The 111,217-nt window shown below is 65.5% G+C and carries 108 protein-coding genes and 1 tRNA gene (2 of these 109 cut by a window edge); 41 read left to right on the top strand and 68 right to left on the bottom strand.

Annotation, left to right across the window (positions count from 1 at the left end; translation table 11 throughout):
• Positions 1–276 carry the start of an AzlC family ABC transporter permease gene (locus ACFSQR_RS10740; protein WP_377729760.1) on the bottom strand. It extends 459 nt beyond the left edge of the window, so only the first 276 of its 735 coding nucleotides appear in the window; the start codon lies at positions 274–276; its stop codon lies beyond the left edge, outside the window.
• Between the two features lie 131 nt (positions 277–407).
• Between ACFSQR_RS10740 and ACFSQR_RS10745 the strand changes: the two genes are divergently transcribed.
• From ACFSQR_RS10745 to ACFSQR_RS10755, 3 genes are all read left to right on the top strand, one after another.
• Entirely contained in the window at positions 408–602 is a 195-nt protein-coding gene (locus ACFSQR_RS10745; protein ID WP_377729761.1) for a zinc-finger domain-containing protein, read from the top strand.
• A gap of 116 nt (positions 603–718) precedes the next feature.
• Complete coding sequence (locus ACFSQR_RS10750) at positions 719–1,699, top strand: YheT family hydrolase (protein ID WP_377729762.1); 981 nt, start codon at positions 719–721, stop codon at positions 1,697–1,699.
• Positions 1,700–1,703: 4 nt separating this feature from the next.
• A complete protein-coding gene (locus tag ACFSQR_RS10755) occupies positions 1,704–2,291 on the top strand; it encodes a DUF2946 family protein (RefSeq protein ID WP_377729763.1) in 588 nt (195 codons plus the stop codon).
• Between the two features lie 42 nt (positions 2,292–2,333).
• Here the strand turns inward: ACFSQR_RS10755 and ACFSQR_RS10760 are convergent, their stop codons facing one another.
• Positions 2,334–3,875 (bottom strand): M48 family metalloprotease, encoded by a 1,542-nt coding sequence (locus tag ACFSQR_RS10760; protein WP_377729764.1) that lies wholly within the window; start codon positions 3,873–3,875, stop codon positions 2,334–2,336.
• Positions 3,876–3,992: 117 nt separating this feature from the next.
• Between ACFSQR_RS10760 and moaC the strand changes: the two genes are divergently transcribed.
• Both moaC and ACFSQR_RS10770 read left to right on the top strand, forming a co-directional pair.
• Positions 3,993–4,484, top strand: a complete 492-nt coding sequence (moaC, locus tag ACFSQR_RS10765; protein ID WP_377729765.1) for a cyclic pyranopterin monophosphate synthase MoaC — start codon at positions 3,993–3,995, stop codon at positions 4,482–4,484.
• Positions 4,485–4,668: 184 nt separating this feature from the next.
• Positions 4,669–4,893: a hypothetical protein gene (locus ACFSQR_RS10770; protein WP_377729767.1), complete on the top strand. Its 225-nt coding sequence runs from the start codon at positions 4,669–4,671 to the stop codon at positions 4,891–4,893.
• A 73-nt stretch (positions 4,894–4,966) separates the two neighbouring features.
• Here the strand turns inward: ACFSQR_RS10770 and ACFSQR_RS10775 are convergent, their stop codons facing one another.
• The 8 genes from ACFSQR_RS10775 to recA form a co-directional block, all read right to left on the bottom strand.
• On the bottom strand, positions 4,967–5,443 hold the full coding sequence (locus ACFSQR_RS10775; RefSeq protein ID WP_377729768.1) for a pilin: 477 nt from the start codon (positions 5,441–5,443) through the stop codon (positions 4,967–4,969).
• 205 nt (positions 5,444–5,648) lie between these two features.
• Positions 5,649–6,137, bottom strand: a complete 489-nt coding sequence (locus ACFSQR_RS10780; RefSeq protein ID WP_377729769.1) for a pilin — start codon at positions 6,135–6,137, stop codon at positions 5,649–5,651.
• 181 nt (positions 6,138–6,318) lie between these two features.
• A complete protein-coding gene (locus ACFSQR_RS10785) occupies positions 6,319–6,978 on the bottom strand; it encodes an FHA domain-containing protein (protein ID WP_377729770.1) in 660 nt (219 codons plus the stop codon).
• A gap of 215 nt (positions 6,979–7,193) precedes the next feature.
• Positions 7,194–8,075, bottom strand: a complete 882-nt coding sequence (sucD, locus tag ACFSQR_RS10790) for a succinate--CoA ligase subunit alpha (RefSeq protein ID WP_377729771.1) — start codon at positions 8,073–8,075, stop codon at positions 7,194–7,196.
• 15 nt (positions 8,076–8,090) lie between these two features.
• Positions 8,091–9,260 carry an ADP-forming succinate--CoA ligase subunit beta gene (sucC, locus tag ACFSQR_RS10795; protein WP_377729772.1) on the bottom strand — a complete coding sequence of 390 codons (1,170 nt, stop codon included), beginning with the start codon at positions 9,258–9,260 and terminating at the stop codon, positions 8,091–8,093.
• The gene (locus ACFSQR_RS10800; protein WP_377729773.1) at positions 9,257–9,892 is read right to left on the bottom strand and encodes a DUF2889 domain-containing protein; all 636 of its coding nucleotides are present in this window, start codon (positions 9,890–9,892) and stop codon (positions 9,257–9,259) included. Before ACFSQR_RS10800 ends, sucC begins: the two co-directional genes overlap by 4 nt.
• Positions 9,893–10,319: 427 nt before the next feature.
• A complete protein-coding gene (gene recX, locus ACFSQR_RS10805; protein WP_377729774.1) occupies positions 10,320–10,772 on the bottom strand; it encodes a recombination regulator RecX in 453 nt (150 codons plus the stop codon).
• Between the two features lie 6 nt (positions 10,773–10,778).
• A complete protein-coding gene (gene recA / locus ACFSQR_RS10810; RefSeq protein ID WP_377729775.1) occupies positions 10,779–11,852 on the bottom strand; it encodes a recombinase RecA in 1,074 nt (357 codons plus the stop codon).
• A gap of 121 nt (positions 11,853–11,973) precedes the next feature.
• Between recA and ACFSQR_RS10815 the strand changes: the two genes are divergently transcribed.
• From ACFSQR_RS10815 to ACFSQR_RS10840, 6 genes are all read left to right on the top strand, one after another.
• On the top strand, positions 11,974–12,657 hold the full coding sequence (locus tag ACFSQR_RS10815; protein WP_377729776.1) for a response regulator: 684 nt from the start codon (positions 11,974–11,976) through the stop codon (positions 12,655–12,657).
• A gap of 53 nt (positions 12,658–12,710) precedes the next feature.
• Entirely contained in the window at positions 12,711–14,207 is a 1,497-nt protein-coding gene (locus ACFSQR_RS10820; RefSeq protein WP_377729964.1) for a sensor histidine kinase N-terminal domain-containing protein, read from the top strand.
• 2 nt (positions 14,208–14,209) lie between these two features.
• Complete coding sequence (locus ACFSQR_RS10825; protein WP_377729777.1) at positions 14,210–14,506, top strand: DUF4212 domain-containing protein; 297 nt, start codon at positions 14,210–14,212, stop codon at positions 14,504–14,506.
• Positions 14,503–16,548 carry a sodium:solute symporter family protein gene (locus ACFSQR_RS10830; RefSeq protein WP_377729778.1) on the top strand — a complete coding sequence of 682 codons (2,046 nt, stop codon included), beginning with the start codon at positions 14,503–14,505 and terminating at the stop codon, positions 16,546–16,548. The genes ACFSQR_RS10825 and ACFSQR_RS10830 overlap by 4 nt, the downstream gene beginning before the upstream one ends.
• Before the next feature lie 280 nt (positions 16,549–16,828).
• A complete protein-coding gene (locus ACFSQR_RS10835) occupies positions 16,829–18,814 on the top strand; it encodes an alpha/beta fold hydrolase (RefSeq protein ID WP_377729779.1) in 1,986 nt (661 codons plus the stop codon).
• Positions 18,815–18,880: 66 nt separating this feature from the next.
• The gene (locus ACFSQR_RS10840; protein WP_377729780.1) at positions 18,881–20,095 is read left to right on the top strand and encodes a 6-phosphofructokinase; all 1,215 of its coding nucleotides are present in this window, start codon (positions 18,881–18,883) and stop codon (positions 20,093–20,095) included.
• Positions 20,096–20,192: 97 nt separating this feature from the next.
• Here ACFSQR_RS10840 and purM read toward each other — a convergent pair whose 3' ends face one another.
• Positions 20,193–21,236, bottom strand: coding sequence for a phosphoribosylformylglycinamidine cyclo-ligase (purM, locus tag ACFSQR_RS10845; protein WP_377729781.1), 1,044 nt, complete (start codon positions 21,234–21,236; stop codon positions 20,193–20,195).
• 135 nt (positions 21,237–21,371) lie between these two features.
• On the opposite strand from purM, the gene ACFSQR_RS10850 reads away from it, so the two are divergent.
• The 8 genes from ACFSQR_RS10850 to thpR all read left to right on the top strand — a co-directional run bounded on the left by ACFSQR_RS10850 (position 21,372) and on the right by thpR (position 27,463).
• Positions 21,372–22,454, top strand: a complete 1,083-nt coding sequence (locus tag ACFSQR_RS10850; RefSeq protein ID WP_377729782.1) for an AI-2E family transporter — start codon at positions 21,372–21,374, stop codon at positions 22,452–22,454.
• Between the two features lie 28 nt (positions 22,455–22,482).
• Positions 22,483–23,157 (top strand): DnaA regulatory inactivator Hda, encoded by a 675-nt coding sequence (gene hda / locus ACFSQR_RS10855; RefSeq protein WP_377729783.1) that lies wholly within the window; start codon positions 22,483–22,485, stop codon positions 23,155–23,157.
• Positions 23,150–23,824 carry an HAD family hydrolase gene (locus ACFSQR_RS10860; RefSeq protein ID WP_377729784.1) on the top strand — a complete coding sequence of 225 codons (675 nt, stop codon included), beginning with the start codon at positions 23,150–23,152 and terminating at the stop codon, positions 23,822–23,824. The genes hda and ACFSQR_RS10860 overlap by 8 nt, the downstream gene beginning before the upstream one ends.
• Entirely contained in the window at positions 23,817–25,196 is a 1,380-nt protein-coding gene (gene pcnB / locus ACFSQR_RS10865) for a polynucleotide adenylyltransferase PcnB (RefSeq protein WP_377729785.1), read from the top strand. Before ACFSQR_RS10860 ends, pcnB begins: the two co-directional genes overlap by 8 nt.
• A complete protein-coding gene (folK, locus tag ACFSQR_RS10870) occupies positions 25,193–25,666 on the top strand; it encodes a 2-amino-4-hydroxy-6-hydroxymethyldihydropteridine diphosphokinase (RefSeq protein ID WP_377729786.1) in 474 nt (157 codons plus the stop codon). Before pcnB ends, folK begins: the two co-directional genes overlap by 4 nt.
• Positions 25,666–26,022 (top strand): DMT family protein, encoded by a 357-nt coding sequence (locus tag ACFSQR_RS10875; protein WP_377729788.1) that lies wholly within the window; start codon positions 25,666–25,668, stop codon positions 26,020–26,022. Before folK ends, ACFSQR_RS10875 begins: the two co-directional genes overlap by 1 nt.
• 69 nt (positions 26,023–26,091) lie before the next feature.
• Positions 26,092–26,952 (top strand): 3-methyl-2-oxobutanoate hydroxymethyltransferase, encoded by an 861-nt coding sequence (gene panB, locus ACFSQR_RS10880; protein WP_377729790.1) that lies wholly within the window; start codon positions 26,092–26,094, stop codon positions 26,950–26,952.
• Between the two features lie 7 nt (positions 26,953–26,959).
• Complete coding sequence (gene thpR / locus ACFSQR_RS10885; RefSeq protein WP_377729791.1) at positions 26,960–27,463, top strand: RNA 2',3'-cyclic phosphodiesterase; 504 nt, start codon at positions 26,960–26,962, stop codon at positions 27,461–27,463.
• 33 nt (positions 27,464–27,496) lie between these two features.
• On the opposite strand, the gene ACFSQR_RS10890 is transcribed toward thpR, so the two are convergent.
• From ACFSQR_RS10890 to ACFSQR_RS10905, 4 genes are all read right to left on the bottom strand, one after another.
• Positions 27,497–28,981, bottom strand: coding sequence for an aldehyde dehydrogenase (locus ACFSQR_RS10890; RefSeq protein WP_377729792.1), 1,485 nt, complete (start codon positions 28,979–28,981; stop codon positions 27,497–27,499).
• Between the two features lie 114 nt (positions 28,982–29,095).
• Positions 29,096–29,902 (bottom strand): M48 family metallopeptidase, encoded by an 807-nt coding sequence (locus ACFSQR_RS10895; protein WP_377729794.1) that lies wholly within the window; start codon positions 29,900–29,902, stop codon positions 29,096–29,098.
• Between the two features lie 5 nt (positions 29,903–29,907).
• Positions 29,908–30,309, bottom strand: coding sequence for a YbjQ family protein (locus ACFSQR_RS10900; RefSeq protein ID WP_377729795.1), 402 nt, complete (start codon positions 30,307–30,309; stop codon positions 29,908–29,910).
• 60 nt (positions 30,310–30,369) lie between these two features.
• The gene (locus tag ACFSQR_RS10905) at positions 30,370–30,684 is read right to left on the bottom strand and encodes a YbjQ family protein (protein ID WP_377729797.1); all 315 of its coding nucleotides are present in this window, start codon (positions 30,682–30,684) and stop codon (positions 30,370–30,372) included.
• Positions 30,685–30,900: 216 nt separating this feature from the next.
• Here ACFSQR_RS10905 and ACFSQR_RS10910 point away from each other — a divergent pair, with 216 nt between their 5' ends.
• Positions 30,901–32,364 (top strand): sodium:solute symporter family protein, encoded by a 1,464-nt coding sequence (locus ACFSQR_RS10910; protein WP_377729799.1) that lies wholly within the window; start codon positions 30,901–30,903, stop codon positions 32,362–32,364.
• A gap of 7 nt (positions 32,365–32,371) precedes the next feature.
• Here ACFSQR_RS10910 and ACFSQR_RS10915 read toward each other — a convergent pair whose 3' ends face one another.
• From ACFSQR_RS10915 to ACFSQR_RS10930, 4 genes are all read right to left on the bottom strand, one after another.
• Positions 32,372–33,742, bottom strand: coding sequence for an aspartate aminotransferase family protein (locus tag ACFSQR_RS10915; RefSeq protein WP_377729800.1), 1,371 nt, complete (start codon positions 33,740–33,742; stop codon positions 32,372–32,374).
• Positions 33,743–33,752: 10 nt separating this feature from the next.
• Complete coding sequence (locus tag ACFSQR_RS10920) at positions 33,753–35,123, bottom strand: glutamine synthetase family protein (RefSeq protein ID WP_377729801.1); 1,371 nt, start codon at positions 35,121–35,123, stop codon at positions 33,753–33,755.
• Between the two features lie 76 nt (positions 35,124–35,199).
• A complete protein-coding gene (locus tag ACFSQR_RS10925) occupies positions 35,200–35,964 on the bottom strand; it encodes a gamma-glutamyl-gamma-aminobutyrate hydrolase family protein (RefSeq protein WP_377729802.1) in 765 nt (254 codons plus the stop codon).
• 27 nt (positions 35,965–35,991) lie between these two features.
• The gene (locus ACFSQR_RS10930) at positions 35,992–37,623 is read right to left on the bottom strand and encodes a S41 family peptidase (RefSeq protein WP_377729803.1); all 1,632 of its coding nucleotides are present in this window, start codon (positions 37,621–37,623) and stop codon (positions 35,992–35,994) included.
• A 111-nt stretch (positions 37,624–37,734) separates the two neighbouring features.
• Between ACFSQR_RS10930 and gabD the strand changes: the two genes are divergently transcribed.
• Entirely contained in the window at positions 37,735–39,189 is a 1,455-nt protein-coding gene (gabD, locus tag ACFSQR_RS10935; protein ID WP_377729804.1) for an NADP-dependent succinate-semialdehyde dehydrogenase, read from the top strand.
• Positions 39,190–39,202: 13 nt separating this feature from the next.
• Here the strand turns inward: gabD and ACFSQR_RS10940 are convergent, their stop codons facing one another.
• The 9 genes from ACFSQR_RS10940 to ACFSQR_RS10980 form a co-directional block, all read right to left on the bottom strand.
• A complete protein-coding gene (locus ACFSQR_RS10940) occupies positions 39,203–39,559 on the bottom strand; it encodes a nucleotide pyrophosphohydrolase (protein ID WP_377729805.1) in 357 nt (118 codons plus the stop codon).
• Positions 39,559–40,212, bottom strand: a complete 654-nt coding sequence (gene can / locus ACFSQR_RS10945) for a carbonate dehydratase (RefSeq protein ID WP_377729806.1) — start codon at positions 40,210–40,212, stop codon at positions 39,559–39,561. Before can ends, ACFSQR_RS10940 begins: the two co-directional genes overlap by 1 nt.
• A complete protein-coding gene (gene dnaJ, locus ACFSQR_RS10950) occupies positions 40,209–41,327 on the bottom strand; it encodes a molecular chaperone DnaJ (RefSeq protein ID WP_377729807.1) in 1,119 nt (372 codons plus the stop codon). Before dnaJ ends, can begins: the two co-directional genes overlap by 4 nt.
• A gap of 108 nt (positions 41,328–41,435) precedes the next feature.
• Entirely contained in the window at positions 41,436–43,385 is a 1,950-nt protein-coding gene (dnaK, locus tag ACFSQR_RS10955; RefSeq protein ID WP_377729808.1) for a molecular chaperone DnaK, read from the bottom strand.
• Positions 43,386–43,472: 87 nt separating this feature from the next.
• Entirely contained in the window at positions 43,473–44,009 is a 537-nt protein-coding gene (gene grpE, locus ACFSQR_RS10960; RefSeq protein WP_377729809.1) for a nucleotide exchange factor GrpE, read from the bottom strand.
• A 362-nt stretch (positions 44,010–44,371) separates the two neighbouring features.
• Positions 44,372–45,478 (bottom strand): ferrochelatase, encoded by a 1,107-nt coding sequence (gene hemH / locus ACFSQR_RS10965; RefSeq protein ID WP_377729810.1) that lies wholly within the window; start codon positions 45,476–45,478, stop codon positions 44,372–44,374.
• A gap of 84 nt (positions 45,479–45,562) precedes the next feature.
• Positions 45,563–47,206, bottom strand: a complete 1,644-nt coding sequence (gene recN / locus ACFSQR_RS10970; protein ID WP_377729811.1) for a DNA repair protein RecN — start codon at positions 47,204–47,206, stop codon at positions 45,563–45,565.
• Between the two features lie 7 nt (positions 47,207–47,213).
• On the bottom strand, positions 47,214–48,122 hold the full coding sequence (locus tag ACFSQR_RS10975) for an NAD kinase (RefSeq protein WP_377729812.1): 909 nt from the start codon (positions 48,120–48,122) through the stop codon (positions 47,214–47,216).
• A gap of 90 nt (positions 48,123–48,212) precedes the next feature.
• Positions 48,213–49,094 (bottom strand): DUF3667 domain-containing protein, encoded by an 882-nt coding sequence (locus ACFSQR_RS10980; protein WP_377729813.1) that lies wholly within the window; start codon positions 49,092–49,094, stop codon positions 48,213–48,215.
• 134 nt (positions 49,095–49,228) lie between these two features.
• Between ACFSQR_RS10980 and ACFSQR_RS10985 the strand changes: the two genes are divergently transcribed.
• The 4 genes from ACFSQR_RS10985 to gloA are packed head-to-tail and all read left to right on the top strand — an operon-like array spanning position 49,229 to position 51,729.
• A complete protein-coding gene (locus ACFSQR_RS10985; protein WP_377729814.1) occupies positions 49,229–49,534 on the top strand; it encodes a hypothetical protein in 306 nt (101 codons plus the stop codon).
• Positions 49,531–50,853, top strand: coding sequence for a PQQ-dependent sugar dehydrogenase (locus ACFSQR_RS10990; protein ID WP_377729815.1), 1,323 nt, complete (start codon positions 49,531–49,533; stop codon positions 50,851–50,853). Before ACFSQR_RS10985 ends, ACFSQR_RS10990 begins: the two co-directional genes overlap by 4 nt.
• The gene (locus tag ACFSQR_RS10995; RefSeq protein WP_377729965.1) at positions 50,853–51,278 is read left to right on the top strand and encodes an OsmC family protein; all 426 of its coding nucleotides are present in this window, start codon (positions 50,853–50,855) and stop codon (positions 51,276–51,278) included. The genes ACFSQR_RS10990 and ACFSQR_RS10995 overlap by 1 nt, the downstream gene beginning before the upstream one ends.
• Before the next feature lie 40 nt (positions 51,279–51,318).
• Positions 51,319–51,729 carry a lactoylglutathione lyase gene (gene gloA / locus ACFSQR_RS11000; RefSeq protein WP_377729816.1) on the top strand — a complete coding sequence of 137 codons (411 nt, stop codon included), beginning with the start codon at positions 51,319–51,321 and terminating at the stop codon, positions 51,727–51,729.
• Between the two features lie 263 nt (positions 51,730–51,992).
• Here gloA and ACFSQR_RS11005 read toward each other — a convergent pair whose 3' ends face one another.
• The 4 genes from ACFSQR_RS11005 to ACFSQR_RS11020 all read right to left on the bottom strand — a co-directional run bounded on the left by ACFSQR_RS11005 (position 51,993) and on the right by ACFSQR_RS11020 (position 55,164).
• Positions 51,993–53,351 (bottom strand): TolC family outer membrane protein, encoded by a 1,359-nt coding sequence (locus ACFSQR_RS11005; RefSeq protein ID WP_377729817.1) that lies wholly within the window; start codon positions 53,349–53,351, stop codon positions 51,993–51,995.
• Between the two features lie 30 nt (positions 53,352–53,381).
• The gene (locus ACFSQR_RS11010) at positions 53,382–53,705 is read right to left on the bottom strand and encodes a rhodanese-like domain-containing protein (protein WP_377729818.1); all 324 of its coding nucleotides are present in this window, start codon (positions 53,703–53,705) and stop codon (positions 53,382–53,384) included.
• A 3-nt stretch (positions 53,706–53,708) separates the two neighbouring features.
• Positions 53,709–54,362 (bottom strand): protein-L-isoaspartate O-methyltransferase, encoded by a 654-nt coding sequence (locus ACFSQR_RS11015; RefSeq protein WP_377729819.1) that lies wholly within the window; start codon positions 54,360–54,362, stop codon positions 53,709–53,711.
• Between the two features lie 163 nt (positions 54,363–54,525).
• Entirely contained in the window at positions 54,526–55,164 is a 639-nt protein-coding gene (locus tag ACFSQR_RS11020) for a TetR/AcrR family transcriptional regulator (protein WP_377729820.1), read from the bottom strand.
• 124 nt (positions 55,165–55,288) lie between these two features.
• Between ACFSQR_RS11020 and ACFSQR_RS11025 the strand changes: the two genes are divergently transcribed.
• The 3 genes from ACFSQR_RS11025 (at position 55,289) to recQ (ending at position 58,717) form a co-directional block, all read left to right on the top strand.
• Complete coding sequence (locus ACFSQR_RS11025) at positions 55,289–55,558, top strand: YkgJ family cysteine cluster protein (protein WP_377729821.1); 270 nt, start codon at positions 55,289–55,291, stop codon at positions 55,556–55,558.
• A 501-nt stretch (positions 55,559–56,059) separates the two neighbouring features.
• Complete coding sequence (locus ACFSQR_RS11030; RefSeq protein WP_377729823.1) at positions 56,060–56,893, top strand: undecaprenyl-diphosphate phosphatase; 834 nt, start codon at positions 56,060–56,062, stop codon at positions 56,891–56,893.
• 6 nt (positions 56,894–56,899) lie between these two features.
• Positions 56,900–58,717 (top strand): DNA helicase RecQ, encoded by a 1,818-nt coding sequence (gene recQ / locus ACFSQR_RS11035; RefSeq protein WP_377729824.1) that lies wholly within the window; start codon positions 56,900–56,902, stop codon positions 58,715–58,717.
• Positions 58,718–58,729: 12 nt separating this feature from the next.
• Here the strand turns inward: recQ and ACFSQR_RS11040 are convergent, their stop codons facing one another.
• Positions 58,730–59,455, bottom strand: a complete 726-nt coding sequence (locus tag ACFSQR_RS11040; protein ID WP_377729825.1) for a glutathione S-transferase family protein — start codon at positions 59,453–59,455, stop codon at positions 58,730–58,732.
• A gap of 78 nt (positions 59,456–59,533) precedes the next feature.
• On the opposite strand from ACFSQR_RS11040, the gene ACFSQR_RS11045 reads away from it, so the two are divergent.
• On the top strand, positions 59,534–60,415 hold the full coding sequence (locus tag ACFSQR_RS11045; RefSeq protein ID WP_377729826.1) for a LysR family transcriptional regulator: 882 nt from the start codon (positions 59,534–59,536) through the stop codon (positions 60,413–60,415).
• A gap of 54 nt (positions 60,416–60,469) precedes the next feature.
• On the opposite strand, the gene trmB is transcribed toward ACFSQR_RS11045, so the two are convergent.
• Positions 60,470–61,150 carry a tRNA (guanosine(46)-N7)-methyltransferase TrmB gene (trmB, locus tag ACFSQR_RS11050; protein ID WP_377729966.1) on the bottom strand — a complete coding sequence of 227 codons (681 nt, stop codon included), beginning with the start codon at positions 61,148–61,150 and terminating at the stop codon, positions 60,470–60,472.
• Between the two features lie 293 nt (positions 61,151–61,443).
• Between trmB and ACFSQR_RS11055 the strand changes: the two genes are divergently transcribed.
• Positions 61,444–61,788, top strand: coding sequence for a hypothetical protein (locus tag ACFSQR_RS11055; protein WP_377729827.1), 345 nt, complete (start codon positions 61,444–61,446; stop codon positions 61,786–61,788).
• A 4-nt stretch (positions 61,789–61,792) separates the two neighbouring features.
• Here the strand turns inward: ACFSQR_RS11055 and ACFSQR_RS11060 are convergent, their stop codons facing one another.
• Positions 61,793–62,302, bottom strand: coding sequence for a YybH family protein (locus tag ACFSQR_RS11060; RefSeq protein ID WP_377729828.1), 510 nt, complete (start codon positions 62,300–62,302; stop codon positions 61,793–61,795).
• A 152-nt stretch (positions 62,303–62,454) separates the two neighbouring features.
• Between ACFSQR_RS11060 and ACFSQR_RS11065 the strand changes: the two genes are divergently transcribed.
• Entirely contained in the window at positions 62,455–63,276 is an 822-nt protein-coding gene (locus tag ACFSQR_RS11065) for a LytTR family DNA-binding domain-containing protein (RefSeq protein WP_377729829.1), read from the top strand.
• A 15-nt stretch (positions 63,277–63,291) separates the two neighbouring features.
• Here the strand turns inward: ACFSQR_RS11065 and ACFSQR_RS11070 are convergent, their stop codons facing one another.
• Together ACFSQR_RS11070 and ACFSQR_RS11075 are read right to left on the bottom strand one after the other, a co-directional pair.
• Entirely contained in the window at positions 63,292–64,038 is a 747-nt protein-coding gene (locus ACFSQR_RS11070) for a LytR/AlgR family response regulator transcription factor (RefSeq protein ID WP_377729830.1), read from the bottom strand.
• Positions 64,035–65,264 (bottom strand): sensor histidine kinase, encoded by a 1,230-nt coding sequence (locus ACFSQR_RS11075; RefSeq protein ID WP_377729831.1) that lies wholly within the window; start codon positions 65,262–65,264, stop codon positions 64,035–64,037. Before ACFSQR_RS11075 ends, ACFSQR_RS11070 begins: the two co-directional genes overlap by 4 nt.
• Positions 65,265–65,445: 181 nt before the next feature.
• On the opposite strand from ACFSQR_RS11075, the gene ACFSQR_RS11080 reads away from it, so the two are divergent.
• Both ACFSQR_RS11080 and ACFSQR_RS11085 read left to right on the top strand, forming a co-directional pair.
• Positions 65,446–65,994 carry a hypothetical protein gene (locus ACFSQR_RS11080; RefSeq protein WP_377729832.1) on the top strand — a complete coding sequence of 183 codons (549 nt, stop codon included), beginning with the start codon at positions 65,446–65,448 and terminating at the stop codon, positions 65,992–65,994.
• Positions 65,981–67,189 carry a hypothetical protein gene (locus ACFSQR_RS11085; RefSeq protein ID WP_377729833.1) on the top strand — a complete coding sequence of 403 codons (1,209 nt, stop codon included), beginning with the start codon at positions 65,981–65,983 and terminating at the stop codon, positions 67,187–67,189. Before ACFSQR_RS11080 ends, ACFSQR_RS11085 begins: the two co-directional genes overlap by 14 nt.
• Before the next feature lie 23 nt (positions 67,190–67,212).
• On the opposite strand, the gene ACFSQR_RS11090 is transcribed toward ACFSQR_RS11085, so the two are convergent.
• The 18 genes from ACFSQR_RS11090 to leuS form a co-directional block, all read right to left on the bottom strand.
• A tRNA-Gly gene (locus ACFSQR_RS11090) sits at positions 67,213–67,286 on the bottom strand.
• Between the two features lie 91 nt (positions 67,287–67,377).
• The gene (locus ACFSQR_RS11095) at positions 67,378–68,373 is read right to left on the bottom strand and encodes a TraB/GumN family protein (protein ID WP_377729834.1); all 996 of its coding nucleotides are present in this window, start codon (positions 68,371–68,373) and stop codon (positions 67,378–67,380) included.
• Between the two features lie 72 nt (positions 68,374–68,445).
• Entirely contained in the window at positions 68,446–69,993 is a 1,548-nt protein-coding gene (locus ACFSQR_RS11100; protein WP_377729835.1) for a DUF4034 domain-containing protein, read from the bottom strand.
• An 83-nt stretch (positions 69,994–70,076) separates the two neighbouring features.
• Positions 70,077–70,892, bottom strand: coding sequence for an EAL domain-containing protein (locus ACFSQR_RS11105; protein WP_377729836.1), 816 nt, complete (start codon positions 70,890–70,892; stop codon positions 70,077–70,079).
• A 90-nt stretch (positions 70,893–70,982) separates the two neighbouring features.
• A complete protein-coding gene (locus ACFSQR_RS11110) occupies positions 70,983–72,440 on the bottom strand; it encodes a UdgX family uracil-DNA binding protein (protein ID WP_377729838.1) in 1,458 nt (485 codons plus the stop codon).
• Positions 72,437–73,672: a putative DNA modification/repair radical SAM protein gene (locus ACFSQR_RS11115; RefSeq protein ID WP_377729839.1), complete on the bottom strand. Its 1,236-nt coding sequence runs from the start codon at positions 73,670–73,672 to the stop codon at positions 72,437–72,439. Before ACFSQR_RS11115 ends, ACFSQR_RS11110 begins: the two co-directional genes overlap by 4 nt.
• 14 nt (positions 73,673–73,686) lie before the next feature.
• Complete coding sequence (locus tag ACFSQR_RS11120; RefSeq protein WP_377729840.1) at positions 73,687–74,394, bottom strand: DUF6058 family natural product biosynthesis protein; 708 nt, start codon at positions 74,392–74,394, stop codon at positions 73,687–73,689.
• 251 nt (positions 74,395–74,645) lie between these two features.
• Positions 74,646–77,420, bottom strand: coding sequence for a M16 family metallopeptidase (locus tag ACFSQR_RS11125; protein ID WP_377729841.1), 2,775 nt, complete (start codon positions 77,418–77,420; stop codon positions 74,646–74,648).
• Between the two features lie 37 nt (positions 77,421–77,457).
• Positions 77,458–79,059 (bottom strand): SEL1-like repeat protein, encoded by a 1,602-nt coding sequence (locus ACFSQR_RS11130; RefSeq protein ID WP_377729842.1) that lies wholly within the window; start codon positions 79,057–79,059, stop codon positions 77,458–77,460.
• A 15-nt stretch (positions 79,060–79,074) separates the two neighbouring features.
• On the bottom strand, positions 79,075–81,303 hold the full coding sequence (locus tag ACFSQR_RS11135) for a putative bifunctional diguanylate cyclase/phosphodiesterase (RefSeq protein WP_377729843.1): 2,229 nt from the start codon (positions 81,301–81,303) through the stop codon (positions 79,075–79,077).
• Positions 81,304–81,312: 9 nt separating this feature from the next.
• Positions 81,313–83,409, bottom strand: coding sequence for an HDOD domain-containing protein (locus ACFSQR_RS11140; RefSeq protein ID WP_377729844.1), 2,097 nt, complete (start codon positions 83,407–83,409; stop codon positions 81,313–81,315).
• Positions 83,410–83,673: 264 nt separating this feature from the next.
• Positions 83,674–84,960 (bottom strand): multidrug effflux MFS transporter, encoded by a 1,287-nt coding sequence (locus ACFSQR_RS11145; protein WP_377729845.1) that lies wholly within the window; start codon positions 84,958–84,960, stop codon positions 83,674–83,676.
• Positions 84,961–84,963: 3 nt separating this feature from the next.
• A complete protein-coding gene (locus ACFSQR_RS11150) occupies positions 84,964–86,172 on the bottom strand; it encodes a class I SAM-dependent RNA methyltransferase (protein ID WP_377729846.1) in 1,209 nt (402 codons plus the stop codon).
• A gap of 34 nt (positions 86,173–86,206) precedes the next feature.
• The gene (locus ACFSQR_RS11155) at positions 86,207–86,617 is read right to left on the bottom strand and encodes a CopD family protein (protein ID WP_377729847.1); all 411 of its coding nucleotides are present in this window, start codon (positions 86,615–86,617) and stop codon (positions 86,207–86,209) included.
• A gap of 19 nt (positions 86,618–86,636) precedes the next feature.
• Complete coding sequence (locus tag ACFSQR_RS11160) at positions 86,637–87,902, bottom strand: glutamate-5-semialdehyde dehydrogenase (protein ID WP_377729848.1); 1,266 nt, start codon at positions 87,900–87,902, stop codon at positions 86,637–86,639.
• A gap of 165 nt (positions 87,903–88,067) precedes the next feature.
• Complete coding sequence (gene holA / locus ACFSQR_RS11165; RefSeq protein ID WP_377729849.1) at positions 88,068–89,084, bottom strand: DNA polymerase III subunit delta; 1,017 nt, start codon at positions 89,082–89,084, stop codon at positions 88,068–88,070.
• A gap of 2 nt (positions 89,085–89,086) precedes the next feature.
• On the bottom strand, positions 89,087–89,623 hold the full coding sequence (gene lptE, locus ACFSQR_RS11170; RefSeq protein ID WP_377729850.1) for an LPS assembly lipoprotein LptE: 537 nt from the start codon (positions 89,621–89,623) through the stop codon (positions 89,087–89,089).
• Between the two features lie 8 nt (positions 89,624–89,631).
• On the bottom strand, positions 89,632–92,274 hold the full coding sequence (gene leuS, locus ACFSQR_RS11175; protein WP_377729851.1) for a leucine--tRNA ligase: 2,643 nt from the start codon (positions 92,272–92,274) through the stop codon (positions 89,632–89,634).
• 92 nt (positions 92,275–92,366) lie between these two features.
• Between leuS and ACFSQR_RS11180 the strand changes: the two genes are divergently transcribed.
• Positions 92,367–92,732 carry a VOC family protein gene (locus tag ACFSQR_RS11180; RefSeq protein ID WP_377729852.1) on the top strand — a complete coding sequence of 122 codons (366 nt, stop codon included), beginning with the start codon at positions 92,367–92,369 and terminating at the stop codon, positions 92,730–92,732.
• A gap of 115 nt (positions 92,733–92,847) precedes the next feature.
• On the opposite strand, the gene ACFSQR_RS11185 is transcribed toward ACFSQR_RS11180, so the two are convergent.
• From ACFSQR_RS11185 to ACFSQR_RS11205, 5 genes are read right to left on the bottom strand one after another with little or no spacing between them, the layout of a single operon-like run.
• Positions 92,848–93,174, bottom strand: a complete 327-nt coding sequence (locus tag ACFSQR_RS11185; protein ID WP_377729853.1) for a barstar family protein — start codon at positions 93,172–93,174, stop codon at positions 92,848–92,850.
• Positions 93,175–93,600 (bottom strand): ExbD/TolR family protein, encoded by a 426-nt coding sequence (locus tag ACFSQR_RS11190; RefSeq protein WP_377729854.1) that lies wholly within the window; start codon positions 93,598–93,600, stop codon positions 93,175–93,177. It abuts the gene before it with no gap.
• A 2-nt stretch (positions 93,601–93,602) separates the two neighbouring features.
• Positions 93,603–94,268: a MotA/TolQ/ExbB proton channel family protein gene (locus ACFSQR_RS11195; protein ID WP_377729855.1), complete on the bottom strand. Its 666-nt coding sequence runs from the start codon at positions 94,266–94,268 to the stop codon at positions 93,603–93,605.
• A complete protein-coding gene (gene dapB / locus ACFSQR_RS11200) occupies positions 94,265–95,074 on the bottom strand; it encodes a 4-hydroxy-tetrahydrodipicolinate reductase (protein ID WP_377729856.1) in 810 nt (269 codons plus the stop codon). The genes ACFSQR_RS11195 and dapB overlap by 4 nt, the downstream gene beginning before the upstream one ends.
• Positions 95,074–95,688, bottom strand: coding sequence for an outer membrane protein assembly factor BamE (locus ACFSQR_RS11205; RefSeq protein WP_377729857.1), 615 nt, complete (start codon positions 95,686–95,688; stop codon positions 95,074–95,076). The genes dapB and ACFSQR_RS11205 overlap by 1 nt, the downstream gene beginning before the upstream one ends.
• Positions 95,689–95,774: 86 nt before the next feature.
• Here ACFSQR_RS11205 and fur point away from each other — a divergent pair, with 86 nt between their 5' ends.
• Complete coding sequence (gene fur, locus ACFSQR_RS11210) at positions 95,775–96,203, top strand: ferric iron uptake transcriptional regulator (RefSeq protein ID WP_377729858.1); 429 nt, start codon at positions 95,775–95,777, stop codon at positions 96,201–96,203.
• A gap of 103 nt (positions 96,204–96,306) precedes the next feature.
• On the opposite strand, the gene ACFSQR_RS11215 is transcribed toward fur, so the two are convergent.
• The 3 genes from ACFSQR_RS11215 to ACFSQR_RS11225 form a co-directional block, all read right to left on the bottom strand.
• Complete coding sequence (locus ACFSQR_RS11215) at positions 96,307–97,092, bottom strand: hypothetical protein (protein WP_377729859.1); 786 nt, start codon at positions 97,090–97,092, stop codon at positions 96,307–96,309.
• A 165-nt stretch (positions 97,093–97,257) separates the two neighbouring features.
• Complete coding sequence (hrcA, locus tag ACFSQR_RS11220; RefSeq protein WP_377729860.1) at positions 97,258–98,274, bottom strand: heat-inducible transcriptional repressor HrcA; 1,017 nt, start codon at positions 98,272–98,274, stop codon at positions 97,258–97,260.
• 95 nt (positions 98,275–98,369) lie between these two features.
• Positions 98,370–99,080, bottom strand: a complete 711-nt coding sequence (locus ACFSQR_RS11225; protein WP_377729861.1) for an HAD family hydrolase — start codon at positions 99,078–99,080, stop codon at positions 98,370–98,372.
• A 194-nt stretch (positions 99,081–99,274) separates the two neighbouring features.
• Here ACFSQR_RS11225 and ACFSQR_RS11230 point away from each other — a divergent pair, with 194 nt between their 5' ends.
• Positions 99,275–99,871, top strand: coding sequence for a hypothetical protein (locus ACFSQR_RS11230; RefSeq protein ID WP_377729862.1), 597 nt, complete (start codon positions 99,275–99,277; stop codon positions 99,869–99,871).
• Between the two features lie 25 nt (positions 99,872–99,896).
• Positions 99,897–100,478 carry a hypothetical protein gene (locus tag ACFSQR_RS11235; RefSeq protein ID WP_377729863.1) on the top strand — a complete coding sequence of 194 codons (582 nt, stop codon included), beginning with the start codon at positions 99,897–99,899 and terminating at the stop codon, positions 100,476–100,478.
• A gap of 174 nt (positions 100,479–100,652) precedes the next feature.
• On the opposite strand, the gene rsmA is transcribed toward ACFSQR_RS11235, so the two are convergent.
• Genes rsmA through ACFSQR_RS11255 form a run of 4 tightly spaced genes read right to left on the bottom strand, consistent with a single transcriptional unit; the run spans position 100,653 to position 106,095 of the window.
• Positions 100,653–101,420, bottom strand: coding sequence for a 16S rRNA (adenine(1518)-N(6)/adenine(1519)-N(6))-dimethyltransferase RsmA (rsmA, locus tag ACFSQR_RS11240; protein WP_377729864.1), 768 nt, complete (start codon positions 101,418–101,420; stop codon positions 100,653–100,655).
• A complete protein-coding gene (gene pdxA / locus ACFSQR_RS11245; RefSeq protein ID WP_377729865.1) occupies positions 101,417–102,469 on the bottom strand; it encodes a 4-hydroxythreonine-4-phosphate dehydrogenase PdxA in 1,053 nt (350 codons plus the stop codon). Before pdxA ends, rsmA begins: the two co-directional genes overlap by 4 nt.
• Before the next feature lie 4 nt (positions 102,470–102,473).
• Positions 102,474–103,856, bottom strand: coding sequence for a peptidylprolyl isomerase (locus ACFSQR_RS11250; RefSeq protein WP_377729866.1), 1,383 nt, complete (start codon positions 103,854–103,856; stop codon positions 102,474–102,476).
• Positions 103,857–103,890: 34 nt separating this feature from the next.
• Positions 103,891–106,095 (bottom strand): LPS-assembly protein LptD, encoded by a 2,205-nt coding sequence (locus ACFSQR_RS11255; RefSeq protein WP_377729867.1) that lies wholly within the window; start codon positions 106,093–106,095, stop codon positions 103,891–103,893.
• A 97-nt stretch (positions 106,096–106,192) separates the two neighbouring features.
• Here ACFSQR_RS11255 and ACFSQR_RS11260 point away from each other — a divergent pair, with 97 nt between their 5' ends.
• From ACFSQR_RS11260 to ACFSQR_RS11275, 4 genes are read left to right on the top strand one after another with little or no spacing between them, the layout of a single operon-like run.
• The gene (locus ACFSQR_RS11260; protein WP_377729868.1) at positions 106,193–107,251 is read left to right on the top strand and encodes an aminoglycoside phosphotransferase family protein; all 1,059 of its coding nucleotides are present in this window, start codon (positions 106,193–106,195) and stop codon (positions 107,249–107,251) included.
• Between the two features lie 10 nt (positions 107,252–107,261).
• Positions 107,262–107,984, top strand: a complete 723-nt coding sequence (murU, locus tag ACFSQR_RS11265; RefSeq protein WP_377729869.1) for an N-acetylmuramate alpha-1-phosphate uridylyltransferase MurU — start codon at positions 107,262–107,264, stop codon at positions 107,982–107,984.
• Positions 107,981–109,288, top strand: coding sequence for an aminopeptidase P N-terminal domain-containing protein (locus ACFSQR_RS11270; protein WP_377729870.1), 1,308 nt, complete (start codon positions 107,981–107,983; stop codon positions 109,286–109,288). Before murU ends, ACFSQR_RS11270 begins: the two co-directional genes overlap by 4 nt.
• Positions 109,285–110,436, top strand: coding sequence for a UbiH/UbiF/VisC/COQ6 family ubiquinone biosynthesis hydroxylase (locus ACFSQR_RS11275; RefSeq protein ID WP_377729871.1), 1,152 nt, complete (start codon positions 109,285–109,287; stop codon positions 110,434–110,436). The genes ACFSQR_RS11270 and ACFSQR_RS11275 overlap by 4 nt, the downstream gene beginning before the upstream one ends.
• 28 nt (positions 110,437–110,464) lie before the next feature.
• Here the strand turns inward: ACFSQR_RS11275 and ACFSQR_RS11280 are convergent, their stop codons facing one another.
• Positions 110,465–111,217, bottom strand: partial view of a M20/M25/M40 family metallo-hydrolase gene (locus tag ACFSQR_RS11280; protein ID WP_377729872.1) — the 3' portion only. The gene runs 189 nt beyond the window's last position; only the last 753 of its 942 coding nucleotides appear in the window; the start codon falls outside the window, past its right edge — the gene reads right to left on this strand; it ends in the stop codon at positions 110,465–110,467.

Here is a 111,217-nt window from a genome sequence, read left to right on the forward strand (position 1 = left end):
ATTCACGACAACGGCCGTGAGGAAAATCACCCAGACCGGTGCGTTGGCGATGATCAGGGGCAGCGAGGCCAGCTGGGCCGATCCGGCGAAGACCAGCAGCGTCATCGCCAGCGCCTGCGGCACCGTCAGGCCCGTTTTCACCATCGCGATGCCCACCACCAGGCCCCAGGCGCCGATGCCGAACAGGGTCGGAATGCCTTCCTTCAGGCCTTCGCGCCAGCTTGCCTCTTCTTGGTCGGGGTGGGAAACAGCGCTTGAATCGGTGTGCGGGGGCATGAAGCGGGGGGTGTACTGCCGGGATTTTGATCAGACCACTATTCTACAGAGCATTTCGGCAATATGCGTGAATCCGATAGAATCGTGGTTTTCAATACACGGGCCGCTTTGCCCAACCCGACGGAGAACACATGACTTCCAAGACGCCCAACGTGGTCGAACTCAAGGCCAAGGACCTGCCAGCCTACTGCCCTAACCCGGCGATGCCGCTGTGGTCCTCGCACCCGCGCGTGTTTTTGGATTTCGGCCACGACAACCTCGCCAAGTGCCCGTACTGCGGCACCGAGTACAAGCTGGCCGAAGGCGAAGTGGCCAGCCACCACTAAGCGTAGTCGTCCCAGCGAAGGCCGGGACCCATACTGAGTGAGCGACCCGGTTGCCCCTGCAACTCCGGCGCCTCAGCATGGATCAGCGCCTGCGCGGGGATGACGCAGCGGTCTCCATGAAATACACAGCCCCGCTGTGGCTGCCCAGCGGCCACCTGCAGACCATCTACCCTGCCACTTGCATCCGCAAGCCGGCGGTCGCGTTCCGCCGCGAGCGCTGGCAGTCGCCGGACGGCGACTTCGTCGATGTCGACTTTGTCGACGGCAACCCGGGCATGCCGATGGTGGTGCTGTTCCATGGCCTGGAAGGCTCGTCCAACAGCCACTACGCGCGCTCGCTGATGTCCGCCGTCGCCGCGCGCGGCTGGTCGGGAGCGGTGCCGCACTTCCGCGGCTGCTCCGGCGAACCGAATTTGGCGCCGCGCTTCTACCATTCCGGCGACGCGCAGGAAGTGGACTGGATCGTGCGCCGCCTGCGCCAGCGCGCGCACGGCGAACTGTTCGCGGCCGGCGTGTCCCTGGGCGGCAATGCGCTGCTGCGCTGGCTCGGCGAGTCGCAGCACGCGGCGGAAATCGTCGACGCCGCGGTCTCGGTGTCCGCGCCGATGGACCTGGCGCGCGGCGGCCAGTCGCTATCCTCGGGCATCAACATGATCTACACGCGCATGTTCCTGCGCACCCTGATTCCCAAGTCGCTGGCCAAGCTGGAGCAGTTCCCCGGCCTGTTCGACCGCGCCACCCTGCTTGGCGCGCGCGACCTGTACGCATTCGATAACGTGGTGACCGCGCCGCTGCACGGCTACCGCGACACCGACGACTACTGGGACCGCGCCAGCGCCAAGCACGTCCTGTGCGACATCACGGTGCCGACGCTGGTGCTCAACGCACGCAACGATCCCTTCCTGCCGGGCGCCTACCTGCCGCGCAAAGCCTCGCCGCACGTGCAGCTGGAGTATCCCGCGACAGGCGGCCACGTCGGCTTCGCGGTCGGTGCGCCGCCGGGCCGGATCGACTGGCTGCCGCGCCGCATCCTGCACTTCTTCGACGGCGAACCTGAGCTTGCGCGCGACGGCACGCCGCGCATTGTGACAAGCTAGCCCTATGGACGATATCGTCAGGCAGGCCATGGCCAAGTGGCCGAACGTACCGCATTGTTATGGATGGCTTGCGCTCGACGCGCGCGGCGCCTGGCGCATGCGCGACGAGCGCGCGCAGCATCTCGGCCTGCCGGGAGACAAGCTGGCGAACGCCGCGCTGGTCGGCTTCATCAACCGGAACTACGCGCGCGACGAGCGCGGATGCTGGTACTTCCAGAACGGTCCGCAGCGTGTGTACCTGCAGCTCGAAACGACGCCGTTCGTGGCGCGCACCGATCCGGCCAGCGGCCTGGTACTGCATACGGGCGAACCGGTCGCGCAGGTCGACGAAGCGTTCATGACGCCTTCCGGCGCGTTGATCGTGCGCAGCGCAGACAAGCCGGCACAGGTGGATGACCGCGACATGGCGCAGCTGACAGCATGGCTGCTGCTCGATGGGGAACCGGTATCGGATGACGCGCTGCTCGCGTGGATGGAAGCGCCAGAAGGCCAGCTGACCCTGCGCTACGGGGGCCGCGACATCGCCGTGCAGCCACTCGCCGAGGATGAAGTCGCATCGCGCCTGGACTTCATCCGCACGCCTTCCCCCTAGCCCCGCGCCCCACCGTCATCGCCGCAAACGCGGGGACGACGGTTATTCGTCTTCTTTTTCCTTCAGCGCTTCGCGGCGGCGCGCCTGCAGCTCGCGTTCGCGCGCATCGATGATGGCCATGTCGTAGAACGAGGCATCCTTGGCCTTGCGCGCCAGTGCCAGCTGGTCCAGCGCGCCCATCACCCCGCCCGACAGCGCATACGATTCGGCCAGCGACAAGTGCTGCAGCGCCACCTTGCCTTGCGCTGCGTAGGTCTTCGCCAGCAGCTCGTGCAGCTTCGGCTCTTCCCGGTACTGCTGCACCTGCTCGCGCAGGAAGCGCGCCGCTTCCTCCAGCTTGCCGTTGACGATCATCGCATCGGCGTACTGGCGTGCGATGCCACGCGACAGCGGGTAGCGCGCGTGCGCCTGCTCCGCTTCCTTCAGACCCTGCAGCATCACTTCCTTGCTCTGTTTTGGCGCCAGCTTGATGTCGAGCGCGAGGCTGGTGAGGATCGCCTCGCCGTCGCCCATCACCGGCGGCGTGGTCGAAAACACGCCGCGCTGGGCGCGCGGCATCACGCCGGTGCGCGCCTTGTCGAGCCACTCCTGCGCTTGCGCTAGCTGGCCGCGCCGCAGCGCGATCACCGCCAGGCCGTACTGTGCTGCTGCCTGCTGGATGCGCGTGCCAGTGGCCAACTGGTCCTTGAACGCGATCTCGGTGGTGCCGGTGCCGCCCGAGGTCTCGTCCTGCAGCACGCGGGCGCGGGCGCGCACGAGGTGGAAGTCCATGCTGTCCGCGCGCTCGCGCTTGGGCGCTTCGCGAATACGCGCCTGGATATCGGCGATGCGCTCGCTGGTCAGCGGGTGCGTGCGCAGGTAGGCCGGCATCGAGTCCGAGTACATGCGCGAAGCCGTCTGCATGCGGCCGAAGAACGCCACCATGCCGGAGGTATCGAAGCCCGCGTTGCCCATGATCTGGAAGCCGACGCGGTCGGCCTCGCGCTCGGCCTCGCGGGAGAAGTCCAGCTGCTTCTGGATCGCCAAGCCCTGCCCGCCCAGCAGCACGCCCATCGCCGCATCGGGGCTCGACTTGGCGGCCAGGCCGGCCAGCACCATGGCGGCCAGCGGGATCAGCGCGGATTCGCTTTGCTTGCCGATCTGGCGCGCGATGTGGCGCTGGGTGACGTGGCCGATCTCGTGCGACATGACCGACGCCAGCTCGCTTTCGGATTGCGCCGCGATCATCAGGCCCGAGTGGACGCCGATAAAACCGCCCGGCATCGCGAACGCGTTGAGCATCGGATCGCGCACGGCAAAGAAGAAGAAATCGGAAGTCATCTCACCGCGGCCGCCCGGCACGGCGGCGAGCAGCGTGGCGCCGAAGTTGTTCAGGTATTCCAGGATGGGCGCGTCGTCGAGGTAGTCCTTGTTGCGCCGGATATCGTGCATGACCTCCTCGCCGATCTTGCGCTCGAGGACGGGCGACAGGTCGGCGCGGGCGGTGTCGCCCAGTACCGGGAGATTTGATTGCGCGGTCTGGCCGTGCACCGCCGTGAGCGGCAGGAGCGTGACGATGCCAATGGCTGCGAGTGCACGCCGCATGCGAAGCCCTGCGGGTGGCGCCGGGAGGACGAGTTTCGGTTTCACGAGACTATAATAACCGCAACCGGACGCCGGGGCACAACCGGCCCTGCCCTGAAACACATTGTTACCTCTGCCATGACCGAACAGCCAGACACCCTTACCCACTTCGACGCTGCAGGCCAGGCGCACATGGTCGACGTGGGCGCGAAAGCGGACACGCACCGGGTCGCGGTTGCGCGCGGCACCATCCGCATGAAGCCGGAGACGCTGGAACTTGTGCGGTCCGGGACGGCGAAAAAAGGCGACGTGCTGGGCGTGGCGCGCATCGCGGCGATCATGGGCGCCAAGCGCACCAGCGACCTGGTGCCGCTATGCCATCCGCTGGCGATCACGCGGGTCGCCGTCGATTTCGAAATCGATGAGGCGAACAGCAGCGTGCACTGCCGCGCGCAGGTTGAAACGCTGGGCAAGACCGGTGTGGAGATGGAGGCGCTGACCGCCGTGCAGGTGGGCCTGCTGACCGTCTACGACATGTGCAAGGCAGTCGACCGCGGCATGGTGATGACCAACGTGCATGTGCAGGAAAAGCACGGCGGCAAATCGGGCGACTGGACCGCCGCGCTGTAAGTCACGTCTGCGACGATTCCAACATTAGGGACAATCGATGAAGTGCTTTACTCACACCGCTAGCAGTGCTCATGGAATCTGTCGTGTCTGTGGCCGCGGCGTTTGCGCCGAATGCTCCATTGACCTCGGCCATAGTCTTGCGTGTCGCGGCAAACACGAAGAAGCGGCAGAGTCGCTCCACGCCATGACCCAGCGTAGCAAGAAACTGTTGAAGGTAACGAGCAAGTCGATTTATGTCGCTCCGCTGTTCTATCTGATCGTGGGAGCAGTATTCCTGGCAGAGGGCCTCGGGGAAGAAGATCAATCGAACTTTGCCACGATAACTGGCGCCGCGATCGGTATCTTCGGCCTGGCGGTCCTCTGGATTAATCTTCGCGCGTTTCGCGGCCAGCTGTCGAGCCGTTCATGATACATCGCAGCAAACGCCGCCCATCAGGCCGGCCGCCTCATCCCAGCGTGGGCGGGATGAGGCACCGGACAGATCAGCCGCCCTGCCCCTGATCCTGCTGCGGCGCTTCCGTGTTGTTGCGGGTGATGGCGTCGATGGCGGATTCGTTGGTGACCGTGGTGGAGTTGAACCACTTGATGTTGGATTCGGTCAGCTCGGGCGTCATGGTGATGGTCAGCCCCTCCACGCCTTCGCCGGTGCCTTCGGCCAGCGTCACCGTAATTTCTGCATCCGTCACTTCGGCGCTTTCGACTTCCTTGGTCGGAGTGAAGGCGGAGATGCCGTTGCTGCCCTGGTCGCACTCGTCAGGAACGCCGCCCGCTTGCAGCAGGCAGGAGCTCACCTGGATCTTCAGCGACTGGACCGAGTGCATGGCGTTGCCAACCTTCGCCTTGATGGTGTAGCCCTGATATGCGGGGACGGCAACGGCGGCAAGCACGCCGATGATGGCGACGACGATCATCAGTTCGATCAGGGTAAAGCCGCGTTGGAATTGGGTTTGCTTGTTCATGGTTGGTCTCTCAGTCAGCCTCGGGCAGGACAGTACTCACTATGCAAGTGTTATGCCAGCAAAACATGAACGGGTGTGAAGATGCGACAACGGTCGGCGGCCTGGCGAAGGCCGGTGCGAACCGACGGGAAAAGAAAAAGCCAGGCACTAGCCTGGCTTTTTTTGCTTGCGAGCACCACTGAAGGGCGCTGCGGGGTTCTGCCGATTAGCCTGCGGCCGGCGCTTCTGCTGCTGGGGTGACGTTGGTCTTCTCGATTGCTTCTTTAGCTGCTTCGTGGGTGATGTTGGTTGCGTCGTGTTCCCAGATGACGGTCGACTCGTTCGGTGCCGGGGTCATGGTGAACGACAGGCCATCCACGCCTTCAGCGATGCCGGTGTCCGGGAAGGTCACGGTGATGACGCCGTCAGCAACTTCAGCCGAAGCGACTTCCTTGGTTGCGGTGAAGGCTGGGACGCCGTTCGAGCCGGTGTCGCAGTTGTCCAGGGCGCCGCCGTTTTCTTGTGCGCACAGGCCGACAGCCGTCTTGATTGCCGAAACAGCCGACAGGGCGTTAGCGACTTTCGCCTTCACGGTGTAGTTCTGGTACGCAGGGATTGCCACTGCTGCCAGGATGCCGATGATCGCAACAACGATCATCAGTTCGATCAGCGTGAAGCCAGCTTGTGCTTTCTTAACCATTTTCATCGATTTCATTCTATTTCTCCTTCAGTGGGGTTATGTTTTCTGCGTGGCTTATCGCCGCACATCCATATGAGCAAGCGCCGTGCCAGCCCGAAATCGCCGTATTTTGGTATGAAACTGACAATAAATGGCGGTGAAGGAACAGGTTTTGTCATGCAACCTGACAAAATTTGTCAGGAATGGTCGCGAATTGTCAGGACGCGACACTAAATGACATGGTGGTGCCGGCCAGGTCGATCAGGTCGCCGTTGGCCAGAGGATGCGGGTCCCTGCCGGCTTGCTTGCCGTTGACGATCGGCAGCGTGCCGCCCTCCACGTGCGTGAGCGTGTAGCCGGAACCGACCCGGGCGATGACCACGACCAGCACGCCCGGGCTGCCGAGGGTGGTCAGCGGCTTGGTCAAATTCAGCTTGCGGCCTGCGTTGGCGCCGGAGCGCACTTCGATCGAAGCAGTGGGAGCCGGAACTTCGTGTGGCGTACTGACGGGCTGGTTTGGCGCCGCGGGCGGCACTGGCGCGGCCGGCGCGGCGGCCGGCGCCGGGTGGGCGGCGGCGGCAGGTGCGGTCAGGCCCGCGACGAAGTCGAGGTGGCAGGCTGCCAGGATGGCGTGCCCGCGGTCGGACAGCTTGTGACGCTCGATCCGCTTGCCATTGACGAAGGTGCCGTTGGTGCTGCCGAGGTCCTCCAGCAGCGCATGGTCGCCCAGCAGGGTGATGCTGGCGTGGCGGGAGCTTACCGTGGGGTGGCTCAGCACGATGTCGTTGTGCGGGTGGCGGCCGATGGTCATGCGGTCGGTGCCCAGCTCGACTTCGCGGATCGGTTGCCCTTCGCAGGAGATGATGATTTTAGCCACGGTGCGGGACGTTTCGGGTTGGCGACAATGTCTTCGGACTTGAACAGTATGCGATGGCCGCAACGGGGAGCACGAGATTGCTCAAAAAAAATGAGGAGCCAAGGCTCCTCATCATTATTACCAGCTTTTTGGCTTTCGGCTAGAAGGATGCGTTGGCATCCTGCCAGCTGGAGAGCCGGGACGGATCCGTTAGGAACCGTCCCCCTTCCTTACTATTACAGCATCGCCTTCAGCAGACGCGCCATTTCGGATGGGTTTTTGGTGACGGTGATGCCGCACGCTTCCATGATTTCCAGCTTGGCTTGCGCGGTGTCGGCGCCGCCCGAGATCAGCGCGCCGGCGTGGCCCATGCGCTTGCCCGGAGGAGCGGTGACGCCAGCGATGAAGCCGACCACTGGCTTCTTCATGTTGTCCTTGATCCAGTAGGCTGCGTTGGCTTCGTCAGGACCGCCGATTTCGCCGATCATGATGACCGCGTCGGTATCAGGATCGTCGTTGAACATCTTCATGATGTCGATGTGCTTGAGGCCGTTGATCGGGTCGCCGCCGATGCCGACTGCCGACGACTGGCCGAGGCCCAGTGCGGTCAGCTGCGCCACTGCTTCGTACGTCAGGGTGCCGGAACGCGACACGACGCCGATGCGGCCCTTGCGGTGGATGTGACCTGGCATGATGCCGATCTTGATCTCGTCCGGGGTGATCAGGCCTGGGCAGTTCGGGCCCAGCAGCAGGGTCTTGGAACCGGCCTTGGCCATGCGGTCTTTCACGACCATCATGTCGCGGACAGGGATGCCTTCGGTGATGCAGATCGCCAGGTCCATCTCGGCTTCCACCGCTTCCCAGATCGCGTCGGCCGCGCCTGCTGGCGGGACGTAGATCACGGACACGTTGGCGCCGGTTTCCTTCTTGGCTTCAGCGACGTTCGCGAAAATTGGAATGCCTTCGAAATCTTCGCCGGCCTTCTTCGGGTTCACGCCTGCGACGAAGGCTTCTTTGCCGTTCGCGTATTCGCGGCACATGCGGGTATGGAACTGACCGGTCTTGCCGGTGATACCCTGGGTGACTACTTTGGTGTCTTTGTTAATCAGAATCGACATGTTGTTTCCTTCGAATTAGGCTTGTCCGGCAGCGGCGGCTACGACCGACTTCGCTGCATCTTCCATGGTGTCCGCGGCGATGATCGGCAGGCCGGATTCGGCCAGCATCTTCTTGCCCAGGTCTTCGTTGGTGCCCTTCATGCGGACGACCAGAGGCACCTTCAGCTGTACGGCCTTGGATGCGGTGATGACGCCTTCGGCGATCACGTCGCAACGCATGATGCCGCCGAAGATGTTGACCAGGATGGCTTTCAGGCCAGGGTTCTTCAGCATGATCTTGAATGCTTCGGTGACCTTCTCGGCCGTTGCGCCGCCGCCCACGTCCAGGAAGTTGGCCGGCTCGCCGCCGAACAGCTTGATGGTGTCCATGGTGGCCATGGCCAGGCCGGCGCCGTTCACGAGGCAGCCGATGTTGCCGTCGAGGGAGATGTAGGCGAGGTCGAACTTGGATGCTTCGACTTCGGCCGGATCTTCTTCGTCCAGGTCGCGGTAGGCGACGATTTCAGGGTGGCGGAACAGCGCGTTGGAGTCGAAGTTGAACTTCGCGTCCAGGGCGATGACCTTGCCCGAACCGGTCAGGATCAGCGGGTTGATTTCGGCCAGCGAGGCGTCGGTTTCCCAGTACGCCTTGTACAGGCCTTGCAGCTGGGTGCGCGCGTCGGCGATCGATTCGGCTGGCACGCCGATCTTCGCTGCGATGTCGTCCGCATCGGCGTCGGTCAGGCCGATGGCCGGGTCGATCGCGATGTGGTGGATTTTTTCAGGGTGGGACTCGGCGACTTCTTCGATGTCCATGCCGCCTTCCGACGATGCCATCAGCACCACGCGCTGCGATGCGCGGTCGGTCACCAGCGACACGTACAGTTCCTTCTTGATGTCGGCGCCTTCTTCGATCAGCAGGCGGCGCACTTTCTGGCCTTCCGGGCCGGTCTGGTGCGTGACCAGCTGCATGCCCATGATCTGCTCGGCGTATTCCTTGACCTGTTCCATCGACTTGGCCACCTTGACGCCGCCGCCTTTGCCGCGGCCGCCAGCATGGATCTGCGCCTTGACTACCCAGACCGGGCCGCCCAGCTCTTCAGCTGCTTTCACGGCCTCTTCGACGGACATGCACGGGATGCCGCGCGGTACCGTCACTCCAAACTTTCGGAGGATCTCTTTGCCCTGATACTCATGGATTTTCATGCTGGCTTCCCTTCTGATGTGTAGCTATTGAAATGCGGTTGTGTAAGAAATTCGCCGGGACGCTGGCCAGGGACGGCCTTGGCAACCCAGCGGGGATAGTATTGTGCGACGGCGGCGCTGTCCGAGCGCAGCGCGTGGCAGCGGTCGAGCTGGAACGGCTTGTGCGGGAGGCGCTCGTCGTCGGTGTCGCCGTCGCGCGTCTTGATCACGTCGTTGGCGTAGGCCTGCACCGCGGCGGTCGGCAGCACCTGCGCCAGTTCCGTCAGGTGCGTGCAGCCGAGCACGCCGGCCAGGCGCTCTTTCAGCGCGAGGCGGAAGCCCTTTACCAGCGACAGGCCCACCAGCGATTTGTACGCGGGACCGATGGTATCGCAGTGGCCGGGATACGGCACCGCGTCGGAGGCGGCGTGCGCGTCCACCACGGTCAGCTCGCGGTCGATGGTCAGGCGCAGGGACAGATCGTGCAGGTAGGTGCCGGCCGGACGCAGGCCGGAAGCGAGCGTGACGTCCAGTTGCTTGACGTCGGTGATGCGCGCATCCAGGTCCCACAAGCCGTCGTCACGCGCGAACGCTTGCACCTCGATGGCGCGAGTGTGCCTCAGTGAGCGGGAGACTGGTGGTGGCAAGGGCATTGAATACTGCGGTTAGTGTGTACAGCTCTCGATTCCGCAGCTTCTACGGAAAGAACGCTTATGCGTCGCTGTTATAACTGGAGAAGTTTACCACAAGCGGGCTGGCGGGGCCCAAATTTCGGCAACAAATGCTGCGATGCGGCATGAGGGGGGGGGTATGTGCGCTCCAGCGGCGCCGCTTCGAAAAACAGGGGGGTATGCGCCGAAGTCCCGGTGTCCTGAAAAAAGCAGGGGGGTATGCGCGGCGCTGCCGGATCCCTGAAAAAAGCAGGGGGGTATGCGTATGCGCTTGGCATGCCGACATGGCAGGAAAAGCGTAGCGCCCTCCACCGGTGAGGAGCAGTTGCGCGGGTGGCCGCCAGCTGCGGTGGAAGACGCTCCGGTTTTGCTGCGGGTTTGGGGACTCCCCGAGGGCAGTCCCCAGTCTCTATTCGTCGTCGAGGGTGCCTTGCATGGCGGTACGGACGGCGCGCTGGGAGAAGCCGCGGGCCAGCAGGAAGCGGGCCTGTTTCGCCCGCCCGGCCGGGTCCTCCGCCACCTTGCCGAACTTGCGCTGCCAGACTTCGCAGGCGCGCGCGGTCTCGTCCTGCGCCAGGCCGGCCTTCAGTGCATCCAGCGCTTCGCCCTTGATGCCGTGGCTTTGCAGCTCGGCGACGATGCGGCTGTTGCCGTAGCGCGCGCCCTTGCGGTGCACCAGCGATTCGGCAAAACGCTCCTCCGACAGCCAGTTGTTCTTCTCAAGGAAGTCGAGCAGGGCGCCAACGTCGTCGCCCTCCTCGGCATACTTGGCCAGCTTGCGGCCCAGCTCGATCCGGCTGTGCTCCCGCAGCGACAAGAACCGCAGGGCACGCGCCTTCAGGCTTAACTGCTGGGCGGCCATGGCAGCTTAGTCGACGGCCTTGAGCTTGGGCGCCGGCGCGTTTTCGTCGACGATCACCGGCAGCGGGCGCACGCCCAGGGCCGCACGGACCTTGTTTTCGATTTCGCGGGCCAGCGCTGGACGCTCCTTCAGGTAGGTGCGTGCGTTGTCCTTGCCCTGGCCGATCCGTTCGCCTTCGTAGCTGTACCACGAGCCGGACTTCTCGATGACCTTGTTGTCGGCGCCCAGGTCCAGGATTTCGCCTTCGCGGGAGGTGCCTTCTCCATACAGGATGTCGAAGTGCGCTTCCTTGAACGGTGGCGCGATCTTGTTCTTGACGACCTTGACCTTGGTCTCGTTGCCGATCACCTCGTCGCCGGACTTGATCGAGCCGGTGCGGCGGATGTCCAGGCGCACGGAGGCGTAGAACTTGAGCGCGTTGCCGCCGGTGGTGGTTTCCGGCGAGCCGAACATGACGCCGATCTTCATGCGGATCTGGTTGATGAAGATGACCAGGGTGTTGGTGCGGTTGATGGTGCCGGTCAGCTTGCGCAGCGCCTGGGACATCAGGCGGGCCTGCAGGCCAGGCAGCGAGTCGCCCATGTCGCCTTCGATCTCGGCGCGCGGGGTCAGCGCGGCGACCGAGTCGACCACGATCAGGTCCACGGAGCCGGAGCGCACCAGCGCATCGCAGATTTCCAGTGCCTGCTCGCCGGTATCCGGCTGGGAGATCAGGAGTTCGGACAGGTTGATGCCAAGCTTCTGGGCGTAGGTGACGTCCAGCGCGTGCTCGGCGTCGATGAACGCGCAGGTGCCGCCCATTTTCTGCATCTGGGCGATGGTTTGCAGCGTCAGCGTGGTTTTACCCGACGATTCCGGGCCGTAGATCTCGACCACGCGGCCGCGCGGCAGGCCGCCGACGCCCAGGGCGATGTCGAGGCCGAGCGAGCCGGTCGACACGGTCTGCACTTCTTCCACTGGTGCGGACGCATCCAGCTTCATCACCGAGCCCTTGCCAAACTGTTTTTCAATCTGGGCCAGCGCGGCGGCGAGGGCCTTGGCCTTTTCTGCGCCGGATACTGCCGTTTTTTTATCGTCCATTGTCATCTTTCAGTCTAAGATTGCGCCAGGGAGCTGCGTTTCACTTTCGATACTGTATAAAAGAACAGTAGTTTTTGCAAGCAGCATTTTTAACCGTGGCTGATTTGAATCAAATTCGATCATGCGTATTCTACTTGCCGAAGACGACAGCGTCCTCGCCGACGGCCTGACCCGCTCCCTGCGCCAGTCCGGCTACGCCATCGATTGCGTGAAGAACGGACAGGAAGCCGATACCGCCCTGCTCACCCAGGAATTCGATCTCCTCATCCTCGACCTCGGTCTCCCTAAACTCTCCGGACTGGAAGTCCTGAGCCGCCTGCGCGCGCGCAATTCGCGCCTGCCCGTGCTGATCCTCACGGCGGCTGATTCGGTCGAGCAGCGCGTGAACGGCCTGGACCTGGGCGCGGACGACTACATGGCCAAGCCTTTCGCGCTGTCGGAACTGGAAGCACGCGTGCGCGCCCTCACCCGGCGCGGCCAGGGCGGCGGCAGCGCGACCGTGCGCCACGGCCCGCTGGTGTACGACCAGGTCGGGCGCAGCGCCTATATCAATGACCAGATGCTGGACCTGTCCGCGCGCGAACTGGGCCTGCTCGAAGTGCTGCTGGCCCGCACCGGGCGGCTGGTGTCGAAGGAGCAGCTGGTCGACCACCTGTGCCAGTGGGGCGAGGAAGTGTCCAACAACGCGATCGAGGTGTATGTGCACCGGCTGCGCAAGAAGATCGAGACCGGCGGCATCCGCATCGCCACCGTGCGCGGGCTGGGCTACTGCCTCGAGAAATTCCAGGATCCGGCGCCGCGGTGAACAGCAGCGAAGATGCCGGCTCTTTAGCGAAAGACCAGGTCCTTGCCGGGGACATTCCCCTGCCCGTGGACGACCCGCCCCAGCTCTACGAGCCGCCCAGCCCGGAGCCGGAGGAAAGCATCCAGCACTCGCTGTTCGGCGAGATCCTCGACTGGATGCTGGCGCCGCTGCTGCTGCTCTGGCCGATGAGCATCGCGATCACCTACCTGGTCGCCAAGTCGATCGCCAACCAGCCGTTCGACCGCGCGCTGGAGGACCGCGTCTCGCTGATCGCGCAGCAGGTACGCGAGGTGGACGGCAAGCTGGTGGCGCAGGTCTCGCCCGCCGCCCGCGAATTCCTGCGCGCCGACGATACCGATGCGGTGTTCTTCCAGGTGGCAGCCCCAGGCGGCCGCGTGCTCGACGGCGACCGGGACCTGCCCGCCCCCGCGCAGGATAGGCCGGCTCGCACCGGCGAGGTCCGCTTCCGCAACGATTCCTTCCACAACACGCCGGTCCGCGTTGCCTACGCCTGGGTCAATCCGCCCGTCGCCGCCACGCACAACGGCGGCACGCGGCCAGCACTGGTGCAGGTCGCCGAGACGCTGGACAAGCGCGGCCAGCTCGCCAACGAGATCATCAAAGGCGTGATCCTGCCCCAGTTCATCATCCTGCCGATCGTGCTGGCACTGGTGTGGTTCGCGCTCACGCGCGGCCTGTCGCCGCTGGCCGAACTGCAGGCGCGCATCCGCGCACGCCGCCCGGACGACCTGTCGCCGATCGACGCGCGCCACGTGCCGGAGGAGATCACGCCGCTGGTCGGTTCGCTCAACGACATGCTGGACCGCCTGTCGCAAACCATCGAGATGCAGAAGCGCTTCATCGCCGATGCCGCGCACCAGATGAAGACGCCGCTGGCGGGCATGCGCATGCAGTCCGAGCTCGCCCTGCGCCAGGACGATGCCGCGGAAATCCACCGCTCGCTGGAGCAACTGGCCAAGAGCTCCGATTCGGCCACGCGCCTGGTGAACCAGCTGCTCGCGCTGGCGCGCGCGGAGAACCAGCCGCACGCCGGCGCCGTATTCGGCGACATCGAGCTGGCCGTGCTGGCGCGCGAATGCGTGCAGGACTGGGTGCAGGCCTCGTTCGCGCAGCGCATCGACCTGGGCTTCGAGGAGCAGGACCCCGCCGCCCGTGTGCACGGCAACCAGGTCATGCTGCGCGAACTGCTGTCCAACCTGATCGACAACGCCCTGCACTACACGCCCGCCGGCGGCAGCGTCACCGTGCGCGTGCGCTCCAGCGATGGCCGCGCGATCCTGGAGGTGGAAGACACCGGTCCGGGGATCGCCGCATCCGAACGCGCCAAGGTGTTCGAGCGCTTCTACCGCATCCTCGGCAGCGGCGCGCCGGGCAGCGGCCTGGGGCTGGCGATCGTGCGCGAGATCGCGCAGCAGCATGGCGCCGAAATCGACCTGTTCGACAATCCGCGCAGCCACGGCAAGAAGCTGCCCGGCTGCCTGTTCCGCCTGACCTTCCCCGCCCCGCCAGCGGACCCTGATCCCGCCTGACCATGCCGACACCCCAACAGCATATCGATCCCGAGCGCCGCCGCGCGATCATCGCCGCGCGCACACGGCACTGGCAGCGCACGCGCCGCATGACCGCCGTCCTGCTGGTGCTGTGGCTGGCGACCACGCTGGTCCCGTTGTTCTATGCGCGCGAACTGGCCCGCTTTACGCTGTTCGGGTGGCCGCTGTCGTTCTACCTTGCCGCGCAGGGCGCCGCGCTGGTCTACCTGGCGATCGTCGGCGCCTACACCTGGCGCATGCGCCGCATCGATGCGCGCTTCCGGCAGGAGCTTGCGTGAACCGTCAATTCAACTTCACCCGCAAGCTGACCCGCTTCTATTTCTGGTTCACCGTCAGCTTCGGCGCCTTCCTGGTGTCGCTCGCCTTGCTGGAACAGGAAGGCATGCCGCGTCTGTGGCTGGGCTATGTGTTCATGGGCGCGACGATCTTCCTGTACGCGACGATCGGCCTGATCAGCCGCACGTCCAAGGTTGCCGAATACTACGTCGCGGGCCGGCGCGTGCCCGGCTTCTTCAACGGCATGGCGACGGCGGCCGACTGGATCTCGGCGGCCAGCTTCATCAGCCTGGCCGGCGGCCTGTACCTGCACGGCTTCGACGCGCTCGCCTACATCCTCGGCTGGACCGGCGGCTACGTGCTGGTCGCGCTGCTGATCGCGCCGTTCCTGCGCCGTTCGGCCCAGTACACCATCCCCGACTTCCTGGCCGTGCGCTATGGCGACGCGAACGGGCGCGGCACGCCGGTGCGCATCGTCGCCGTGCTGGCCACCGTGGCCGTCTCGTTCACCTACGTGGTGGCGCAGATCTATGCGGTAGGCCTGATCGCCTCGCGTTTCACGGGCGTGGACTTCTCGGTCGGGATCTTCCTCGGCCTGGCCAGCATCCTGGTGTGCTCCTTCCTCGGCGGGATGCGCGGCATCACCTGGACCCAGGTGGCCCAGTACATCATCATCGTGATCGCATTCCTGGCCCCGACCATGTGGCTGTCCTCCAAGCTGGCGGGCAACCCGGTGCCGCAGCTCGCCTATGGTTCGGTGATGCCGCAACTGACCGAGCGCGAAGCGCAGTTGCGCACCGATCCGAAAGAGGAGCAGGTGCGTGCGCTGTACCGCGAGCGCGCCGGCGCCTACCGCGCGCAGGTGGCGGCGCTGCCCGGATCGTGGGAGGAAGGACGCCGCCGCGTGCAGCGCCATCTCGACGAACTCAAGCTGCGCGACGCCTCGCTGGCCGAGATCCGCGCCGCCCAGCGCCAGCTGATGAACTATCCGCGCAGCGCGGACGAGGCGCGGCGGGCCTGGAGCGCGCAGGCGGAGTCGAACTTCGCGCGCTCGCTGCCGCCCAAGCCGCACGCCCAGCCCTTCCCCGGCGCGACGGCGCAGGAATCGGACGGCAAGCGCAATAACTTCCTCGCCCTGATCCTGTGCCTGATGCTGGGCACTGCCGCGCTGCCGCACATCCTGATGCGTTCCTACACCACGCCATCGGTGCAGGAGACGCGCAATTCGGTGTTCTGGACCTTGTTCTTCGTGCTCCTGATCTACCTGGCCGTGCCCGCGCTGGCGGTGCTGGTCAAGTACGACCTGTACACCAACCTCGTGGGCACCAGCTTCGACCACCTGCCCGGCTGGGTGACCTACTGGGCCAACGTCGACCGCACCAATCCCCTGATCAGCATCAGCGACATCAACCTGGACGGGGTCGTGCAGCTGGCCGAGATCGCGATGGACGGCGACATGCTGGTGCTGGCCACGCCGGAGATCGCCGGGCTGCCCTATGTGATCTCCGGACTGGTTGCCGCAGGCGGACTGGCAGCCGCGCTGTCCACGGCCGACGGGCTGCTGCTGGCGATATCCAACGCGCTGTCGCACGACGTCTACTACAAGATGCTCGACCCGCACGCCTCCACCCAGAAGCGGGTGACGATCTCCAAGCTGCTCCTGCTGGCGGTCGCGTTCATCGCGGCGTATGCGGCATCGCAAAAGCCGGCCGACATCCTGTCGCTGGTGGGCGCCGCGTTCTCGCTGGCCGCGTCGACGCTGTTCCCGGCGCTGGTGCTGGGCGTGTTCTGGCAGCGCGCCAACCAGGCCGGCGCGGTAGCCGGGATGGCGGGCGGCTTCGGCGTGTGCGTGTTCTACATGCTCAGCACCATGCCTCAGGTGGGCGGGTCGGCCGCCAACCAGTGGTTCGGCATCGCGCCGATCTCGGCCGGCGTGTTCGGTGTGCCGGCCGGGATGGCGCTGCTGGCCATCGTCAGCCTGCTGACCGCGCCCCCGGGCCGCGCCGGGCGCGGCATCGTCGATCATTTGCGCTCACCGGACTGAAGGCGCGCCTGAACCTGAGTTCCAGCAAAACGCGGCGGCCGGATGCGGCTTATATTGGTCAGCCCGACATCACTGGAGCTGGCGACATGATTGATCCTGTGTACCGCGTTGTCCGCACACTGAAAGCACGCCGGCGGCCTGCGTCGCCGCCGGGAGAGCCGCCGGGCGCCCGGCGCATGTACAGACAGGCATGTTGGCCGATAACGACAGTTAAAGACAAACGGTTACAAGCCATTACTGGTTGTGTATATTACGCGGCTCATCTTCAACGGAGCTCGTAATGGCATCACCGCTGCGCAAATTCTTCATCGCCCTGGCGCTGTTCGCGCTGGCCCTGCAGGTGCAGGCCGGTCCGCGGCCGCCGCTGGAGGACTTCTTCGCCAAGCCGGCGTTCACCGGAGCGGCGCTGTCGCCGTCGGGTAAATACCTGGCCGTGCGCTTTGGCGCAAACGGCTCGCGCCAGCGCCTTGCCGTGATCGACCTGTCGACCCGCTCGGCCCAGCAGGTTGCAGCGTTCGACGACTCGGACGTGGGCGACTTCCAGTGGATCAACGACGAGCGCCTGGTGTTCAATAGCGACGACCGCCACATCGGCATCGCCAACCAGCGCCTTGGGCCCGGCCTGTTCGCGGTCAACCGCGACGGCAAGAACTTCCGCCAGCTGATCGCGATTACCTTCGCCTCCGCCGGCCTGGACAAGCTGTACAACGTCGAGCTGCAACCGTATAACTCCCACCTCCTGCACGTCAACGCCAAGAAGGATTCGAATTCGGTCTGGATCGCGCGTCGCAATTACCGCGGCGAGGTGGATTCGACCGAAGTCCTCAAGCTCAATACCCTGACCGGCCACGCTTCCCTGGTCAAGCGTCCGGCGCGCCACGGCGCGTGGATGTTCGACCAGGACGGCGAACCGCGCCTGGTGCTGGAGCAGGTCGAGAACATGCAGGTCCTGCACTACCGCGACCCGGCGATGGACAATGAATGGCGCAAGCTCGTGTCCTTCGATGCCTACAAGGGCAAGAAGATGCTCAACCCTGTCGGTTTCGGCCCCGACGGTGCGCTGTACGTGTCGGCGGTCGGCGATGGCGACAAGCAGGCGCTGTACAAGTTCGACGTGAAGACGGCGGAATTGGCGCCCGAGCCGCTGCTGAACCTGAAGGACTTCGATTTCCGCGGCAGCCTGGTGGTGCGCGACAAGGTGATGGGCATCCACTACGCGGCCGACGCGCCATCCACCTTCTGGTTCGACCCGAAGATGAAGCAGGTGCAGGAAAAGATCGATGCGCTGCTGCCGTCCACCGTCAACATGCTGTCGATCGCGCAGCGCCCGGAAACGCCATGGGTGCTGGTGCTGTCGGAATCGGACCGCCAGCCGCTGGTCATCCGCGTCTACAACACCGAAACCGGCGCGCTCGACGTGATCGGCACCGCGTTCCCGAAGATCGACCCGCGCGCGATGGGCCGCACCCAGTTCGTCAAGTACAAGGCGCGTGACGGCATGGAGATCCCGGGCTGGCTGACCATCCCGGCCGGCACCGACGGCAAGAACCTGCCGATGGTGGTGCTGGTGCACGGCGGCCCATGGGTCAGCGGCCGCACCTGGGACTGGAATCCGGAAGTGCAGTTCCTGGCCTCGCGCGGCTACGCGGTGCTGGAGCCCGATTTCCGCGGCACGCTGGGCTACGGCAGCAAGCATTACCAGTCGAGCTTCAAGCAGTGGGGCCTGAAGATGCAGGACGACGTGGCCGACGGCACCCGCTGGGCGATCGCCAAGGGCGTGGCCGATCCGCAGCGCATCTGCATCATGGGCGGCAGCTACGGCGGCTACGCGACCCTGATGGGCCTCGTGAACGACCCGGACCTGTACAAGTGCGGCATCAACATGGTCGGCGTCACCGACATCAACCTGATGTACAACGGCCACTGGAGCGCATCGTCGGACATGTCGTCGGAGTGGAAGAAGTACGGCATGCCAGAGATGATCGGCGACCAGGTCAAGGACGCGGCGCAGCTGAAGGCCACCTCCCCGATCGAGCAGGCTGCGCGCATCAAGGCGCCGCTGCTGCTGGCCTACGGCGGCGCGGACGAACGCGTGCCCATCTACCACGGCCGCAAGTTCCACGATGCCGTCATCCAGACCAACAAGGATGTCGAATGGGTCGTGTACGAAGACGAGGGCCATGGCTTCCGCGTGGAGAAGAACTCCCTGGACTTCTACAACCGCGTCGAGAAGTTCCTGGACCGGAACATCGGCCAGAAGAAGTAAGCCCAACCCGGTGTACACTAAAAAGCCGCGCTACCTGCGCGGCTTTTTCACATGGGGAGGTAACGCATGGGTTCGGGGAAAATACTGGTAGCGCAAGGCGGCGGTCCGACCGCGGTGATCAACCAGTCGCTGGTCGGCGTGGCGCTCGAGGCGCGGCGCTTCCGCGAAGTGACGCGGGTGTACGGCGCGATGCACGGCGTGCGCGGCATCGTCAACGAAGACTTCATCGACCTCACGCAGGAGACCAGCCACAACCTGGAACTGGTGGCCGGCACGCCGTCCTCCGCGCTGGGCTCGACGCGCGACAAGCCTGACCTCAAGTACTGCCACGAGATCTTCAACGTGCTGCGCGCGCACGAGATCGAGCACTTCTTCTACATTGGCGGAAACGATTCCAGCGACACGGTGCGCATCGTCAGCGAAGAGGCGCGCAAGGCCAGCTATCCGCTGCGCTGCATCCATATCCCCAAGACCATCGACAACGACCTGGTGGGCAACGACCACACGCCGGGCTTTCCTTCGGCCGCGCGCTTCGTCGCGCAGGCGTTCGCAGGAGCGAACCTCGACAATGCCTCGCTGCCTGGCGTGTATGTCGGCGTCGTCATGGGCCGCCACGCGGGCTTCCTGACCGCCGCCTCCGCGCTGGGCAAGAAGTTCCCGGACGACGGGCCGCACCTGATCTACATGCCGGAGCGCGTCTTCGAAATCGAGCGCTTCCTGCGCGACGTGAAATCCACCTACGAGAAGTTCGGGCGCTGCGTGATCGCGGTGTCGGAAGGCATCCATGACGCTTCCGGCGCACCGATCGCCACCCTGCTGGCAAAGGAGATCGAGCGGGACGACCACGGCAACGTGCAGCTGTCGGGCACCGGCGCGCTGGCAGACCTGCTGTGCGAAGAGATCAAATCGAAGCTGGGCATCAAGCGCGTGCGGGGCGACACCTTCGGCTACCTGCAGCGCTCCTTCATCGGCTGCGTGTCGGACGTGGACCAGCGCGAGGCGCGCGAGGTCGGCGAGAAGGCGGTGCAGTTCGCCATGTGGGGAGACCGCGACGGCTCGGTGGCGATCCGGCGCACCGGCTTCTATTCGGTGGACTACGAACTGCTGCCACTGGAGGCAGTGGCCGGCAAGACGCGCACCATGGAGGACGAGTTCATCAGCGAAAGCGGGACCGATGTGACCGACGCGTTCCGGATGTACCTGCGTCCCCTGCTCGGCTCCGGCATGCCGGACGCCTTCCGCCTGCGTCCCAACCCCGTCGCCAAGGTCCTCAAGCGCTAGAAAAGAAAGGGGTCTGACCCTACGGGTCTGACCCCAGCTTTTTGCTGCGGACCGAGGCAGCGCAAATTAAAAAGCTGGGGACGGTCCCCTTCCTTGATCAGCGGACGATGGTCTGGTGCTCGCCTTCGGCGCGCTCGCGGATCACGCCGATGCGGTACACGGTCTCGCCGGCCGCCTGCAGCTGTGCGAACGCCGCGTCTGCATTCTCTTTCGAGACGATGACGGTCATGCCGATGCCGCAGTTGAACACGCGGTGCATCTCGGCGTCGGCCACGCCGCCGTGCTGCTGCAGCCACTGGAACAGCGGCGGCATCGTCCACGACTGGCCATCCAGTTCGCAGGTCAGGTGGTCCTGCAGCACGCGCGGGATGTTCTCGACCAGGCCGCCACCGGTGATGTGGACCATGCCCTTCACTTCCATCGATTCCATCAGCGCCAGCAGCGGCTTGACGTAGATGCGGGTCGGCTCCATCAGCACGTCGGCCAGCTTGCGGCCATGGAAGTCGGCTTCCAGGTCAGGCTTGGCCACTTCGATGATCTTGCGGACCAGCGAGTAGCCGTTCGAGTGCGCGCCCGACGAGGCCAGGCCCAGCACCACGTCGCCCGGCACGATCTTGGTGCCGTCGATGATCTTCGACTTCTCGACCGCGCCGACCGCGAAGCCGGCCAGGTCGTATTCGCCTTCCGGGTACATGCTCGGCATCTCGGCGGTTTCGCCGCCGATCAGCGCGCAGCCGGCCTGCTCGCAGCCTTTGGCGATGCCCGAGACCACCTGGGTGGCGGTCGCCACGTTCAGTTTGCCGCAGGCGAAGTAGTCGAGGAAGAACAGCGGCTCGGCGCCCTGCACGAGGATGTCGTTGACGCTCATGGCGACCAGGTCGATGCCGACCGTGTCGTGGCGGTTCAGTTCGAACGCGAGCTTGAGCTTGGTGCCGACGCCGTCGGTGCCAGATACCAGCACGGGCTCCTTGTACTTCTTGCTGATCTCGAACAGCGCGCCGAAGCCGCCAATGCCACCCATGACGCCTTCGCGCATGGTGCGCTTGGCCATCGGTTTGATCGCTTCGACCAGGGCGTCGCCCGCATCGATATCGACGCCGGCATCTCGGTATGACAGGGACACATTAGAAGGTTGGTTCATGGTGTTTTTGGCAGCAGAGGCGGTAGAATAGAAGAAAGTGGGCCGAAAACAGGGCAGAAAACACCCATTTCTGGTCAATCCGCTATTTTATCAAACTGGCCGCGCGCGCCCCGATTAACGTACACACTACCCTCGATGCCATTCCTCCTGACGCCGGAACAGAAGCAAACCGCTTTTTGGCTGGCCATCTGGCTTGGTGTCGTACTGCTGCTGGTGGCCCTCGGCCCCGTCCTCACACCTTTCCTTGCTGCCGCCATCCTCGCCTATACGCTGGAAGGCGCGGTCGATTACCTCGAAGGCCGCCGCATCGTCCGCTGGCGCATTCCTCGCACTTTCGCCGTGGTCATCGTCATCTCGCTGTTCATTGGGATGGTCGCCGCGCTGGTACTGATCGTGGTGCCGGTGCTGCAAAAAGAGATCCCGCTGCTGCAGGCGCAGATCCCCGCCTTCTTCCAGTGGCTGGACCAGACCCTGACGCCGCGCCTGCAGTCGATGGGCGTGGACCTGCGACTCGATTCGAGCGGCCTGCGCGACATGGTGGCGGCCCGCATGGCCACCGACGGCGACGCGATCTGGAGCACCCTGCTCGCCTCCGCGCGCATCGGCGGCTCTGCCGTGCTGGCGATCCTGGCGCAGATGCTGCTGATCCCCGTGGTGCTGTTCTACCTGCTGCTGGAATGGCACCAGCTGCTGGCCCGCATCGAGCTGGCGATCCCGCGCCGCTGGGCAGAGCGCACGGTCGAACTGGCTAAGGAAGCGGACGGCCTGCTGGCGCAGTACCTGCGCGGCCAGATCCTGGTCATGCTGGTGCTGGCGGCCTACTATTCGGCGGCGCTGGCGATCGCCGGCCTGGATGTGGCGCTGCCGGTAGGTATCCTGACCGGCCTGCTGGTATTCATCCCCTACCTCGGCTTCGGCCTCGGCCTGGCGCTGGCCCTGATCGCGGCGGTGCTGCAGTTCCAGGGCTGGGAAGGGCTGGCCATCGTGGGCGCGATCTACGGCTTCGGCCAGGTGCTGGAGAGCTTCGTGCTGACGCCGCGCATGGTGGGCGAGCGCATCGGCCTGCATCCGCTGGCCGTGATCTTCGCGCTGCTGGCGTTCGGAGAGCTGTTCGGCTTCGCCGGCGTGCTGCTCGCCCTGCCAGCGTCGGCCGTGCTGATGGTGGCTTTCCGCCACCTTGCCGCCCACTACCTGCGCAGCAGCTTTTATAATGCGTGATGCAGACGATTTTTTGTACGGCCAACCGATGAAACAACTGGTGCTCGACCTTGGCGCGGAACCCGCGCAGAGCCTTGAAACCTTCGAGGTTGGACAGAATGCCGAATTGACGCACGTGATGCACCAGTTCGCGGAACGCGCATCGCGCGAACACTTCGCCTACCTGTGGGGCGAGGCCGCGGCCGGCAAGACCCACCTGCTGCACGGCCTGGCCGCGACCGGGCACGCGCGCTACCTCACCCCGGAGTCATCGGCCGAGGACTTCACCTTCGACCCGTCCGTCACCCTGTACCTGGTGGACGACTGTCACCGGCTCTCGCCCGAGCGCCAGATCGATGCCTTCGCCCTGTTCAACCAGGTGCGCGAGCACGGCGCCTACATGGTGAGCACGGGGCCGGTGCCGCCGGCCGTGCTGCCGGTGCGCGAGGACCTGCGCACGCGCATGGGCTGGGGCCTGGTGTACCAGATCCACGGTCTCTCCGACGAAGAGAAGATCGCCGCCCTCACCCATGCGGCCGAGGCACGCGGTTTGACGCTGTCGGCCAGCGTGTTACCCTACCTGCTGTCGCACTTCCAGCGCGACATGCGGTCGCTCTCGACCATGCTCGACGCGCTGGACCAGTATTCCCTCGAAACCCAGCGTCCGGTGACCCTGCCGCTGCTGCGCGACCTGTTGCTCAAGACGGACCCCAAGAATGACTAAGCTGGCGATTTTCGACCTCGACCACACCCTGCTGCCGATCGATTCGGATTACGAATGGGGCCAGTTCCTGGTGCGCACGGGCGCGGTCGATCCGGTCGAGTTCAAGCGCCGCAACGACGATTTCTTCGAGCAGTACAAGGCCGGCACGCTCGACCCGGTCGAATACCTGGAGTTCGCGCTCGGCACGCTGGCGCGCTACCCGCGCACGCAATTGGCCGCGATGCAGGAACAGTTCATGGCCGAAGTGATCCGGCCCGCGATCCGCGATTGCGCGCGCGACCTCGTGCGCAAGCACCAGGAGGCGGGCGACCTGGTCTGCATCATCACCGCCACCAACCGCTTTGTCACCGAACCGATCGCCCGCGAGTTCGGCGTCGAACACCTGCTGGCGGCCGAGCCGGAGATCGACGAACAGGGCAACCTGACCGGGCGCCTGCTCGGACCGCACACCTCCGGCGCCGGCAAGGTCACGCACATGCACGCATGGCTGGAGCGTCTCGGCCACGAGTTCGGGCAGTTCGAAAGCACCCATTTCTACAGCGATTCGCACAACGATATCCCGTTGTTATCCGTCGTCAGCCACCCTGTCGCGACCAACCCCAACGCGGCGCTCATGCGCCACGCACAGGCGCAGGGCTGGCCTTTACTTCATCTGTTCAATGATTAAAAAATTCATCCGCAAAATCCTCGGCAAAAAAGAGGGAGCCAACGGCAACACCGAGCCCGTCGTGCTCGGGCCCGGGCAGCACAAGATCGACCCCAAGCTGGTGTCGTCGAATGCGCTGCGCGTGACCCAGACCTTGCAGGATGCGGGCTATGAAGCATTCGTGGTGGGCGGCGCGGTGCGCGACCTGCTGCTGGGCGTGAAGCCCAAGGATTTCGATATCGCGACCAACGCGACGCCCGAGCAGGTCAAGCGCCTGTTCCGCCGCGCTTTCATCATCGGCAAGCGCTTCCAGATCGTGCACGTGATGTTCGGACAGGACCTGCTGGAAGTGACGACCTTCCGCGGCGCCTCGCAGGACAACGCCCCCAAGGACGAGCATGGACGCGTCCTGCGCGACAATAACTTCGGTCCGCAGCACGAGGATGCGGCGCGGCGCGACTTCACCATCAACGCGATGTACTACAACCCTGCCACGCAGGAAGTGCTGGACTACCACGGCGGCATCGAGGACATCGCCTCCAAACAGCTGCGCATCATCGGCCAGCCGGAAGCCCGCTACCGCGAAGATCCCGTGCGCATGCTGCGCGTGGTGCGCTTCGCCGCCAAGCTGCAGTTCACGATCGAGCCTGCCACGCGCGCGCCCATCCCCGTGATGGCGCCACTGATCAATAACGTGCCCGCCGCGCGCGTGTTCGACGAGATGCTCAAGCTGCTCATGAGCGGCCACGCGCTGGCCTGCCTCCAGCAACTGCGCAAGGAAGGCCTGCACCACGGCCTGCTGCCGCTGCTGGACGTCGTGCTGGAGCAGCCGATCAGCATGAAGTTCGTGACGCTGGCGCTGGAGTCCACCGACCGCCGCGTCATGGCCGGCAAAGGCGTCTCGCCGGGCTTCCTGTTCGCGTCGCTGCTGTGGCACCAGGTGCTGGAAAAGTGGAATGCGTACAAGGCCGCCGGCGAATCGCCGATCCCTGCCCTGCACCTGGCCGCCGACGACGTGCTGGAAGACCAGACCGAAAAGCTCGCGCTGCAGCGCCGGATCGGCTCCGACATGCGCGACATCTGGTCGATGCAGCCGCGCTTCGAGCGCCGCCAGGGCAAGGCGCCGATCAAGCTGCTGGAGAATCCGCGCTTCCGCGCAGGCTACGACTTCCTGCTGCTGCGCTGCGAATCGGGTGAACTGGACGCCGAACTGGGCGAATGGTGGACTGCCTTCTACGAGGCCGACCCGGAGCAGCGCGAGGAACTGATCGCGAACGCACCGAGCGGCAACGGCGGCGCCAAGCGCAAACGCAGTCCGCGGCGTGGTCCGCGCAGCCGCAACCGCGGCGAGAACGGCGGCGGTTCCGGCGGCTCGGGCGACGGCGGGGAATGATCGCCTACATCGGCATCGGCGCCAACCTGGGTGACGCCCGCGCCAACGTCGAGGACGCGCTGGAGCGCATCGCGCGCATGCCTCACACGATGCTGAAGGCGCGCTCGTCGCTGTACCGCACGGCGCCGATCGATTCGTCCGGCGACGATTACATCAACGCGGTTGCCTGCGTCGACACCGCGCTGGACGCGCACGGCCTGCTCGACGCCTTGCAGGCGATCGAACTGGCGCACGGGCGCGAGCGGCCCTACCGCAATGCGCCGCGCACGCTGGACCTCGACGTCCTGCTCTACGGCGACGCCATCATCGACAGCGCGCGCTTGCAGGTGCCGCATCCGCGCATGACGGCGCGCGCGTTCGTGCTTGCTCCCTTGCTCGAGATCGCGCCGCAGGCCGATATTCCCGGCGCAGGTCCCGCCGCGGCTTTCCTCGCGGGCGTCGCAGGCCAGGCGATCGAAAGGCTCGCGTGATGCTGTTCCCTCAGATTCCCGTCGTGGTGCAGACGGCCGTCCTGCTGGCACTGTCGAACATCTTCATGACCTTTGCCTGGTACGGGCACCTCAAGAACATGGCGTCCAAGCCTTGGCTCGTGGCCGCGCTGGTCAGCTGGGGCATTGCCCTGTTCGAGTACCTGCTGCAGGTTCCGGCCAACCGCATCGGGCACACCGAGCTGTCGCTGTCGCAGCTGAAGATCATGCAGGAGGCGATCACGCTGACGGTGTTCGTGCCGTTCGCGATGTTCTACATGAACCAGCCGTTCAAGCTCGACTACGTGTGGGCCGGCCTGTGCCTGATGGGCGCGGTCTACTTTATCTTCCGGTCGTAAGCAGTTTTTTGGCGGCCGCATTACACTGGCGCTTTGTTGCGCCTTTTTTATTGAACTGACGGGGGACCTATGAGCGGGTATTTGCAGGGCAAGGACATGGCGGGCGGCGACAAGCCGGTGACGCCAGCGAAACCGGTGGCCAAGGCGGTCACGGTGCCTTCCCTGAACGCCATGCGCGCGGCAGGCAGCAAGATCGCCATGCTGACCTGTTACGACGCCAGCTTCGCGTCGCTAATGGACCGCTGCGGCGTGGAAGTGCTGCTGATCGGCGATTCGCTCGGCATGGTCTGCAGTGGCCACACCTCCACCCTGCCGGTAACGGTGGACGACATCGCGTACCACACCGCCGCAGTCGCGCGCGGGAACAGCAACGCGCTGGTGGTAGCTGACCTGCCGTTCGGCGCCTACGGCACGCCGGAGACCGCCTATGCCAACGCCGTCAAGGTGATGCAGGCCGGCGCGCAGATGGTCAAGCTGGAAGGCGGCGCGTGGCTGGCCGATACCGTGCGCTTCCTCACCGAACGCGCGGTGCCGGTGTGCGCGCACGTCGGCCTGACCCCGCAGTCGGTGCACCAGCTGGGCGGTTACAAGGTGCAGGGCAAGACCACCGAAGGCGCGGACACCATGAAGAAGGATGCGCTGGCGCTGCAGGCGGCCGGCGCGCAGCTGATCGTGCTGGAAGCGATTCCGTCCGCACTCGGCAAGGAAGTTACCGAGCTGCTGGCGATCCCCACCATCGGCATCGGCGCGGGCCCGGACTGCTCGGGCCAGGTGCTGGTCATGCACGACATGCTGGGCGTGTTCCCCGGCCGCAAAGCGCGCTTCGTGAAGAACTTCATGGAAGGGCAGACCAGTATCGAGGCAGCCGTTACCGCCTACGTCAGCGCGGTGAAGGACGGATCGTTCCCCTCTGTGGAACACTGCTTCTGAGGCGATCATGAGCGTGCGCCTGTTCCTCGCATTGTGGCCGGACGAAGCGATCCGGCAGCGGCTGACGGAGTGGCGCGACGCGTGGCGCTGGCCCAACCACGCCGCGCCGGTGGCGGACGCGAAGCTGCATCTGACGCTCAACTTCCTGGGCAGCGTGGAAGAAGAACGGCTGCCCGAACTGGTGGCAGGATTCGAGGTGCCGTTTACGCCGTTCGAGGTCGAGCTGGGAAGGCCGGTGGTATGGCACCAGTCGATCGCGGTGCTCGAGCCGCTGGCGATTCCGCCTGAACTGATCGAGCTGCATGCGCGCCTGAACGAACGCGTGGCGGCGCTTGGCCTGCCAGTCGAGGAGCGCGCCTACAAGCCGCACGTGACCATGGCGCGGCGGGCGGGCAATGCCACGCCGCCACAGGGCCTGGAAGCGCTGCGGTGGCAGGTGGATGGGTATGCGCTGGTGCAGTCCAAGCTCGGCGCCGGCGCCGAATACGGCGTTGTACGCTCGTATTCATAGGGGACATTCCCCAGCGGGGACCGTCCCCAACCTTCACACCTGGATCCAGGTGGTTTTCAGCTCGGTGTATTTGTCGAATGCGTGCAGCGACTTGTCGCGGCCATTGCCCGACTGCTTGTAGCCGCCGAACGGTACGGTGATGTCGTCGTTGTCGTACTGGTTCACGTGCACGGTGCCGGCGCGCAGCGCGCGCGCCGTGCGAATCGCTTTCGACATGTCCGCGGTCCACACCGCCGCCTGCAGGCCGTACTGCGTCGCGTTGGCCTGGCGTACCGCCTCGTCGAGGTCGGTGAACGTCAGTACCGACAGCACGGGGCCGAAAATCTCTTCCTGCGCGATCTTCATGCTGCTGTCCACGTTGTCGAACAGCGTCGGCTCGACGTAGAAGCCACCTGTGTCGAGCCGCGCCTGCGCGCCGCCGTGCAGCAGCGTGGCGCCCGACTGCTTGCCCGATTCGATGTAGCCCATCACCGTGTTCAGCTGGGTCGCATCGACGATCGCGCCCATCACCGTTTTCTCGTCCAGCGGATCCCCAGGTGCGAAGCGCGGCATCATCTTCATGGCCTTCTCGAGGAACGCGTCCTTGATCGGCGCTTCGACGAACAGGCGCGAAGGCGCATTGCAGCTCTCGCCCTGGTTGAAGTAGATCGAGCCGATCGCCGCCTTCACAGCCGCGTCGAGGTCGGGGCAGTCGGCGCACACGATATTGGCCGATTTTCCGCCCAGCTCCGTCCACGCGCGCTTGAGGTTCGACTGGCCCGCCATCTGCAGGATCTGCTTGCCGACGCGGGTCGAGCCGGTAAAGGCGATGCAGTCCACGTCCATGTGCAGGCCGAGCGCCTGCCCCGCTTCCGCTCCGTAGCCGGGCAGCACATTGAACACGCCGGCCGGAATGCCGGCCTCCAGCGCCAGCTCCGCGAGCCGCAACGCGGTCAGCGGCGACTTTTCGGACGGCTTGAGCACCAGGCTGTTGCCTGCGGCGAGCGCAGGGCCGATCTTCCACGCAGCCATGATCATCGGGTAGTTCCACGGGACGATGGCTGCCACCACGCCGACCGGCTCGCGGGTGATGAGCGCGAGGCTGTTGTCCGGCGTCGGCGCGACCTGGTCGTAGATCTTGTCGACCGCCTCGGCATACCAGCGGATGCAGTTCTGCGTGGCCGGTACGTCGACGGCACGGCTGTAGCGGATCGGCTTGCCCATGTCGAGGGTTTCGAGCAGGGCAAGCTCGTCCTGGTGCTGCATGATCAGGTCCGCGAAGCGGATCAGGATGCGCTTGCGTTCGGCCGGCGCAGCGCCGGCCCAGCGGCGGTCCTCGAAGGCGGCACGCGCGGCGGCGACAGCGGCATCCACGTCGGCAGCTTCGCAACGCGCGACTTCCGCCAGCTTGCGGCCATCGATGGGGGACAGGCAGTCGAAGCGCTTTCCCGACAGCGCGTCGACGCGTTTGCCATCGATGAAAGCGCGGCCGTCGATGGAGAGTGAGGCGGCGCGGTCGTGCCAGGTGGTAGTGGACATGGGTGTTCCTTGTGCATTTTCGATAATTTTTAAATATACCAGCGATCCCGCCATTTCAGCGGATGCGGCTACCGGAGATTCAGTAAGGGTCCCCCGCTTCCGCAGGGTGCCGGGTCATTCAAGCGGGCGGGTCGGGCCGGATTTCATGCCGGCGGCGCGGATGGCGGCATTGAGCGCGTCGATGCGCGACTGCATGGACGGGTGCGATGCGGCATAGTGGGACAGCTCGGTCAGCGCGTCCGGCTCGCCCTTCATCGATTCGAACAGCTCGGTCGCGCCGCCAGCGTGGCCATAAAGGCAATTCAGCGTGCGCAGGGCGGCGGCATCGGCCGCCTCCTCGCGGCTGCGCGAGTAGCTTGCCGCGCCAAGGTGGCCGACCGGGGCAAGCAGCTCGGTCAGGCCGGCGTCGCTCCCGAGCAGCACCGCCGACACGCCGAACAGCACGAGGCCGCGTCCCAGGCCGCGCAGGTGGTCGCGGTGCGTGATGTGCGCAAGCTCGTGGGCGAGCACGAACGCCAGCCCGTTCTCCGATTTCACTTCGTCCATCAGCCCTGAAAAGACGACGATCTGCCCGCCGGGCATGACGGCCGCATTCGGCGTTTCCGATTCCGCGAACGTGACCCGGGCCGGGGTGCGCACCCCGGCACAGGCGCGCATGCCGTCCACCATGGCCTGCAGGCGCACTTGCTGCGGCGCCGGCTTTCCCTGCGCCGGGGCCGGCGTTGAAGGCATCAGCTCGTACAGCCGGGCCTCCGTCTCGTGGCTCATGTTGTCCACCATCGCGTCGACCGCAAGCCCCAGCAGCCAGAAGCCCACCGCCGCGATCACGGCGATCACGCCCAGGATCACCACGAAATCCTTCAGCGGGTGCTCCTGCGAGACATTGTCGTTCTGCCCGGGGAGCGAAGGCTTGTATTCCATCGTTCTCAGTCGCGGTAATAGATGGCGGTGCCGTAGGCGAGCACTTCGACCGAACCGACACTGCCCGGTGCGGCGCCGGAGATCGACGAGGTTTCGATGCGCAGGTTGACGATTTCGTGCGCACCCGGGCAGCTTTCCTTCAGGCGCAGCACGGCTTCACGGCGTGCGCGGTCGATCAGGGTTTCGTGCGATTTGACTGCGCCGCCGACCAGCGAGCGCAGGGAAGCAACCGCGCGCTTGAAGTAGTCGATCGCCACCACGCAGCTGCCATGCACCAGCACGCTGCTTTCGACGCGCCGGGCCGGCTGCAGCAGGTAGCGCGACGAGGTCGATGGCAGGTGCAGCCACTCCTTCTCGCGCTGGACGATGGAACGGTAATGCCTGGCCTCTGCCGCGCGCCCGAACACGTAGCCCAGTACGATTGGAATGATCCAAATCGCAAGCGTATCAGGATCTCGAACATGAAATCAGTCCACCGTCACCGCGGTGCCGTAGACATAGATCTCCGCCGCGCCCTGCGCGACCGACGAGGTCGAGAAGCGCACGTTGACGATGGCGTTGGCGCCCATCTGCGCTGCCTGCGATTTCATGCGCTCGATCGCGTGGTCGCGCGACTCTTCCAGCAGCTCGGTGTAGCCGCGCAGTTCGCCGCCCACGATGTTCTTCAGGCCTGCCATGATGTCCCGGCCGACGTGTTTCGCGCGCACGGTGCTGCCCGACACGACGCCGTGGCAGGCACTGATCGTCTTGCCCGGGATGGTTTCGATATTCGTCATCAACATGGTGTGGTTCCTTTGCCTTGCAAAATTGCAAAGTAGTAATTTATCAGCTTTTGCTCCCCATTTTTTTGTTTCCGCCGGAATGGCGCCCTGTTTCAATTTTTTTTTGGTCCCGGCCAATGACCCTGCGGCGGTTTTCTGGGGCTATAATCGCGAATTTTTCGGACGGCAAATTTCCTGCCGCTACTTCGGCCCGGCCCCTGCGGAGCAAACACCTACATGAACGCCACCCTGATTTCTTTTGTTGCGCTGTATTTACTCGGCACCCTCGCGCTGGGCGTGTGGGCCGGCTCGCGCATCAAGAACACTGCCGACTTCGCCATCGCCGGTCGCAGCCTGCCGCTCATCATGGTGGTCACGACCACGTTCGCCACCTGGTTCGGCGCCGAAACGGTGATGGGCATCCCGGCCAAGTTCGTGCAGGGCGGCCTGTCGGCCATCGTCGAGGACCCGATCGGCGCGGGCACCTGCCTGATCCTGGTGGGCATGTTCTTCGCGGCCCGTCTGTATAAACTGAACCTGCTGACGATCGGCGACTACTACCGCCAGCGCTATGGCAAGGGCATCGAAGTGTTCTGCTCGTCCGCGATCATCCTGAGCTACCTGGGCTGGGTGGCCGCGCAGATCACCGCGCTCGGCCTCGTGTTCTCCGTGCTGACCAACGGCGCGATGTCCGAGACCGCCGGCATGATCGTGGGGACGCTGGCGGTGCTGATCTATGTGGTGGTGGGCGGCTTCCTGGCCGTGGCGCTGACCGACTTCATCCAGATGATCGTGCTGGTGGTCGGCCTGTCGGTCATCGCGTACTTCTCGGCAGACCTGGCCGGCGGCGCCGCCAACGTCCTGGCCACCGCGGACGCGAGCTCGCTGTGGAACTTCCTGCCGCCGGCGACCTTTACCGATATCGCCTTCTTCATCGGCGCGGCCGTGACCATGATGTTCGGCAGTATCCCGCAGCAGGACGTGTACCAGCGCGTGATGTCCGCCAAGGACGCGCCGACCGCGCGCACCGGCGCCGTGATCGGCGGCGCCAGCTACATCCTGTTCGCAGCGGTCCCGATGTTCATCGTGCTCGCCGCCGTCACCGTGATGGGCCAGGCCGGCCTGGACATGGCAAAGGACGACTACCAGCGCCTGCTGCCGACCTTCATCATGACCAAGATGCCGCTGATTATGCAGATCCTGTTCTTCGGCGCGCTGCTCTCGGCGATCAAGAGCACCTCGTCGGCGACGCTGCTGGCGCCGTCCACCAGCTTCGTCGAGAACATCCTGAAGAACCTCCGCCCCGGCATGACCGACAAGGAGCGCCTGTTCGCAATGCGCTGCTCGATCGTCGTGTTCGCGGCGCTGGTGCTGGTGTATGCGATCGCCATGCAGGGCACCTCGATCTATGACCTGGTGTCGAGCGCGTACCAGGTCACGCTGGTCGGCGCATTCGTGCCGCTGGTGATGGGCCTGTACTGGAAGCGCGCGACGACGCAGGGCGCCATCGTCTCGATCGCGGCGGGTGTGTTCACCTGGATCTTGTTCTTCCCGCAGGTGTCCGGCCTGGGCGAGCAGTTCCCTGGCCAGCTGGCAGGACTGCTGGCGGCATTCGCCGGCATGGCAGCGGGTTCGCTGGCGCCGCAGGTGCTCAGGAACCGCCACGAAGCGGCCGAACAACTGAAGCAAGCCAGCGCCTGACGCGGGGCTAGAGGTCCGCGAGGGTATCGTCCAGGCTCTTGCGGATCCGCTTCACCATCTCGTCGATATCATCCGTCGACATGACCAGCGGCGGCGCGACGATCATCCTGTCGCCGACCGCCCGCATGATGACGCCGTTGTTGAACATGTGCGCCCTGCACTTCATGCCCACGCCTTCGGACGGCGCGAACAGCTCGTGGTCGTGCAATCGCTCGCCCTTGCGGCGCACCAGGTTCAGCCCCGCGACCATGCCGTAGCTGTTGGCATGGCCCACCAGCGGATGCTCCGCCAGTTTTGCGAATTGCTGCTTGAGGTAAGGACCGGTGGTCTCCGCCACGCGCTCCACCAGCTTTTCCTGCACGATGATGTGCAGGTTCTCCAGGGCGGCCGCGCACGCGACCGGGTGCCCGGAGTACGTGAAGCCGTGCGCGAATTCGCCGCCTTTCGCGACCAGCACATCGCCCACGCGGTCGCCTACCAGCACGCCGCCCATCGGAACGTAGCCTGAGCTGACGCCCTTCGCGAATGTCATCAGGTCCGGACGGATGCCGAACGACGTCGACCCGAACATGGTCCCGAGCCGGCCGAAGCCGCAGATCACCTCGTCGGCAATCATCAGGATGTCGTACTTGTCGCAAATGCGCTGCACTTCCGGCCAGTAATTCGCGGGCGGAATGACCACGCCGCCGGCGCCCTGGATCGGCTCCGCGATGAAGGCGGCCACCTTGTCGGCGCCCAGCTCCACGATTTTTTCCTCCAGCGAGCGGGCCGCCATCAGCCCGAACTCTTCTTCCTCCATGCCCTTGCCGCATTCGAAGTAGTTCGGCTGCATCACGTGCACGATGCCGGGAATCGGCAGCCCGCCCTGCGCGTGCATGCCGGCCATGCCGCCCAGCGACGCTCCCGCAACGGTGCTGCCGTGGTAGGCGTTGTGGCGGCTGATGACGATGTGGCGCTCGCTGTATCCCATCAGGTCCCAGTAGCGCCGCACGATGCGCAGGTTGGTGTCGTTGCCCTCCGAGCCGGACCCCGTGAAGAACACGCGCGAGAAGCCGGGAGGCGCCAGCTCCGTCAGCCGCGTGGCCAGCTGCACCGCCGGCACATTGGTCGTGTTGAAGAAGCTGTTATAGAAGGGCAGCGTCATCATCTGCTTGTACACCGCGTCGGCGATGCTGGCGCGGCCGTAGCCCACGTTCACGCACCACAGCCCCGACATGGCGTCCAGTATCTGGTTGCCTTCCGAGTCCCATACATAGATGCCCTCGCCGCGCACGATCACGCGCGCGCCGCGGCCGGACAGCTCCAGCGAATCGGTGAATGGGTGCAGGTAGTGCGCCGAGTCGAGCTTCTGGATCGCGCGGGTGTCGAAGTTTTCCATGGACGGCTCCTTACACGTGCAGCAGCAGATGTTCGCGTTCCCAGGGACTGATGACGGTCATGAATTCCTGGTGCTCCAGCTCCTTGACCGCCGAGTACACGTCGATGAAACGCTCGCCCAGCATCTCGCGCAGCTTTTCCTCGCGGCGCAGCAGGTGCAGCGCTTCGGACAGCCCCTGCGGCAGCTCGACCTCCAGGTCATAGGCGCTGGTCTTCACCATCGGCAGCGGTTCGATCTGTTCCAGCATGCCGAGGTAGCCGCATGCCAGCGTGGTGGCCAGCGCAAGGTAGGGATTGGCGTCCGCGCCGATGATCCGGTTCTCGACGCGGCGGTCGGATGCGCCCGACACCGGCACGCGGAAACCGACCGTGCGGTTGTCCTCGCCCCACTGGATGTTGATCGGCGCGGCGGTGTGGCGCACGATGCGGCGGTAGGAATTCACGTAGGGCGCGACGATCGCCATCGCCGACGGCATATAGCGCTGCAGGCCGCCGATGTAATAGCGGAACAGGTCGGACGCAGTGCCGTCCGGATTGGAGAAGATGTTCTCGCCGGTGCGGCCGTCCACCACGCTCTGGTGCACGTGCATCGCCGACCCCGGCTCGCCGGCCATCGGCTTGGCCATGAAGGTGGCGTACATGTCGTGCTTGAGCGCGGCCTCGCGCAGCGTGCGCTTGAAGTAGAACACCTTGTCGGCCAGGCCGAGCGGCTCCCCGTGCAGGAAATTGATCTCCATCTGGCCGGCGCCGATCTCGTGGATCAGGGTGTCGACGTCGAGGTTCATCAGTTCGCAGTAGTCGTAGATGTCCTCGAACAGCGGATCGAATTCGTTGACCGCGTCGATGCTGTACACCTGGCGGCTGGTCTCGGCGCGGCCGCTGCGGCCGGCCGGCGCGCGCAGCGGCAGGTCCGGGTCGGTGTTGCGGGCGGTGAGGTAGAACTCCAGCTCCGGCGCAACGCGCGGCTCCCATCCCTTGTCGCGGTACATCTTGAGCACGCGCCGCAGCACCGAGCGCGGGGCGAAGTCGACCAGTTCGCCGTTGGCGAAGTAGCAGTCGTTGATCACCTGCCCGGTCGGGTCGGCGGCCCACGGCACCATCGTGATCGTGGTCGGGTCGGCCTTCAGGATCATGTCGCGGTCGGTGGTGGAGATCGCGTGGTCGTAACGCTCGTTGTCCACCGGCGAATTGCCGGTCACGGTCATGCCGAGGATGATCTCGGGGATGCGCATGCCGCGGTCCTCGGTGAACTTAGTGCGCGGCAGGATCTTGCCGCGCGCGACCCCGGTCAGGTCGGGGATCAGGCACTCGATTTCAGTGACCCGCTTCTCATTGAGCCACAGGTCCATGTCGGTGTAGGTGAAATTCTCGCGGATAGCCATGTTGTTCTCTCAGGGGTCTGCATTCGCGCCGGGTGCACTCGCCGGCGCACGGTGGGTTGTCGATCAGGCCGCGGAGCTAGGGTTCGCGCAGTGGGAGCATGCTCCTGTACTGGCGGCAGGCGTCGCCGAAGGCATTGAACAGCTTGCGCGAATCCTCGTTCTCCTGCGCCCGCCATTCGGGGTGCCACTGCACGCCCAGCACGAAGCCGGGCGCGGACGGGCAGGAAAACGCTTCGACCAGGCCATCCTGTGCAAACGCTTCGGCGGCCAGCGATGGCGCCAGCTGCGCGATTCCCTGGCCGTGCAGCGAGTTCACGGTGATCCGGCCCGCCTGCATGATGTCGGCCAGCTTGCCTCCGGCAGCCAGCTCGAGGGCGTGCGCGGGACCGTATTGCTCGTCCAGCGGCGCGGCCGGGTCCTCGCGGTGGTCCATCATTCCCGGCACTTCCTGCACGGCCTGGTGCAGCGTGCCGCCCAGCGCCACGTTCACTTCCTGGAAGCCGCGGCACACCGCCAGCAGCGGGATGCCGCGCTCGATCGCGGCCTTGATCAAGGGTAGCGTGGTCGCGTCCCGCGCCGGATCGCGCGGCAGCGCAGGGTTGTGCACATCCTGTCCGTAGTGGGAGGGATCGACGTTCGAAGGGGAACCGGTGAGCATCACGCCGTGCGCGACGCCCAGTACGGAATCGAGGTCGGTCGCGCTGCCCAGCGCCGGCAGGATCAAGGGCGAGCAGCGCGCGCCCTGCGCCACCGCATCCACGTATTTGAACTGGACGGTGTGGTAGGGATGGTTCCCCAGCTTGGCGGAACACGCGGTAACAAGGACGATCGGTTGGCGCATGATGTCTTCATCATATGCCAACTTGCATTATTTTGAGCGCAACGTTGCGGATAAGTACGCTAACGCGGCGTCAAGGACGGTGTCCTTGCTCTTTCTCAAGTCGGCGACCGTGGGCCGAACGAGAATGGAAGGTTGGATTCCGACGCCCACGAACGGTCGGCCGTCCGGGTAGGTGTCCTGCTTGGTGCACACGCGCGCCTGGCCGCCACCCGGCAGGCGGAAGAACAGCGGCTGGCCGGTGCTGCCGCCGGTCGGCTCGCCGATGATCGCGCCGCGTTTCATGTTATCGAAGGCCAGCGCGAAGTCCTCTGCGGCCGAGTAGGTCGCGCTGCTGGTGAGCACTGCCACCGGCCCCTTGAACAGGCGCTCGCCGTCCGCCTTCCACTGTCCTGCGCCTTCCGCGAACATCCGCGCCGGCCGGCCCCATGCGCGGAACGCCGGATGGTATTCGCGTGTCGACCATTTCGTGGTGGTGAAGGGCTTGTCGGTCAGGGTGCCGAGCACGCGGTAGCCCACGTCCGAGTTTCCGCCGCCGTTCGCTCGCACATCGATCACCAGGGCGCGCGCCTTCCGGATCTGCGGCCACGCCGCCATGAAGCCGTCCGCCGCCTGCTGGTCGCCAAAGCCGTTCAGCGCCACGTAGGCCACGCCGCCCGGCAGCATCTTCATCACGAACGGCTCGGTCCGGGGCGCGCTCTTGCGCCATTGCGACAGCGGCACGCGGGCGATGTCCGCGGTGAACCGCTTGCCGCTCTTGCCCACGAAAGTGACCTTCACCGTCTTTTCGGCGTCGCCCGACAGGAAGCTGTACGCGTGCGTGCGCCGCTCCAGGTCCTGCGGCGTGGACGCGCTCTGGTAAGGCGCGAGATCGCGCGCGATATACGCGGCCACAGGCATGCCATCCACCTCCGTCACCTCGAGGCCCGGCACGATCCCGCGCGCCTCCAGTTCGGGCGAAAACACCGATTCGACGAATACGCGGCCTTCGACCGGCATGGTACGCATCAGCGGGCGCGCCCAGACCTTGTCCCACAGCTGCTCGGGGGGATAGACGTTGGTATGGCCGTCCTGCAGCCTGGCGATCAGCTCCGTCAGCACACGGTAGTACTCCGCGGTCGAGCGCGTCGCCCGCACCTTGGGAATGTAATCGAGATAGAGCTTGTCCCAGTCGAGCTTCTTGAGCGTCGCGGTGTACACGAAGTTGTACTTCACCTCGGACCACACTTTGGACAGGCCGGCGATCTTTTCGTCTTCGGTAAGGCTTTCCGTGTACCCGGATGCCAGGGCCGGGGAGTTGTACAAGCGCGCCTCCAGCACCTGTTTCTGCCTCATCGCGTCGATCAGTCCGGGCCAGCGAGGGTCGCCCTTCAAGCTGTCGAAGTCGGTGTCGGCGGCGGTGTGTTCCGCCTCCACCCAGCCCTCTTCGATTGCGCGGGTGAGGGTGGAGATGGCGTTGTCGCGTTCACCGGCCAGCGCGAACGAACACGCAGCGTTGTACAGCAGCGCGGCATTCGGCGCCTTGTCGAACTCCTGCAGGTACAGCGATGCTGCCTGCCTGAAGTGCTTATCCTGATATGCCTTCGCGGCCTCCATTTCGGACGCATGCGACAGGGAAGCACACAGCGCAATCGCTGCGCAGGCAAGGATGTGGCGGACCATAAGTAACCCCGTGTTTTGGACCGGCGGATTCTACCTCGCCACCGGCGCGGCGTGAACAAAAAAGCTACCATATGGGTCACTGCCTTCGTGGCCGCCTTTCCGGAGAACCGCATGATCAAGCTGCACGACCCTACCCTGCTGCGCCAGCAGTGCTACATCGACGGCACATGGCTCGACGCCGACGGCGGCGCCACCATCGCCGTGCACAACCCGGCCAACGGGGAGCTGCTGGGCAGCGTGCCGCGCATGGGCGCCGCCGAAACCAGGCGGGCGATCGAGGCCGCCAGCGCCGCCTGGCCCGCGTGGCGCAAGAAAACGGGCAAGGAGCGCGCCGCAGTCCTGCGCCGCTGGCACGACCTCATGATGGAGAACCAGGAAGACCTGGCAGCGCTGATGACGCTGGAACAGGGCAAGCCGCTGGCCGAATCGAAGGGCGAGATCGCCTACGCGGCCAGCTTCCTGGAGTGGTTCGGCGAAGAGGCCAAGCGCATCAGCGGCGACACGCTGGCGTCTCCGTGGCCGGACCGCCGCATGGTCGTCACCCGCGAGCCGGTGGGCGTGTGCGCCGCGATCACGCCATGGAACTTCCCTGCCGCGATGATCACGCGGAAGGTCGGCCCTGCGCTCGCGGCGGGCTGTCCGATCGTCGTCAAGCCGGCGGAGTTGACGCCCTTCTCCGCGCTGGCGCTGGCGGTGCTGGCCGAACGCGCGGGCGTGCCGAAAGGCGTGTTCAGCGTGCTCACCGGAGACTCCAAAGCCATTGGCGGCGAAATGTGCAGCAATCCGGTGGTGCGCAAGCTGTCGTTCACCGGCTCCACCGAAGTCGGACGGATCCTGATGCAGCAGTGCGCGCCGACGATCAAGAAGCTGTCGCTGGAACTGGGCGGGAACGCGCCGTTCATCGTGTTCGACGACGCCGACCTGGATGCGGCGGTGGAAGGCGCCATCGCCTCCAAATACCGCAATACGGGACAGACCTGCGTGTGCGCGAACCGGCTCTACGTGCAGGACGGCGTGTACGAACAGTTTGCGGAAAAGCTGGCCCAGGCCGTCGGCCGCCTGAAGGTCGGCAGCGGCATGGACGAAGGCGTGACGCAGGGTCCCCTGATCGAAGAGAAGGCCGTTGCCAAGGTCGAGCAGCACATCGCGGACGCGCTGTCCAAGGGCGCGCGCCTGCTGGCGGGCGGCCAGCGCCACGCGCTGGGCCAGACCTTCTTCCAGCCGACCGTGCTGGCCGACGTCGACGCGAGCATGATGGTCGCCCGCGAAGAAACCTTCGGCCCACTGGCGCCGCTGTTCCGCTTCAAGACGGAGGAAGAAGTCGTCGCCATGGCGAACGACACCGAATTCGGCCTGGCGGCATACTTCTATGCCCGCGACATCGGGCGCGTCTGGCGCGTGGCCGATGCGCTCGAGTCGGGGATGGTGGGCGTGAATACCGGCCTGATTTCGACCGAGGTGGCGCCGTTCGGCGGCGTGAAGCAATCCGGTCTGGGCCGCGAAGGTTCAAAGTACGGAATGGATGACTACCTCGTCATCAAGTACGTCTGCATGGGAGGACTGTAGCCGGGACGGCCCGTCAGTATTCGTTGTACTTGCGGGAGCTGCCGCGCACTTTGTCGGCGGGGTACTTTTCGCGGTTGAGGACCATCTTCTCCTGCAGGGCCGCGTCGAGGTCGACGCCAAGGCGGTCGGCAATGCGGATCAGGTAGAAGAAGACGTCGGCAAGCTCGTGGCGCACTTGCCGGAGCTTGTCGTCGCCCAGTTCTGCGCCCTCTCCCGTTTGCAGCCACTGGAAGTGTTCCAGCAGCTCGGCCGCCTCCACCGACAGCGCGGCGGAGAGGTTTTTCGGGGTATGGAATTGCTCCCAGTCGCGCTCGGCGACGAAGGCGCGGACCAGTTCACGCAAACGGACCAGGTCCGCGCCGGTATCCATCAACAGCCGTAGCCGCTCAGGCGCTCCTGGGTCTTCACCGCCAGGTCGGAGGCGGCGCTCACGGTCATGCCGAGGTCGCGCAGGATGCCGTCCTGCAGGCCGTACACCCAGCCGTGCACCGACAGCTGCTGTCCGCGATCCCATGCGTCCTGCACCACCGTGGTTTGCACGGTGTTGACCACCTGCTCCATCACGTTCAATTCGACCAGCCGGTCGGCCCGTTCGCGTTCCGATTTGAGCGCGTCGCCCAGGTAGCAGTCGTGCTTCTGCGCGACGTCCTGCACATGGCGCAGCCAGTTGTCGGCCAGGCCGATACGGCGGTTGGTCAGCGCCGCATGCACGCCGCCGCAGCCGTAGTGCCCGACGATGACGATGTGCTTCACCTTCAGCACGTCCACCGCGAACTGGAGCACCGACAGGCAGTTCAGGTCCGAGTGCACCACCACGTTGGCGATGTTCCTGTGGACGAACAGCTCGCCCGGCGCCATCCCCACCAGCTCATTGGCGGGCACGCGACTGTCGGAGCAGCCGATCCACAACCACTCAGGCGACTGCTGGGCGGAGAGGTTCTTGAAAAAATCAGGATCGAGGTCAAGCTGCTGCTTCGCCCATTCCTCATTGCGCTTGAGGAGTTCGCTGGTGGTCAAGCTCATTCGAAGAAGTCCTTTACTTTGTCTTTCCAGGTTTTGCTCTGCGGGCTGTGCCTGGAGCCGCCTTCGATGGTCAGGCGCTCGAACTCGCGCAGCAGGTCCTTCTGCTTGTCGTTCAGCTTGACCGGGGTCTCCACCTGCACGTGGCAGAACAGGTCGCCCGAGAAGCCGGAACGCACGCCCTTGATGCCCTTGCCCTTGAGGCGGAAGGTCTTGCCGCTCTGGGTGCCTTCAGGGATGGTGAATGCGACCTTGCCGGTCAGCGTCGGCACTTCGATTTCGCCGCCCAGGGTAGCCTTTACGAACGAAATCGGCATCTCGCAATGCAGGTCGTCGCCTTCGCGCTGGAACACCGGGTGCGGCTTGATGTGGATCTCCACGTACAGGTCGCCCGGAGGGCCGCCGTTGGTGCCCGGTTCGCCGTTGCCGGTCGAGCGGATGCGCATGCCGTTGTCGATACCGGCAGGGATCTTCACTTCCAGGGTCTTGTTGCGCTTGATCCGGCCCGCGCCGCCGCAGGCGCCGCATGGCTCGGGGATGATCTTGCCGCTGCCGTGGCACTTCGGGCAGGTCTGCTGCACGCTGAAGAAGCCCTGCTGCATGCGCACCTGGCCATGGCCGGCGCAGGTGGTGCAGGTGACCGGCTGGGTGCCGGGCTTCGCGCCGGAACCGTGGCAGGTGTCGCACTTGTCCCACGACGGGACGCGGATGGTGGTGTCGAATCCGTGCGCGGCCTGCTCGAGGGTGATCTCGAGGTTGTAGCGCAGGTCGGCGCCGCGGTATACCTGCGGGCCCGCGCTGCGGCGGCCGCCGCCGAAGATGTCGCCGAAAATGTCGCCGAACGCGTCCGAGAAGCCGCCGCCGCCGAAGCCGCCACCGCCGCCCATGTTCGGATCGACGCCCGCGTGGCCGTAACGGTCGTAGGCCTCGCGCTTGTCGGGCGTAGTCAGCATTTCGTACGCCTCTTTGACTTCCTTGAACTTGTCCTCGGCGTCCTTGCTGTCCGGATTGCGGTCCGGATGGTACTTCATCGCCAACTTGCGGTAGGCTTTTTTGATCTCGTCCTCTGAGGCGTTCTTTGCGACGCCGAGAACTTCGTAGTAATCACGCTTTGCCATTTGTCGGCACCTTGCTTCTGACTTTTATTGCAAAAAACCGAGCCGCGAACCTGGGGGGTTGCATCGGCTCGGCGTTTCGTCATCCCAGCCTGGGCCGGGACGACGGTCTTACTTGGCGTCTTTAACTTCCTTGAACTCCGCGTCGACCACGTCGTCCTGCTCGGCACGTGCGCCGCCTGCGTCGCCACCTGGCGCCGCGCCGGCCTGCGCACCGGCGCCGGCCTGCTGCTGCGCCTGCTGGTCAGCGTACATCTTCTCGCCCAGCTTCTGCGCGGCGGTCGACAGCGCTGCCACCTTGGCGTCGATGTCGGCCTTGTCGCCCGACTTGATCGAGCCTTCCAGGTCGTTGATCGCCGCTTCGATCTTTTCCTTCTCGCCGGCTTCCAGCTTGTCGCCGTATTCGGTCAGCGACTTGCGGGTGGAGTGGATCAGGGCGTCGGCCTGGTTGCGCGCTTCCGCCAGTTCCTTGAGCTTCTTATCCTCTTCGGCATTCAGCTCGGCGTCCTTCACCATCTTCTGGATCTCTTCTTCGGACAGGCCGGAGTTCGCCTTGATGGTGATCTTGTTTTCCTTGCCGGTGGCCTTGTCCTTCGCGCCCACGTGCAGGATGCCGTTGGCGTCGATGTCGAAGGTCACTTCGATCTGCGGGGTGCCGCGTGGTGCCGGCGGGATGCCTTCGAGGTTGAACTCGCCCAGGGTCTTGTTGGCCTGCGCCATTTCACGCTCGCCCTGGTAGACCTTGATGGTCACGGCCGGCTGGTTGTCGTCGGCGGTCGAGAACACCTGCGAGAACTTGGTCGGGATCGTGGTGTTCTTGTGGATCATCTTGGTCATCACGCCGCCCAGGGTTTCGATACCCAGCGACAGCGGGGTCACGTCCAGCAGCAGCAGGTCCTTGCGCTCGCCCGACAGGACCGAGCCCTGGATCGCGGCGCCGACAGCGACTGCCTCGTCCGGGTTGACATCCTTGCGCGGATCCTTGCCGAAGAAGGCCTTGACCTTTTCCTGCACCATCGGCATGCGGGTCTGGCCGCCGACCAGGATGATCTCGTCGATCTTGGAGATGTCCACGCCCGCATCCTTCATCGCGATGCGGCAAGGCTCGATCGTGCGTGCGACCAGGTCTTCCACCAGCGCTTCCAGCTTGGCGCGGGTGATCTTCATGTTCAGGTGGACCGGCGCGCCGTTCGCCATCGCGATGTACGGCTCGTTGATCTCGGTCTGCTGTGCCGACGACAGTTCGATCTTGGCGCGCTCGGCCGATGCCTTGATACGCTGCAGCGCGATCGGGTCCTTCTTCAGGTCCAGGCCGTTGATCTTCTTGAATTCGTCGATGATGAAGTCGATCAGGCGCTGGTCGAAGTCTTCACCGCCCAGGAAGGTGTCGCCGTTGGTCGACAGCACTTCGAACTGCTTCTCGCCGTCCACGTCCGCGATCTCGATGATCGAGACGTCGAAGGTGCCGCCGCCCAGGTCATACACGGCGATCTTGTGGTCGCCCGAGCTGGCCTTGTCCAGGCCATAGGCCAGGGCTGCCGCGGTCGGCTCGTTGATGATGCGCTTGACGTCCAGGCCCGCGATGCGGCCGGCGTCCTTGGTCGCCTGGCGCTGCGAATCGTTGAAGTAGGCCGGCACGGTGATGACCGCTTCGGTGACTTCTTCGCCGAGGTAGTCTTCGGCGGTTTTCTTCATCTTGCGCAGCACTTCCGCGGACACCTGCGGCGGCGCCAGCTTCTGGTCGCGCACGCGGATCCAGGCGTCGCCATTGTCCGCCTTGACGATCTCGTAAGGCATCAGGCCGATGTCCTTCTGCACTTCCTTCTCGTCGAACTTGCGGCCGATGAGGCGCTTCACCGCGAACAGGGTGTTCTTCGGGTTGGTCACGGCCTGGCGCTTGGCCGGCGCGCCGACGATGATTTCGCCGTCGTCGAGGTAGGCGACGACGGAAGGCGTGGTACGCGCGCCTTCCGCGTTTTCAATGACCTTTGGCTGGCCGTTTTCCATGACTGCCACGCAGGAGTTGGTGGTGCCCAGGTCGATACCGATGATTCTGCCCATGATTGTTATCCTTTTATGCCTGATTTTTGATGTGTCGAATATGGTGAAAACTTTTGCGCTTTCAAGCCCCGCCGCGTCAAGCCGGCCTTATTTTGGCTGCGCAACGGTCACGATGGCTGGCCGCAGCAGGCGGTCGGCGATCGTGTAGCCCTTCTGGAGAACGCTCACAACGGTGTTCGGCTCCTGCTCGGATGGAACGAGCGAGACAGCCTGATGCTTCATCGGGTCGAGCTTGTCGCCCGGCGCCGGCATCACTTCCAGCAAGCGGTTCTTTTCGAATGCGGAGGTGAGCTGCTTCAGGGTCAGTTCCACGCCTTCCTTGAGCGACTCGATGGTCGGGGTCTCGACCTTGAGCGCCATTTCCAGGCTGTCGCGCACCGGCACCATCGACTCGGCGAAGCTCTCGATGGCAAATTTATGCGCCTTGGCGACGTCTTCCTGGGCGCGGCGGCGGATGTTCTCGCCCTCGGCCTTGGCGCGCATGAACGCATCGTGCATTTCCGCCAGCTTGGCTTCCGTCTGGGCCAGCTGTTCCTCGAGCCCCGCGTTGGCCTCGGGCGGCTGCGCTGCGGTGCTGTCCGGTTGCGTGTCCACCGGCGCTTCCTGATTTTCTTGATCTTGCATCGAAAAAACTCCTAGAATCAATGACTTAGCTATTATCAGGCGGGCAACGCCAACCTACAGCGCCCCAGATGGGGGTGCCGCGCCGATTTTCAAGGCTATTACTGCAATATTTCCGGCAGGCTCTACCGCCCAAATGTAACTGTCGTTACATTTATTACTGTCTGGACAATGCGAGGCTTCCCGCGTGGCGATATGATGGGCTATCGATAAGTCCCACCGCGAGACCCTATGGAAAACCCGACCTTCAAGCTGCACTTGCTGACTGCGGGCGTGCTGGCCTGGACGATGCTCGCCACGGCCTGTATCTGCTGGTCGGATATCGTTCTGCCCTGAGCGGACCGTCTTGCACGGTTTGCAACCCGCTATTGTAACGCACCCATGGAGACAGCTTTTTCACGCCCGAGTTCCAGCTCGGCCCGCGCCGCCTCGCGCGCGGTGTTGGACTGCACCGTCGGCCAGCCGACCAGATGCTGCTCGGCGATCTCGGCCAGGGCCGCAATCCATTCCTTCGACTCGTTCAGGCAGGGGATGTAGCTGAACTTCTCTCCGCCGGCGGCCATGAAGGCGTGGCGCACTTCCATGTCGATCTCTTCCAGCGTCTCCAGGCAGTCGGCGACAAAGCCCGGGCACATCACGTCCACGCTGCGCACGCCGTCGCGCGCCAGCTGTTCCAGCGTGGGCTGGGTGTAGGGCTGCAGCCACTCGGCCTTGCCGAAGCGCGACTGGAAGGTCACGATGTACTGGTCCGGCTGCAGCCGCAGGCGCTGCGCCAGCAGGCGCGCGGTCTTGTGGCACTCGCAGTGGTAGGGGTCGCCCAGCAGCAGCGTGCGCTTGGGCACGCCGTGGAAACTCATCACCAGCTTTTGCGCGCGGCCGTTGGCCTCCCAGTGCGCCTCCACCGATGCGGCCAGCGCGGCGATGTAGGCGTCGTGGTCATGGTAGCCGCGCACGATGCGCAGCTCGGGCAGGTTGCGCACCTTCCTGTAGTGGTCGAACACGGCGTCGGCCACCGAGGCGGTCGTGGTGCCCGAATACTGCGGGTAGGCGGGCAGGATCGCGATGCGGGTGCAGTTGTCCGCCTTGAGCTTGTCCAGCACCTCGGGGATCGACGGCGAACCGTAGCGCATCGCCATTGCGACCTCGACGCGGTGGCCGCGCTCGCCCAGCAGGCCGCGCAGCAGCATGGCCTGCTTCTGGGTATGGACCATCAGCGGCGAGCCGTCGCGGGTCCAGACCGACTCGTACTTTTTGGCGGACTGGCCGGAGCGGAACGGCAGGATCACCAGGTTCAGGATCAGCGACCAGATGGCGCGCGGGATCTCCACGACGCGCGGATCGGAGAGGAACTCCTTCAGGTAGCGGCGCACTGCCTTGGGCGTAGGCGCGTCCGGCGTGCCGAGGTTGACCAGCACGATGGCGGTGCGCTGTTCGGCGCCGTGGGTGAAGGTGGGTTCGCTGCTGAAGGCCATGTGATTGCCGGTTATGGTAAAAGCGGCATTATAGGTTTAATGTGCGCGGGCCGGGGACAGTCCCGCCGGAACAGCCCCCACCGCTCAGGATGCGAGCAGCTCGCGCGCGTGCTTGCGCGTGGTCGCGGTGATCTCGATCCCGCCCAGCATGCGCGCCACTTCTTCCACGCGCGCTTTGCTGTCCAGCACTTCGATGCGCGACACCGTCTTGCCCGTGTCGAGCGTGCCCTTGGCCACCTGGAAGTGCGCGTTCGCCTGGCTGGCCACCTGCGGCAGGTGCGTCACGCACAGCACCTGCCGGTTCTGGCCGAGGCGCTTGAGCAGGCGCCCCACGACTTCGGCCACGCCGCCGCCGATGCCGCTGTCGACTTCGTCGAAGATCAGGGTCGGCACGGTGGTCGCATTCGAGGTAATCACGGAAATCGCGAGCGAGATGCGCGCCAGCTCGCCGCCGGAGGCCACCTTGGCCAGCGGCCGCGGCGCCACGCCGGCATGCCCCGCCACCAGGAACTCGACCTGCTCGACTCCGTGCGCGGACGGCTCGCAGGGGTTGAGCGCGACCGCGAACGCGCCGCCGGTCATGTTCAGCTCCTGCATCGCGCGCGTCACTTGCGCGCCGAGGTCGCGGGCGGCTGCTGCGCGCACCGCGGACAGCTTCGCCGCCTCGTCCATGTAGGCGGCGCGCGCTTTCGCCTCCTGCTTGCGCAGGCCCTCGATGTCGCTGGCGTCGGCCAGCTGGCGCAGTTCGCCGGAGAGGCGCGCGTGCTCCTCGTGCAGTGCTTCCGGCGCCACGCGGAACTTGCGCGCGGTGCCGTGCAGCGCCTCCATGCGCGACTCGACTTCCTGCAGGCGCGCCGGATCGAGTTCGACGCGGCCCAGGTAATCGTTGAGCGCGTACACCGCCTCCTGCAGCTGGATGCGGGCCGGCTCGACGCAGTCGAGCACCGGCTTGAGGGCGGCGTCGATGTCGGCCAGCTTGGCCAGCCGGCTGTTGATGCCGTTCAGCTGCGACAGGATCGGATGGTCGGATTCGGAAATGGCCGCCAAAGCCTCCTGCGCGCCTTCCAGCAGGCTGGCCGCATGCGACAGGCGCCCGTGTTCGGCGCTGACTTCGGCCCATTCACCGGCCTTGGGAGACAGCTTGTCCAGCTCCCCCACCTGCCACTCCAGGCGCTCGCGCTCCATCAGCACGTTCTTCGCGTTGGTTTCGTACTCGTCGAGCTGGCGCGCGACGGCGCGCCAGGCGCGGTAGGCCGCGGCGACCGGTTTGACGTCGGCACCGGCCTGGTTGTCGAGCAGCGCGCGCTGCGCCTCGGGCTTGAGCAGGGACTGGTGCGCGTGCTGGCCGTGGATATCGACCAGCAGCTCGCCCAGGTCGCGCAGCTGGGTGGCAGTGGCGGCGACCCCGTTGATGAAGGCTTTCGAGCGGCCCGCATTGTCGATCACGCGGCGCAGCAGCGCCCCGCCCTCTTCCAGCGCGAACTCGTTCTCCGCCAGCCACGCCGCCGCCTCGCCGGTCGCCGCGAACTCGGCGCTGATGTCGGCCTTGGCCGCGCCCTCGCGCACCACGCTGGCGTCGCCGCGCCCGCCCAGCGCCAGCTGCAGCGCGTCGATCAGGATCGACTTGCCGGCGCCGGTCTCGCCGGTGAAGACGGTAAAGCCGCCTGGGAATTCGAGTTCGATCGCGTCGACAATGACGAAGTCGCGGATGGTAAGCGTACGCAGCATGGGTAAATCAGTATCCTTTTGTGAGCTTGCCTTCGACCGAAGGGTATTCGTTCCAGTGCAGCTTTTCGCGCAGGGTGTCGTAGTAGCTCCAGCCTTCCGGGTGCAGGAAGGTGATGGTGTCGGGCGAGCGCTGGATCAGGATCTGGTCGCCGTGCGCCAGGCTCGCGAAGGTTTGCATGTCGAAGTTGACGCTGACGTCGCGCCCGCTCACCACCTCGATCACGATATGCGAGGAATCGGGCAGCACGATCGGCCGGTTCGACAGCGCGTGCGGGGCGATCGGCACCATGCCGATGCCGTTCAGGGTCGGGTGCATCAGGGGGCCTCCGGCCGACAATGCGTAGGCCGTCGATCCGGTGGGCGTGGCGATGATCAGGCCGTCCGAGCGCTGGTTGTACATGAAGCGCTCGTCCACCGAGACCTTCAGCTCCACCATGCCGGCGCCCGCGCCGCGCGCGACCACCACGTCGTTGACGGCCAGGCCGCTGGCGATCACCGCGCCGTCGCGCACCACGCGCGCTTCCAGCAGCGTGCGCTTTTCCTCGAACGCTTGCCCGCCCAGGATCTCGCCCAGCGCGGGAAGCATGCGCTCGATCGGAATGTCGGTCATGAAGCCGAGCCGGCCCTGGTTGATGCCGACCAGCGGCACGTCGAACGGCGCCAGCTGGCGCGCGATGCCAAGCATGGTGCCGTCGCCGCCCATCACGATCATCAGGTCGGCCTGCAGCCCGATCGCCTCGATCGACAGCGCCTCCATGCCGGGCAGCCCGAGGTGGGCGGCCGTGTCGTCTTCCAGCACGATGCGGTAGCCCGCCTGTTCCAGGAACCCGATCACGCTGCGGACCGGCTCTTCGATGCCGGCGGTGTTGTGCCGGACTGCGAGCGCGATGGTCTTGTGTTTGTCGTTAGCGGGCATAAGGGTCCGTTTAGTCGGGACGATCCGGGCGGCTGTATGGATTCACAGTATAAACAAGGTGGCGCCGGATTGGCAAAGCGGCCATCCGGGTCAGCTTATCATCGGCAGCACCAGCGCGGCCAGCACGGCCACCGCCAGGCTCAATGCGTGCAGGGTGGCCAGCACGACCCAGCGCAGGAAGGTCACGATGCGCGAGCCGCCGTACACCCTGCGCATGGCGGTCGGCAGGTAGAACACCAGCCACACGCCAAGCAGGAAAGTGAGGAAGCCCCAGGGCGACAGCATCATCAGCGTGATCTGCAGGTAGGCGAAGGCGTTGGTGTGCAGCGCGAACAGGAAGTGCTCGCCGTAGCGCCGTCCGCTGCCGAGGTACAGCAGCTTGAGGTAGAAGGCGAACAGCGGCATCAGCAGCAGCATCGCATACGGCGCATAGCTGTAGAACCCGGCGGCGAATACCTTGTTTCGCTGGGCCTCCGGCAGCGCCAGGACGCTCTTCATTTTCGCGACAGGCCCGGGTCCGATGTAGTCGACCAATCCTTGCAGATCGCTGCCGTTGCGCCGGGCCTCTTCCTCCTCCTTCGATCCGGCGGCGGGCGGCCCGGACAGCGTTGCGCCATTGGCGCGCGCGGCCTGTTCCTGCCCGGTCTTGCCCGCGTCGGAGTTCACCAGGTCCACATTGCTGAGCTTCATGGTGGCGAAGAACAGGATGCTGAAGGTCAGGAAGATGCGCAGCGGGATGATGTAGCTCGCGCGCCGGCCGGCCAGGTATTCCGTGGTCAGCTTGCCCGGCTTGAACAGCATCAGCTTCAGGGTGCGCCACAGCTTGCCCTCGACGGCGATGTAATGGGTGATGAACTCGTGGATGAATTCGCGCGCGCTGGGCACATGGAGGCGGGTCTCCTGGCCGCAATTGGCACAGTAGTTCAGGTGGACGGGGGTGCCGCAGTTCAGGCATTGGGTGGCGTCGTGCATGGAGCGCTCTAATTAATTTGGCAATACACGATGGTAACGGCTTCATTGCTAAATTGCATCATCCAATTGCGCGACTGACAGTGTGGCGCGGCAGTACGATGGGGCAAAACCGATATGCTCCGGAGGAATTGGCAATGGCAACTGAAGCACGCGACCGCAGGGTCAACACGGAAGAGCGCATGCTCAACGATGGGGAGAAGCGCCTGCCGCACGAACGCGACGAAACACCCGACGGGCAGGACCAGCGTCCGCGCGGCGTCATGGAACAGGCCGCAAGCGACCTGGAACAGGGCCTGGTAGATACCGACCTGCACGGCACGCGCGGGGTGGAAAAAGCGGTCACGCCGACCGGCAACGGCCAGGCGCGCCCGACCGGCAATGCGGACAAGGACATGCGCGAACGTCCGGCCACGCACCGCGACCCGCGGGGCGCCAAGTGAAGCGTCCGCTGCTCGCGGCCTGTGCCGCCACGCTCGCCGCCGGCCTGGCCCATGCCCAGCAATACCCCACGGGCTACGGACCGAATCCGGCCCTGCCCAAGCCTGAAAAATCGCTGCTGCCCACCGTGAATGTGGCGAAAGCCGTGCCATGGCCGGAGGGAACCGCACCGGTTGCGGCAGCGGGCCTGCGCGCCACGCCTTACGCCACCGGCCTGCAGCATCCGCGCTGGGTGTACGTGCTGCCCAATGGCGACGTGCTGGTGGCCGAGACCAACCGTCCGCCCAAGGAAACCAAGGGCATCAGGGAAGCCGTGATGGGCGCCGCAATGAAGCGCGCCGGCGCAGCCGCGCCCGCCCCGCACCGCATCACCCTGCTGCGCGGCGTGGACGCCAGCGGCAGGGCGGCGCAGCGTTCGGTGCTGATCGAAGGCCTGGCATCGCCGTTCGGCATGGCGCTGGTGGGCAGCGACCTGTACGTGGCGAATGCGCACGAGCTGCTGCGATTCCCGTACAAGGAAGGCGACACCACCATCGCCGCGAAGGGAACGCGCGTGGCGGCCCTCCCCGCCGGCATCAACCATCACTGGACCAAGAGCCTGGTCGCCAGCCCGGACGGCAAGAAGCTCTACGTGGGCGTGGGCTCGAACTCGAACGTGGCCGAAAAAGGCATGGAGATCGAGGAAGGCCGCGCCGCCATCTGGGAGTTCGACCGCGCGAGCGGCAAGGGGCGGATCTTCGCGAGCGGCCTGCGCAACCCGGTCGGCATGGCATTCAACCCGCAGTCGCGCAAACTGTGGGTCGCCGTGAACGAGCGCGACGAACTGGGCAACGACCTGGTCCCCGACTATATGACGAGCGTGCGCGACGGCGGCTTCTATGGCTGGCCGTACAGCTACTTCGGCAAGAACGTGGACGAGCGCGTCAAGCCGCAGCGCCCTGACCTGGTGGCGCGCGCCATTGTGCCCGACTACGCGCTGGGTTCGCACACGGCCTCGCTCGGGCTGGCTTTCTATGACGGCAAGCTGATGCCGCAGTTCGCCAACGGCGCGCTGGTCGGACAGCATGGCTCCTGGAACCGCGACCCGCGCAGCGGCTACAAACTGATCTTCGTGCCGTTCGCGAACGGCATGCCGAGCGGCCCGCCGCAGGACCTGCTGACCGGCTTCCTGTCGCCCGACGGCGAAGCCTACGGCCGCCCGGTCGGCGTGGCGGTCGACAAGCAGGGCGCGATCCTGCTGGCCGACGACGTCGGCAATATCATCTGGCGCCTGACCCCGGCAGGCGCCAACACACCAACCCCAGCTGGAGGAAAGCAATGATCAAGAAGACAGCGAGCGCCGAATGGTCCGGCGGCATCAAGGACGGCACCGGCTTCATCTCGACCGAAACCGGTGCGCTCAACCGCCATCCCTACGGATTCAAGGCGCGCTTCGAGGACGGCCCGGGCACCAATCCGGAAGAACTGATCGGCGCCGCGCATGCGGGCTGCTTCACGATGGCGCTGTCGGGCAAGCTGGGCGAAGCCGGCATGACCGCGACCAGGCTGAGCACCAAGGCCACTGTCTCGCTTGAGAAGTCCGATGGGGGCTTTACCATCACTGCCGTCCATCTCGAACTCGATGCGGAGATTCCGGGCGCCGACCAGGCGAAGTTCGACGCCGCGGTGAAGGACGCCAAGGAGAACTGCCCTGTTTCCAAGCTACTGAAGGCAAATATCACGCTCGACGCAAAGCTGCAGGCTTGACGCTACAATCCTCCTTTACCTCACGAGTACTGGAACCAAGATGCGCATTTTGCATACGATGCTGCGGGTCGGCGACCTGCAGCGTTCGATCGACTTTTACACCAAGGTGCTGGGCATGAAGCTGCTGCGCACCTCCGACAACCCTGAATACAAGTACACGCTGGCCTTCGTCGGCTACGGGAACAACCCGGAGCATGCGGAACTGGAGCTGACTTACAACTACGGCGTGGACAAGTACGAGATGGGCACCGCGTACGGTCACATCGCGATCTCGGCCGACGATATCTATGCCGCCTGCGAATCGGCGCGCGCCAACGGCGGCAACGTCACGCGCGAGCCGGGCCCGGTCAAGGGCGGCACCACCGTGATCGCGTTCATTACCGATCCCGATGGCTACAAGGTCGAGCTGATCGAGCGCAAGGACCAGGGCTCGGGCGGCGGCCTGCGCTGACAGGGTGGCGGGAAGGACTGTCCCGCGCTTCCCGGCACGCCCCGAATTTGGCGGAATCGGCCATGAATGGGGCGATTCCGCCAAAAGTCTGCGGCGAGAACCGCCCGCCCAGCAGGGATAGCCCCGGGCCTGGCGGAATCGGCCATGAATGGGCCGATTCCGACAAAACGCCTTCTGGACGGACCAATGCAAAACGGCGCCTTTCGGCGCCGTGTCGTTTGTGCGAACGTCCGGGGACAGTACTGCCCCCTTCGGTCGACGTCTTAATGCTGCAGCAGGGTGTTGATGGTCACCAGGTCGGCTTCCTTCAGCACGCCGGCGGCGGCTTTCAGGCGCAGGCCGTTGATGATGGTGTCGTAACGCGCGCGCGACAGGTTGCGGCGGGTGAGGTACAGCTGGTTCTGCGCGTTCAGCACGTCGATGTTGATACGCACGCCCACCTGGTAGCCCAGCTTGTTGGAATCGAGCGCGGACTGGCTCGAAACTTCCGCCGCTTCCAGCGCGCGCACCTGCGCCAGGCCGCTGTTCACGCTGGCGAACGCCACGCGTGCGCCTTGTGCCGCGTTACGGCGGGTCGCTTCGAGGTCGTTGCGGGCCTTGTCTTCCAGTGCGATGGCTTCACGCACGCGGCTGGTGACGGCAAAGCCGTTGAAGATCGGGACTGCCAACGTGACGCCGATGCTGTTGCTCTTCACCGTGCCGGAGCCTTCGCTCTGGCCGGGCACGCGCACGCGGTTCGCGTCAGCGATCAGGTTCGCGGTCGGGTAGTGGCCCGCGCGATTGCGCGAAATGTCGCGCTTGGCCGATTCCACGTTCAGGGTTGCGCCGATGACGGCGAAGTTCTGGGTTTCTGCCGACGACACCCACTGGTCGATCACGGCCGGCTGTGGCGGCGTGAGGGCGACGCCTGGCTTGAGCGGCGCCAGTGCGGTTGGCGCGGTGCCGATGATCGACTGCAGCGCGCTGCGCTTGTTTTCCAGGTCGGTCGCGGCGGCGAATTCCTGCGCCACGACGAGGTCATACGCGGCCTGCGCTTCGTGCGTGTCGGTGATGGTCTGGGTGCCAACCTCGAAGTTGCGCTTGGCCGATGCGAGCTGCTCGGTGGTCGCGGTCTTCTGCGCGCGGATCGACTCCAGCGTGTCTTGCGAGGCCAGCACGTCGAAGTAGGCCTGCGCCACGCGGGTGATCAGGTCCTGCTGCGCCTGTGCGAACTGCGCTTCGATGATGCCCTGGGTGAGCTTGCTCTGCTGGTAGGTCTGCCAGCTGGCCCAGTTGAACAGCGGCTGCGACAGCGACACGCCATAGCGGCGCGAGCGCGAATCGTCGTCGATCGAGCCGATGGTGAACGGCAGGCCGGTTTGTGGATTGGTGACGGTCTGGCCAACGTTCCATGGCGTGGTTTCGCTCGAGCCGCGCGAGATCGACGCCGAACCGCTGATCGATGGCAGCAGCAGAGCGCGTGCCTGCGGTACCCTCTCCATCCCCGCCTGCAGCGATGCGCGCGCGCTGGCGAAGGTCGCATCGTTGGCGAGCGCCTGCTGGTAGACCTGAAGCAGGTCCGCCGCGTGGGCGTCAAGCGAGAAAGCGCTGGCGAGCAGCACGGCGATGAGGGACTTATGCATTCTTATTCTCCGTTGGTGTCTCTAAAATTGTCAGTACTGCGGCATCGATGGGTCCACCTGGACCGCCCAGGCGTGGATCCCGCCCGTCAGGTTGATTACATCCCTAAATCCATTGCGCTCGAGGTAGTGCGCGACATGCATGCTGCGCACGCCGTGATGGCATACGCACACGATGCGCGCTTCCTCGTCCAGCTCTCCCAGTCGCACGGGAACCGAATTCATCGGCATGTGGGTCGAGCCACCGATATGGCAAGTCCCGAACTCCCACCCTTCGCGCACATCCAGCAGCACCGGGCGGGGACGGGATTCGTCTTCCAGCCAGGATTGCAGCTCGGGGGCGCTGAGGTGAAGCATCGGTCAGAACGTGAAGCGCGACGGTGCCGGCGCGGCGCGCAGCGGCTTGACGTTGGTTTCGAAAATGGAGACGGTGTCGTACGCCGTATCCGATACACGGGTGATGATGTTGACCGCCTGGACCGGTGCATGGCCGACGATCGCGGCGATGCGGCCGCCGACCTTGACCTGCTTGAGGAAGGCTTCCGGCAGCGCTTCCAGTGCGCCCGAGATGACGATCACGTCGAACGGGGCGCCGCTGGTCCAGCCGGCCGCGCCATTGCCCAGTTCCACCGTGACGTTGGACACGCCGGCCTTGGACAGGTTGGACTGCGCCAGTTCCTTCAGCGACGGCAGCAGCTCCACGGTGGTCACGTGGCGCGCCTGGTGCGCCAGCAGTGCCGCCATGTAGCCGGATCCGGCGCCGATTTCCAGCACGTTTTCGTCTTTCTTCACCTGCAGCTCCTGCAGGATGCGCGCTTCCATCTTTGGCGTGAACATGGCTTCGCCCTCGCCCAGCGGGATTTCCGTATCGGCGAAGGCCAGGCTCTTGTACGCCTCGGGGACGAACTGCTCGCGCTTGACCACCGTCAGCAGCTCGAGCACCTCCGGATCCAGGACGTTCCATGGACGGATCTGCTGTTCGATCATGTTGAAGCGTGCTTGTTCGATGTTCATGTTGATGCTCTGGGCAAAAATAAAGAATCCGATATTTTATCGTTGAAAGGCTCCAGTACGAATATCTTACTGATAAGGAGCCGCGGAAGCCCCCAAATTGCGACAGTCTGCATATTTTGGGGGCTGAAGCTGCGAAATTGCCGAGTTAGCGCCTTTTTCAGGGCTAATCGGCCTGGATGCCGCCGAGGACCATGGCGGCAAAGTTCGACAGGAAGCGCTCGGCATCCACATCGCCCTGGTCGCACGGGCCGCAGGAATGCTTCCACAGGGTCAGCATCAGCATGGGCGCGATCAGCACCTGCGTGCTGGTTTCGATGTCCGCCACGCGAAATTCCTTGCGCGCCACGCCGCGTTCGAGCACGCTGCTGAGCACACGGGTGCCCCGGACGATCACTTCCTTGCGGTAGAAGGCTGCGAGGTCGGGGAAATTGTTGGCCTCCGCCATCACCAGCTTGACGATGCCGGACGCCTTGGTGCCGCCCACCCGCTCCCACCAGCCGAACAGGATGGCGCGCAGCAGCTCGCCCGATTCGCCTTCGTACCCGGCCACGACATCTTCCGCGTCGCCGATCGCTGTTACTATACTGTCCCGCACCACGGCCTTGAACAGCTCTTCCTTGTTGGCGTAATACAAATAGAGCGTGCCCTTGGAGACGCCTGCGCGCCGCGCCACGTCTTCCAGGCGGGTGGCGGCAAAGCCGCGTTCGACAAACAGGTCGAGGGCGGCGGCCAGCAGTTCCTGCGGCCGCGCATCCTTGCGACGTTCCCAGCGGGGTGCTTTAGCGCCTGTAGGGGCAACCATGATGCGGTCCAATAAACGACTGTGTAGTTAATCAGGGCAGCGGCCGGGCTGGCGCCCTCCGCTTACTTATCTGAAATGATTGTAGCAAAGCATGCACCGGTCACGGTGACACTTTTTTAGGCGTATGGACACCAAGCTCGACTGCCGACCCGGCTGCGGCGCATGTTGCACCGCGCCCTCGATCACCAGCGCGATCCCCGGCATGCCGGATGGGAAACCGGCCGGGGTACGCTGCGTACAACTGGCCGACGACAATCGCTGCCTGATTTTTGGGCAGCCCGGGCGGCCGGCCGTCTGCGCCGGGCTGCAGCCGGCGGCGGACATGTGCGGCCCGGACCGCGAACACGCGATGATCTGGCTGGCGCAGCTCGAAAGCGCCACAGCACCTGGCTAGACAACCGAACCGGACCCGTTTCAGCGCCCGGTCCGGGAATTCGTCCGGCAAGCTCGGCCAGATTCCTTGCGTTCAGTGTGCGCTTTACAGGCAGCCGACCGGAACGCCGTCTCGCAGGATGCGGTGCGTGACGAAACAGCGCTTGGCGTCAGCTTGACCACCTCACCGGGTGCGACCTTGGCGATCGTGGCGCGGGAAGGCTTGAAGAAGGTGTATTTATTCGCAGCCGCGATGAGGTCGGCGTTTTCGAGCTTCCCGCTGGGCATAGGCGTCGATATTGTGAGTTGTGGTCACTACACGATGTGACGAGTCATCGATGGGGCGGCTCAGCATGGATCACGGCTTTCGCCGGGATGACGGGAGGCCGTTGTGCGCGGATTGGCGGGATTTTGCGTTGAAAGCGACGGAATACGGCTGGCCGGGGCTGCTGCGTGGTAAGCTTCCGGTCCGCTACGCAGTACCTCAGCCGTTCGATTTCGGTTGCACAACGACACGATTTACATGGATCTCACTCTCGCGCTTCAAGCCATCATCATGGGTCTGGTGGAGGGCTTCACCGAATTCCTGCCCATTTCGTCCACCGGCCACCTGATCCTGGCCGGCAGCCTGATCGGATTTACGGGCGAGACCGCGAAAGTGTTCGATATCGCCATCCAGGCCGGCGCGATGCTGGCGGTGATCTGGGAATACCGCGCGCGCATCGGCTCGGTCATCACGGGCCTGGGCCACGACCCCAAGGCGCAGCGCCTGGTGATCAACCTGATCGTGGCGTTCATTCCTGCGGCACTGCTGGGCCTGGTGTTCAGCGGCATGATCAAGGATGTGCTGTTCCATCCGGTACCGGTGGCGATCGCGTTCATCGTCGGCGGCATCATCATCTGGCTGGTCGAGCGCAACGGCAAGGAGCGCGAGGCGAACGCGCGCATCCAGAGCGTGGACGACATGCGCATTTCCGACGCGCTCAAAGTGGGGCTGGCGCAAGCGTTCTCGCTGATCCCCGGCACCAGCCGCTCGGGCGCGACCATCATCGGCGGCATGCTGCTGGGCCTGTCTCGCAAGGCGGCCACCGAATTCTCCTTCTTCCTCGCGATCCCGACGCTGCTGGCGGCCACCGTGTATTCGGTCATCAAGGAGCGCGAGCTGCTGACGATGTCCGACCTGCCGCTGTTCGGCATCGGCGGCCTGGCCGCGTTCGTGTCGGCATTCCTGTGCGTGCGCTGGTTACTGCGCTATATCAGCTCGCACGACTTCACGATCTTCGCCTGGTATCGTATTGTGTTTGGCATCGTCATCCTCATCACGGCCCACTACAACCTGGTTGACTGGGCGCACTAAGCCATCATGACTACCGATATCAGCGCGCGCGCGGTCCAGCAGCTGCAGACCGTGTTCGGCTATCCGGCCTTCCGGGGCCAGCAGGCCGACATCGTCGAGCACGTCGGTAGCGGCGGCGACGCGCTGGTGCTCATGCCGACCGGCGGCGGCAAATCCCTCTGCTACCAGATCCCGGCGCTGCTGCGCGACGGCGTCGGCGTGGTGATCTCGCCGCTGATCGCGCTGATGCAGGACCAGGTCGACGCGCTGGCGGAAGTGGGCGTGCGCGCCGCCTTCCTCAACTCCACCCAGACCTTCGAAGAGTCGATGCGCATCGAGCGCCAGGTGCGCATGGGCGAGCTCGATCTCGTGTACGTGGCGCCGGAACGCCTGATGACGCCGCGCTGCATGGAGCTGTTCGAGTCCTCGCGCATCGCGCTGTTCGCGATCGACGAGGCGCACTGCGTCTCGCAATGGGGCCATGACTTCCGGCCCGAATACATCAAGCTGTCGATCCTGCACGAGCGCTTCCCGGACGTGCCGCGCATCGCGCTTACCGCGACCGCGGACCAGCAGACGCGCGCCGAGATCGCGATGCGCCTGCAGCTGGAAGACGCGCGCCAGTTCGTCTCCTCGTTCGACCGCCCGAACATCCGCTACCTGATCGTCGAGAAGACCAACGGCCGCAAGCAGCTGCTCGACTTCATCACCGGCGAGCACGGCGACGACGCGGGCATCGTGTACTGCCTGTCGCGCAAGAAGGTGGAGGAGACCGCGGAGTTCCTGCAGCAGAACGGCATCCGCGCCCTGCCCTACCACGCCGGCATGGACCACGCGAAGCGCGCGGCCAACCAGTCGAAGTTCCTGCGCGAAGAGAGCATCGTGATGGTCGCGACCATCGCCTTTGGCATGGGCATCGACAAGCCGGACGTGCGTTTCGTCGCCCACCTGGACCTGCCCAAGTCGATCGAGGGCTATTACCAGGAGACCGGGCGCGCGGGCCGCGACGGACAACCGGCCACTGCGTGGATGGCGTATGGCCTGCAGGACGTGGTGCTGCAGCGGCGCATGATCGACGAGTCGGAGGCCGACGAAACCTTCAAGCGCGTGCTGTCGATGAAGCTCGATGCGATGCTCGGCTTGTGCGAGACGCTGAACTGCCGCCGCATGCGCCTGCTCGGCTACTTCGGCGAATCGTCCGGCCCGTGCGGCAACTGCGATACCTGCCTGATGCCGCCGGTGTCGTTCGACGGCACGGTGCCAATCCAGAAGCTGCTCTCGACGATCTACCGCGTGGACCAGCGCTTCGCCGCCGGGCATGTGATCGATGTGCTGCGCGGCGTGGAAAGCGAGCGCATTCGCCAGTGGCATCACGACCAGCTATCGGTGTTCGCGATCGGCGCCGACCGCAGCGAGCAGGAATGGCGCGCGATCCTGCGCCAGGCCATCGCGCTCGGGCTGGTGACGGTGGACCACGAACAATTCAGTTCGCTGCGCCTGACCGATGCGGCGCGGCCTGTGCTCAAGGGCGGACAGAAGGTGCAGCTGCGCCAGTACCAGAAACCGGTGAAGCAGAAGCGCCAGGCGGCGCCGAAGGGATATACCGAGACCGACCTGTCCCCGGCGGAGCAGGCCATCTTCGACAAGCTGCGCTGGTGGCGGGTGGAGACGGCGCGCGCGCACAATGTGCCGGCGTACGTGGTGTTCCAGGATGCGACGCTGCGCGAGATCGCCAAGGCCAAGCCGGCGTCGCTGGGCGACCTGCGCTTTGTGACCGGCGTCGGCGACAAGAAGCTCGCCTCCTACGGCGACGAAATCATCTCCCTCATCGCCGACATGGCGTAAGCGGCCGCCGCTTCAGGACAGCACCGCGGCTTGCGCTTCGATCCTGGCCGACAGTGCCGAGCCGCGCCGGTGCAGGAATTCGAGCAGCAGTGAGCGATAGCGCGGTTGCACGGCGTCGCGGACAGAGGGCCGCGACGCAAGGGCCTTCCGCCATGCGAGCGTTTTCGGCAATCCGTCAAAGAAGCCGAAGCCGGCCAGCTCGTCAAACACGTCGAAGTAGCGGAACACGGGGCCGAACACGGCGTCCACGAGGCCGAACCGGGCTCCGGCGAAGAAGGGGCCTTCGCGCAGCTGTGCCTCGACCTGCTCCAGCCGCGAGCGGATCAGGGCGGCCTGCGATGCCAGTGCCGCCTCGTCGCTGGCGTTGTAGAAGCCGCCAATCGCGTTCAGCAGCGCGGAACCGAACTCCATCCACGCACGTTGCCGGGCACGCTCGAGCGGGGCCTCGGGATGCAGGCGCGGCGCCAGTGTCTCGTCGAGGTACTCGCAGATGACTGCCGATTCGAAGACCGGTTCATCATCGACCAGCAGGACGGGCGTCTTGCCGAGCGGCGAGCAGGCGAGGAACCAGGCTGGCTTGTTCGCAAGGTCGACGTCGACGCGTTCGAAGGCGACGCCCTTTTCCGTCAGCACGATGACGGCGCGCTGCACGTACGGGCACAGTACATGGCTGACCAGGGTGAAACGTGGTTTCGTCGGGCCTGCTCCGGGGGTGGTATGGGATTGTGGGAGGTTCATGGCATTTTTCCGTTCAAGTGGGATGCCATCTATCGTAGAATTGCAGGCACGCAATTGGAATAGGCGTTTTCACACTCCATGTCTGCAGAACTGCAATACCGAATGAGCGCCGGCGACCTGGAGGTCGTGCTGGCCCTGGTGCGCGCGGGGAACCTGGCCGGCGCCGGCGAACGGCTTGGTGTCGATGCATCCACGGTGTTCCGTGCGATCGGCCGGATCGAGCGCGGGATCGGCCAGCGGCTGTTCAACCGCTCGCGGGCCGGCTACCAGGCGTCCGAACTGGCGCAGGTCCTGGCAGAGCATGCGGAACAGGTGGAAACCCGCCTGGAACAGGCGAGGTCGGCGGCGCAGTCCGCCACGGAGCAGGTGACGGGCACGGTCAGGATTACCACGACGGATACCATCCTGCACGGACTGGTCGCCCCTGCCTTGCGCACGCTCGATGCGGTTCACCCGCTGCTGGCGTATGAACTGCACACCGGTAACGAGGTCACCAGCCTGACCCGGCGCGACGCCGATATCGCGGTGCGCGCCACCAAACGGCCGCCCCAACACCTGGTGGGCAAGCACCTCGGCCCCATCCGGGTAGCGCTGTTCGCGGCACGGCATGGGCCCATTCAAAGCTATCGGGAAGTCGAGTCGGGCCAGGCGGCCTGGATCGCGCCGGACGACGCGCTGCCCGACCACCCGTCCGTGGTCTGGCGCAAGCGCCGCCATCCAAAGGCGGTCACCCGGTATCGGGTCAACAGTATCCTGACGGTGATGGAATTGACAGCTGCAGGTCTCGGCGTGGGCGTCCTGCCGCTGTTCCTGGCGCAATCACGCACCGACCTGGTCCAGCTGACCGACGTTATCGACGAATGCCAGACCGAGCTGTGGCTGCTCACGCATCCCGAGGCCCGGCACCTGCGACGGGTGTCCGCCGTGTACCGGCATTTGTCGGAGACGCTATCTCTGTGACTAGTCACCGCCCGACGGGGCGTGGCGCGCCGTGCCGTGCACAGCCTGGTCGCGCTAGCGCTTGGTGAAGACCAGGTCCCACACGCCGTGGCCCAGCTTGATGCCACGGTTCTCGAACTTGGTCAGCGGACGATACGCCGGCTGCGGCGCGTAGCCCTCGGCCGTGTTCTGCAGCGCAGGCTCGGCGCTCAGCACTTCCAGCATCTGCACCGCATAGTCTTCCCAATCGGTGGCGAGGTGGATATAGCCGCCGGTCTCCAGCTTGTCGCACAGCTTCTTCACGAACGGCCCCTGGATCAGGCGGCGCTTGTTGTGGCGCGCCTTGTGCCACGGGTCCGGGAAGAATACGTGCACGCCGGCCAGCGAGCCGTCGGCGATCATGTGGTCGAGCACCTCGACCGCATCGTGCTGGATCGCACGCAGGTTCGTGACGCCCTCTTCGCCGATCTGCTTGAGCAGGCTGCCCACGCCAGGCGTGTGCACTTCGACGCCGATGAAGTCCTTCTCCGGCATCTCTTTGGCGATGTGAATCGTGGTGTTGCCCATCCCGAAGCCAATCTCGAGGATCACCGGCGCCTTGCGGCCGAACACCGCGGCGGTGTCGAGCGGCGCTTTCGCGTATTCGACCAGGTACTTCGGACCCAGCTCTTCCAGCGCGCGAGCCTGCGCGGTAGACAGGCGGCCAGCGCGGGTGACGAAACTGCGGATGCGGTGTTCGGTCGGGTCGTACAGCATCGGACGGCCCTGGCCGTTGGTTGGGGTATCGGAAGACATGGGTATTTTCAGGAAGCGAAACGGGCAAAGCCGGGCCCTGCGGCCGGGGCGCCATTATAGCGCAACGCCCCGGCGCGCTTCCCGCGAGCTAACTCAAGTGGCAAGTCTCGACGTGGCCGGACAATGGCAAAAATCTCTTCTCCGCCATCACCATGACCATGCATCCGCTCAAGAACGACGAATCAGACAATTCCGACCCAGACGTAACGCGTGCGGGCTTTGACGGAGGTGGGGGTGGGGGCTACGATGGTTCCATGAGAGAGCGCATCACAAAATTGGAGGCATTCGCGGCGGATGCGATGAAGCGTTTCGATGGTATCGATGCACGCTTCGATCGCGTCGAGGCTCGGCTGGATACACTAAGCCAGCAGCTGCACGACTATCGCATTGAGACAAAGCATGACATCGATAACGCCGTCAGGTGGATCGTCGGCGTCATCCTGGCCGTCAGCATGGCCGCGATCACCATCGTCACGTTCGTGCTGAACCACGCGACACCCAGGACGATGCCACCCGCCCAACAGCTACAGCCGATCATTATCTATGCATCGGTACCGTCCGGAACGCAGGCGCGATCCACCGCCCCGGCACAGCCGTAAGCACTTACTTCGCTGCGAGCTGCGCGGGGCCGAGCGGCACGGCGCGCACGGCAACGAATTCCCAATCGTCACCGGCCGGCCGAATGAGGGCGAAGGTGAAGAACTCGCGCACCACCCGCTTGCCATTCGCGCCATCCGGCATCTCGAGGAAGACCGCGCTGTCGGTGGCATACATATCTCCCAGCTTTTCGATGCGGCGCACGACCGTGCGGTGCGTCATCCCATGGGGCAGGCCTTTGAACGAGTTGGTGTAGAAGGCGCCGAGCTGGTCCTTGCCGGTCAGTTGCTGGGTGCCGCCGATGGTTGCCGTCGCGTCGCTGGCGAAGCGAGACGTCATGGCCGCCACGTCGCGGCGGTTCCAGGCATCGTCCGCGGCATCTGCCACTTTTTGCAGCGTGCGCGCCAGCTCCGGGGCGACGGCACCGGACTGGGCGGCGGCCGGGTTGGCGCCGGCGAATGCCGCAAACGCTGCGCCAGCGACCAGGATACGGCTGAAAAGCTTGAACTTGGACACGTTACTTCTCCTGTTTGAAATGTGATGAGTACCGCCTTCCGGCGACCGGGGACGGATGAGTTGTTGCTAGAATCGGTAGTTTTCTGAATTCGGCCAACCAGCGCCAGCGTGGTTTCGCCAACCGACCGGTTTATTCGCAGGAGCACCAGCATATGCAGTTCACGAAGCGTGAATTCGATCTGTCCCGCGCGCTGTTCCAGCTCGCGGCTGCCGTCGTGCTCGGCGCTGTCTGTGCGGTGATCGGCCCGTTCGGCACCTACCAGGACCTGGGAACGGGCGCCCGATATGCATACTGGATTGGGCTCGTCCTGTTCGGCGCCGTCAGCATCGTGATCGCGGCGCACGCGCTTGCCGCGCTGCGGATCAAGATGCGCCAGTCCGTTCGCATTGCCGTGATCACGCTCGCGTCGGCCGTGCCGACCACGTTTGCGGTGGGATGGGCGGAGTCGCTCACGCGCCTGTCGAAGCCGATACCGCTGGAAGTCATCCCGCGCCTCTATGGCAGCGTGGCGCTGATCCAGCTCCTGATCGTATTGTTCCTGATGCGCCAGCGGCCTTCGGCGCATTCGCTCCTGCTGACAACGCCGCCGGCCGAGGCGCAGCCGGAGATGCCCGTGCAGCCGGAAGCGCCCCCTGCCGGCATCCGTCCGCAGCCTTTCATGGCGCGCATTCCGTCGCACCTGGGGAAAGAGCTGCTCGCCTTGGGCGCCGAGGACCACTACCTGCGTGTCATTACGCCGGCGGGATCGGACCTGATCCTGATGCGGCTGGGCGATGCCCTCAAGGAGCTGGACGAGTCGACCGGCCTGCAGGTACATCGGAGCTGGTGGGTGGCGCACGATGCCGTCAGGACGATCCGGCGCGACGGCGCAAAGCTGACGCTCGTCCTGTCAGACGGCCTGGAGGTGCCGGTGAGCCGGACCTATTCGGCCGCCGTGCGTACGGCGGAATGGCCGGCGCTGGGCCCGGCCTAGCCGCCGGGCAGGAGGTCAGTCGCGGAACAGGTGGGCAAACTTCCGGCTCACCACCAGCTTCTCGTCGCAGCCGCGCAGCAGCACCTGCAGGCGTTCGGCATCGACCCGTTCGGCAGCGGCGATCGCATTCACGTTGACCAGCGTGCCGCGATGGATCTGCCAGAACTTGTCCGGATCGAGCCCGCCCAGCAGGTCTTTCAGCGGAATGCGCACCAGCGCCTCCGAGCCCTCCAGCACCACGCGCGTGTACTTGGTATCCGACTGGAAGAACAGCACGTCGTTCACGTCGATCAGGCGGATCTGCTTACCGACGTTCGCCTTGATCCACTTCATCCGCTCGCGCTGCGCGCCCGGGATCGCGGACTTCAGCTGGCGCAGGATGTCGCCCAGGTCTTCCGGAGGCCGGTCCAGCTTTTCGCGGATGCGCGAGACCGCCCTGCCCAGCCGGTCGGCCTGCACGGGTTTCAGCAGATAGTCGACCGCGCCCGCGTCGAATGCTTCGACCGCGTACTGGTCATACGCGGTGACAAAGACCACATGCGCCGACTTGCCGATGCGCTCCGCCACTTCGAGCCCGGACAGCCCGGGCATGCGGATGTCGAGGAAGACCACTTCCGGCTCGTGTTCAAGGAAGCCATCCCACGCGTCGTTGCCGTTTTCCGCTACCTGCACGACCCGCGCGTCGGGCCAGCTTACCTCCAGCATCGCCAGCAGGCGCTCGCGCATCAGCGGTTCGTCTTCCGCGACCAGTACCGTCGTCATGCCGCCACCTTGTGTTCTATCTGCGCGGGGATCAGGATATCCGCGACGAAGCCGTTGCCATGCCCGTCGTGCAGCTCCAGCGCAGCCGCATCGCCGTGCGCCAGCTGCAGGCGGCGCCGCACGTTTTCCAGTCCGTTGCCGCCACCGGGCAGCGCGTTCATCCCGATGCCGGTGTCCTCCACACGGATCCTGATGCGGTCACCTTCGTGATGGGCCGATACCGTCACGTCGCCACCGCGCAGCGAAGGCTCGATGCCGTGCTTGATCGCATTCTCGACCAGCGTCAGCAGGATCATGCTGGGCACGCTCACGGCGGCAAGCGGCTCCGGCAACGATACCGAAAACGTCAGCCGATCGCCCAGCCGTGTCTTCATCACCTTCAGGTAGGACTCGACCAGCGCGAATTCGGAGGACAGCAGCACCTGGTCGCTGCGCATCTCCGTCATGCTCGCGCGGAGGAAGTCGATCAGGTTCGCGGTCAGTTCGGCAGCGCGCGGCGCGCCCTGCTCGGCCAGCTGCTGCACGGCGCCGAGCGTATTGAACAGGAAGTGCGGCTCGATCTGGGCGCGCAGGAGGCGCAGCTGGGACTCGCTTACCTCGCGTCCGAGCCGCTCGCGCTCCGCTTCAGCCTGCAGCTGCTGCGCTTCCATCTCCGACTGGCGCACCCTGATCCAGGTAAGCAGCAGCAGGAGCACCGACATCGCGGCTCCTGTGGTCACGCCGACGCGCAGGGCAACCATCGGAAGCTCGCCAATGATGTAGTCGATTGGCTTGCCCTTGCCGATCATTGCGGCGCTGGCTCCCACCAGCGCGCCGAGCGTCGCGCAACCGACAATGATGGCCACCAGTTTGAATTTATGCCTGGCCATCCGGCGCGAGTTGAACCAGACGCCCAGGAAGCCCATGAGCAGACCGAACCCGAACACGTTCCCGACCACGAGCCCTTCCACCAGATCGAATTCCTTCTTGAGACCCAGCTGCAGCAGGACGCCGCAAAGGCTGAACAGCAGCGCAAACTTCGCCACGGCGATGTAGAGCGTGCGGCCCTGGTACTTGATCGAGAACGCGCGCAGCTGCTGCCGCTCGACCGGGGACAGCTCGGCCAGCTTCTCGGCGACATAGCGGCGATATCCCGGTGCCGTTTTCGCGGCGAGCGATGGATCCGCCAGCACGTCAAGCTGCTCCTGCTCCCAGTCGTTGTACCACTTGGCGATGCGATTCCACATGTCCGGCTCCTTTTCATCCATAAATATATGTCATGGATGCAGTCTAGGGCCGGGAAATCGATGGAAACAGCGACAGGCGACGAGATACGAAACCACGTACGCGAACGACGAAATGAAATATTGGTGCGTCGAGCTTAGATTCTTGGCAATATGATGATTCTCAACCTTTGCGGATCACGACATGAAATCTCCACTGGCGATACTGTTTGCCGGCCTTGCATTCAGCACGCAGGCCCATGCCGCTCCGGATCTAACGGAAGACGTCCGGGCGCGAATTGCGAATGCGGTGGAGAGGTATGCCAGCGCGATCGCGTGCGCGGGAGTCAAGGTACAGCCTGGGAACGTCTATCTCATGGACCCGGGCAGGCTGGACGACCGGCTGCCCAAATATGCGGTGTTATGGACGGGCGATATCCGATGCCAGGGAGGTTCGGGAACGGAAGCCACACACCTGGCGATCGCCACGGTCAATACGGGGCAATATGTGGTGCAGCCCGAATTGTCATCGCCCGTCATTCGATTCGATAGCCCGGTCCGGTTTGTCACCCGAGTGGTGAGCGTCGCATCCGACACGCTTGTCCTGGAAGGCAAAGAATATGCGCCGGCGGACCCTCGAAGTAATCCCTCCGTGCCGGTACGCTTCACTTTGCGTGCCGACCGCGACGGCCATTGGAAGCTGACGGACAAAATTCATCTCGATAAGGTGACTGACGCGCATGGCAATCATTGATCTCTTCAGCCGCACTCCTTCCCCGGAAAAGTTCGCACAACTATTGATGACGGCTGCCCAAAAAAGCGGCGTCAGCAAACCAATGCAATTTGACGCCGATGACTTCCGCATCCTGGTCGGCGGTGCGGACCAGGTAGTTAACCTGCACAACCTGTATCGCGAATATGTCGCGGCACCGAAACACGAGCGCGACGCACTGTTGGCGAAATGTGCCTCTTTATTCGTTACCGAAGAAGTGCCCAGCAGTTTCGAAGATGTGAAAGACCGTTTGATGCCGCTGGTGCGAGCCCGCGGATATTGCGAATACCTGAGGCTTACCCAACTGGCATCGAAGTCCGAAGCTAGCCCGCTTACCGTATTCGAACCATTCAGCAGTGATGCCGTCCTGATGCTTGCAATCGATTCTGAACAGTCAATGTCGATGGTCACCACCGACAACTTGCGCGCATGGGGTATGTCGTTCGGCGAAGTCATGGCTACCGCGACGGACAACCTGCGCGACGTCACGGTCGATTCACTCGCAGAGATAATTCCTGGGGTGTTTGTGAGCGATTGGAACGATGCCTACGACTCTTCCAGGATTCTTCTGCCTGACCTCGCGTTTCGGATGTTCGCCGCTCCAGTCGCAATGGTACCGACTCGCGGACGTCTTTTGCTCACCTCCCGCCATAATCCCACGGGCATGCTGGCCATGATCGACCTCGCCATGCAGTGCGCCGAAGAGGAGGAGCGGACCGTGTCAGCAGTGATGTACGAGTTTGGCGAGCATGGTCCGGTGGAGTTTGCTCCTGAAGAACCTGTCGTGATGGCGAAACTCGAAAGCTTGAGGCGACAGTATTTGCTCGAAGACTACGGAGTGCAGTCCAAGCTGCTGGATCAAATCCATGAACAGCAGGACATCGATATTTTTGTCGCCACCTATATGCTTATCGAAAATAGCCGAACGGGAGAACAATATAGCTTGAGCACCTGGGCGAAGGACGTTGATTCGCTTCTCCCCAGGACGGACAGAATCGTGCTCGGCGCTCTCGGCGAAGAGCCGCGGATCGAAGTGCGCTGGGACGATCTTGTCCGGATTGCAGGCGAGCTCATGGTGCTCCAGCCAGAGGCGTATCCGGCCCGGTACAGGGTCGAACAGTTTCCGGGCGACGAACAACTACGCGCATTGAAGCAATGCGCTGTAGGCCTCAATTGAGGCCGTAGACAAAAACGTGCACATGGAGCGGGTGAAGGGAATCGAACCCTCGTCGTAAGCTTGGGAAGCTTCTGCTCTACCATTGAGCTACACCCGCCTTGCAACCGCATTCTACGCGCGCTTTGTTCAGATTGGCAATCCATGGGCTGGCGTTGGATGACCCTGGTCTAGCGACGCCAGCCCTTCCCTTACTCCGGGTCTTCCACCGAATAGCCTTTTGCCCGCAGGGCTGACAGGTACCCGTCCGGTGCAAGGATATGTTTCAGCGACAGCACGGCAAACGTCGATTTGTTTTGTGCCAGCGATCTCTCGACATTCGCGATCCACAGGTCCTGCATGCGCTTGTCGATATCCTTGAAGCCGGGCTGGTTCTTCAGGACGGAACTGGACAGGATCGCCGCCGTACAGGCGGTGTCGCGATCGGCAAAGTCGAGCTTTCGGATCACGTCGACATGGCCTTTCGCCCACGCATTGGCGCGCGTGCGCATGGCGTCGATGTCGTTCTCCAGCTGGTCCATCGTCTTTGTGAAGCACGAGATGTCTTCCAGCGAGCTTTTCTTGAACTCCCTGACCAGCTTGACCGGGCTATCCACAGGAATCTTGATTTCGCTGCTCGTGACTTTCAGCCCGTGCTGCTTCACGAGTTTGTTGATCGTTTCGCGCACGGACCGGCTGTTTTCGAGACCAGCCTTTTCGAGAGCGGCGCTGTGAAGGCGTGACGCCAGCAGGAGTGGGCGCATGCGCTCCAGTCCATCCTTCTTGTAGAGATATTTGTCGCGTAGCGTCAGCCAGCGCTGGTACACATCGGGGGCCAGCACGTCGCTCAGGGTCTGCTTTTCCGGCAGGTCGTTGATACCGAAGGCGAATGGGAGGATCGTGGCCATGCGCAGCAGCCCGATATCGGGCGTTGCCATTGGCGGGGAAAGGAATTCCTGGGATTGCGCGAGGATCGCTTCGACTTCATGCGAGCGCCATTCCATCTTGACCGGCAAGGGCGAGTAGGTGCCGAACACCCACAGCACGTGGTCGCCTTTGGACACCTTCCACAAGCCCGGACCGGGACGCTGGCCGACGACGCGGATCGTCTCGCCGCTGTCAGGCGCTACCGGTTCCGGTTCGCTTTGCGACATCGCGGGCAAGGCCATTGCCATCGCGAAGAACCCGGCAAACAAGCGTTTCAGCATTTCGTTATCTTTCCGTCGTGGAGGTGACGGAAAGATAACGATTGTTACTTAAACAATGCTGAAGTTGAACACTTATTTCTTCTTCCGGGCGGCGAGGATGCGCTTTGCTTCGGCGAGTGGCCTGGCTTCCTCCGGGTTGGCGGGATCGGCCAGCGAGACATACTTTTCCAACGCCTCGTAAATGCCAGCACGCTTGCCCACCTTGTCGAGCAACCAGGCCCGCATGAACCATGCGAAGGCATACGAGGGATGTTCCTTGTTCAGAAGTTCGGCATACTCCAGCGCCTTGGCATGCCTGGCCAGCCTCATCGTCACTTCGAACGCGCCACGCAGCCCCTCTTCGCGCGTCTCCTTGAAATCGAGCAGCGCGGCATAGGCTTTCTCGGCTTCGGGCCAGCGTTGCAGCTCAAAGTACGCATGGGCCAGCATGCTCCTGACTCCCGAGTCCGACGCCTCCATGCGCGCTGCCTTCTCCAATGCCGGCAGCGACCATTCGGCCTGGCCGGAATAAAGCAGGGTGCGGCCCTTCTCGCGCGTGATCCACCGGTCGTCGTCGAAGAACCGGCCCACCATCAACAGGTAGACCAGCTTGGTCCACTCGTCGATCTCGGCGGTCGTCATGCTGCGCGCCAGCGTTTCATGGACCCCGAAAAAGGTCGAGCGCTGTGCTGCGGGCAGCAGGAATTCGATCTTTTCCTTGTGCTTGGGATGTTCGATGACCCAGGTGGCCATGTCCGATGGGATCTCGGCAAGGGTCAGCGCCAGCAGCGGGCGCTCTTTCTGGAACGGTTCCAGCTGCACCGCATAGGCCGCCATTTTCTCGTAGCTGCCGCCCCAGCGCGGACGCAGCGATCGCATCTGCGCCCCGGTCAGCCGGCGGCAGTGTTTGTCGATTGCGCTGCCCTGGTTGAATGCGCGCTCGCCCACGTCCGCGCGGCCCGCAAGGCTGGCCACTCCAATCAGCTCCTCGTGCGCGGCGAGCAGCCTTGGCTCGCGCTTCAGTGACTTCTCCAGCAGGTCGATCGCCATGTCGGCGAGGAGCGACATGCGGGCAAAGTTTGCGTCGGAGGTCTCCCTGGCCAGATTGCCCCCGCGCGCTTTCGCGGCGGCGTTCCCGTGATGGATGCCACGCGCCGCCAGCGCGAACGGGCTGTCGGGCGCATTGTCCAGCCACCGCTTGGTGACGTCGTTCGACTCCTGCAGGCCATCGAAATCGTCGAAGCCACGGTGGATGGCTTCGCTCGGCGCATCCTTTGCGAAGTGCTTCTCGAGGTCGGCGCGATACAGCGCATCCAGCTCGGCATAGGCCTTCGCATCGAGCAGTTGCCTGACCTTGCCGATGGTGATGCGCGGGCCGTGCGCCAGCTCGCAGTGCGCCTTGGCGAGACCGGCCGGCCACTGGTTCCCGGGCAGGTCGGGGAACGCCAGGCAGCGCGCCAGCGGGTCCTTGATGGCGTCGGCCGCGCGCGCTTTTTCGAGGAAGGGCTGGAGCGCCTCAGGCGCATCCGTCAGGGGACGGATCCTGGCCGGGTTGGCTTGTGCGTGCGCTGCAAGGGACATCGCCAGCAGGATCAGGCAGGCGCGCAGCCCGCCAAGGGTTGGAACGGCGCGATCGGTCATCAGTCAGCTTCCGGAAAAGGCGATCACCAAGTGTACCTGAGGACCAGCGACTTTCGGAAACATCCCTTCGCAATGCGTGTCGATTAATCCCAGAGCGCGGGGTCGATTGTGCCGCCGCCCTGGAACACCGGCTTGCTGAAGAAGTAGCCCTGCATCAGCCCAATTCCGGCGGAGCGCAGGAAGTCGCGCTCGGCGCGTGTCTCGACACCTTCGGCCAGCACGCGCACGCCGAGGTCGCGGCACATCGCGACCATGCTCGAGACGATCACCTGGCGCGGGCGGTGCCTGTCAATGTCGCGCACCAGGTCCATGTCCAGCTTGACGATGTGCGGCTGGTATTCGGACAGCAGGTTCAGGCCTGCGTAACCGGCGCCGAAATCGTCGATGGCCGTCATGAAGCCGAAGCGGCGGTATTCCTCGAAGATGTTGACGAGGTGCTTACGATCGCGCACCTGCTCGCTTTCCGTCACCTCGAAGATGATGCGCTCGACCGGGAAGTCGTGTTCCTTCGCGGCGGCCAGCGTGGTACGCAGGCACAGGTCCGGACGATAGACGGCATTGGGCAGGAAGTTGATCGACAGGTAGCCGGGCAGTCCGAGGCGCGCGGCGCCCGCAACCGCCTTGACGCGGCAGGCCTGGTCGAATTTGTACCGGTTCTGGTCATTGACCTGCGAGAGCACGCTGTAGGCCGACTCGCCGTTCGGACCGCGCACCAGCGCTTCGTGGCCGAAGATCGTGCGCGTGGCGACGTCGACGATCGGCTGGTACGCGAATTCGAATTCGATATCGAGTTCGATGCCGTTGCGGCAGCCTGCGCAGGGCGCGTGGCCGGCTTCTGCAATCAGAGCGGCAGGGAACACGGTGATCGAAGATGGAGCTGGGGATAGGGATGGGGTCATGGCGGAGGGCCGTCCGGTGTTGTCGACGGAGAAGTGTACATGACCTGCGGCAACTGGAGAGCCCGGTTGAACAGGGCTCGCGGTGACCGGTTACGGGGCACCGAGCTGGCGGGCGCGCTCGAGGGCGACGACGATGGCGTCGAAGGCTTGTTCGCGCGCCTCCGCATCGGGCACGCGCAGCGCGAACGAAGGATGGTAGGTGGCGACCACCCAGCGGCCATCGTGCATGAACGGCTCGCCGATCGATTCCTTCAGGGTTGCGCCGGGATTGTCCAGCACTGCCTTGAGCGCGGTGCTGCCCAGCGCGACCACCACCTGCGGGCGCACGCTGGCCAGTTCTCCTTCCAGCCAGTAGCGGCACGCGTCGACCTCGCGCTGCGCCGGCGTCTTATGCATGCGGCGCTTGCCGCGCGGCTCCCACTTGAAGTGCTTGACGGCGTTGGTGACGTACAGCTTCTTGCGGTCCAGCCCCGCCCGGGCGATTGCGCGCTCGAGCAGCTGGCCGGCCGGTCCGACAAAGGGATGGCCGGCAATGTCCTCCTGGTCGCCCGGTTGTTCTCCCACCAGCATGATCCTGGCGCGTTTTGCGCCTTCGCCCGGCACGCCCTGCGTGGCGTTCTTCCACAGGTCGCAGCGGCGGCACTGGTCGAGCGTGGACGGCTCGTCCCGCTCCGGCTGCGCGCTTTCCGGCGCGACCGGCACCGTGCGGCCCTTGCGCTGGCCCACCGCCTGCGCCTGGCCGGTGCGGCGGGCGCCGTTGGCGGCTTCGGTCACCATGGCCGGGACGATCGCGCCCTCGGGCAGGTTCTTCCAGAAGCGCGACGGGATGTGTCCCTGCATGACCTGGGTGTTCAGGCGCGCGGGGTTGAAGATACTGCGGTAGTAGGTCAGCCACAGCGCCTCGCCTGCGTCCTCGATGGCGGCGGCGCCGGTCAGTAGCGGGCCGGTGGAATGCAGCGTGGTGCCGTCCCACATCACCGTGGCGGCGGGCGTGGCGATCATCCAGGTGGCGCCGCCCATACGGTGGCGGAAGTGTTCGGCAACCTGCGGCAGCACGTCGTGCTGCGGTTCGAACCAAGCGACGAAGCGCGGCGGTCCGGCCTCGGGCGCGCGCTCGCGAAAGCGCACGTAGGCATGCATGTCGTGGATCTCGCGGCTGACCGCCTTGGCCATGCCGGTCAGGCGCGCGCCATCCTCGTCGGCCGGCGAGGCGACGTCATGCTCGCCGTGCTGCCAGCGCCACAGCACGCGGTACAGAAAGGCCCAGCGGTCGGGGACGCGGCAGCAGGCGGCGGTCTGTAGCAACTCCATGAGGGCGCGCGATACCTGAAGTTGGAAGGGCGGGCCGGGCGTAGCGTGTTCGACTGCGTCCCCGCGCCCTGCCGGCGCGGCCATCGCGAACAGGTCGCCGCCGCCTTCGACTTCGGTCCACTGCACCTGATGCGGCGCGATGCCGTGCGCAAGGAGGTCGCGCGCGGCGCTGCGCCAGGTGTCGAAGGAGTCGGCGAAGACCGCCCGCCCTTCCGCCACCGCGGCCGATGCGCTCATGCCGCCTTCAGCTCCGGCCACAGGTTCATCTGCTGGGGCGCATCGGCGAGCGACTGGCGCAGGGCTTCGGACGGCGTGGTGTCGCGCGCGGGGTGGTAGTCGGCCACCACGATGAACGGCGCGACTTTCTTCATGCTGCAGCGCAGGCGCGTGAGGTCGGCGTAGCGCACACGGCGCGTGCGGCGCAGTTCGACGATGCGCTTGGCGTTGCGCAGTCCGATGCCGGGCACGCGCGCGATCATCGACTGGTCGGCCAGGTTCAGGTCCATCGGGAAGTGCTCGCGGTGCGACAGCGCCCATGCCAGCTTGGGGTCGATGTCGAGCGCGAGGTTGCCACCGGAAGCCGGCAGCAGTTCGCCGGCCTGGAAGCCGTAGCTGCGCAGCAGGAAGTCGGCCTGGTACAGGCGGTGCTCGCGCAGCATCGGCGGCGGCGCCAGCGGCACCGACTTGGGGCTTTGCGGGATCGGGCTGAACGCGGAGTAGTACACGCGCTTGAGCTTGTAGCTGGTGTAGAGCGTTTCGGCGGTGGACAGGATCGTCTGGTCGTCGCTGGCGTCGGCGCCGACGATCATCTGCGTGCTCTGGCCAGCCGGCGCGAAGCGCGGGGAGCGGGGCTCGGCCTCCTTTTCATCGAGCTTGCCGCGGATCGCGCCCATCGCCAGCTTGATGGTGTGGACGCTCTTCTCGGGAGCCAGCTTCTCGACGCTGGTCTGGGTCGGCAGCTCGATGTTCACGCTGAGGCGGTCGGCGTACTTGCCGGCCGCGGCGATCAGCGCGGGATCGGCATCGGGAATGGTCTTGAGGTGGATGTAGCCGCGGAACTGGTGCACCTCGCGCAGCTCGCGCGCCACCTGGACCAGCTGCTCCATCGTGTAGTCGGCGGACTGGATGATGCCGGAACTGAGGAACAGGCCGTCGATGTAGTTACGGAAGTAGAAATCAGTCGTGAGCTTCACCACTTCTGCCACGGCGAAGCGGGCGCGCGGGACATTCGAGCTGCGGCGGTTGACGCAGTACTGGCAGTCGTAGATGCAGAAATTGGTGAGCAGGATCTTGAGCAGCGAGACGCAGCGGCCGTCCGGCGTGTAGCTGTGGCAGATGCCCATGCCGCTGGTGGCGCCGAAGCCGTCCTTGCCGTCCGAGCTGCGCTTGGGCGCGCCGCTGCTGGCGCAGGAGGCGTCGTACTTGGCGGCGTCGGCCAGGATTTCCAGCTTGTCGGAGAGCTTTGTCATTTCCTGCCTGTGCGTTATGCAGGGGCCAGTTCCGCGCTTAGCTTCGTGCGCAGGTCGTCGACGAGCCGTTTCCGGCTGCTCCGGGCATATTCGATCGGCGAGAACGGCATGGAAGCGGCGGCGTAAGCGTCGATCAATTCCAGCATGCATGCGCCCTGCCCTGCCGGGAACGCAATGCGTGCGCCATGGTCGCTAAGGCAGGCCAGCTTTTCCTGCAATACCTCCTTGTAGGCGATGTGCGCTTCGGACACCGGACTCGCCACGCACAGGCCAAAGGTCCCGTGCAGGAAATGCGACCAGGCGCTGTCGGTGCGCGCGTTAAGGCCTGCGGCGATCGGCAATCCGCTGTCATCGAAGCTGTCGCGCAGACGCCATGTCGAGAGGTTCAGGGCGGCCAGGGCGCAGGCAAAGGCGGTGCTGAACTGTTCCTTCAGTCGCGCTTCGGCGCCGTCCTCGCCGCATGTGGCGATGGCGTGGCGTGCGCGGGCGATCCAGATGGATTGCGATGGATGGAAATAGCGATCTTCCCGTGAGCCGGGCGCTGGCAGCGCGCCAAAGACATGGGATACGAGGGTGCCATCGGAGGTGACTACATAGGACGGAGCCGGGACCAGGTGGCGGTCGACCAATGCTTCGAATTCGTCAGCGGTGAGGTTTGCGGCGGCCGCGGACTGGGCAACGTCGAGGTAGTGCGTGGCAAGGTAGTGGTCCAGCTCTGTCATAGGTTCGCTCGAATGGATGCTAAGGAGAAAACTGTACGTTTGTACAGTATTTTAGCATGAGCGAGGGATCGGACCGGCCGAGAAGTCTTGCCGTGTGGGGGCGAGGAGACGCTTACGTGAAAATGGGGTCTGTCCCCATTTCGAAAATGGGGTCTGTCCCCATTTCCGGGATGGCGGAATCGGCCACGTTATGACCGATTTCGCGAAAAAGCCGGGGACGGTCCCCTTTCGGGGACAGTCCCCCTCCTTGCTTAGCGGACGACGGTGCCGTCGGGGGAGAGCACGGTGACTTCGCCCCAGTTCAGGTCGCGCACGCCCTTTTCGATGCGGCGCAGGTCGCCGATGACGATCCACACCACTTCGTCCGGATGGATGAAACGGGCGGCGGCGCTGGCGAGCTGCGGTTCGGTCAGGGCGCGCATATTGCCCGCGTACTTCGACCAGTAGTCGTCCGGCAGGCCGAGGTTGATGCTCATGCGGGCAGCCGCTTCCAGCGAATCGAGCGTCTCGAAGCGGCCGGCCAGTCGCGAGGTCATGTTGCGCATGATGTTGTTGAACTCCTGCCCGGCGATCGGACGCGCGCCGGCGATGCCGCGCACTTCCTTGTCCACTTCGATCATCGCTTCCCTGGTCTTGTCGGTCTGGACCGGCGCGACCGTGATGAACGCGCGCTGGCCGCGCACGCTGGTGAGCTGGCCGCGGGTGCCGTAGCTCCAGTGCTTTTCCAGGCGCAGGTTGCGGTTCAGGCGCGAAGTCGCCATGCCGCCGTAGTTCTGCATCACCGGCTCGAACGCCAGGTCTTCCGGCTGGCCCGGCGGCAGCGACACGTGCGCGGCGACGATGGCCGACTGCGGCGCATCCGGCTTATCGACCAGGAAGATGCGCTTGCCGCGCGTCGGTGCGACAGTGGCGACCTGCTTGGCCGGCGCGGCCCCCGCTTTCCAGGCGCCGAACGCCGATTCCAGCGCCGGCTTGAGCTTGTCCATGGTGGTGTCGCCCGCCACGATCAGCGTGGCGCTGCCCGGCTTGAACCAGTCCGCGTGCCACCTGACCAGGTCCTCGCGCGTGATGCTGTCGATGGTCTTTTCGGTGCCGCTCACAGGCTTGCCGTAAGCGTGGCCGTCGCCGTACAGGATCGATGGCACCAGGCGGCCCACCAGCGCGTTCGGGTCGACCTTCTCCTGCGCGATTTGCGCCAGGCGGCGCTGCTTCTGCAGCGTGAACTGGTCGTTGGCGAACGCCGGGTTCAGGACCGCGTCGGCCAGCAGGTCGAGCGACGGCCTGAGGTTGGTGGACATGGTTTCCATGGCCACCAGCGACATGTCGGCGGTGCTGCCGGTGGACAGCTGCGCGCCCAGCGATTCGAGCGCGTCCGACAGTTCGAACGCGTTGCGCTTGCGGGTCCCCTTGTCGAGCATTTCCAGCGTCAGCGAGGCCAGGCCGGACTTGGCTGCGGTGTCGGCCGCCACGCCCGCGTCGACCGCGAGCGTCATGTTGACGATCGGCGCGCTGTGGCGCTCCATCAGGATCACTTTCAGCCCGTTCGACAGCGTGGCGCGCTGCATTTCGGGGAACTTGACCTCGGGCGCGTCGCCCAGCGCCGGCAGCACCTTGCGGTCCACGTCCTGCTTTGCCGCGGCCAGCTTGGCGAACGGCTTGACCGTCATCGTGTAATGGTTGGCGCGCAGCCAGCGGTCGCCCGCCGCCTTCACTTCCGCCGGGGTGGCGGTACCGATCACCTGCAGCGTGTTCAGGTAGGCGTCCGGAGAACCGCCGTAGGTCTGGCCCTGCGCCAGCACGTCGGAGCGTCCGCCCATGCCGCCCAGCCGCTCGATGCCGCGCGAGAAGCCGGCCAGCGTGCTGGCGCGCGCGCGCGCGATCTCGGCCGCGGTCGGGCCCTTGTCCAGCAGCTCGCGCATGACGGCGTCGATCTCGCGCTCGACTTCACGCGGGTCCTGGCCCGGCTTGACGGTGGCGACGATGTTGAAGGTGCCTGCCAGTTCGCCCGAACCCACATAGGCTGCGACGGCGGTGGCCATCGGCTTGTCGTACACCAGGCGGCGGGTCAGGCGCGCGCTCTTGGAACCTGCCAGCGCATCGGCCAGCAGCGACAGGCGGCCGGAGTCGGCGTCCTTCCAGGCCGCGACGTGCCAGCTGCGGTACACGCGCGCCTGCGGAACGTGGTCTTCCATCTCGTCCCGGATGTTGCGGTCGAGGACCGGTATCCAGGTTTCGGTGCGCGGCAGCGGCGGGCCCGGCGGGATGGCGCCGAAGTATTTGTTGACCAGCTCATATGCGCGCTCGGGCGTGATGTCGCCGGCCAGCGAGATCACCGCGTTGTTCGGGCCGTAGAAGGTGCGGTACCACTCGCGCACGTCCTGCAGGGTGGCCGCGTTCAGGTCTTCCATGCTGCCGATCGGCGACCACGAATACGGGTGCGAGTACGGGTACATCTTGGCGTTGATCTCGTTGCGCACGCGGCCATACGGCTGGTTCTCGCCCTGGCGCTTTTCGTTCTGCACCACGCCACGCTCGCGTTCGAGCATCTCCTTGCTGATGTAGTTGGCCAGGAAGCCCATGCGGTCGGATTCGAGGAACAGGGTGCGCTCCAGCGCCGACACGGGCACGTCCTCGAAGAAGTTGGTGCGGTCGAAATTGGTGGTGCCGTTGCGGTTGTTCGCACCCAGGTCGTCCATCGCCTCGCGGAAGCCGGACGGATAGTTCTCGGAACCGTTGAAGAAGAAGTGCTCGAACATGTGCGCGAAGCCGGTCTTGCCGCGCTTCTCGTTGCGCGATCCGACGTGGTACCACATGTTCACCGCCACCACCGGCACTGCGTGGTCGGTGTGCACGATCAGCGTCAGGCCGTTCGACAGCACGAACTTCTTGTACGGGATTTCATAGGCCTTGCGGTCGAAGGTGGACGCAGCCTGGGCGGCGGCCGGCGCCGCGTGGGCAGGCAGGTCGATCGCGCCCAGGGACGCCGTGCCGAGCGCCAGCGCAAGCAGCAGCTTGGATTGTTTCATCGGGTTCCTTCCAGGGAGGTTGGGCCTCGGACGCGTGTCAGGCAGCGATGGCGGTGTGCTGGCCGCTGGCGTCGTTGGCGGTGAAGCGGTGCAGCGTGTCGAGCTGCGCCGGGTTGAGCCGGGCCTGCAGGCGGCGCAACTGGGCGCGCGCGGCCTCGTAGCCGTTCTGGCTGGCCTGCAGCAGCCAGCCGCAAGCCTGCATCAGGTCGAGCTGGGCGCCGTGGCCGCAGCTGTGCATGACCCCCAGGTTGAACTGGGCGCGCGCATGGCCCTGGCGCGCGGCGCGCAGGTACCAGAAGTGCGCGGCCTCGTAATCGCGCGGCACGCCGTGTCCGTTGTCGAAGCGCAGGCCGAGCGCGAACTCCGCCTGCGGGTGGCCATGTTCGGCCGCCTTGCGGTACCAGTGCAGCGCCTGCGCGGCGTCCGGCACCTGCACGTCCGGGTCGTCGAACAGGCGCGCGGCCATGAACTGGGCCGGCGCGTAGTCCTGTTCGGCCGCGCGCAGGAACCACGCCAGCGCGGCGCGCGGGTCGCGCTTGACGCCGTTTCCATGCTCGCAGCGCAGCCCCATGTCGAACTGCGCGCGCAGGTGGCCCTGGCTGGCGGCCTTCTCGCACCATTCCTGCGCCAGTTGCGCGTCGAGCGGCACGCCCAGGCCGGCCGCGTACAGCTGGCACAGGTGGTATTGCGCGCTGGCCGAGCCCTGCTCCGCCGACTTGCGGTACCAGTCGGCGGCGCGGACGTAGTCCTGCGCCACGCCCTGGCCATGCTCGTGGCGCATGCCCATGATGTCCTGGGCGCCGGCATGGCCCTGGGCCGCGGCCTTGGCAAACCAGCGCAGCGCTTCCTGCTCGTCGCAATTGGTGCCGTGGCCGCTCTCGTAGATCAGGCCCAGGTTGAACTGCGAGCTGGCGTGGCCCTGCTCCGCGGCGCGGCGGTACCAGTCGATCGCGGAGCGGCTGTCCTGCTCGACGCCTTGTCCCTTGTCGTATTTGAGTCCGAGGCTGAACTGCGCCGGCGCGTAGCCCTGTGCGGCGGCCTTGTGGAACCAGGCCACGGCTTCGTCCTGGTCGCGCGGCACGCCCTGCCCGCTGTCGTAGCGCAGCGCCAGGTTGTACTGGGCGCGCGCGTAGCCCTGCCCTGCGGCGCGGCGGTACCACGACAGCGCCAGGTCCAGGTCCTGCGGCACGCCCTTGCCGGTCTCGTACATCATGCCGAGGTTGTTCTGCGCGCCCGGGTCGCCCTGTTCGGCGGCGCGGCTGAACCAGTGCATGGCCATGTGCGGGTCCTGCGCCACGCCCTGGCCCTTGGCGTACATCCAGCCCAGGTTGTACTGGGCGGCGGCGTAGCCCTGCTCGGCGGCTTCCCGGTACCAGTGCGCGGCCTCGGCGAAATCGCAATCGACGCCCTGGCCCTTCTGGTACATCACGCCCAGGTTGTACTGGGCCTGCTCGACGCCGGCCGCGGCCGCGCGCCGGTACCACAGCAGCGCCAGTTCCTCGTTCTTCGCTACGCCCTGGCCGTTCACGTACATGAAGCCGAGGCGGTGCTGGGCGTTGGCCACTCCGCGCTCGGCGAGCGCCTTCACCCGCAGGTATTCCGCAGTGAAGCCGTCCGGGGGCGAGGTGTCCGGTGACATGGGGAGATGCGTGCCTTAGGCCTGGATGGCGACCGGCGCTTCCAGCGCAGCCGGTCCGGCCTGCTTTTGCAGGACGCCGACGAACTGGGTCAGCGAGATCGGGCGATGGTAGTAGTAGCCCTGCATCGTCGTGCAGCCGTTGGCCTGCAGGTAGCGCGACTGGATCTCGGTCTCGACGCCTTCGGCCACCAGGTTCAGGCCCAGCCCGCGCGCGATCGAGATGATCGCCAGGATGACCGGGTAGTGGCTGCTGTCGTCGTGGATCTCGCGCACGAACGACTGGTCGATCTTGATCGTGTTGACCGGGAAGCGGTGCAGGTAGGACAGCGACGAATAGCCGGTGCCGAAATCGTCGATGGCCACCGAGACGCCCAGCTGGCCGAGGCGGTTCAGCTGTTCGATCGCGTGCTGCGGGTTGCGGATGCAGATGTTCTCGGTGATTTCGACTTCGATCTGTTGCGGCGAGATCCCGTAGCGCAGCAGCGCGCCGCGCATCTTCTCGAAGAAATCGCCACGGTCGAGGTATTGCGGGGACAGGTTGAGCGACAGGCGCACGTCGGAGCCGCCGTTGGCGTTCCACACCATCAGGTCGCGGCACAGCGCGCCCAGCATCCAGTCGGAGATCGGCAGCATCAGGCCGTTCTCTTCCGCGAACGGCAGGAACTCGCCGGCGGTCAGCAGGCCGCGGGTCGGGTGGTTCCAGCGCATCAGGCCTTCGGCGCATACGATGCGGCCGGTGGCCACGTCCACCTGCGGCTGGTAGTACATCTCCAGCTCGCCCTGCTCCAGCGCGCGGCGCAGCGCCTGTTCCAGCGCGATCTTCTGGTGCGACACGTCCTGCATCGAATCGTCGTAGTACGCATGGCCGTTCTTGCCCTGCGCCTTGACCTGGTACATGGCGATGTCGGCGTGGCGCAGCAGTTCGTCGATCGTCTCGCCGTTGTGCGGATAGATCGCAATGCCGATCGAGGCCGAGATGTGGACCTGGTGGCCGTCCAGGTCGAACGGGCGCTGCAGGCAGTCGAGGAATTTCTCCGCGATGGCGCCGGCGTCGGCGCGTTCGCGCAGTTCCGGCAGCACGATGGTGAATTCGTCGCCGCCCTGGCGCGCCAGCGTATCGCCGCGGCGCAGGCATTCCTTCAGGCGCGCCGACACCTGCGTGAGCAGGTCGTCGCCCTTGACGTGGCCGAGCGTGTCGTTGACCAGCTTGAAGCGGTCCAGGTCGATGAACATGACCGCCAGCTCCGCCATCTTGCGCTTGGCCTGGATCAGGGCCAGGCCGAGGCGGTCCTTGAACAGCATCCGGTTCGGCAGGTCGGTCAGGATGTCGTGGTAGGCCTGGTAGGAGATGACTTCCTCGGCGCGCTTGCGGTCGGTGATGTCGCGCGCCACGCCGTAGGTGCCGAAGATCTCGTGCTTCTTCACTTCGCCGTGCGGCACGTGCATGCCGATCGAGTTCAGCGGGATCGTCATCAGCGTGTTGTTGAAGGTGCGTTCGCCGCCGGTGCCGTTAAAGCATTTCAGGCGCAATTCGACATTGCGCGAGGCGCGTTCGTCCATCCGGCGCTCGTTGAACACGTAGCGCGCACGCTCCAGGTCTTCGTCGTGCACGAGGATCGAGTAGTGCTTGCCGAGCAGCTCTTCGCGGGCCAGGCCGAGCAGCTGGTGCGCGCGGTCGTTCACGAAGGTGAACTTGCCTTCGTGGTTGAGCGTATAGATGATGTCCGGCGAGGAGTCGACCAGGTAGCGGTACATCTTCTCGGACGTTTCCAGCTGCGAGGCGATGCGCGCATTGGCCTCGGCCAGGCGGCGCTGCTTGAGCGCGTTGCCGACCGTCTTGCTCAGTTCTTCGCGGCTGTAGGGCTTGCGCAGGTAGTCGTAGGCGCCGCGCTTGAGCGCGCCGATGGCCGCTTCGATCCCGACATCGCCGCTCATCACGATCACGTCCGAATCGATGCCCTTGGAGTTCATGAAATCCATGATCTCGTGCCCGCTCATGTCCGGCAGGCGCAGGTCCAGCAGCACCAGGTCGAAATGCGCGCGCGACAGGTGGCCCAGCGCCTCGTTGCCGGTGGTGGCGGTGACCAGGTGGTAGGCGCCGGTGTTGAGCAGTTCGTACAGCGACGAGAGCAGCCGCGGTTCGTCGTCTACCAGCAGCAGGCGCGGGAGCGCCTCCCCGTCGATGGGCGTGGCCACGTTGTTTGCGCTTGCCGCAGGGGTGGCCTTGCCAGGTTCGTGGATCATGGTAAAGCCTTAAACAGAATCTAGTGCGCGCGGCTGTGGACCCGCGAGCGCGCTGGCGGCGCGCACCGGCAGCAGGATTTCGAATGTGGTGCCGGCGCGGCTGCTGCGGCAGCTGACCAGCCCTCCGAGCTTGCGCACCAGGCTGTGCACGATCGACAGGCCGAGGCCGTGGTGCGCTCCCGGCTTGGACGAGCGCACCGGCGAGAACAGGTGCGCCAGCACTTCCGGCGGCATGCCGGGTCCGGTGTCGGTGACGGCCAGTTCAAGGTACAGCTTGCGGTCGCGGTTCACGTAGCCGCGGTTGGCGATCACGATGCGTCCGCCGTCCGGCACGTCGCACAAGGCCTCCACCGCGTTCTTCACGAGGTTCACGAGGATCTGCTTGAGGATGTCGGCATCGCCTTCGACGTCGGACGGGTGCTCGCCCATGTCCAGCGCGACGTCGACCTTGGACGGCACGAAGTCGGTGGCGGAGAACAGGCGCAGCACGTCCTCGGCCACCTTGGCCACGTCGGTCGGACGCACGGTGGTGGACGGCTGCAGGTCCGCCAGGCCGCTGATCAGCTGGCCCACGCGGTCGATCTCTTCATTCAGGATGGACATCTCGCCCACCACCGGTTCGCGGCGCGCCAGCTTGTTGTCCAGCACACTGAGGTAGTTCTTGATGATCGAGAGCGGGTTGTTCACCTCGTGCACCACGCGGCGCGACGCCTCGCGGTATTCCTCGGCCACGTTGGCCAGCTGGCGGCGCGCGTGGCCGCGTTCGGAGATCGCGGTTTCCAGCGCATTGGCCGCCTGCACGCCGAAGGCCTGCATGAAGCGCTCGCGGCGCTGGGTCGCGCCAACCTGCCATGCGGCGACGCCGCCCAGCATCACGCCAAGGCAGCGCGCGCCGGCCACCAGCGGCACGCAGACCATGGTCTCGCTGCCCAGCATGCGCAGCAGCTGTTCTTCGGCCAGGCCCAGGCCCGGGGTGCTGCGGTCGACGAAGGCCAGGCGCCGTTCCAGCGCCGCTTCCGCCACCACGCCGCCCTTGGCCAGCGGGATCGAGAATTCGGAGATGCGCTGCTGGTCATTGCCGCCCGGCGTGCCCACCAGCGCCTGGCCGGTCGGGTTTTCGAGCAGGACCACGGCGGTGTCGAAGTTGAACAGGATGCGCGCCGAACGCGTCATCGATTCGATCAGGCCGGTCTCGCCCTGCTGGCGCGCGAGCGACTGGCCGACTTCCGACACCATCACCAGGTTGCGCACTTCCTCGGACAGGCGCTGCTGGACCGGGTCGGCCGGCGGCGGCGCGTAGGCTTGCGGCTGGACGATGTCGTCCGCCCCTTCCAGGTCGATGCCCAGGCAGGCGGCCGACTTCTCGACCTGGCGCGCGGCGTTGGCAGCCAGTTCCTGCGCCTCGTGCTGGGCCAGGCCGCACAGCGGCAGCGTCTCGGCGACCTGCTGCTGGTCGTCCAGGTGGCAGGCCAGCACGTGCGCCACGCGCACGATGCGGATCAGGGGATGCGCGGACTCCAGGCGGCTGCTCGCCTCGTGGTGGTAGAGCAGCGAATCGGCCAGGAAGGAGTCCAGGTTCCAGCGTTCGACCAGCCAGGCGCCGGCTTCGGTATGGGTGATCTGGAGCGTGCGCTGCTCCACCGCGCACAGGTCCTCGTCGTCGCGCGCGGTGAAGTTGTAGGCGTATTCCTTGGGCGCGGTGGCCAGCAGCGCCAGGCGGCCGACGTTGTGCATCAGGCCTGCCAGGTAGGCTTCCTCGGCATGCGAGTATTCGATGCGGCGGGCGATGTCGCGCGCGATGACGGCGGCCGTGAGCGAGCTTTTCCAGAAAGCGCGCAGGTCGGTGCTGCCGGAATGGGGGAAGTTCGAGAACGTCTGGTACACCGACTCGCTGATCACCAGCGTCTTGATCATGTCGGTGCCGAGGGCGACCAGGGCCTGCTCCAGGCCCGGGCTGCGGCTGGCGCGGTGGTAGGCCGAGCTGTTGGCAACCGACAGGATCTTGGTCGTCATGCCCGCATCCTTGGCGATCAGGGCGGCCAGCTCGGGCATGCCGAGGTCGTCAGCCTGCAAGTGCTCGATGAGCTTGATCAGGATCTGCGGCATTGCCGGAAGACGGGCAATGAGCAATCGATTGCGAATGTCGTGGTCCGATTGATGCATGGTCTCAGCACTCGTCGTCCGAGGGTTTTTTTCCGTCAGCGGGATGAGCCGCCGTGCGTATTTTTATATGGTGTGATGCGCCGGGCAGAAGGGTGAATCCCTCTCTTATTTAGCGTTTACTAATGCATCTTAGCATATATACACGCGATAGTTGATTTAGTACAACAGTGCTCAAGAAAACGTTTCATGTTTGCCACGCAACTGTCGTTAACCCGGCAAACCGGGCTCTGTACGGCGCTTGTAATGACGCGAGGCGATCCAGAGGCCGACTCCGGCCAGCGCGAACACCAGCTGGCCGATCGACAGCAGCAGCACCGAGTGGGACAGCGCGGGCGCGATCACCCCGGCCACCACCGCCGCCAGCAGCGTGCTGGCCGAGGACTGGGCCGAAGCCACCGTGCCGCGGATGTGCGGGAACAGGTCGAGCGCCAGCAGGGTGGCGCCGGGGGCGACGATCGACATGCCGAAGGTGTAGAAGAACAGCGGCGCGACCGTCCACGGGAGCGCCGGCGCATGCAGGGCATGGAACAGCACATTGGCCGCGGCGGCCGACAGCATGCACACGAAGCCCAGCCGGATCTGGGTCTGGATCGGCGTGTGCCCGGCCAGCCGGTTGGCCAGCAGCGCCCCGAAGAAGATGCCGGACACCGCGGGGATGAACAGCCACCCGAACTGGTCGGGCCCCAGGTGCAGGCTTTGCGGCAGCATCACCGGGGCGGCCGTGATGTACACGAACAGGCCCGCGAAATTGCAGGCCACCAGCCCGGCCTTCATGTGGAATAGCGGCGAGCGGAAGATGGTGCTGTAGCTGTGCCACAGGAAGCGCGGGTTGAAAGGCTGGCGCTTTTCCTGGGGCAGCGTCTCGGGCAGGCGGCGCCAGCACACCCAGAACAGGACGATCGTGTAGGCCAGCAGCAGCAGGAAGATCACGCGCCAGTTGGTGAACTTGACCACCCAGCCGCCCAGGATCGGCGCCACCGCGGGCGCGATCGAGAAGATCATCGTCACCATCGACAGCAGCCTGGCCGCCGGTGCGCCGTGGTACAGGTCGCGGATGATCGCGCGCCCCACCACCACGCCGGCGCCGGCGGACACGCCCTGCAGGATGCGGAACACCCACAGGTAGTGGACGGTGTAGGCCGAGGCGCAGCCCAGCGTGCCGATGGCGAACACCACCAGCGAAATCAATATCACGTTGCGGCGCCCGAAGGCGTCCGAGATCGAGCCGTGCCACAGCACCATGCCCGAAAACGCCAGCATGTAGGCGGTCAGCGTCTGCTGCACTTCCAGCGGCGAGGCGCGCAGCGATGCCTGGATGTCCGGGAATGCCGGCAGGTAGGTGTCGATCGAGAACGGCCCCAGCATCGACAGGCAGGCCAGTACCACCGCCAGCCCGGTTGCCGAGAGCACCTTCACCGGATGCGGCGGAGGCGGCGGAACCGGCTGGGTGTCCGGTTCGTCCGGCGGCAGGCTGGGAGGCTGGGGCGGGAACATGGCTTACGCCCCGCCAGACTTCGGCATCGCTTCCTCGCGGCGGTTGAAGCCGGCCACCATGTCGAACCTGAACAGGCGGCACTCGAGCGCGCCGTTGAAGAACGGCGTCTTGCGCGACTCCTTCAGGCGCAGCAGCTTGGGCACCGACAGGTCGGCGGTGAACAGGTACACGGTCCAGCCGGCGAAGCGCTGCTTGAGCGTCTTCGACAGCGCGGCGTAGAAGCCGGTCGCCATCTCGTCTGCCGGGATGGTGGAGTCGCCGCGCACGCCGATCCGCTCGCCGTACGGCGGGTTGGTCAGCAGGATGCCCGGCTGTTCGGTGGGCGGCTTGACCTCCTGCGCCTCGATCTGCTTGAGCGGGACGTCGAACAGGATGCCGGCGGCGCGCAGGTTATGGCGCGTCATCGCCACCATGTCGCCCGAGATGTCGCTGCCGAAGATGGTTGGTTCGGCCGGGAGCGGATTCGGCTTGACGTCGGTGCGCATCTGCGTCCACGCGCTGGCGTCATGGCCGGCGAACTTCTCGAAGGCGAAGCGGCGGCGCGCGCCGGCCGGGATGCCCTGCACCATCTGCGCCGCTTCGATCAGGATGGTGCCCGAGCCGCACATGGGGTCGAACAGCGGCACGCCCGGCTTCCAGCCGGCCACGCGCAGCAGGCCGGCCGCCAGGTTCTCGCGCAGGGGCGCGTCGCCGGTCTCCTCGCGCCAGCCGCGCTTGAACAGCGCCTCGCCGGACGTGTCCAGGTAGATGGTGAAGTTGCGCTGGTCGAGGAATCCGAAGATGCGCATGTCCGGCTCGCGCGTGTCGACCGACGGGCGCTTGTTGAACTGGTCGCGGAAGCGGTCGCAGACGGCGTCCTTGATCTTGAGCGTGGTGAATTCCAGGCTCTTGAGCGGCGATTTGACCGCGGTGATGTCGACGCGGATCGTGTGGTGCACGCTGAACCAGTCTTCCCACGGCTGCGCCAGCACCAGGTCGTAGATGTCGTTCTCGTTGACGTAGCTCGATTGCGCCATACGCATCAGCACGCGCGAGGCGATGCGCGAGTGCAGGTTGATGCGCCAGGCGTCCTGCATCTCGCCGGAGCAGTGCACGCCGCCCGGTACCTGGTTGTGCACGCGCAGGGTGCGGCTTTGCTGGGCGATTTCGCCCAGCTCTTCGGCCAGTGCGGCCTCCATGCCGCGCGGGCATGGGCAGAAAAATGACGTCATTCGGGGAACCCTTTATCCGTTGTGTTGATGTTACTTAGAATGGCTTGACCACGACCAGGATCGTGATCGCCAGCAGCAGCACCACCGGCACTTCATTGAACCAGCGGTACCACTTGTGGCTGCGTACGTTTTTGCCGTGCTCGAACTTTTTCAGCAGTGAGCCGCAGGCGTGCTGGTAGCCGATGACGAGGATCACCAGCGTGAGCTTGGCGTGGATCCAGCCGCCCTTGAAGCCATAGCCCAGCCACAGCCACAGGCCGGTCAGCACCGCCACCACCGAGAGCATGATCGTGAAGCGGTACAGCTTGCGCGCCATCAGCAGCAGGCGGCTGGTTGCGGCAGGCTCGGTTTCCATCGCCAGGTTGACGAAGATGCGCGGCAGGTAGAACAGGCCGGCGAACCAGGAGGCGACGAGGACGATGTGAATCGATTTAATCCAGAGCATTGATGATCCTTGTTTGTTGTTATGTGCGTACTTCGCCGTGCCCCAGCACGACGTACTTCAACGACGTCAGGCCTTCCAGCCCGACCGGGCCGCGCGCGTGCAGCTTGTCGTTCGAGATGCCGATCTCCGCGCCCAGTCCGTATTCGAATCCGTCCGCGAACCGGGTCGATGCATTGACCATCACGGATGCCGAATCGACCTCGCGCAGGAAGCGCATCGCGTCCGAATAGTTTTCGGTGACGATGGCGTCGGTGTGGCGCGACGAGTAGGTATTGATATGGTCGATGGCCTCGTCCATGCCTGCCACTACCCTGACCGCCAGCACCGGCGCCAGGTACTCGGTCGACCAGTCCGCATCGGTGGCGCGCGCCAGCTGCGGGTAGCCTTGCAGGATGCTGTACGCCTCCTCATCGGCGCGCAGCTCCACCTGCTGCTGCGCGTACAGCGTTGCCAGCCGCGGCAGCACGGCCGGCGCGATTACGCGCGCGACCAGCAGCGTTTCCATCGTGTTGCAGGTGCCGTAGCGGTGGCACTTGGCGTTGAACGCGATCGCCTGCGCCTTGTCCATGTCGGCCGCGGCGTCGATGAAGACGTGGCAGATGCCGTCCAGGTGCTTGATCATCGGGACCGTGGCTTCGGCGGCGAGGCGCTCGATCAGGCCCTTGCCGCCGCGCGGCACCAGCACGTCCACGTACTCGGGCATGGTGGCCAGCAGCCCGACCGCGGCGCGGTCGGTGGTGTCGATCACCTGCACGCCGTCGGCAGGCAGGCCGGCCCCGGCCAGCCCTTCCGCGACCAGCGCGGCCAGCGCACGGTTGCTGCGGATCGCTTCCGAACCGCCGCGCAGGATCGCCGCGTTGCCGCTCTTGAGGCACAGGGCCGCCGCGTCCACCGTCACATTCGGGCGCGCTTCGTAGATGATGCCGATCACGCCGAGCGGCACGCGCATCTGACCGACCTGGATGCCGCTGGGGCGCACCTTGAGGTTGCTGATTTCGCCTACCGGGTCCGGCAGCTGCGCGACCTGGCGCAGGCCTGCAACCATCGTGGAGATGGCGGCGCCGGACAGGGCGAGGCGGTCGAGCATCGCGGCGTCCAGGCCGGCGGCGCGCGCGGCGTCCACATCCTGCGCGTTGGCGCTGCGCAGGGCGGCGGCCTCGCGCTCGATGGCGGCGGCGATCAGTTCGAGGGCGCGGTTGCGGGTGGCGCTGTCGGAACGGGCGATCTCGCGCGATGCGCGGCGGGCTTGCTGCCCGACTTTGCTCATGTATGCGGCGATTTCCATGCTGTGGTTCCGATGTGGCGCGATCTGCTGCCAAATGCAGCGATCCGCCGTACTTGATGGTTGTGGACTCAATTGTAACGATCTGCGCGGTATCGCGCTGAACTGCCCGGTATTGCGGCGATCTTCGCCCTTCCACCGTCATCCCCGCGTGGGGACCACCGGTATTCAGCGGCTGGCGACTTTGAGGGCAAGCTGCAGCATCGCGTCCCAGGCGTCGCCGGCGAACTCGCGCGCGCGCAGGCCCTTGACCATCTTGTCGACCTGCGCCGCGTCGCGCAGCGCGCGCTCCAGCACCGGCAGCGACAGGCGCCGCAGCGCCGGTTCCATCATGCGTTCGCGCGGGCCCCAGATGCGCGCTTCCTTCAGCAGCATGCCGAGCGGACGTCCCGCCGCCATGCCCGCCTTGAGCTTGAGCAGCGTGCGGATTTCCTCGCTCACCGCCCACAAGACCAGGGGCAGCGCTTCGCCCTCGCCTTTCAGGCCTTCCAGCATGCGCACCAGGCGCGCCGGATCGCCCGCCAGCATCGCTTCGGACAGCTTGAACACGTCGTAGCGCGCCACGTTCAGCACCGCGTCGTGCACCTGCTCGAAGCTCAGCTGGCCCGGCCCGTGCAGCAGCGCCAGCTTCTGGATCTCCTGGTGCGCCGCCAGCAGGTTGCCCTCCACGCGGTCGGCGATGAAGTCCAGGCTCTGGCGGTCGGCGCTCTGCTGCTGCGCCGCCAGCCGGGTGCCAATCCAGCCCGGCAGCTGCGCGCGCTCGATCGTCGGGATCTCGATGTACACCGCGGCCTGCTGCAGCGCGCCGACCCAGGCCGCCTTGGCGGTCTGCCAGTCCAGCTTGGGCAGCGTGATCATGGTCAGGTTATCGGGCGACAGGTCCTTGACGTAGGCCTGCAGCGCCGCGCCGCCATCCTTGCCCGGCTTGCCGGTCGGGATGCGCAGCTCGATCAGCTTCTTGTCGCCGAACAGGGAGAGCGCCTGGTTCGCGGCCAGCAGCTCGCCCCACTTGAAGCTGCGTTCGACGGTGAGCACGTCGCGCTCGGAATAGCCCTGCGCGCGCGCGGTGCGGCGGATCTTGTCGGCCGCCTCCATCGCCAGCAGGTGCTCGTCGCTGGTGATGACGTAAAGAGGAGCGAGCGAACGCGCGAGGTGCGCGTCCAGTGCGTCGGCGCGAAGCTGCATCGTCAGGCGCGGGGCGGTACGGCGAGAGGAACGGGGGCGCGCTTGATCGCGGCCAGGCGGCGCAGGATCTGCTGCACCAGGTCGCCCTGCATGTCGCGGTACAGCAGCGCTTCTTCCGATTCCTTCGCCAGCGTCTCGGATTCGTTGAAGCTGATATTGCGGCGCAGGGTGATCTCGGTGGCCGGCATGATCTCGCCGCCCTTGTTGTCGCGGACGCGGAATACCAGCGTGTACAGCAGCAGGTATTCGCGCACGCGGCCCGCGCTGTTCAGCGACAGGATCTGCTTGTTGCGGCTCTCGGACAGCACGTCGAGCACGGCGTCGGCCTGCGTCGCCTCGTCCACCACCACCGCTTTGCCGCCGCGCAGGTTGCGCTTGAGCTCAGCGCCCAGCGGAGAGGTCTCCGGGAAGCCCACGTAGATGCTGGAGAACGGCAGTTCGGCCGAACCTTGCGAGCCGCGCAGCTGGAAGCCGCACGATGCGAGTGCCAGCGCCAGCGCGCAGGTGCCGGCGATGCGGACGAGTGGACGAGTAGCCATGGCGCCTCTTACGCGACGATGTTGACGAGTTTGCCCGGCACGACGATGACCTTCTTCGGCGTGCCTTCCACGAACTTCTGCGCCGCCTCGCTGGCCAGCGCCGCCGCTTCGATGGCCGCCTTGTCGGCGTCCTTCGGCACGGTGACGGAGCCGCGCAGCTTGCCGTTCACCTGGATCATCATCTCGATCTCGGCCTGTTCCAGCGCTGCCGGGTCGACTTCCGGCCACTTGGCGTCGAGGATGTCGCCGTAAGCCGCGGCGTAGCCCAGCTGCTCCCACAGCGCATGCGTGATGTGCGGCGCGACCGGATACAGCACGCGCAGGAAGATCGAGTAGCCCTCCGCGATCACCGCCGAAGACAGGGGGGAATCATCCAGCTTGGCCGATTCAAGCGTGTTCAGCATCTTCATCGCCGCCGAAACCACGGTGTTGTACTGGATGCGCTTCAGGTCATAGTCGGCCTGCTGCAGGATCTTGTGCACTTCGCGGCGCAGGGTCTTGTGCGCCTCGCCAGCGCCGCCGATCAACGGCGCGGCAAGGCCGGCGGCGATGCGTTCGCGCTGCGCGTAGCCGAACGCCCACACGCGGCGCAGGAAGCGGCTCGCGCCTTCCACGCCCGACTCGGACCATTCCAGCGTCTGCTCCGGCGGCGCCGCGAACATGGTGAACAGGCGCGCGGTATCGGCGCCGTACTGCCCGATCTGGGCCTGCGGGTCGATGCCGTTGTTCTTCGACTTGGACATCTTCTCGGTGCCGCCCAGCTGCACCGGCTGGCCGTCGGCGGTGAGGACCGCGCTGACCGGGCGGCCGCGGTCGTCCGTGGTCAGTTCCACGTCGGCCGGGTTGAACCAGGTCTTCTTGCCGGACGCGTCTTCGCGGAAGTAAGTCTCGTTCAGCACCATGCCCTGCGTGAGCAGGTTGGTGAACGGCTCGGAGAACTTGACCAGGCCCAGGTCGCGCATCACGCGCGTCCAGAAGCGCGCGTACAGCAGGTGCAGGACCGCGTGCTCGATGCCGCCGATGTACTGGTCCATCGGCATCCAGTAGTCGTTGCGCGCGTCGACCATCGACTCGTTCGAGCCCGGCGAGGTATAGCGCATGTAGTACCAGCACGAGTCCACGAAGGTGTCCATGGTGTCGGTCTCGCGGCGCGCAGGCTTGCCGCACTTGGGGCAGTCGCACTTGAGGAAGGCCTCGTGCTTGTTGAGCGGGTTGCCGGTGCCGTCCGGGACGCAGTCCTCGGGCAGCACGACCGGCAGGTCCTTCTCGGGGACCGGCACCGTGCCGCAGTCGGCGCAGTGGATCATCGGGATCGGCGTGCCCCAGTAGCGCTGGCGCGAAATGCCCCAGTCGCGCAGGCGGTAGGTGGTCTTCTTCTCGCCCAGGCCCATTGCAGCCAGGTCGGCGGCGATCGCGTCCACGGCCTGCGCGTAGTTCATGCCGTTGTACTTGCCGGAGTCGGTGACGATGCCGTGCTCCTTGTCGCCGTACCACTCCTGCCACGCATCGGTCGAGTAGACCTGGTCGGCCACGGACACCACCGGCTTGATCGGCAGCTTGTACTTTTTCGCGAATTCGAAATCGCGCTCGTCGTGCGCGGGCACGCCCATCACGGCGCCGTCGCCGTAGGTCATCAGCACGTAGTTGCCTACCCAGACTTCGACCTTGTCGCCGGTGAGCGGATGGGTGACGAACAGGCCGGTCGGCATGCCCTTCTTTTCCATCGTCGCCATGTCGGCCTCGATCACGGAGCCCAGCTTGCACTCGGCGATGAAGGCCTGCAGTTCAGGATTGCTTTCCGCGGCGTGCAGCGCCAGCGGATGTTCGGCCGCGACCGCGCAGAAGGTCACACCCATGATGGTGTCGGCGCGGGTGGTGAACACGTACAGCTTGCCGTCGTTGATCAGGGCGCCGTCCGCGCCGCGCACCTCGTGCGGGAACGCGAAGCGCACGCCGGTCGACTTGCCGATCCAGTTCGACTGCATGATGCGCACGCGCTCGGGCCAGCCCGGGAGCTTGTTTTCGACATAGTCCAGCAGTTCTTCCGCGTAGTCGGTGATGCGCGCGTAGTACATCGGGATCTCGCGCTTTTCGATCAGCGCGCCCGAACGCCAGCCGCGCCCGTCCACCACCTGCTCGTTGGCGAGCACGGTCTGGTCGATCGGGTCCCAGTTCACGGTGCCGGTCTTCTGGTAGATGATGCCCTTCTCGAGCATTTTCAGGAACATCCACTGGTTCCACTTGTAGTACTCGGGTTTGCAGGCGGTCATCTCGCGCGACCAGTCGATCGCCAGGCCCATCGACTGCATCTGCTCCTTCATGTGCTCGATGTTCGAGTAGGTCCACTGCGCCGGCGGCACGTTGTTGGCCATCGCCGCATTCTCCGCCGGCATGCCGAACGCGTCCCAGCCCATCGGCATCAGCACGTTGTAGCCGTTCATGCGCAGGTAGCGGTACATCACGTCGTTGATCGTGTAGTTCCGCACGTGGCCCATGTGTAGCTTGCCGGACGGGTAAGGCAGCATCGAGCACGCGTAGTATTTCCCCTTCGGGAAGCGCGGGTCGTTTTCGATGGCTTTATACGCGTCGATCGCCTTCCAGTGCGCCTGGGCGCTCTGTTCGACTTCGGCTGGGCTATATTTATCTTGCATGGTCTGCGGCTGGGGAAGTTGGACGTAAACTACACATTATACTGGCAGGCCAAACCAAGCAGTACCACAGACACGACAACAAGGAGAAAGAGATGATCCAGGGATTACGGACGGTGGTGTACCCGGTAGCGGACCTGGCCAGGGCCAGGGACTGGTACGCACAAGTGTTCGAACGCCTGCCCTACTTCGACCAGCCGTTTTATGTCGGCTTTTCGGTCGGCGGCTTCGAACTGGGCCTGGTCCCGGACGGGACGCCCGGCAAGCAGGGATCGATCGCCTACTGGGGCGTGGACGACATCGAAAAGGAAGTGGCGCGTGTGGTTGCGCTGGGCGCCACGCTGGACCAGCCGATCCAGGACGTAGGCGAAGGCATTCGGGTGGTGGAACTGGCCGACCCGTTCGGAAACCTGCTCGGGCTGATCAAGAACCCTCTCTTCGACCCGTCCGCCATCCGCTAACCCCAAAAAACGGGGACAGACCCTCAAAAAAAATGGGGACAGACCCCATTTCGCAGTGCCAAATGGGGTCTGTCCCCATTTTTTTGGTTTTTTGGGGTCTGTCCCCATTTTTGGTTTAGCGGAGTGCGAGTTTGAGGGCGGGCGGCTCGCCGTAGTCTTCGTAGCGTTCGTTGATGCCGCCGATGCAGAACGCCATCTCCTCCAGGATTTCCGGCACGGTCACGCGCATCGCTGCCGCATCCTTGACCACGATGGTCAGCACCTCGTCGCCGGCCAGGTGGAACGCGCTCATGCTGTCAGCATCGCGCAGGTAGGACAGGCAGTCGACCCACGCGTCCATGGTGTTGCTGTAGCTGTCGGGGAAACCGAACGCGCGCCGGCTCTCCGCATGGAAGCTGGTCCAGTCGACGATCGCTGCGCCATTCAGTTCTGCCTGTGCCATTTACTGCTCCTTCTTTGCCGGGTCGGTCACGAAGCCGAGCCGGGTGAGTCCGTGCGCCTGCGCGGCCGCCATGACTTTGGCGACGCTTTCGTAGCGCGTGGCGCGGTCCGCGCGCAGCTGGATCTCCGGTTGCGCGCCGTCGAACGCGGCAGCGGACAGCATCGCATCGAATGCCGCGTCGTCCACCAGCCGGTCGTTCCAATATATCTTGCCTGCCGCGTCGAGCGAAATGCTGACGGTGTCGGGCGCCGCATGCGCCGCCGCAGCCTGCTCGCGCGGCAATTCAAGCTTGATCGCGTGCGTGAACATCGGCGCGGTCAGGATGAAGATCACCAGCAGCACCAGCATCACGTCCACCATCGGGGTGACGTTGATGTCACTCATCATCTGGTGCTGGCGGGACGGGTTGAAAGCGCCGAAGGACATGGTCACTTGCCGAAGCGCGCCAGCAGGTCGTGCGCAAAGCCGTCCAGTTCCGCCGCGGTGATGCGGTTCACGCGGTTGAACGCGTTATAAGCAAGCACCGCCGGGATCGCGACCGCCAGGCCAAAGCCGGTCATGATCAGCGCCTCGCCCACCGGGCCGGCCACTTTGTCGATCTGGACCACGCCCGCCGCCGACACATTGCCGAGCGCATGGTAGATGCCCCACACGGTGCCGAGCAGGCCGACAAACGGCGCGGTCGCGCCGATGGACGCCAGTAGCGTCAGGCCGCCTTCGACGCGATGAACGGAACGGGTGATCTGCTGGCGCAACACGCGCGTGACCTGCTCCGACCTGGACATCCCGCCCGCGATCGATGCAGCGCCGGCGCCGGAATACTGCACTGCCTGTTCCGGCAGCGGCGCGAACACTCTCTCGCGGTCGGCTGCGCGCAACAGCGCGATGCCGTCGTCCGTGCTCGGGGAGGCCCAGAACGCGTCCACCGCAGGCGCCGCGCGGCGCACGCGCCACAGCGAGAACGCCTTGGACAGGATCACGAACCAGCTCACCAGCGACATCGCCAGCAGCACGTAGGCGACGCCGTGGCTGATGCCGTCGGCCTGCGCCCAGTACTGGGACAGGCTGAACTGGCTGGCTGACGCCGCGCTCATTCGGACAGGGCCAGCACGTCCTGCATGTCGTACAGGCCGGTGGCCTTGTCGGCCAGGAAGCGCGCCGCGCGCAATGCGCCGTGCGCGTAGGTGACGCGGCTGCTCGACTTGTGGCTGATCTCGATCCGCTCGCCGGTGCCCGCGAACAGCACGGTGTGGTCGCCCACGATGTCGCCGCCGCGGATGGTGGCAAAGCCGATGGTCGACGGATCGCGCTCGCCGGTGACGCCTTCGCGCCCGTAGACCGCGACTTCCTTGAGGTCGCGCCCAAGCGCATCGGCGATCACTTCGCCCATCTTCAGCGCGGTGCCGGACGGCGCATCCACCTTGTGGCGGTGGTGCGCCTCGATGATCTCGATGTCGTAGCCTTGCGACAGGCTCCTGGCCGCCATCTCCAGCAGCTTGAGGGTGACGTTGACGCCCACGCTCATGTTCGGCGCGAACACGATCGCCGTCTTTTCGGCGGCAGCTCGGATCGCCGCCTTGCCGGCCTCGTCGAAACCGGTGGTGCCGATCACCAGCTTGATGCCGCGCTCCGCGCAGTACGCCAGGTGTTCGAGCGTGCCTTCCGGCCGAGTGAAGTCGATCAGCACGGCAGCCTGCGCCAGAGCGCGGTCGAAGTCCGCCGTGATCGCCACGCCGGCCAGCTGGCCCGAGAATGCGCCCGCATCCATGCCCACCGACGCCGAACCGGCGCGGTCGAGCGCGCCGGAGAGCGCCAGGTCACCTGACTGCGCGATGGCCTCGACCAGCATACGGCCCATGCGGCCGCTGGCGCCGGCGACGGCGACGTTCAACTTTGCCATTACTCGCTCCGGGTGCCGTCCGGACGGGCCTGCACACTGACGGAAGAAGGATCCTGCTTTTTCGGCGCAAGCTTCTCGGCCGCGCGGATCGGGCCGGCGATGCGCTCGATGTATTCGCGCTCGGTCGGCAGGTTGCCGCCATCGAAGCGTTCGACGACATCGTTCTTGAAGTAGACGGTGACGCGGCTGGTGGTAAGTTCGCCATTGCCGCGCTGGAGGCGGAAAGGGTAGTCCCAGCGGTCCGCATGGAAGATCGACGCCAGCAGCGGCGTGCCGAGCACGAAGCGCACCTGCTCGCGGGTCATGCCCGGCTTGAGCTTGTCCAGCATCTCCTGCGAGACGAAGTTACCCTGCTGGATATCCGGACGGTACGGCGAGAAGAACCACATGAATTTCTGCAGGCGCGAAGCCTGCGTGGTGGTGGCGCCGGCGTTCGCGGTGGCGGTCGACTGGGCAGCATTGGCGTCGGCCTGCGACTGGGCTGGCGTCGACACGGCTACGCCGTCCTTCAGCACGCCCTTCTGCGAAGCGCAGCCGGCGAGCACGAACAGGGCCAGCGCGAGCGCGGATGCGCGGGAGATGGAACGGGTTGTTACGACTGCAGGAACGCGCATAGGTTGAACCTCGAATCAGTGAGCCAAAGTGCTAAAAGACTTAAAACACTATATGATAATGCACTATGCAACAAAGCGAGAAAAACATGAGCTCCAGCCCAACAGACCTCAAGGCGAGTGGCCTTAAAGCGACTCTCCCGCGCCTGAAGATCCTCGAAATCTTCCAGAACAGCGAGGTGCGCCACCTCACGGCCGAAGACGTCTACAAGATCCTGCTGTCGGAAAATATGGATGTGGGCCTGGCGACCGTGTACCGCGTGCTGACCCAGTTCGAGCAGGCGGGCCTGCTGCACCGCAACCACTTCGAAACCGGCAAGGCGATCTTCGAGCTGAACGCCGGCTCGCACCACGACCACCTGGTGTGCGTCGATTGCGGCCGTGTGGAAGAGTTCTACGACGAGCAGATCGAATTGCGCCAGCAGGCCATCGCCAAGGAGCGCGGCTTCAGCATCGCCGAGCACGCCCTGGCCATCTACGGCAGCTGCACCAAGACCAACTGCCCCCACCGCGGCTAAGCGGGCGGAACCTGCCCTTTGGCGGAATCGGCCATCACATGGTCGATTCCGCCAGCCCAACCGGCGCCGACGGCGCCCTTGCCCGAACCAAGCCCTACCCGCCTCAAGATGCCTGGCTGGCCCGCAGCAGGTACTCGCCAATCGAATGTGCGCCGGGCGCCTGTCCCTCCATCCACAGCGCTGCCGCCACGAGCATCAGCGCCGTCAGCACGAACGGCCACCAGGTCCGGGCGATCGCCGTTTCCAGCCAATGCGAAGGCGGCAGGCCGCGCAGCCTGTGATACAGGCTCGCCGACAGCACCCCGTCCACGACCAGCTCGGCGAACAGGATCGGCGCCGAATGGACCATGAAGAGCGACGAGAACAGCAGCGTTGCAAAGAAGATGATGACCGCGAACGGTATCGCCTCCGGCTCGGTGACCGCCTCGAGGGCGGCATCGCCGGCGCTCGCGACAGCGCCGGGTTCAGGCGCCCCTGCGCCCTGCCCTGCAATAAACGACGCCTTGGCGTCCGCCACCTCATACGAGCCGCTGGCGCCGCCGCCGTCGAACGTCCCGCCCTGCCCGCTGTAGCACGCGTGCGCGTCGCCGCCGCCACCGCCATGGGCCACCACGTCGATCGGGACATCGAGATAGTCCGCGGCCCGTGTCCGGAGCCACGTCCACAACAGTCCCAGGAACACCACGTAGGCGATGCCCAGCGCGGCAAGGTAACGCAGCCACATCTGGACCAGGCCCGCGTGCAGCAGCAGGTACGACGCCAGGAACCCGGCGCCGCCCGTCAGGCCGACGAGCAGGAACATCTGCAGCCGCGGAAAACTGTCCCGGTCGAGTTCTCCCCGGACGCGGCGAATCTGAAGGTGGCGGTAAACCTGGGGAGGTAGCTTCATGTGCAGCCCGACGTGATGTACATGGACGAAAAATACCATGTACCGGCTGGCCCAGGTCAGCAGTAAAAGCGGACGATCCCTTCGGTGAAACCTGAACGAAACCTCAACGGCAAATCCGTGCACGTGAATGGGTCGTGCAGGGACATCCCTTCCGCATGCGCCCGGTCAGCCGTGGCTGAGGGCGTTGCTGAGCAGCTTGGCGGTGATGTCGACGATCGGGATGACGCGCTCGTAGGCCATGCGCGTCGGGCCGATGACGCCCAGCGTGCCGACGATGCGGCCGTTCATTTCATACGGGGCGGTGACCACGCTCATTTCGTCCATCGGCACCAGGTGCGATTCGCCGCCAATGAAGATCTGCACGCCGGAGGCCTTGCTGGAGACGTCCAGCAGCTGCATCAGGCCGGTCTTCTGCTCGAACATGTCGAACATCTGGCGCAGCGACGCCATGTTCGAAGACAGGTCGGGCGCCGACAGCAGATTGCGCTCGCCGGAGATGACCATGTCGTCCGCGTGTTCCTGCATCGCCTCGCTGCCTGCTTCGACCGCCGCCTGCATCAGGCGGCCCATGTCGTCGCGCAGCTGGCGCAGCTCCAGGCCGAGGCGCGTGCGCACTTCGTCGAACGACAGGCCGGCGAAATTCTGGTTGATGTAGTTGGCCGACTGGATCAGCTGCGACGGCGTGTAGTCCACGTCGGTGAGCAGCAGGCGGTTCTGCACGTCGCCGCGCGGATCCACGATCACCAGCAGGATGCGCTTTTCGGACAGGCGCAGGAATTCGATCTGCTGGAACGCGGACTCGCGCTTGGGGCTCATCACCACGCCGGCGAACTGGGACAGCGAGGACAGCATCTGCGCCGCGTTGGCGATCACGCGCTGCGGCTGCTGCGGCTGCAGCCGCATGCGCGCCTCCACCGAATTCTCGTCGATGTGCTGCACGGTCAGCAGGGTGTCGACGAACAGGCGGTAGCCGCGCGGGGTCGGGATGCGTCCGGCGGAGGTATGCGGGCTGGCCACGTAGCCCATCTCTTCCAGATCCGCCATGATGTTGCGGATGGTCGCCGGCGACAGGTCGAGGCCGGAGATCTTGGAGAGCGCACGCGAGCCGACCGGCTGGCCGTCGGCGATATACCGCTCCACCAGGGCTTTCAGCAGCGTTTGGGCACGGGAGTCGAGTTGCATGGTCTGCGCGTTGCGAGGCTTCAATGAGCCATATTATGCACCCTCGCAAGCATGGTGTGCATGGGCAATTGACCCGGCCCGGCGTTTGATGCAGATCAGTCGTGCTCGCGTTGCAGCCAGTCGAGCAATTCGTCGAAATCGGCCACGATGGCGTCCGGCACCACCTCGTGCTCCAGGTGCGCCCGGCTGCCGGTGCGGTTGAGCCAGACGGCGCGCATGCCGGCGCGCTGCGCACCTTGCACGTCGAGCAACACATCGTTGCCGACATAGACGGCGTCCGCCGGGTCGACGCCCAGCTCGCGGCAGGCGGCATGGAAGATCGCCGCGTCCGGCTTCAGGCAGCCCAGCTGGTGCGCGGCCACCGACACTTTGAAGTGGTGCGACAGTCCGATCGCTTCCAGGTCGGCGGTGCCGTTGCTGATGGTGCCCACCAGCAGGCGCCCGCGCAGGCGGTCCAGGCCCTGCGCCACGTCGTCATAGGGCACCACTGCGTTGCGGCCGGCAATGAACTCCGCCATCGCAAGCTCCACCTTGGCGTGGTCTTCGCCCGCCTCGGCGAACGCCGCGGTCAGGCCGGCGCGGCGCAGCTCAGCCAGGTTGAGATGGAAATGGGGCTCCCGTTCCAGCAATGCCATGCGCGCCGCGCGCAGCGATTCGATGGTGTGGCGCCGGGCCACTGCGGGCGCATGCTCTTCCAGCCAGGCGTACAGGCGCTGCTCGGCCTGCGCGATCGCCGGCTCGATCGGCCACAACGTATCGTCGAGGTCGAACAGGATGGCCTTGGGCCAGGGTCGGCGAGCAGTCATGGGAGCGGGCGGAAGGTTGGATCGGCCAGCATAGCGGCGTGCGCCGGCAAAATCAAATGCGCCGCCCGGCAGCAGCCGCCCGCCTTCCATCCGGCGCTGTCATTGTTACAAGCCGTCACAGCAAAAGCAGTTTTTCTGAATGCAAATGAACTAAAATGACGACCATTTGCCATCTGTAGCGTTTTGGAGAGATTATGAAAAGCTTCACCCAGCCTTCCCGCCTGGCCGCGGCCTTCTGCGCCGCGCTTGCCCTCGCCGCCTGTGGCGGAAGCGGTGACGGCGACCTGTACCTGGCGGGCTCGATTTCCGGGCTGACCAAGGAAGGATTGGTGCTGGAGAACCGTGGCAACGGCGACACCAAGACGATCCCGGCCTTCGCACAGGCATTCGTTTTCGACAAGCGGCTCGACAACGACGAGTCCTTCGACGTCCAGATCAAGACCCAGCCGAACGGCGCGGTGTGCACGCCGCACTTCAACCGCGGCCGCACCGGTTCTTACAGCATCGAATCGGTCGAGATCCGTTGCGTGACCAATTCGTACCAGCTGGGCGGCACCATCTCCGGCCTGACCGGCACCGGCATGGTCCTCATCAACGGCGCCGACAAGCTGAACGTTGCACCGGGCGCGACCACCTTCACGATGCCGACCAAGGTCGCGGACGGCGGCGCCTACGGCCTGATCATCTTTACCCAGCCGGCCGGCCAGCAATGCGCGGTCACCAGCGGTGCGGCGACCGGCGTGATGGGCTCGACGGACAAGCTGAACGCGGTCCATATCACCTGCCAATAAGCCATTTTTTACAGAGAGAATTTCGATGAAGTTTAATTTTGTACGCGCCGGCGCCGCCGGCGCGCTGTTGCTGGCCCTGGCAGCTTGCGGCGGCACGGAAGAGTTCACCGTCAGCGGCACCATCGCCGGCCTGCGCAACAACGGCCTGGTCCTGTCGAACAATGGCGAAACCGTGATGCCCGCAGCGCACGCCACCTCGTTCTCGTTCCCGACCGCGATCGAGTACGGCAGCACCTACAAGGTGACCGCACTGACCCAGCCGCCGCACCAGACCTGCACCGTGTACCGCGGCACGGGCACCGCCGGCCAGATGGCCAACATGAACATCTTCGTCGATTGCATACAGAACGCGTATACCGTGGGCGGCACGGTGAGCGGCCTGACGGCCGATGGCCTGGTGCTCGTCAACGGCAGTGCCAGCTCGGCGACGCTGCCAAAGAACACGACCAGCTTCTCGTTCCCGGACAAGGTCGAAGATGGTGCCACCTACGGCGTCACGGTACTGACCAACCCGACCGGCTTGCGCTGCACGGTGGCGAACGGCGTGGGCACCATGGGCCAGGCGAATGTCACCAATGTCGCGGTCACCTGCGTCCCGGCGACCTGATTGATGAGATATAAATACGGAGCATAGGGGGTATTCCAAATATAAATTGGACGAATATGCTGTATCGCAGCATACTGCACCTGTCTCCTCCAACTCTCCTCAGAAAGAATTGGATTCAAGCCCACCGCCTGGTGGGCTTTTTTTTGTCCTGCCCCGCGGGGCAGGCCCTGAATCTTAAGGAAGGTTGGCGAGCGCGACGTACTGTTCGAGGCTGACCGCCTCGGGCCGCGCCTGCGGGTCGATGCCGGCTTCCACCAGTTGCGCCTCGGTGAACATGCCGGCCACGCAGTTGCGGATTACCTTGCGGCGCTGCGAGAACGCCTTTTGCACCACCTGCTCCAGCCGGGCGCCGTCGCAGGCCAGCTTGCGGCGCGTCGGCACCATGCGCACGATCGCCGAATCGACTTTGGGCGGCGGGTCGAATGCTTCCGGCGGCACGATGAACAGCAGCGCCATGTCATAGCGCCATTGCAGCATCACCGACAGGCGGCCATAGGCCTTGGTGCCCGGCTCGGCCACCATGCGCTCGACCACTTCCTTCTGCAGCATGAAATGCTGGTCCTCGATCGCGTCCGCATACTCCGCGAGATGGAACAGCAGCGGGCTCGAGATGTTGTACGGCAGGTTGCCGACCACGCGCAGCTTCTTCCCTTCCGGGACCGGGATCGAACCGAAGTCGAACTTGAGCGCGTCGCCCGAATGCACGGTCAGCTTCTCGCGCGGGAACTGCTTTTCCAGGCGCGCGACCAGGTCGCGGTCCAGCTCCACCACGTGCATGTGCGACAGCTGCTTGAGCAGAAGTTTGGTCATCGCCGCCAGGCCGGGGCCGATCTCGACCATCGTGTCGTCCTGGCGCGGGCCGATCGCGTCGATGATGTTGTTCAGGACGTGGTCGTCGGTGAGGAAGTTCTGGCCGAAGCGTTTGCGTGCGATGTGTTTCATGTTTCCGTTGTCTGTGATTGGCCGGCGGAAGCGCGCGCCATGGCCAGCGCGGTGCGCACCGCCTGCTCCATGCTGGCGCTGTCCGCGATGCCGGTGCCGCGCGCCGCGATGTCGAGCGCGGTGCCGTGGTCGACCGAGGTGCGCACCAGCGGCAAGCCGAGCGTGATGTTGACGCCGCGGCCGAAGGTCGCGTGCTTGAGGACCGGAAGGCCCTGGTCGTGGTACATCGCCAGCACGCAGTCCGCGTCCTCGAGGTACTTGGGCTGGAACAGCGTATCGGCCGGGTACGGGCCGCGCGCGTCGATGCCGCGGGCGCGCGCCGCTTCCAGGGCCGGCGTGATGGTATCGATCTCCTCGCGCCCAAGATAGCCGCCCTCGCCCGCGTGCGGGTTCAGTCCGGCGACCAGGATGCGCGGCGAATTTATGCCGAAGCGGCGGCGCAGGTCGTGGTCGATGATGTCGAGCACCCGCGCCAGCCCGTCCTGCGTGATCGCGCCGGCGACCTCGCGCAGCGGCAGGTGGGTGGTGGCCAGCGCCACGCGCAGCGGATGGCCGCCGGGCAGCGGGCCGGCCAGCATCATCACGACCTGCGCGGTGCCGGTCTTCTCGGCGAGGTATTCGGTGTGGCCGGAGAACGCGACGCCGGCATCGTTGATCGTGCTTTTCTGGAGCGGCGCCGTGGCCATCGCGTCGAACCAGCCGCGCCCGATGCCTTCCAGCGCCAGGTCGAGGGTGGCGAGCACCGCGCGTCCGTTGGCCGCATCGAGCACGCCCGGGCGCACCGGCACTTCCAGCGGCACGTCGATCACGGTGAGGCGCTCAGGCCCGAAGGACGGCAGCCCTCCGTTGCGGACGGCCTGCAGGGACAGGGCGGACAGGCGGATCGCGGGATCGATCTGCGCGGCGGTCAGCGCCAGCAGCGCGCTGTCGCCAAGCAGGATGCAGTTCGCTTCGTGGCGCAGCGCCCACGCGGCGCGGATCGAGATTTCCGGGCCGATCCCGGCCGGCTCTCCCGTGGTGATCGCGATCGCCGGCCTGGGTGCTGGCATGGGGTCAGCCTTGTTCGCGGAACTCGACGTAGGCGCGGTCGCGCACCTGGCGCTCCCAGTCTTCCAGCGCTTCCTGCTGCTTGCGGGCGAACAGGGCCTGGCGCGCCTCCTGGCGCTTGCGTTCCTTGGCCTGGTCGTCGGCCTTGCGCTCGACCACTTCGATCAGGTGCAGGCCCAGCGGAGTCTTGACGATGCCCGACACTTCGCCCGGCTTGAGCGCGTTCATCACGTTCTCGAATTCCGGCATCGTATCGCCCGGGTACAGCCAGCCCAGGTCGCCGCCTTTGGCCGCCGAGGCGTCGTTCGAGTGCTGGCGAGCCAGGTCCTCGAACTTTGCGGACTTGCTGTCCACCTGGGCTTTCAGTTCGGTGAGCTTTTTCTGCGCTTCCGCTTCCGACATGGTCGGCGTGATCTTGAGCAGGATGTGGCGCGCGCGGGTCTGCTGCACCACTGGCGCATCGTCCTGCTTGGCCTGGGTGCGCTTGTCGACCAGCTTGAGGATGTGGAAGCCGGTCGAGCTGCGGATCGGCTCCGTCACCTGGCCCGCGTTCAGCTTGAGCAGCGCCTCGCCGATCACCGGCGGCAGGCCGTTGGCCGGACGCCAGCCGACCGCGCCGCCCTGCAGCGCGTCGGGCGAGTCGGAGAAGGTCGCCGCCACGCGGGCGAAGTCGGCGCCGGTGCGCAGCTGGCGCATGACTTCGTCGGCGCGCGCGCGGCGGGCCGCGATCTGCTCCGGCGAGGCGTTGTCGGGGATGCGCACCAGGATCTGCGCGATGTTCAGTTCCACGTTCTGCGCCGCGGCGGCCTGCTCGCCCGCCATGAAGGTGTCCACTTCCGCGTCCGACACCTGGATCTTGGCGTCGACTTCATGCTCGCGCAGGCGGGTCAGGATGATCTCCTTGCGGATCTCTTCGCGGAAGGTCGCGAACGGCATGCCGTCCTTTTCCATCGCATTGCGCAGCTCCTGCACCGACATCTTCTGGCCTTCGGCGATGCGGACGATCGCGCGGTCGAGCTCGATGTCGCTGATCTTGACGCCGTATTCGGCCGCCAGCTGCAGCTGCGCGCGCTCGACGATCATGCGTTCGGTGACCTGGCGTTCCAGGTCCTCGCGGTCCGGCATCGGCGCGTTGGCCGCGCGCATGCGGTTTTCGATGTCGCGCACGCGTCCGGCCAGCTCGTTACGGGTGATCACTTCGTCGTTAACCACCACCGCGATCGAGTCGATCACATTTGCCGAGGACGATGCCGGCGGCAGGAAGCCGGTCGGCGCCGCGGGCTTGGCCGGCGCGGCCGGCGCCGCCGATTGCGCGTTGGCCGTGCCAGCGGTCAGGGCGCACAGCAGCGCGGCGGCAAGGCTGATTTGGTGGAGTCCGGTGTGTCGCATAATCTTGAAAGTACTCTTTCGGATAAATGGATTGTCAGCGCGACGTGCCATCGTTCAGGCGCGTGTAGCCGGGGATGCTGCGGTAGAACGACTCGAGCGGGCTGCCGAAGCCGAGCTTGGACAGTCCGTTCAGTTCAAGCTGGAAGAACGCCGGGGTCGAGGTCTGCTGCGCCGCCGTCACGAAGCGCTGGGCTCCCATCCGGAACACCCAGCAGTCGGCCCGGTATTCGAGCCCGACCAGCCCTTCGATCAGCTTGCGGTCACGCAGAGAATAACTCACCCGGCCCACGCCATACCAGCGTTGCGCGATCGGCCATTGTGACGAAATGTCCACGTTCTTGAAGCTGTCGCGCAGGTAGCGGTAGGAGGCGTTGACCACCTTCTTCTCGCCCGGCATCCACTGCACGCCGTAGTTCGAGGTGTAAGTCTGCTTCGCGCTTGCATTGTATTGTACTGCGCTGTCGAAGTTCCATTCCGGCGTGATGCGGCCCGATGCCGACAGCAGCAGGTCGGAGCGCGATTCGTTGCGCGGCGCCGAGCGGTCGATCGTGACGCGCTGGTCCTTGAAATAGAAGCGCTGGCCCAGCGCCAGGCGCAGGCGCTCGGCGCCGGATTCCTCGATATAGCGCGACACCACCGCCACCGTCATCTGGTTGGCGTCGCTGATGCGGTCCTGGCCGATGAAGCGGTTCTCGGTGAAGATCTGCGCGAAGTTGAAGCCCGTTTCCGCCGAATCGAAGTTCGGCAGGTTGTCCTGGTTCTTGTACGGTGTGTACACGTAGAACAGGCGCGGCTCGAGCGTCTGCGTCACGGCCGAACCGAACAGCGTGGACGGGCGCTCGAACACCATGCCGGAATCGACCGAGAAGGTTGGCAGCGTGCGCGAATACGAACGCGCGCCGTTGAACTCCGTCTCCAGGTCGTATTTGGTCGCGTGCAGCATCAGCTTGGGCGTGACGAAGTAGCCGGAGCGGACAATCGGGTAGGACAGCTGCGGGTTGACCACCGCGCGGTTGCCTTCGATCAGGGTCGGGTGCGCGAAGCGGGTGGCTTCGGCGTCGACCGACCAGTCGAAGCCCGCCACGTCGTAGCGCGCCGCGCGGAAGTTCACCTGCGGCAGGCGGTCATACGGGCGCGGCACGGTGAACGCGGAATTGGTGCGCGAGGCGGGGTCCTGCAGCACCTGGTAGCCTTGCGCGCGCGCCGACAGGCTCCAGTACTTGGTGACGTAATCGGTGCGCAGCTCGCGCAGCAGCTGGCGTTCCGCCGTGCTGTTGACCGACTTGGAAAAGTCGCTCGGGTATTCGTCGTCGGAGGCGGCGCGCACGTTCCAGCCGTACGACCAGTTCGGCGCCAGCCGCTGCGAGTGGAACGAGTTGACCTGCCAGCGGTTGGTGTTGGTCTGCTTGTCGTCCGGCAGCACCTCGACCTGGGTCTCGCCGGCGTAGGTCTCGCCCAGGTAGCGCGCGTGCGCCATCGCCATCAGGCCGCGGTTGCCCATCAGGCGCGGCGTCAGCGTCAGGTCGCGGTTGGGCGCGATGTTGAAGTAGTAAGGCAGCGTGATCTCGCTGTCGCCCTTCGAGCCCAGGCCTACCGATGGCGGGAGCCAGCCGGAGCGGCGCGCGCCCGACAGCGAGAACGACAGGGCTGGCGCGCCGATAATCGGCACGCCCTTGAAGTACACCACCGTGCGCGCCGCCATGCCGACGTCGCGGCCGGCGTCGAGGCGCAGCGTGTCGGCCTTGAGGTACCAGTCCGGATCGGGACCGGCGCAGGTGCTGTAGGTGCCGTCGATGACCACGGCCACGTCCTCGGACAGGAAGTCCATGCGCGTGGCCTGGCCCTGCGCGTTGTTCAGTTCCAGCCAGTATTGGGGGCGGATCACATAGCCCTTGCCGGAATCGAGATTCAGGCGCAGCTCCTCGCCGCGGTAGCGGTCGCCGTAGCGCCACATTTGCACGTTGCCGGCCGCGCGCACCTCGTCCTCGACCGCCAGGTAGCAGGCGGTATCGGCCTTCATGCGGGTCAGGCCGCGGGTGATTTCGACGTCGCCGGTGAGCGTGACTTCGCGGTCCGGGCGGCCGGTGACCTGCTCGGCCGATGCCACCACCGGGGCGTCCGGGTCCTCGGCCCGTTCGGTGCGCGTCTGCGCCTGCACGCTGCCCGCAACGGCGGCGGCCATGGCAGTGAGCGCGAATGCGCGGCGCGTCGGGTACTTTGAAGCCGAAAACCAGGTCATTGGACGAAGCGGAACACCATAAATGGCGATTTTTTAGATTGAATCCCTTATTATATGGGAATCGATACCAAACACGGGTTTTCCCGGCTTCCGCTTCATGTCTTTTTCGCATTCCCCTTCCGGTACGCCCGCCCCCACTGACGCACGCATCGACCAACTTACCGCCTGGCTCTCCACGCTTGGCCTGGTCGATATCGCCAGCCGCCGCCCTGCGTCGGCTGACGCCAGTTTCCGCCGCTATTTCCGGCTCGACGTCCTGCCCGAGCTGCGCGACAGGCTGGGCGACACCCTGATCGCCATGGACGCGCCGCCGGAACGCGAGAACGTGCCGGCCTTCGTGCACGTCCAGGGGCTGTTGCTGGAGGCCGGCGTGACCGTGCCGGCCATCGTCGCGCAGGATGTGCCGAGCGGCTTCCTGCTGCTGTCCGACCTGGGCACCACCACCTACCTGCAGCGCATCGACATCGACAACGCCGCCTTCATGTACTCGGACGCGGTCGACTCGCTGATCAAGTTCCAGCTGGCTTCCCGGCCGGGCGTGCTGCCCGAGTTCGACCGCGCCTTCGTGATGCGCGAGCTGAACCTGTTCCCCGAATGGTTCATCGAGCGCCACCTGGGCGTGCAGATGGACGAGCAGCAGAAGGCTGCGCTGGACGCCGTGTTCGAAGCGATCTGCGCCAACGTGCTGTCGCAGCAGCAGGTCTACATGCACCGCGACTACCACTCGCGCAACCTGATGTTCCTCGAGCGCGGCAACCCGGGCGTGCTGGATTTCCAGGACGCCGTGTTCGGCCCCGTGACCTACGACCTGGGCTCGCTGCTGCGCGACGCCTACGTGCAATGGGACGAGGAACTGGTGCTCGACTGGGTGGTGCGCTACTGGCAGAGCGCGAAGAAGGTCGGCCTGCCGGTCAATCCGGACATCGATTCGTTCTACCGCGACTTCGAATTCATGGCGCTGCAGCGCCACCTGAAGATCCTCGGCATCTTCTGCCGCCTGAACTACCGCGACAACAAGCCGAACTACCTGGGCGACCTGCCGACCGTGATCGATTACGTGCGCAAGACCGCCAACCGCTACACCGTCCTCAAGCCGCTCATCAAACTGATGGACGAATTCGAAGACAAGGCGCCGCAAGTCGGCTACACGTTCTGAGGCTGCCGACATGAAAGCGATGATTTTTGCCGCAGGCCGCGGCGAGCGCATGCGCCCGCTGACCGACTCCTGCCCCAAGCCGCTGCTCAAGGTGCGCGGACGCCCCCTGATCGTCTGGCAGATCCTGTCGCTGGTGCGCGCCGGGATCACCGAGATCGTGATTAACCATTCGCACCTCGGCCACATGATCGAGGCGGAGCTGGGCGACGGCAGCAAGTTCGGCGCCCGCATCGCCTATTCGCACGAGCCGGCGCCGCTGGAAACCGCGGGCGGCATCGCCAACGCGTTGCACCTGCTGGGCGACCAGCCCTTCGTCGCGGTATCGGGCGACATTTATTGCCCCTACTTCGACTACACCCAGGTGCTGGACGTCCTGCACGACAAGGATATGTGGGGCAACCCGTACCCGAAGGACAAGCGCGACGTCGCCTGGCTGTACCTGACGCCGAACCCCTGGCACAACCCGGACGGCGACTTTGCGCTGAACATGTACGCGCTGTCGAACGAGGGTTCCCCGAAATGGAATTTCGCCGGCATCGGCGTGTACCGTCCGGAGATGTTCGACGGGATCACCCCGGGCGACTACGTGCGTTTCGGACCGCTGATGCGCAAGTACATCGACCTGGGCCAGGTGGGCGGCGAGATCTATGAAGGCGAATGGGTCAATGTCGGCACCGTCGGCCAGCTGGAAGAACTGAACGCGCCGCTGGCGGCGAAGGCCCCCGCCGCATGACCGCCATGCCCGGCTACGCTGGACGGCGGGCCCGCCTGGCCGCTGCGATGCAGCCGGGCGCCGTCGCGATCGTGCCCACAGCACCGGAGGCGCTGCGCAACGGCGACAGCGAATATCCCTACCGTCACGACAGCTATTTCTACTACCTGACCGGCTTCGACGAACCGGAAGCGGTGCTGGTGCTCGCGCAGGGCAAGGCGATCCTGTTCTGCCGCCCGCGCGATCCGGAGCGCGAGATCTGGGATGGCTTGCGCCATGGCCCGGACGGCGCGCGCGAGGCCTTCGGCTTCGACGAGGCCTACGCGGTCGGTGAACTGGATGCGCGCATGCCCGGCCTGCTGGCCGATGCCAGCGCGCTGTATTACGCCAGCGGGAAGCACGCACAGGTCGACGCACAGCTCGCGCGCTGGCTGGACGCGGTGCGCCAGCGCGCGCGCAGCGGCGTCACCGCGCCGGAAACCGTGCACAACGTGCGCGTGCTGCTCGACGAGATGCGCCTCATCAAGGACGACGCCGAGCAGGCGCTCATGCGCCGCGCGGCGCTGGTCTCGTCGCGCGCGCACGAACGCGCGATGCGCGCGACGCGTACCGGCATGCGCGAATACGAAATCGAGGCGGAGCTCCTGTACGAGTTCCGCCGCAACGGCGCCCAGTCCCCGGCCTACACGCCGATCGTCGCCTCCGGCCCCAACGCCTGCATCCTGCACTACAACCAGAACCGGCGCCAGGTGGCGGACGGCGACCTGGTGCTGATCGACGCAGGCTGCGAGCTGGATGGCTACGCATCGGACATCACGCGCACCTATCCGGCCAGCGGCCGCTTCAGCGCGCCGCAGCAGGCGCTGTACGAACTGGTGCTGGCGGCGCAGGCCGCCGCGATGGCCGAGGCGCGCCCGGGCCTCCCCTACAGCGGCATGCACGACGCAGCGCTGCGCGTACTGGCGCAGGGCATGGTCGACCTGAAGCTGGTGCCGCACGCCAGCGCCGACGACGCCATCGCCGAGCGCGCCCACCAGCAGTTCTACATGCATGGCACCGGCCACTGGCTGGGCATGGACGTGCACGACTGCGGTTCCTACCGCGACCTGCAGGCGGAAGGCCGGCCCTCGCGCGCCCTGGCGCCGGGCATGGTGCTGACGGTCGAACCGGGCATCTACGTACGCCCGGCGCAAGGCGTGCCGGAGCAGTACTGGAACATCGGCATCCGCATCGAGGACGACGTGCTCGTCACGGCCGGCGCATGCGACGTGCTGTCCGACGCGCCCAAGCTGGTCGCCGACATTGAACACCTGATGCAACGATGAGCAACGAACTTCACGACTACGATGTGGCGATCTGCGGCGCAGGCCCGGTCGGCATGGCGCTCGCCGCCCTGCTGGTGCGGCGCGGCCTGGCGCCCGCGCGCATCGCGCTGCTGGACGCCAAGCCGCTCGAGCAGGCCCTGCGCGATCCGCGCTCGATCGCCATCTCGCACGGCAGCCGCATGCTGCTGGAGCAGGCAGGCGCGTGGCCGGTCGCCGCCACGCCGATCCATGAAATCCACATCTCGCGGCGGGGGCACTTCGGGCGCAGCCTGATGGACCGCAGCGAGCACCAGCTCGATGCGCTGGGCTATGTGGCGCAGTACGGGGACCTGGTGCGCGTGCTGGGTGCAGCCTGCGGCCGCGCGGGCGTCGCGGAACTGCGCCCGGCGCGCGTCACCGCAGCGCAGGAACAGCCCGGCGCCGTGCAGCTCACGCTGGAGGATGGCCGCACGATCAGCGCAGGCGTGGTGGTGCAGGCGGAAGGCGGCGTGTTCGGGGAGCAGGCCGGGCGCAGCCGCGTGCGCGACTACGGCCAGACGGCGGTGATTGCGCGGGTAACGGCGACGCGCCCGGTGGCGAACCGCGCATACGAACGCTTTACCGAAGAAGGGCCGCTCGCGATGCTGCCGCAGGACGGCAGCGATGGCCATCAATATGCCCTGGTCTGGTGCATGGCGCCGGATCGCGCGCAGCAGGTTGCGGCGCTCGACGACGCTGCGTTCCTGGCCGCGCTGGGCGAGGCGTTCGGCACGCGGCTGGGCAGCTTCAGCGGCGCCAGCAAGCGCGTTGCCTTCCCGCTCGGCCTGAACGCGGGGACAGAGGGCAGCGCGCGCATCGCGGCGGTAGGGAACGCGGCGCAAACCTTGCACCCGGTGGCCGGACAGGGATTGAACCTGGGCCTGCGCGACGCGGCGGTGCTGGCGCGGCTGCTGGCGCGCGGCCCCGGCCCGCAGGCGCTTGCCCGCTTCGCCGAAGAGCGGCGCGCCGACCGCGACACCGTCATCGCCGCGACCGATGCGATGGCGCGCGCATTCGCGCGCCAGGGTGCCAGCCAGGCCATACTGGGCCTGTCGCTCGGCGCGCTCGATGCGGCGCGTCCCGCGCGCATGCTGCTGGCCGAACTGATGATGTTCGGCCGCCGCGCCTGAACGGGTGCGGGACTGCCCCGCCGCGGGATTAGCGCGCGGGTGCCGCGCTGCGATCCAGCGTCACCGCCGTATCCAGCGCAAACTGCGCAGCCTTGCGGAAGAACTCCAGTGTCAGGTTCTCGAAGGTGTCGCCCGGGCCATGGTAGTCCGCATGGTCTTCCACGCCAAAGTACAGGAACGGAATGCCGGCGTCGTGGAAGGCGCCATGGTCGGAGCTCTGGGTCCAGTCGTCGACGCGCGTCAGCGTCTTTGGCTGGTCGTGCCCGAACGAGACCTTCAGCCCGCTGCGTTGCGCCGCCTGGTCCACCACCGCGCGCAACGCTGGCGTATAGCTGGTGCCAGCCACGTTGATCTCGCCCTTGTCGTTGCGGCCGACCATGTCGAAATTCAGGTTCGCGACCACTGTGTCGCTCCTCAAGGGCATCGAGGACACGAAATGCTTCGCGCCCCGCAGCCCCATCTCCTCGCCGTCGAACAGCGCGAACACGATCGAGTGTTCCGGTGGGTTGGCGCGGAACCAGCGCGCGGCCGCCAGCACCACGGCCACGCCGGAGGCGTTGTCGTCGGCGCCCGGGTGGATCTTCCCCTTGTGCAGGCCAAGGTGGTCGTAGTGCGCGGACAGGACAATGTAGCGTTCCGGGTTCCTGGTGCCGCGCACCAGGCCGACCAGGTTTACCGCGCCGACCTGCCGGGCGTTCTGGCCCTCCTTGCCTTCGCGGCGGGTAAACGAGAACGGCTGGCCGAACGATGCGCCGAGCGGAGCGATGCCGGTCGCGCGCAG

Source organism: Pseudoduganella sp. GCM10020061, from assembly GCF_042683405.1.
In the GTDB taxonomy this organism is placed as follows: Bacteria; Pseudomonadota; Gammaproteobacteria; order Burkholderiales; family Burkholderiaceae_D; genus Telluria.

What these genes read in the sequence shown, in the direction of transcription:
- ACFSQR_RS10815 (WP_377729776.1), top strand. Translation starts at nt 11,974, where the DNA reads ATGCGTATTCTACTTGCCGAAGACGACAGCGTCCTCGCCGACGGCCTG.
- gabD (WP_377729804.1), top strand. Translation starts at nt 37,735, where the DNA reads ATGATCAAGCTGCACGACCCTACCCTGCTGCGCCAGCAGTGCTACATC.
- recN (WP_377729811.1), bottom strand. Translation starts at nt 47,206, where the DNA reads ATGCTGCGTACGCTTACCATCCGCGACTTCGTCATTGTCGACGCGATC.
- ACFSQR_RS11190 (WP_377729854.1), bottom strand. Translation starts at nt 93,600, where the DNA reads ATGTCCTTCGGCGCTTTCAACCCGTCCCGCCAGCACCAGATGATGAGT.
- leuS (WP_377729851.1), bottom strand. Translation starts at nt 92,274, where the DNA reads ATGCAAGATAAATATAGCCCAGCCGAAGTCGAACAGAGCGCCCAGGCG.
- ACFSQR_RS10895 (WP_377729794.1), bottom strand. Translation starts at nt 29,902, where the DNA reads ATGGAATACAAGCCTTCGCTCCCCGGGCAGAACGACAATGTCTCGCAG.
- recA (WP_377729775.1), bottom strand. Translation starts at nt 11,852, where the DNA reads ATGGACGATAAAAAAACGGCAGTATCCGGCGCAGAAAAGGCCAAGGCC.
- ACFSQR_RS10910 (WP_377729799.1), top strand. Translation starts at nt 30,901, where the DNA reads ATGAACGCCACCCTGATTTCTTTTGTTGCGCTGTATTTACTCGGCACC.
- ACFSQR_RS10905 (WP_377729797.1), bottom strand. Translation starts at nt 30,684, where the DNA reads ATGTTGATGACGAATATCGAAACCATCCCGGGCAAGACGATCAGTGCC.
- ACFSQR_RS10850 (WP_377729782.1), top strand. Translation starts at nt 21,372, where the DNA reads ATGCCATTCCTCCTGACGCCGGAACAGAAGCAAACCGCTTTTTGGCTG.
- dnaK (WP_377729808.1), bottom strand. Translation starts at nt 43,385, where the DNA reads ATGGGCAGAATCATCGGTATCGACCTGGGCACCACCAACTCCTGCGTG.
- ACFSQR_RS11195 (WP_377729855.1), bottom strand. Translation starts at nt 94,268, where the DNA reads ATGAGCGCGGCGTCAGCCAGCCAGTTCAGCCTGTCCCAGTACTGGGCG.
- ACFSQR_RS11080 (WP_377729832.1), top strand. Translation starts at nt 65,446, where the DNA reads ATGAAATCTCCACTGGCGATACTGTTTGCCGGCCTTGCATTCAGCACG.
- ACFSQR_RS11275 (WP_377729871.1), top strand. Translation starts at nt 109,285, where the DNA reads ATGAGCAACGAACTTCACGACTACGATGTGGCGATCTGCGGCGCAGGC.
- ACFSQR_RS10875 (WP_377729788.1), top strand. Translation starts at nt 25,666, where the DNA reads ATGCTGTTCCCTCAGATTCCCGTCGTGGTGCAGACGGCCGTCCTGCTG.
- sucC (WP_377729772.1), bottom strand. Translation starts at nt 9,260, where the DNA reads ATGAAAATCCATGAGTATCAGGGCAAAGAGATCCTCCGAAAGTTTGGA.
- ACFSQR_RS10775 (WP_377729768.1), bottom strand. Translation starts at nt 5,443, where the DNA reads ATGAACAAGCAAACCCAATTCCAACGCGGCTTTACCCTGATCGAACTG.
- ACFSQR_RS10825 (WP_377729777.1), top strand. Translation starts at nt 14,210, where the DNA reads ATGCCGACACCCCAACAGCATATCGATCCCGAGCGCCGCCGCGCGATC.
- ACFSQR_RS11055 (WP_377729827.1), top strand. Translation starts at nt 61,444, where the DNA reads ATGAGAGAGCGCATCACAAAATTGGAGGCATTCGCGGCGGATGCGATG.
- ACFSQR_RS11150 (WP_377729846.1), bottom strand. Translation starts at nt 86,172, where the DNA reads ATGACGTCATTTTTCTGCCCATGCCCGCGCGGCATGGAGGCCGCACTG.
- recQ (WP_377729824.1), top strand. Translation starts at nt 56,900, where the DNA reads ATGACTACCGATATCAGCGCGCGCGCGGTCCAGCAGCTGCAGACCGTG.
- purM (WP_377729781.1), bottom strand. Translation starts at nt 21,236, where the DNA reads ATGAACCAACCTTCTAATGTGTCCCTGTCATACCGAGATGCCGGCGTC.
- ACFSQR_RS10780 (WP_377729769.1), bottom strand. Translation starts at nt 6,137, where the DNA reads ATGAAATCGATGAAAATGGTTAAGAAAGCACAAGCTGGCTTCACGCTG.
- murU (WP_377729869.1), top strand. Translation starts at nt 107,262, where the DNA reads ATGAAAGCGATGATTTTTGCCGCAGGCCGCGGCGAGCGCATGCGCCCG.
- ACFSQR_RS11005 (WP_377729817.1), bottom strand. Translation starts at nt 53,351, where the DNA reads ATGCATAAGTCCCTCATCGCCGTGCTGCTCGCCAGCGCTTTCTCGCTT.
- ACFSQR_RS10915 (WP_377729800.1), bottom strand. Translation starts at nt 33,742, where the DNA reads ATGGAAAACTTCGACACCCGCGCGATCCAGAAGCTCGACTCGGCGCAC.
- ACFSQR_RS11120 (WP_377729840.1), bottom strand. Translation starts at nt 74,394, where the DNA reads ATGACAGAGCTGGACCACTACCTTGCCACGCACTACCTCGACGTTGCC.
- pcnB (WP_377729785.1), top strand. Translation starts at nt 23,817, where the DNA reads ATGATTAAAAAATTCATCCGCAAAATCCTCGGCAAAAAAGAGGGAGCC.
- ACFSQR_RS11185 (WP_377729853.1), bottom strand. Translation starts at nt 93,174, where the DNA reads ATGGCACAGGCAGAACTGAATGGCGCAGCGATCGTCGACTGGACCAGC.
- ACFSQR_RS11230 (WP_377729862.1), top strand. Translation starts at nt 99,275, where the DNA reads ATGAAAAGCTTCACCCAGCCTTCCCGCCTGGCCGCGGCCTTCTGCGCC.
- pdxA (WP_377729865.1), bottom strand. Translation starts at nt 102,469, where the DNA reads ATGCCAGCACCCAGGCCGGCGATCGCGATCACCACGGGAGAGCCGGCC.
- ACFSQR_RS10755 (WP_377729763.1), top strand. Translation starts at nt 1,704, where the DNA reads ATGGACGATATCGTCAGGCAGGCCATGGCCAAGTGGCCGAACGTACCG.
- ACFSQR_RS11065 (WP_377729829.1), top strand. Translation starts at nt 62,455, where the DNA reads ATGCAGTTCACGAAGCGTGAATTCGATCTGTCCCGCGCGCTGTTCCAG.
- ACFSQR_RS11015 (WP_377729819.1), bottom strand. Translation starts at nt 54,362, where the DNA reads ATGAACATCGAACAAGCACGCTTCAACATGATCGAACAGCAGATCCGT.
- ACFSQR_RS10985 (WP_377729814.1), top strand. Translation starts at nt 49,229, where the DNA reads ATGGCAACTGAAGCACGCGACCGCAGGGTCAACACGGAAGAGCGCATG.
- hemH (WP_377729810.1), bottom strand. Translation starts at nt 45,478, where the DNA reads ATGGCCTTCAGCAGCGAACCCACCTTCACCCACGGCGCCGAACAGCGC.
- ACFSQR_RS11025 (WP_377729821.1), top strand. Translation starts at nt 55,289, where the DNA reads ATGGACACCAAGCTCGACTGCCGACCCGGCTGCGGCGCATGTTGCACC.
- ACFSQR_RS11250 (WP_377729866.1), bottom strand. Translation starts at nt 103,856, where the DNA reads ATGCGACACACCGGACTCCACCAAATCAGCCTTGCCGCCGCGCTGCTG.
- recX (WP_377729774.1), bottom strand. Translation starts at nt 10,772, where the DNA reads ATGGCCGCCCAGCAGTTAAGCCTGAAGGCGCGTGCCCTGCGGTTCTTG.
- ACFSQR_RS11155 (WP_377729847.1), bottom strand. Translation starts at nt 86,617, where the DNA reads ATGCTCTGGATTAAATCGATTCACATCGTCCTCGTCGCCTCCTGGTTC.
- ACFSQR_RS11040 (WP_377729825.1), bottom strand. Translation starts at nt 59,455, where the DNA reads ATGAACCTCCCACAATCCCATACCACCCCCGGAGCAGGCCCGACGAAA.
- ACFSQR_RS10930 (WP_377729803.1), bottom strand. Translation starts at nt 37,623, where the DNA reads ATGGTCCGCCACATCCTTGCCTGCGCAGCGATTGCGCTGTGTGCTTCC.
- hrcA (WP_377729860.1), bottom strand. Translation starts at nt 98,274, where the DNA reads ATGCAACTCGACTCCCGTGCCCAAACGCTGCTGAAAGCCCTGGTGGAG.
- dnaJ (WP_377729807.1), bottom strand. Translation starts at nt 41,327, where the DNA reads ATGGCAAAGCGTGATTACTACGAAGTTCTCGGCGTCGCAAAGAACGCC.
- ACFSQR_RS10745 (WP_377729761.1), top strand. Translation starts at nt 408, where the DNA reads ATGACTTCCAAGACGCCCAACGTGGTCGAACTCAAGGCCAAGGACCTG.
- ACFSQR_RS11085 (WP_377729833.1), top strand. Translation starts at nt 65,981, where the DNA reads ATGGCAATCATTGATCTCTTCAGCCGCACTCCTTCCCCGGAAAAGTTC.
- ACFSQR_RS11115 (WP_377729839.1), bottom strand. Translation starts at nt 73,672, where the DNA reads ATGACAAAGCTCTCCGACAAGCTGGAAATCCTGGCCGACGCCGCCAAG.
- ACFSQR_RS10890 (WP_377729792.1), bottom strand. Translation starts at nt 28,981, where the DNA reads ATGTCCACTACCACCTGGCACGACCGCGCCGCCTCACTCTCCATCGAC.
- holA (WP_377729849.1), bottom strand. Translation starts at nt 89,084, where the DNA reads ATGCAGCTTCGCGCCGACGCACTGGACGCGCACCTCGCGCGTTCGCTC.
- gloA (WP_377729816.1), top strand. Translation starts at nt 51,319, where the DNA reads ATGCGCATTTTGCATACGATGCTGCGGGTCGGCGACCTGCAGCGTTCG.
- ACFSQR_RS10750 (WP_377729762.1), top strand. Translation starts at nt 719, where the DNA reads ATGAAATACACAGCCCCGCTGTGGCTGCCCAGCGGCCACCTGCAGACC.
- ACFSQR_RS11105 (WP_377729836.1), bottom strand. Translation starts at nt 70,892, where the DNA reads ATGACCCCATCCCTATCCCCAGCTCCATCTTCGATCACCGTGTTCCCT.
- ACFSQR_RS11095 (WP_377729834.1), bottom strand. Translation starts at nt 68,373, where the DNA reads ATGCTGAAACGCTTGTTTGCCGGGTTCTTCGCGATGGCAATGGCCTTG.
- ACFSQR_RS11100 (WP_377729835.1), bottom strand. Translation starts at nt 69,993, where the DNA reads ATGACCGATCGCGCCGTTCCAACCCTTGGCGGGCTGCGCGCCTGCCTG.
- ACFSQR_RS10925 (WP_377729802.1), bottom strand. Translation starts at nt 35,964, where the DNA reads ATGCGCCAACCGATCGTCCTTGTTACCGCGTGTTCCGCCAAGCTGGGG.
- folK (WP_377729786.1), top strand. Translation starts at nt 25,193, where the DNA reads ATGATCGCCTACATCGGCATCGGCGCCAACCTGGGTGACGCCCGCGCC.
- ACFSQR_RS10980 (WP_377729813.1), bottom strand. Translation starts at nt 49,094, where the DNA reads ATGCACGACGCCACCCAATGCCTGAACTGCGGCACCCCCGTCCACCTG.
- ACFSQR_RS11215 (WP_377729859.1), bottom strand. Translation starts at nt 97,092, where the DNA reads ATGAAGCTACCTCCCCAGGTTTACCGCCACCTTCAGATTCGCCGCGTC.
- ACFSQR_RS10770 (WP_377729767.1), top strand. Translation starts at nt 4,669, where the DNA reads ATGACCCAGCGTAGCAAGAAACTGTTGAAGGTAACGAGCAAGTCGATT.
- ACFSQR_RS10800 (WP_377729773.1), bottom strand. Translation starts at nt 9,892, where the DNA reads ATGCCCTTGCCACCACCAGTCTCCCGCTCACTGAGGCACACTCGCGCC.
- ACFSQR_RS11225 (WP_377729861.1), bottom strand. Translation starts at nt 99,080, where the DNA reads ATGACTGCTCGCCGACCCTGGCCCAAGGCCATCCTGTTCGACCTCGAC.
- ACFSQR_RS10835 (WP_377729779.1), top strand. Translation starts at nt 16,829, where the DNA reads ATGGCATCACCGCTGCGCAAATTCTTCATCGCCCTGGCGCTGTTCGCG.
- ACFSQR_RS10760 (WP_377729764.1), bottom strand. Translation starts at nt 3,875, where the DNA reads ATGCGGCGTGCACTCGCAGCCATTGGCATCGTCACGCTCCTGCCGCTC.
- ACFSQR_RS11235 (WP_377729863.1), top strand. Translation starts at nt 99,897, where the DNA reads ATGAAGTTTAATTTTGTACGCGCCGGCGCCGCCGGCGCGCTGTTGCTG.
- ACFSQR_RS11145 (WP_377729845.1), bottom strand. Translation starts at nt 84,960, where the DNA reads ATGTTCCCGCCCCAGCCTCCCAGCCTGCCGCCGGACGAACCGGACACC.
- ACFSQR_RS11125 (WP_377729841.1), bottom strand. Translation starts at nt 77,420, where the DNA reads ATGAAACAATCCAAGCTGCTGCTTGCGCTGGCGCTCGGCACGGCGTCC.
- hda (WP_377729783.1), top strand. Translation starts at nt 22,483, where the DNA reads ATGAAACAACTGGTGCTCGACCTTGGCGCGGAACCCGCGCAGAGCCTT.
- ACFSQR_RS11110 (WP_377729838.1), bottom strand. Translation starts at nt 72,440, where the DNA reads ATGAGCGCATCGGCCGCGGTGGCGGAAGGGCGGGCGGTCTTCGCCGAC.
- ACFSQR_RS11135 (WP_377729843.1), bottom strand. Translation starts at nt 81,303, where the DNA reads ATGATCCACGAACCTGGCAAGGCCACCCCTGCGGCAAGCGCAAACAAC.
- ACFSQR_RS11180 (WP_377729852.1), top strand. Translation starts at nt 92,367, where the DNA reads ATGATCCAGGGATTACGGACGGTGGTGTACCCGGTAGCGGACCTGGCC.
- ACFSQR_RS11070 (WP_377729830.1), bottom strand. Translation starts at nt 64,038, where the DNA reads ATGACGACGGTACTGGTCGCGGAAGACGAACCGCTGATGCGCGAGCGC.
- ACFSQR_RS11045 (WP_377729826.1), top strand. Translation starts at nt 59,534, where the DNA reads ATGTCTGCAGAACTGCAATACCGAATGAGCGCCGGCGACCTGGAGGTC.
- thpR (WP_377729791.1), top strand. Translation starts at nt 26,960, where the DNA reads ATGAGCGTGCGCCTGTTCCTCGCATTGTGGCCGGACGAAGCGATCCGG.
- ACFSQR_RS11160 (WP_377729848.1), bottom strand. Translation starts at nt 87,902, where the DNA reads ATGGAAATCGCCGCATACATGAGCAAAGTCGGGCAGCAAGCCCGCCGC.
- panB (WP_377729790.1), top strand. Translation starts at nt 26,092, where the DNA reads ATGAGCGGGTATTTGCAGGGCAAGGACATGGCGGGCGGCGACAAGCCG.
- ACFSQR_RS11130 (WP_377729842.1), bottom strand. Translation starts at nt 79,059, where the DNA reads ATGTCACCGGACACCTCGCCCCCGGACGGCTTCACTGCGGAATACCTG.
- ACFSQR_RS11205 (WP_377729857.1), bottom strand. Translation starts at nt 95,688, where the DNA reads ATGCGCGTTCCTGCAGTCGTAACAACCCGTTCCATCTCCCGCGCATCC.
- dapB (WP_377729856.1), bottom strand. Translation starts at nt 95,074, where the DNA reads ATGGCAAAGTTGAACGTCGCCGTCGCCGGCGCCAGCGGCCGCATGGGC.
- ACFSQR_RS11030 (WP_377729823.1), top strand. Translation starts at nt 56,060, where the DNA reads ATGGATCTCACTCTCGCGCTTCAAGCCATCATCATGGGTCTGGTGGAG.
- ACFSQR_RS10920 (WP_377729801.1), bottom strand. Translation starts at nt 35,123, where the DNA reads ATGGCTATCCGCGAGAATTTCACCTACACCGACATGGACCTGTGGCTC.
- ACFSQR_RS11140 (WP_377729844.1), bottom strand. Translation starts at nt 83,409, where the DNA reads ATGCCGCAGATCCTGATCAAGCTCATCGAGCACTTGCAGGCTGACGAC.
- rsmA (WP_377729864.1), bottom strand. Translation starts at nt 101,420, where the DNA reads ATGAAACACATCGCACGCAAACGCTTCGGCCAGAACTTCCTCACCGAC.
- ACFSQR_RS10860 (WP_377729784.1), top strand. Translation starts at nt 23,150, where the DNA reads ATGACTAAGCTGGCGATTTTCGACCTCGACCACACCCTGCTGCCGATC.
- ACFSQR_RS10840 (WP_377729780.1), top strand. Translation starts at nt 18,881, where the DNA reads ATGGGTTCGGGGAAAATACTGGTAGCGCAAGGCGGCGGTCCGACCGCG.
- lptE (WP_377729850.1), bottom strand. Translation starts at nt 89,623, where the DNA reads ATGGCTACTCGTCCACTCGTCCGCATCGCCGGCACCTGCGCGCTGGCG.
- ACFSQR_RS11255 (WP_377729867.1), bottom strand. Translation starts at nt 106,095, where the DNA reads ATGACCTGGTTTTCGGCTTCAAAGTACCCGACGCGCCGCGCATTCGCG.
- grpE (WP_377729809.1), bottom strand. Translation starts at nt 44,009, where the DNA reads ATGCAAGATCAAGAAAATCAGGAAGCGCCGGTGGACACGCAACCGGAC.
- moaC (WP_377729765.1), top strand. Translation starts at nt 3,993, where the DNA reads ATGACCGAACAGCCAGACACCCTTACCCACTTCGACGCTGCAGGCCAG.
- ACFSQR_RS10940 (WP_377729805.1), bottom strand. Translation starts at nt 39,559, where the DNA reads ATGGATACCGGCGCGGACCTGGTCCGTTTGCGTGAACTGGTCCGCGCC.
- ACFSQR_RS11020 (WP_377729820.1), bottom strand. Translation starts at nt 55,164, where the DNA reads ATGGTTGCCCCTACAGGCGCTAAAGCACCCCGCTGGGAACGTCGCAAG.
- ACFSQR_RS11010 (WP_377729818.1), bottom strand. Translation starts at nt 53,705, where the DNA reads ATGCTTCACCTCAGCGCCCCCGAGCTGCAATCCTGGCTGGAAGACGAA.
- can (WP_377729806.1), bottom strand. Translation starts at nt 40,212, where the DNA reads ATGAGCTTGACCACCAGCGAACTCCTCAAGCGCAATGAGGAATGGGCG.
- ACFSQR_RS11270 (WP_377729870.1), top strand. Translation starts at nt 107,981, where the DNA reads ATGACCGCCATGCCCGGCTACGCTGGACGGCGGGCCCGCCTGGCCGCT.
- sucD (WP_377729771.1), bottom strand. Translation starts at nt 8,075, where the DNA reads ATGTCGATTCTGATTAACAAAGACACCAAAGTAGTCACCCAGGGTATC.
- trmB (WP_377729966.1), bottom strand. Translation starts at nt 61,150, where the DNA reads ATGCTGTACGACCCGACCGAACACCGCATCCGCAGTTTCGTCACCCGC.
- ACFSQR_RS11075 (WP_377729831.1), bottom strand. Translation starts at nt 65,264, where the DNA reads ATGTGGAATCGCATCGCCAAGTGGTACAACGACTGGGAGCAGGAGCAG.
- fur (WP_377729858.1), top strand. Translation starts at nt 95,775, where the DNA reads ATGAGCTCCAGCCCAACAGACCTCAAGGCGAGTGGCCTTAAAGCGACT.
- ACFSQR_RS11260 (WP_377729868.1), top strand. Translation starts at nt 106,193, where the DNA reads ATGTCTTTTTCGCATTCCCCTTCCGGTACGCCCGCCCCCACTGACGCA.
- ACFSQR_RS10975 (WP_377729812.1), bottom strand. Translation starts at nt 48,122, where the DNA reads ATGCCCGCTAACGACAAACACAAGACCATCGCGCTCGCAGTCCGGCAC.